114 protein-coding genes, 1 other RNA gene, 2 pseudogenes and 1 other annotated feature (2 of these 118 only partly in view) are annotated in these 115,343 nt (G+C 41.4%); of the genes and pseudogenes, 25 read left to right on the plus strand and 92 right to left on the minus strand.

Annotated features, from left to right (window positions below; all coding sequences use genetic code 11):
- Positions 1-2,338: the 3' portion of a DUF5722 domain-containing protein gene (locus CTY48_RS09545; protein WP_180272692.1), read on the plus strand. Its footprint begins 1,010 nt before the window's first position; the window shows 2,338 of its 3,348 coding nt (coding positions 1,011-3,348); the start codon falls outside the window, past its left edge; its stop codon occupies positions 2,336-2,338.
- Positions 2,339-2,411: 73 nt separating this feature from the next.
- Here the strand turns inward: CTY48_RS09545 and recG are convergent, their stop codons facing one another.
- The 4 genes from recG to CTY48_RS09565 all read right to left on the minus strand — a co-directional run bounded on the left by recG (position 2,412) and on the right by CTY48_RS09565 (position 8,065).
- Entirely contained in the window at positions 2,412-4,469 is a 2,058-nt protein-coding gene (gene recG / locus CTY48_RS09550; protein WP_099468273.1) for an ATP-dependent DNA helicase RecG, read from the minus strand.
- A gap of 69 nt (positions 4,470-4,538) precedes the next feature.
- Positions 4,539-5,969, minus strand: a complete 1,431-nt coding sequence (locus tag CTY48_RS09555; RefSeq protein ID WP_099468274.1) for a DUF342 domain-containing protein — start codon at positions 5,967-5,969, stop codon at positions 4,539-4,541.
- A 53-nt stretch (positions 5,970-6,022) separates the two neighbouring features.
- Positions 6,023-7,690: a DAK2 domain-containing protein gene (locus CTY48_RS09560; protein WP_099468275.1), complete on the minus strand. Its 1,668-nt coding sequence runs from the start codon at positions 7,688-7,690 to the stop codon at positions 6,023-6,025.
- A gap of 18 nt (positions 7,691-7,708) precedes the next feature.
- Positions 7,709-8,065, minus strand: a complete 357-nt coding sequence (locus CTY48_RS09565) for an Asp23/Gls24 family envelope stress response protein (protein WP_099468276.1) — start codon at positions 8,063-8,065, stop codon at positions 7,709-7,711.
- 208 nt (positions 8,066-8,273) lie between these two features.
- Between CTY48_RS09565 and rpmB the strand changes: the two genes are divergently transcribed.
- Positions 8,274-8,462 carry a 50S ribosomal protein L28 gene (gene rpmB, locus CTY48_RS09570; RefSeq protein WP_099468277.1) on the plus strand — a complete coding sequence of 63 codons (189 nt, stop codon included), beginning with the start codon at positions 8,274-8,276 and terminating at the stop codon, positions 8,460-8,462.
- Between the two features lie 259 nt (positions 8,463-8,721).
- On the opposite strand, the gene coaBC is transcribed toward rpmB, so the two are convergent.
- The 7 genes from coaBC to CTY48_RS09605 all read right to left on the minus strand — a co-directional run bounded on the left by coaBC (position 8,722) and on the right by CTY48_RS09605 (position 14,342).
- On the minus strand, positions 8,722-9,936 hold the full coding sequence (gene coaBC / locus CTY48_RS09575; RefSeq protein ID WP_099468278.1) for a bifunctional phosphopantothenoylcysteine decarboxylase/phosphopantothenate--cysteine ligase CoaBC: 1,215 nt from the start codon (positions 9,934-9,936) through the stop codon (positions 8,722-8,724).
- Positions 9,937-10,067: 131 nt separating this feature from the next.
- Positions 10,068-10,460, minus strand: coding sequence for an aspartate 1-decarboxylase (gene panD, locus CTY48_RS09580; protein WP_099468279.1), 393 nt, complete (start codon positions 10,458-10,460; stop codon positions 10,068-10,070).
- Positions 10,461-10,462: 2 nt separating this feature from the next.
- Positions 10,463-11,317, minus strand: coding sequence for a pantoate--beta-alanine ligase (gene panC, locus CTY48_RS09585; RefSeq protein WP_099468280.1), 855 nt, complete (start codon positions 11,315-11,317; stop codon positions 10,463-10,465).
- Positions 11,318-11,330: 13 nt separating this feature from the next.
- Positions 11,331-12,158 (minus strand): 3-methyl-2-oxobutanoate hydroxymethyltransferase, encoded by an 828-nt coding sequence (gene panB, locus CTY48_RS09590; RefSeq protein WP_099468281.1) that lies wholly within the window; start codon positions 12,156-12,158, stop codon positions 11,331-11,333.
- 385 nt (positions 12,159-12,543) lie between these two features.
- Positions 12,544-12,957, minus strand: a complete 414-nt coding sequence (locus CTY48_RS09595) for a GerW family sporulation protein (protein ID WP_099468282.1) — start codon at positions 12,955-12,957, stop codon at positions 12,544-12,546.
- A gap of 11 nt (positions 12,958-12,968) precedes the next feature.
- Entirely contained in the window at positions 12,969-14,018 is a 1,050-nt protein-coding gene (locus CTY48_RS09600; protein WP_099468283.1) for a DUF2953 domain-containing protein, read from the minus strand.
- 9 nt (positions 14,019-14,027) lie between these two features.
- A complete protein-coding gene (locus CTY48_RS09605; protein ID WP_099468284.1) occupies positions 14,028-14,342 on the minus strand; it encodes a hypothetical protein in 315 nt (104 codons plus the stop codon).
- Positions 14,343-14,565: 223 nt separating this feature from the next.
- Here CTY48_RS09605 and CTY48_RS09610 point away from each other — a divergent pair, with 223 nt between their 5' ends.
- Positions 14,566-15,933, plus strand: a complete 1,368-nt coding sequence (locus CTY48_RS09610) for a citrate/2-methylcitrate synthase (protein ID WP_099468285.1) — start codon at positions 14,566-14,568, stop codon at positions 15,931-15,933.
- A gap of 63 nt (positions 15,934-15,996) precedes the next feature.
- Here the strand turns inward: CTY48_RS09610 and CTY48_RS09615 are convergent, their stop codons facing one another.
- The 3 genes from CTY48_RS09615 to CTY48_RS09625 form a co-directional block, all read right to left on the minus strand.
- Positions 15,997-17,622 (minus strand): HAMP domain-containing sensor histidine kinase, encoded by a 1,626-nt coding sequence (locus tag CTY48_RS09615; protein ID WP_099468286.1) that lies wholly within the window; start codon positions 17,620-17,622, stop codon positions 15,997-15,999.
- On the minus strand, positions 17,612-18,283 hold the full coding sequence (locus CTY48_RS09620; protein WP_099468287.1) for a response regulator transcription factor: 672 nt from the start codon (positions 18,281-18,283) through the stop codon (positions 17,612-17,614). Before CTY48_RS09620 ends, CTY48_RS09615 begins: the two co-directional genes overlap by 11 nt.
- Before the next feature lie 186 nt (positions 18,284-18,469).
- Positions 18,470-18,817: a hypothetical protein gene (locus CTY48_RS09625; protein ID WP_099468288.1), complete on the minus strand. Its 348-nt coding sequence runs from the start codon at positions 18,815-18,817 to the stop codon at positions 18,470-18,472.
- A gap of 226 nt (positions 18,818-19,043) precedes the next feature.
- Here CTY48_RS09625 and CTY48_RS09630 point away from each other — a divergent pair, with 226 nt between their 5' ends.
- On the plus strand, positions 19,044-19,433 hold the full coding sequence (locus CTY48_RS09630; protein ID WP_099468289.1) for a response regulator: 390 nt from the start codon (positions 19,044-19,046) through the stop codon (positions 19,431-19,433).
- A complete protein-coding gene (locus CTY48_RS09635) occupies positions 19,433-20,323 on the plus strand; it encodes a chemotaxis protein CheX (protein WP_099468290.1) in 891 nt (296 codons plus the stop codon). Before CTY48_RS09630 ends, CTY48_RS09635 begins: the two co-directional genes overlap by 1 nt.
- A 122-nt stretch (positions 20,324-20,445) precedes the next feature.
- Here the strand turns inward: CTY48_RS09635 and thrC are convergent, their stop codons facing one another.
- Both thrC and CTY48_RS19880 read right to left on the minus strand, forming a co-directional pair.
- Positions 20,446-21,933: a threonine synthase gene (thrC, locus tag CTY48_RS09640; RefSeq protein WP_099470119.1), complete on the minus strand. Its 1,488-nt coding sequence runs from the start codon at positions 21,931-21,933 to the stop codon at positions 20,446-20,448.
- Positions 21,934-22,140: 207 nt separating this feature from the next.
- Positions 22,141-22,914: a cell wall hydrolase gene (locus CTY48_RS19880; protein ID WP_236354870.1), complete on the minus strand. Its 774-nt coding sequence runs from the start codon at positions 22,912-22,914 to the stop codon at positions 22,141-22,143.
- A gap of 369 nt (positions 22,915-23,283) precedes the next feature.
- On the opposite strand from CTY48_RS19880, the gene CTY48_RS09650 reads away from it, so the two are divergent.
- The gene (locus tag CTY48_RS09650) at positions 23,284-24,093 is read left to right on the plus strand and encodes a hypothetical protein (RefSeq protein WP_099468291.1); all 810 of its coding nucleotides are present in this window, start codon (positions 23,284-23,286) and stop codon (positions 24,091-24,093) included.
- Here the strand turns inward: CTY48_RS09650 and CTY48_RS09655 are convergent.
- From CTY48_RS09655 to CTY48_RS09665, 3 genes and pseudogenes are all read right to left on the minus strand, one after another.
- Entirely contained in the window at positions 24,061-24,855 is a 795-nt protein-coding gene (locus CTY48_RS09655) for a carbon-nitrogen family hydrolase (protein ID WP_099468292.1), read from the minus strand. The genes CTY48_RS09650 and CTY48_RS09655 overlap by 33 nt on opposite strands.
- A gap of 227 nt (positions 24,856-25,082) precedes the next feature.
- On the minus strand, positions 25,083-26,864 hold the full coding sequence (locus CTY48_RS09660; RefSeq protein WP_099468293.1) for an aminopeptidase P family protein: 1,782 nt from the start codon (positions 26,862-26,864) through the stop codon (positions 25,083-25,085).
- 112 nt (positions 26,865-26,976) lie between these two features.
- Positions 26,977-29,066: pseudogene (locus CTY48_RS09665) on the minus strand (elongation factor G).
- 260 nt (positions 29,067-29,326) lie between these two features.
- Between CTY48_RS09665 and aroF the strand changes: the two are divergent.
- From aroF to aroA, 3 genes are read left to right on the plus strand one after another with little or no spacing between them, the layout of a single operon-like run.
- A complete protein-coding gene (gene aroF / locus CTY48_RS09670; RefSeq protein WP_099468294.1) occupies positions 29,327-30,340 on the plus strand; it encodes a 3-deoxy-7-phosphoheptulonate synthase in 1,014 nt (337 codons plus the stop codon).
- Positions 30,340-31,437, plus strand: a complete 1,098-nt coding sequence (locus tag CTY48_RS09675; RefSeq protein WP_099468295.1) for a prephenate dehydrogenase — start codon at positions 30,340-30,342, stop codon at positions 31,435-31,437. Before aroF ends, CTY48_RS09675 begins: the two co-directional genes overlap by 1 nt.
- 19 nt (positions 31,438-31,456) lie before the next feature.
- Positions 31,457-32,734, plus strand: coding sequence for a 3-phosphoshikimate 1-carboxyvinyltransferase (gene aroA / locus CTY48_RS09680; protein ID WP_099468296.1), 1,278 nt, complete (start codon positions 31,457-31,459; stop codon positions 32,732-32,734).
- Between the two features lie 93 nt (positions 32,735-32,827).
- Here the strand turns inward: aroA and CTY48_RS09685 are convergent, their stop codons facing one another.
- The 11 genes from CTY48_RS09685 to leuC form a co-directional block, all read right to left on the minus strand.
- Positions 32,828-33,169 (minus strand): PilZ domain-containing protein, encoded by a 342-nt coding sequence (locus CTY48_RS09685; RefSeq protein ID WP_099468297.1) that lies wholly within the window; start codon positions 33,167-33,169, stop codon positions 32,828-32,830.
- A 17-nt stretch (positions 33,170-33,186) separates the two neighbouring features.
- Positions 33,187-34,212 carry a tRNA preQ1(34) S-adenosylmethionine ribosyltransferase-isomerase QueA gene (gene queA, locus CTY48_RS09690; RefSeq protein WP_099468298.1) on the minus strand — a complete coding sequence of 342 codons (1,026 nt, stop codon included), beginning with the start codon at positions 34,210-34,212 and terminating at the stop codon, positions 33,187-33,189.
- Positions 34,213-34,580: 368 nt separating this feature from the next.
- Positions 34,581-37,004, minus strand: a complete 2,424-nt coding sequence (pheT, locus tag CTY48_RS09695; RefSeq protein ID WP_099468299.1) for a phenylalanine--tRNA ligase subunit beta — start codon at positions 37,002-37,004, stop codon at positions 34,581-34,583.
- 16 nt (positions 37,005-37,020) lie between these two features.
- Positions 37,021-38,040 (minus strand): phenylalanine--tRNA ligase subunit alpha, encoded by a 1,020-nt coding sequence (gene pheS / locus CTY48_RS09700; protein WP_099468300.1) that lies wholly within the window; start codon positions 38,038-38,040, stop codon positions 37,021-37,023.
- Positions 38,041-38,139: 99 nt separating this feature from the next.
- Positions 38,140-38,379 (minus strand) — a binding site (T-box leader).
- A 46-nt stretch (positions 38,380-38,425) separates the two neighbouring features.
- Positions 38,426-39,259 (minus strand): YihY/virulence factor BrkB family protein, encoded by an 834-nt coding sequence (locus CTY48_RS09705; protein ID WP_099468301.1) that lies wholly within the window; start codon positions 39,257-39,259, stop codon positions 38,426-38,428.
- Positions 39,260-39,279: 20 nt separating this feature from the next.
- The gene (locus CTY48_RS09710) at positions 39,280-41,535 is read right to left on the minus strand and encodes a SpoIID/LytB domain-containing protein (RefSeq protein ID WP_180272693.1); all 2,256 of its coding nucleotides are present in this window, start codon (positions 41,533-41,535) and stop codon (positions 39,280-39,282) included.
- Between the two features lie 214 nt (positions 41,536-41,749).
- A complete protein-coding gene (locus CTY48_RS09715) occupies positions 41,750-43,141 on the minus strand; it encodes an NCS2 family permease (protein WP_099468303.1) in 1,392 nt (463 codons plus the stop codon).
- Between the two features lie 270 nt (positions 43,142-43,411).
- A non-coding RNA gene (gene ssrS / locus CTY48_RS09720) (6S RNA) lies at positions 43,412-43,588 on the minus strand.
- 93 nt (positions 43,589-43,681) lie between these two features.
- Positions 43,682-48,319, minus strand: coding sequence for an InlB B-repeat-containing protein (locus CTY48_RS09725; protein WP_099468304.1), 4,638 nt, complete (start codon positions 48,317-48,319; stop codon positions 43,682-43,684).
- 202 nt (positions 48,320-48,521) lie between these two features.
- On the minus strand, positions 48,522-49,007 hold the full coding sequence (leuD, locus tag CTY48_RS09730) for a 3-isopropylmalate dehydratase small subunit (RefSeq protein ID WP_099468305.1): 486 nt from the start codon (positions 49,005-49,007) through the stop codon (positions 48,522-48,524).
- An 11-nt stretch (positions 49,008-49,018) separates the two neighbouring features.
- Positions 49,019-50,281 carry a 3-isopropylmalate dehydratase large subunit gene (gene leuC / locus CTY48_RS09735; RefSeq protein WP_099468306.1) on the minus strand — a complete coding sequence of 421 codons (1,263 nt, stop codon included), beginning with the start codon at positions 50,279-50,281 and terminating at the stop codon, positions 49,019-49,021.
- 339 nt (positions 50,282-50,620) lie between these two features.
- Between leuC and CTY48_RS09740 the strand changes: the two genes are divergently transcribed.
- A complete protein-coding gene (locus CTY48_RS09740) occupies positions 50,621-51,526 on the plus strand; it encodes a LysR family transcriptional regulator (RefSeq protein WP_099468307.1) in 906 nt (301 codons plus the stop codon).
- An 87-nt stretch (positions 51,527-51,613) separates the two neighbouring features.
- Here the strand turns inward: CTY48_RS09740 and ilvC are convergent, their stop codons facing one another.
- The 7 genes from ilvC to CTY48_RS09775 form a co-directional block, all read right to left on the minus strand.
- On the minus strand, positions 51,614-52,630 hold the full coding sequence (ilvC, locus tag CTY48_RS09745) for a ketol-acid reductoisomerase (RefSeq protein ID WP_099468308.1): 1,017 nt from the start codon (positions 52,628-52,630) through the stop codon (positions 51,614-51,616).
- Between the two features lie 102 nt (positions 52,631-52,732).
- Positions 52,733-53,230 (minus strand): acetolactate synthase small subunit, encoded by a 498-nt coding sequence (gene ilvN, locus CTY48_RS09750; protein WP_099468309.1) that lies wholly within the window; start codon positions 53,228-53,230, stop codon positions 52,733-52,735.
- Positions 53,231-53,499: 269 nt separating this feature from the next.
- Positions 53,500-53,736 carry a hypothetical protein gene (locus CTY48_RS09755; protein ID WP_099468310.1) on the minus strand — a complete coding sequence of 79 codons (237 nt, stop codon included), beginning with the start codon at positions 53,734-53,736 and terminating at the stop codon, positions 53,500-53,502.
- A 116-nt stretch (positions 53,737-53,852) separates the two neighbouring features.
- A complete protein-coding gene (locus CTY48_RS09760) occupies positions 53,853-54,326 on the minus strand; it encodes a YbhB/YbcL family Raf kinase inhibitor-like protein (protein ID WP_099468311.1) in 474 nt (157 codons plus the stop codon).
- A gap of 153 nt (positions 54,327-54,479) precedes the next feature.
- On the minus strand, positions 54,480-55,070 hold the full coding sequence (locus CTY48_RS09765) for a hypothetical protein (RefSeq protein WP_099468312.1): 591 nt from the start codon (positions 55,068-55,070) through the stop codon (positions 54,480-54,482).
- A 278-nt stretch (positions 55,071-55,348) separates the two neighbouring features.
- Positions 55,349-56,008, minus strand: a complete 660-nt coding sequence (locus tag CTY48_RS09770) for a hypothetical protein (RefSeq protein WP_099468313.1) — start codon at positions 56,006-56,008, stop codon at positions 55,349-55,351.
- Between the two features lie 209 nt (positions 56,009-56,217).
- Entirely contained in the window at positions 56,218-56,691 is a 474-nt protein-coding gene (locus CTY48_RS09775) for a hypothetical protein (RefSeq protein ID WP_099468314.1), read from the minus strand.
- 179 nt (positions 56,692-56,870) lie between these two features.
- Between CTY48_RS09775 and CTY48_RS09780 the strand changes: the two genes are divergently transcribed.
- Positions 56,871-58,025 carry a class-III pyridoxal-phosphate-dependent aminotransferase gene (locus CTY48_RS09780; RefSeq protein WP_180272694.1) on the plus strand — a complete coding sequence of 385 codons (1,155 nt, stop codon included), beginning with the start codon at positions 56,871-56,873 and terminating at the stop codon, positions 58,023-58,025.
- A gap of 1,082 nt (positions 58,026-59,107) precedes the next feature.
- Here CTY48_RS09780 and CTY48_RS09785 read toward each other — a convergent pair.
- From CTY48_RS09785 to CTY48_RS09985, 40 genes are all read right to left on the minus strand, one after another.
- Positions 59,108-60,388: a phage tail tip lysozyme gene (locus CTY48_RS09785; RefSeq protein WP_099468316.1), complete on the minus strand. Its 1,281-nt coding sequence runs from the start codon at positions 60,386-60,388 to the stop codon at positions 59,108-59,110.
- A 74-nt stretch (positions 60,389-60,462) separates the two neighbouring features.
- Complete coding sequence (locus CTY48_RS09790; RefSeq protein ID WP_331463160.1) at positions 60,463-60,945, minus strand: phage holin family protein; 483 nt, start codon at positions 60,943-60,945, stop codon at positions 60,463-60,465.
- 16 nt (positions 60,946-60,961) lie between these two features.
- Positions 60,962-61,120, minus strand: coding sequence for a hypothetical protein (locus CTY48_RS19680; RefSeq protein ID WP_180272695.1), 159 nt, complete (start codon positions 61,118-61,120; stop codon positions 60,962-60,964).
- Between the two features lie 24 nt (positions 61,121-61,144).
- Positions 61,145-62,206: a reverse transcriptase/maturase family protein gene (locus CTY48_RS09795; protein WP_099468317.1), complete on the minus strand. Its 1,062-nt coding sequence runs from the start codon at positions 62,204-62,206 to the stop codon at positions 61,145-61,147.
- Between the two features lie 324 nt (positions 62,207-62,530).
- Complete coding sequence (gene avd / locus CTY48_RS09800) at positions 62,531-62,887, minus strand: diversity-generating retroelement protein Avd (protein WP_099468318.1); 357 nt, start codon at positions 62,885-62,887, stop codon at positions 62,531-62,533.
- A gap of 42 nt (positions 62,888-62,929) precedes the next feature.
- The gene (locus CTY48_RS09805; RefSeq protein WP_099468319.1) at positions 62,930-64,057 is read right to left on the minus strand and encodes a phage major tropism determinant; all 1,128 of its coding nucleotides are present in this window, start codon (positions 64,055-64,057) and stop codon (positions 62,930-62,932) included.
- Positions 64,050-64,487 (minus strand): hypothetical protein, encoded by a 438-nt coding sequence (locus tag CTY48_RS09810; RefSeq protein ID WP_099468320.1) that lies wholly within the window; start codon positions 64,485-64,487, stop codon positions 64,050-64,052. The genes CTY48_RS09805 and CTY48_RS09810 overlap by 8 nt, the downstream gene beginning before the upstream one ends.
- Before the next feature lie 14 nt (positions 64,488-64,501).
- Positions 64,502-65,626 carry a hypothetical protein gene (locus CTY48_RS09815; RefSeq protein ID WP_099470122.1) on the minus strand — a complete coding sequence of 375 codons (1,125 nt, stop codon included), beginning with the start codon at positions 65,624-65,626 and terminating at the stop codon, positions 64,502-64,504.
- Between the two features lie 5 nt (positions 65,627-65,631).
- Positions 65,632-66,783: a siphovirus ReqiPepy6 Gp37-like family protein gene (locus CTY48_RS09820; RefSeq protein ID WP_099468321.1), complete on the minus strand. Its 1,152-nt coding sequence runs from the start codon at positions 66,781-66,783 to the stop codon at positions 65,632-65,634.
- A gap of 3 nt (positions 66,784-66,786) precedes the next feature.
- The gene (locus tag CTY48_RS09825) at positions 66,787-67,674 is read right to left on the minus strand and encodes a phage tail family protein (RefSeq protein ID WP_099468322.1); all 888 of its coding nucleotides are present in this window, start codon (positions 67,672-67,674) and stop codon (positions 66,787-66,789) included.
- Between the two features lie 3 nt (positions 67,675-67,677).
- A complete protein-coding gene (locus CTY48_RS09830; RefSeq protein ID WP_099468323.1) occupies positions 67,678-71,178 on the minus strand; it encodes a phage tail tape measure protein in 3,501 nt (1,166 codons plus the stop codon).
- 203 nt (positions 71,179-71,381) lie between these two features.
- Positions 71,382-71,792 (minus strand): hypothetical protein, encoded by a 411-nt coding sequence (locus CTY48_RS09840; protein WP_099468324.1) that lies wholly within the window; start codon positions 71,790-71,792, stop codon positions 71,382-71,384.
- A 46-nt stretch (positions 71,793-71,838) separates the two neighbouring features.
- A complete protein-coding gene (locus CTY48_RS09845) occupies positions 71,839-72,402 on the minus strand; it encodes a major tail protein (RefSeq protein ID WP_099468325.1) in 564 nt (187 codons plus the stop codon).
- Positions 72,403-72,409: 7 nt separating this feature from the next.
- Positions 72,410-72,736 carry a hypothetical protein gene (locus CTY48_RS09850; protein ID WP_099468326.1) on the minus strand — a complete coding sequence of 109 codons (327 nt, stop codon included), beginning with the start codon at positions 72,734-72,736 and terminating at the stop codon, positions 72,410-72,412.
- Positions 72,729-73,160 (minus strand): HK97-gp10 family putative phage morphogenesis protein, encoded by a 432-nt coding sequence (locus CTY48_RS09855; RefSeq protein ID WP_099468327.1) that lies wholly within the window; start codon positions 73,158-73,160, stop codon positions 72,729-72,731. Before CTY48_RS09855 ends, CTY48_RS09850 begins: the two co-directional genes overlap by 8 nt.
- A gap of 1 nt (position 73,161) precedes the next feature.
- Entirely contained in the window at positions 73,162-73,491 is a 330-nt protein-coding gene (locus CTY48_RS09860; RefSeq protein ID WP_099468328.1) for a hypothetical protein, read from the minus strand.
- Positions 73,484-73,825 (minus strand): phage head-tail connector protein, encoded by a 342-nt coding sequence (locus CTY48_RS09865; protein ID WP_099468329.1) that lies wholly within the window; start codon positions 73,823-73,825, stop codon positions 73,484-73,486. The genes CTY48_RS09860 and CTY48_RS09865 overlap by 8 nt, the downstream gene beginning before the upstream one ends.
- Positions 73,826-73,879: 54 nt before the next feature.
- Positions 73,880-74,302 (minus strand): hypothetical protein, encoded by a 423-nt coding sequence (locus CTY48_RS09870; protein ID WP_099468330.1) that lies wholly within the window; start codon positions 74,300-74,302, stop codon positions 73,880-73,882.
- A gap of 54 nt (positions 74,303-74,356) precedes the next feature.
- Positions 74,357-75,598 (minus strand): phage major capsid protein, encoded by a 1,242-nt coding sequence (locus CTY48_RS09875; protein ID WP_099468331.1) that lies wholly within the window; start codon positions 75,596-75,598, stop codon positions 74,357-74,359.
- Positions 75,599-75,622: 24 nt separating this feature from the next.
- On the minus strand, positions 75,623-76,219 hold the full coding sequence (locus CTY48_RS09880; RefSeq protein ID WP_099468332.1) for an HK97 family phage prohead protease: 597 nt from the start codon (positions 76,217-76,219) through the stop codon (positions 75,623-75,625).
- A complete protein-coding gene (locus CTY48_RS09885) occupies positions 76,209-77,477 on the minus strand; it encodes a phage portal protein (protein WP_236354873.1) in 1,269 nt (422 codons plus the stop codon). The genes CTY48_RS09880 and CTY48_RS09885 overlap by 11 nt, the downstream gene beginning before the upstream one ends.
- Before the next feature lie 8 nt (positions 77,478-77,485).
- Positions 77,486-79,141 carry a terminase large subunit gene (locus CTY48_RS09890; protein ID WP_099468333.1) on the minus strand — a complete coding sequence of 552 codons (1,656 nt, stop codon included), beginning with the start codon at positions 79,139-79,141 and terminating at the stop codon, positions 77,486-77,488.
- Positions 79,142-79,143: 2 nt separating this feature from the next.
- Positions 79,144-79,521: a hypothetical protein gene (locus tag CTY48_RS09895; protein ID WP_236354875.1), complete on the minus strand. Its 378-nt coding sequence runs from the start codon at positions 79,519-79,521 to the stop codon at positions 79,144-79,146.
- Positions 79,522-79,593: 72 nt separating this feature from the next.
- Positions 79,594-79,893: an HNH endonuclease gene (locus tag CTY48_RS09900; protein WP_099468335.1), complete on the minus strand. Its 300-nt coding sequence runs from the start codon at positions 79,891-79,893 to the stop codon at positions 79,594-79,596.
- 190 nt (positions 79,894-80,083) lie between these two features.
- The gene (locus CTY48_RS09905) at positions 80,084-80,485 is read right to left on the minus strand and encodes a hypothetical protein (RefSeq protein ID WP_099468336.1); all 402 of its coding nucleotides are present in this window, start codon (positions 80,483-80,485) and stop codon (positions 80,084-80,086) included.
- 1 nt (position 80,486) lies between these two features.
- Entirely contained in the window at positions 80,487-81,068 is a 582-nt protein-coding gene (locus CTY48_RS09910) for a hypothetical protein (protein WP_099468337.1), read from the minus strand.
- A 24-nt stretch (positions 81,069-81,092) separates the two neighbouring features.
- Positions 81,093-81,500 (minus strand): single-stranded DNA-binding protein, encoded by a 408-nt coding sequence (locus CTY48_RS09915; protein ID WP_099468338.1) that lies wholly within the window; start codon positions 81,498-81,500, stop codon positions 81,093-81,095.
- Positions 81,501-81,587: 87 nt separating this feature from the next.
- Positions 81,588-82,136, minus strand: coding sequence for a hypothetical protein (locus CTY48_RS09920; RefSeq protein WP_099468339.1), 549 nt, complete (start codon positions 82,134-82,136; stop codon positions 81,588-81,590).
- Complete coding sequence (locus CTY48_RS09925; RefSeq protein WP_099468340.1) at positions 82,133-83,305, minus strand: ParB/RepB/Spo0J family partition protein; 1,173 nt, start codon at positions 83,303-83,305, stop codon at positions 82,133-82,135. The genes CTY48_RS09920 and CTY48_RS09925 overlap by 4 nt, the downstream gene beginning before the upstream one ends.
- 5 nt (positions 83,306-83,310) lie before the next feature.
- Positions 83,311-84,114 carry a ParA family protein gene (locus CTY48_RS09930; protein WP_099468341.1) on the minus strand — a complete coding sequence of 268 codons (804 nt, stop codon included), beginning with the start codon at positions 84,112-84,114 and terminating at the stop codon, positions 83,311-83,313.
- 45 nt (positions 84,115-84,159) lie between these two features.
- Positions 84,160-84,453, minus strand: a complete 294-nt coding sequence (locus CTY48_RS09935) for a hypothetical protein (protein WP_099468342.1) — start codon at positions 84,451-84,453, stop codon at positions 84,160-84,162.
- Positions 84,440-84,847, minus strand: coding sequence for a VRR-NUC domain-containing protein (locus tag CTY48_RS09940; RefSeq protein WP_099468343.1), 408 nt, complete (start codon positions 84,845-84,847; stop codon positions 84,440-84,442). Before CTY48_RS09940 ends, CTY48_RS09935 begins: the two co-directional genes overlap by 14 nt.
- Before the next feature lie 119 nt (positions 84,848-84,966).
- Positions 84,967-85,731 carry a rolling circle replication-associated protein gene (locus tag CTY48_RS09945; RefSeq protein WP_099468344.1) on the minus strand — a complete coding sequence of 255 codons (765 nt, stop codon included), beginning with the start codon at positions 85,729-85,731 and terminating at the stop codon, positions 84,967-84,969.
- Positions 85,732-85,916: 185 nt separating this feature from the next.
- Complete coding sequence (locus CTY48_RS09950; RefSeq protein WP_099468345.1) at positions 85,917-86,417, minus strand: DUF7768 domain-containing protein; 501 nt, start codon at positions 86,415-86,417, stop codon at positions 85,917-85,919.
- On the minus strand, positions 86,414-86,731 hold the full coding sequence (locus tag CTY48_RS09955; RefSeq protein ID WP_099468346.1) for a hypothetical protein: 318 nt from the start codon (positions 86,729-86,731) through the stop codon (positions 86,414-86,416). Before CTY48_RS09955 ends, CTY48_RS09950 begins: the two co-directional genes overlap by 4 nt.
- The gene (locus CTY48_RS09960) at positions 86,721-87,479 is read right to left on the minus strand and encodes a single-stranded DNA-binding protein (RefSeq protein ID WP_099468347.1); all 759 of its coding nucleotides are present in this window, start codon (positions 87,477-87,479) and stop codon (positions 86,721-86,723) included. Before CTY48_RS09960 ends, CTY48_RS09955 begins: the two co-directional genes overlap by 11 nt.
- Positions 87,473-87,805: a hypothetical protein gene (locus tag CTY48_RS09965; protein WP_180272697.1), complete on the minus strand. Its 333-nt coding sequence runs from the start codon at positions 87,803-87,805 to the stop codon at positions 87,473-87,475. Before CTY48_RS09965 ends, CTY48_RS09960 begins: the two co-directional genes overlap by 7 nt.
- 117 nt (positions 87,806-87,922) lie before the next feature.
- Positions 87,923-88,513 (minus strand): DUF2786 domain-containing protein, encoded by a 591-nt coding sequence (locus CTY48_RS09975; RefSeq protein ID WP_236354876.1) that lies wholly within the window; start codon positions 88,511-88,513, stop codon positions 87,923-87,925.
- Between the two features lie 341 nt (positions 88,514-88,854).
- A complete protein-coding gene (locus CTY48_RS09980) occupies positions 88,855-89,067 on the minus strand; it encodes a hypothetical protein (protein WP_099468350.1) in 213 nt (70 codons plus the stop codon).
- Between the two features lie 52 nt (positions 89,068-89,119).
- Positions 89,120-89,299, minus strand: a complete 180-nt coding sequence (locus CTY48_RS09985; RefSeq protein ID WP_099468351.1) for a hypothetical protein — start codon at positions 89,297-89,299, stop codon at positions 89,120-89,122.
- A gap of 77 nt (positions 89,300-89,376) precedes the next feature.
- Here CTY48_RS09985 and CTY48_RS09990 point away from each other — a divergent pair, with 77 nt between their 5' ends.
- The gene (locus CTY48_RS09990; RefSeq protein WP_099468352.1) at positions 89,377-89,568 is read left to right on the plus strand and encodes a hypothetical protein; all 192 of its coding nucleotides are present in this window, start codon (positions 89,377-89,379) and stop codon (positions 89,566-89,568) included.
- 12 nt (positions 89,569-89,580) lie between these two features.
- On the opposite strand, the gene CTY48_RS09995 is transcribed toward CTY48_RS09990, so the two are convergent.
- The 3 genes from CTY48_RS09995 to CTY48_RS10005 are packed head-to-tail and all read right to left on the minus strand — an operon-like array spanning position 89,581 to position 90,534.
- Entirely contained in the window at positions 89,581-90,060 is a 480-nt protein-coding gene (locus CTY48_RS09995) for a hypothetical protein (protein WP_099468353.1), read from the minus strand.
- Positions 90,061-90,075: 15 nt separating this feature from the next.
- Positions 90,076-90,309 carry a hypothetical protein gene (locus tag CTY48_RS10000; RefSeq protein WP_099468354.1) on the minus strand — a complete coding sequence of 78 codons (234 nt, stop codon included), beginning with the start codon at positions 90,307-90,309 and terminating at the stop codon, positions 90,076-90,078.
- 18 nt (positions 90,310-90,327) lie between these two features.
- Entirely contained in the window at positions 90,328-90,534 is a 207-nt protein-coding gene (locus CTY48_RS10005; protein ID WP_099468355.1) for a hypothetical protein, read from the minus strand.
- Positions 90,535-90,717: 183 nt separating this feature from the next.
- On the opposite strand from CTY48_RS10005, the gene CTY48_RS10010 reads away from it, so the two are divergent.
- Positions 90,718-91,089, plus strand: coding sequence for a helix-turn-helix domain-containing protein (locus CTY48_RS10010; protein ID WP_099468356.1), 372 nt, complete (start codon positions 90,718-90,720; stop codon positions 91,087-91,089).
- A gap of 248 nt (positions 91,090-91,337) precedes the next feature.
- On the opposite strand, the gene CTY48_RS10015 is transcribed toward CTY48_RS10010, so the two are convergent.
- Positions 91,338-91,526 (minus strand): helix-turn-helix domain-containing protein, encoded by a 189-nt coding sequence (locus CTY48_RS10015; protein WP_099468357.1) that lies wholly within the window; start codon positions 91,524-91,526, stop codon positions 91,338-91,340.
- Between the two features lie 154 nt (positions 91,527-91,680).
- Between CTY48_RS10015 and CTY48_RS20090 the strand changes: the two genes are divergently transcribed.
- From CTY48_RS20090 to CTY48_RS10030, 3 genes are all read left to right on the plus strand, one after another.
- Positions 91,681-91,773: a hypothetical protein gene (locus CTY48_RS20090; RefSeq protein ID WP_408609852.1), complete on the plus strand. Its 93-nt coding sequence runs from the start codon at positions 91,681-91,683 to the stop codon at positions 91,771-91,773.
- Between the two features lie 28 nt (positions 91,774-91,801).
- Positions 91,802-92,362, plus strand: a complete 561-nt coding sequence (locus CTY48_RS10025; RefSeq protein WP_099468359.1) for a hypothetical protein — start codon at positions 91,802-91,804, stop codon at positions 92,360-92,362.
- Between the two features lie 182 nt (positions 92,363-92,544).
- Entirely contained in the window at positions 92,545-93,603 is a 1,059-nt protein-coding gene (locus CTY48_RS10030) for a tyrosine-type recombinase/integrase (RefSeq protein WP_099468360.1), read from the plus strand.
- A gap of 156 nt (positions 93,604-93,759) precedes the next feature.
- On the opposite strand, the gene CTY48_RS10035 is transcribed toward CTY48_RS10030, so the two are convergent.
- From CTY48_RS10035 to CTY48_RS10045, 3 genes are all read right to left on the minus strand, one after another.
- Positions 93,760-94,770 carry a GGGtGRT protein gene (locus CTY48_RS10035; RefSeq protein WP_099468361.1) on the minus strand — a complete coding sequence of 337 codons (1,011 nt, stop codon included), beginning with the start codon at positions 94,768-94,770 and terminating at the stop codon, positions 93,760-93,762.
- A gap of 19 nt (positions 94,771-94,789) precedes the next feature.
- Positions 94,790-95,482: an iron-sulfur cluster assembly scaffold protein gene (locus CTY48_RS10040; protein WP_099468362.1), complete on the minus strand. Its 693-nt coding sequence runs from the start codon at positions 95,480-95,482 to the stop codon at positions 94,790-94,792.
- A gap of 238 nt (positions 95,483-95,720) precedes the next feature.
- Positions 95,721-96,245, minus strand: coding sequence for a cysteine hydrolase family protein (locus tag CTY48_RS10045; RefSeq protein WP_099468363.1), 525 nt, complete (start codon positions 96,243-96,245; stop codon positions 95,721-95,723).
- A 120-nt stretch (positions 96,246-96,365) separates the two neighbouring features.
- On the opposite strand from CTY48_RS10045, the gene CTY48_RS10050 reads away from it, so the two are divergent.
- Complete coding sequence (locus CTY48_RS10050) at positions 96,366-97,313, plus strand: helix-turn-helix transcriptional regulator (RefSeq protein ID WP_099468364.1); 948 nt, start codon at positions 96,366-96,368, stop codon at positions 97,311-97,313.
- Positions 97,314-97,369: 56 nt separating this feature from the next.
- Here the strand turns inward: CTY48_RS10050 and CTY48_RS10055 are convergent, their stop codons facing one another.
- The gene (locus CTY48_RS10055) at positions 97,370-98,425 is read right to left on the minus strand and encodes a lactonase family protein (protein WP_099468365.1); all 1,056 of its coding nucleotides are present in this window, start codon (positions 98,423-98,425) and stop codon (positions 97,370-97,372) included.
- A 339-nt stretch (positions 98,426-98,764) separates the two neighbouring features.
- Here CTY48_RS10055 and CTY48_RS10060 point away from each other — a divergent pair, with 339 nt between their 5' ends.
- The 5 genes and pseudogenes from CTY48_RS10060 (at position 98,765) to CTY48_RS10080 (ending at position 103,538) form a co-directional block, all read left to right on the plus strand.
- Positions 98,765-99,304: a helix-turn-helix domain-containing protein gene (locus tag CTY48_RS10060; RefSeq protein WP_099468366.1), complete on the plus strand. Its 540-nt coding sequence runs from the start codon at positions 98,765-98,767 to the stop codon at positions 99,302-99,304.
- Between the two features lie 19 nt (positions 99,305-99,323).
- On the plus strand, positions 99,324-100,397 hold the full coding sequence (locus CTY48_RS10065) for an ABC transporter ATP-binding protein (protein WP_099468367.1): 1,074 nt from the start codon (positions 99,324-99,326) through the stop codon (positions 100,395-100,397).
- A complete protein-coding gene (locus tag CTY48_RS10070; protein WP_099468368.1) occupies positions 100,390-101,199 on the plus strand; it encodes an ABC transporter permease in 810 nt (269 codons plus the stop codon). The genes CTY48_RS10065 and CTY48_RS10070 overlap by 8 nt, the downstream gene beginning before the upstream one ends.
- A 164-nt stretch (positions 101,200-101,363) precedes the next feature.
- Positions 101,364-103,048 (plus strand): annotated as a pseudogene (locus CTY48_RS20055) (extracellular solute-binding protein).
- A 58-nt stretch (positions 103,049-103,106) separates the two neighbouring features.
- Positions 103,107-103,538, plus strand: coding sequence for a GNAT family N-acetyltransferase (locus CTY48_RS10080; protein ID WP_099468369.1), 432 nt, complete (start codon positions 103,107-103,109; stop codon positions 103,536-103,538).
- Positions 103,539-103,543: 5 nt separating this feature from the next.
- Here CTY48_RS10080 and CTY48_RS10085 read toward each other — a convergent pair whose 3' ends face one another.
- Both CTY48_RS10085 and CTY48_RS10090 read right to left on the minus strand, forming a co-directional pair.
- Positions 103,544-104,434, minus strand: coding sequence for a fumarylacetoacetate hydrolase family protein (locus CTY48_RS10085; protein ID WP_099468370.1), 891 nt, complete (start codon positions 104,432-104,434; stop codon positions 103,544-103,546).
- A gap of 17 nt (positions 104,435-104,451) precedes the next feature.
- Positions 104,452-106,044, minus strand: a complete 1,593-nt coding sequence (locus tag CTY48_RS10090; protein WP_099468371.1) for a hypothetical protein — start codon at positions 106,042-106,044, stop codon at positions 104,452-104,454.
- 162 nt (positions 106,045-106,206) lie between these two features.
- Between CTY48_RS10090 and CTY48_RS10095 the strand changes: the two genes are divergently transcribed.
- The 3 genes from CTY48_RS10095 to CTY48_RS10105 all read left to right on the plus strand — a co-directional run bounded on the left by CTY48_RS10095 (position 106,207) and on the right by CTY48_RS10105 (position 109,290).
- Positions 106,207-107,094, plus strand: a complete 888-nt coding sequence (locus CTY48_RS10095) for an AraC family transcriptional regulator (protein ID WP_099468372.1) — start codon at positions 106,207-106,209, stop codon at positions 107,092-107,094.
- Positions 107,095-107,307: 213 nt separating this feature from the next.
- Positions 107,308-108,144 carry an SGNH/GDSL hydrolase family protein gene (locus tag CTY48_RS10100; RefSeq protein WP_099468373.1) on the plus strand — a complete coding sequence of 279 codons (837 nt, stop codon included), beginning with the start codon at positions 107,308-107,310 and terminating at the stop codon, positions 108,142-108,144.
- 30 nt (positions 108,145-108,174) lie between these two features.
- On the plus strand, positions 108,175-109,290 hold the full coding sequence (locus CTY48_RS10105; RefSeq protein WP_099470126.1) for a rhamnose ABC transporter substrate-binding protein: 1,116 nt from the start codon (positions 108,175-108,177) through the stop codon (positions 109,288-109,290).
- 90 nt (positions 109,291-109,380) lie between these two features.
- Here CTY48_RS10105 and CTY48_RS10110 read toward each other — a convergent pair whose 3' ends face one another.
- The 5 genes from CTY48_RS10110 to hydG form a co-directional block, all read right to left on the minus strand.
- Positions 109,381-110,967, minus strand: a complete 1,587-nt coding sequence (locus CTY48_RS10110; protein ID WP_099468374.1) for a peptide chain release factor 3 — start codon at positions 110,965-110,967, stop codon at positions 109,381-109,383.
- Between the two features lie 11 nt (positions 110,968-110,978).
- Positions 110,979-112,142, minus strand: a complete 1,164-nt coding sequence (locus tag CTY48_RS10115; protein ID WP_099468375.1) for a phosphopentomutase — start codon at positions 112,140-112,142, stop codon at positions 110,979-110,981.
- 111 nt (positions 112,143-112,253) lie between these two features.
- Complete coding sequence (locus CTY48_RS10120) at positions 112,254-113,429, minus strand: MFS transporter (RefSeq protein WP_328587820.1); 1,176 nt, start codon at positions 113,427-113,429, stop codon at positions 112,254-112,256.
- 12 nt (positions 113,430-113,441) lie between these two features.
- The gene (hydF, locus tag CTY48_RS10125) at positions 113,442-114,632 is read right to left on the minus strand and encodes a [FeFe] hydrogenase H-cluster maturation GTPase HydF (RefSeq protein ID WP_099468377.1); all 1,191 of its coding nucleotides are present in this window, start codon (positions 114,630-114,632) and stop codon (positions 113,442-113,444) included.
- 18 nt (positions 114,633-114,650) lie between these two features.
- On the minus strand, positions 114,651-115,343 hold the final stretch of the coding sequence (gene hydG / locus CTY48_RS10130; RefSeq protein WP_099468378.1) for a [FeFe] hydrogenase H-cluster radical SAM maturase HydG. 726 nt of this gene lie beyond the right edge of the window; 693 of the gene's 1,419 nt are visible here — the last part of the coding sequence; its start codon lies off the right edge, out of view; it ends in the stop codon at positions 114,651-114,653.

Here is a 115,343-nt window from a genome sequence, read left to right on the forward strand (position 1 = left end):
GGATATTTCCTCCTATGGAATAAAGGATTTAACCGGCATTACACACTTTACCAATCTGGTTTACTTAAATTACAGCATTTCTCAGTCGGAAGAGCTTGATTTCGGCATCCTTTCCGACTCTGTTTTATTGTATTGTGACAAGAAACCTGTTTTAACCGAGGATGTAGCAGCTGCCGACGAGTCCGCCTCACCTGAGGCAACAGAATCTGCCGACACCGAGCAGGCACCGGATACTGCTGGAGCAGAGGATACTCTTCCATCCTCTGGTGATGCAACTCCAATCTTTGACGCAAACGGAGCAAAAGTAAACAAAGTGACCTATGACATTATCTATAAGTTGAACGGAGGTACAAATTCTGTCGATGCACCTGAAACCTTCATTGGCGGAGAAACTGTGACACTGCCTATCCCTTCCAAAAAAGGCTTTCAGTTTGATTGCTGGTACCTAGACAGCAATTATGCAACTCCCATTACCATCATTTCTACGAATACCGCTTCCGATGTGACAGTCTACGCAAAATGGACTCAATTAAGCGTGAGCTCCACAACAAAAATCACGAGCGCTAAAGCCGCCGGAAAAGGTAAAATGTCAGTCTCCTATCAGGTCATGGACGGAGTGAAAGGCTATGAGATACTTTGCTCGACCTCCAAAAATTTTAAAGATAATATCAGAACAATGACCTCCTCAAAGACCAGCCTTACCATCAAAAATCTTATTAAAAACAAAACCTATTATGTGAAGGTCCGAGGTTATTTGGTCGATTCTTCAGGTGAAAAAGTATACGGAGCGTACAGTCTTGTTAAAAAAGTCAAAATAAAATCCGGAGTATCTGAGACAACTGCCACTGCTTCCTCCGCAAAAATCAGCAGTACCAAAATAACAGACAAAGAAAATGTCACAATAAAAGCAAAAACAAGCAAGATTGTAAAGAGCAAGGACACTTATTACTATTTGTTTGCACTTCCTTCTACGCAAACCACCTTAAAGAAATTAAAGCCGATTGCAAAGGCAGAAAAATCTACCTCTTTCTCCTTTACTGCTCCCTTGGATAAGAACGGGAATAATAGTATTTTACAGTCAAAATTTGTAATTGCAGTAAAGCAGAAATCCGGTTATAAAATCATTAGTTCCGCACAATATATTTCCAACCCAGAGGGAGCCGCCGATTACACCTATGCATTCCCAACTGCCCCTACAAAAAAGGGCTTACAAGGTTATGAATCAAATTTAGGTATTAACCATACGGTTATCAATATTGAAATTAATGATTTAATTGCCACCAAAAATGAATATAATTCCAGTTCAACAGAACAATTCAGTTACAAAGGAAAAACCTATTATTTTAGGCGTGATGCGGCAGCCATGTATGCTAACACGGCAAAATCCTTTGCCAATGACGGCGCAACCGTGTATGCCATTCTTTTGCTCGGCTGGAGCAGTAAAACAAATTTGATTACTCCTGCTGCACGAACAGAAGGCTATGCTTACTATGCATGGAATATGAAAGAGCAGAAGGTAAAAGAACAGTTGGAAGCAACCATGGCTTATTTTGCAGATTACTGCTACAGCCTGAAAACAAGCAGTCCTGTTATCGCCGGCTGGATTGTCGGGAACGAGGTGGACAACTTTGACACTTGGAATTATGCCGGTACAAGCAACTTTGATTCCTATGCAAAAACTTATGCAGACACCTTTCGTCTTGTATACAATGCAACAAAGAGCGTTTATTCTAACGCGCGTGTATATATTTCACTCGACCATATGTGGGCTATGTCAAATGAAGGCTCTTACGGTTCCAAAGCCTTTTTGGAAAAGTTTAACTCCATTTTAAAATCGGAAGGAAACATTGACTGGGATATTGCGTACCACCCATATCCGGTTCCGCTTACTGATGCGAACTTCTGGAACAACGATTACTTAAGCAACAATGAAAACTCACCGATTGTCAATATGAAAAACTTATCCGTGTTAACAAACTATGTAAAAAAACATTATGGAAAAGACAAGCGTGTTATCCTATCGGAGGTCGGTTTTACCTCCAACAGCGGAAAAAAGGTTCAAGCCGCTGCTATCGCCTATGCCTATTATGTGGCCGAATTCAATCCGATGGTCGATGCCATTATGATGCGCAGTCTGCATGACGCACAGGTTGAAGTTGACCAAGGATTAAGCTTTGGTATCACAGGAAAGCCCGCATATAATGTCTATAAATATATGGACACGCCAAAATCCGAGAGCTACACAAAATCTTACTTGAAGGTAATTGGTGCAAAATCATGGAAATCCATTGTTCCAAACTATAAGGCAAGTAAATTCAAAAAAATGCCAAGCAGATAGTATTGTGAATCACAAGAGGCAGGTCATTTCAAGTGACTTGCCTCTTTTATATATATTATGCGGACTTGTCCGCCTACAAGCTCAGATTCTCAAGCCCGTAATTCAAATATTTTTCAAGCTTCTCCCTCAATCTCTCATGCTCAGGCAGCTCAAGCTTTTCATCCTCTTGCAGCAATAAGGCAGCTGCATCACTTGCATACTGTAATACGGACGCATCTGTAAACACATCTCCTATCTTAAACTCCAGCACACCGCTCTGCCGGATTCCGAATAAATCTCCGGGGCCTCGAAGCTTCAAGTCCTCGCTTGCAATAAAAAATCCGTCATTTGACTTATTTAATATTTCCAAACGGCTCTTTGACGCCTTGCTGTCTGAGCCATTTACGAGTATACAGTAGGACTGGTGCTTTCCACGCCCCACTCGACCTCGAAGCTGGTGAAGCTGTGCAAGACCGAAGCGCTCTGCATTTTCAATCATCATAACCGTGGCATTCGGCACATTCACACCTACCTCCACAACAGTTGTTGAGACGAGTACCTGAATGTCATTTGCGGCAAACCGCTCCATAATGTCATTCTTTTCCTTCGCCTTCATCTTTCCATGCAGATATTCCACTTTGATCGTATGCGGAAGATTATTTTTGAGCAGTTCCGTGTATTCTATGACATTTTCTGCCTCTATATTTTCACTCTCCTCCACCATCGGACATATGATGTAAGCCTGTCTTTTGCTCTCCACCTCTTTTTGAATAAACTTGTAAGCGGTAGGACGATAACTACTGTTTACCACACAGTTTTTAATGACCTGTCTCTCCGCCGGCAGCTCATCAATCACGGAAATATCCAAATCTCCATATAAAATAATTGCCAGCGTTCTGGGAATCGGAGTGGCACTCATGACAAGGACATGCGGATCATTTCCCTTATTGGACAGAGTTTCCCTCTGCCTCACACCGAAGCGGTGCTGCTCATCCGTGATGACAAGTGCAAGATTACAGTAATTTACCTTGTCCTGAATCAAAGCGTGAGTTCCCACTATTACGTTTGCCTCTCCCCGTTCGATTTCCTCATACACCAATCTTTTTTCTTTTGCTGTCATAGAGCCTGTCAAGAGAACCGCACGGTAAGGCAAGCCGTATTCCTCAAACAATCTCACAATCGAATCATACTGCTGCTTTGCAAGAACCTCCGTCGGTGCCATAAAAGCAGACTGATAACCGCTGCCCGCTGCCATAAGAATTCCAAGTATGGCAACAATCGTCTTTCCTGAACCAACATCACCTTGAACAAGCCGGCTCATTACCGTCTCCCCAAGCATGTCCGCTTCTATCTCATGCCAGACCTTTATCTGTGCCTTGGTAAGCTGATAAGGAAGCTTTTTAATCAGCTCCTCTGCCTCAACCGATTTTTTTAAAGAAAATTCATTGCTTGCCTTCTCCTTCTTCTCCTTTAGCTGCCGAAGCGCCATGATAAAAAGGAAAAATTCATCAAATACGAGTCTCGCTCTCGCTTTTACCAAGTCATCCATATTTTTCGGAAAGTGGATGTTTTCAATGGCAAAATTATATTCTGCAAGCGCATACTCTTTTCGTATGTCAGCCGGAAGATATTCCTGCACAATATCCTTTTGCTCCATTACCTGTCTTACTGCCTTTGTCACTGTGTTATTCGTAATTCCGGCTACAAGACTGTATTTAGGCTGCATGGACTCCACAATAGCACCATATTCCTCCAATTGGTAAATCTGAGGCTGCTCCATCGACAACCTTCCGTTTTTATTAATGATTCGCCCGCGCAAAATAAGCCTGTATCCAGGTCTCAATGTATTTCGCAAAAAGGGCATATTGTACCAGGTGATATTCAGCATACCACTCTCATCCTGCACGATACCTGCCACAATCTGCAAATTTCTCACTCTCTTGATTTCCAGATTTTTTACAATCGTTCCTTTTACAGCCGCTACCTCATCATTTTTTAGCTGACTAATCAAAACAGGCTCCTTGTACACATCATAGTCCCTCGGATAATAGCCGATTAAGTCCTCCACTGTGAAGACGCCCATTTTTTGAAATAAACTGCTTGTCTTTTCACCGACACCTTTTAAATCAATTACCAAAGAATCTTTATTCATCCTGACACAGCCCCATTTTCCATAAACTTAACTACAAAGAGAGAACCCTCTTCGATTCTCTCTCATCACTTACTTGTTTACATTCATTGACTTCTGTACGGCATTTTCTTCCCATATATTCGAATAAATTCTAATTTCGCTCTCTTTATTTAAGAATGTAATGTTCCGGTAAATATCATGAATAATACTGGAAACACCATTGATTCTCACATATGTATTGGGAAAAACACGTCCTGCAACCACAATATTACCAGATACGGAGCGCTTTTTCTGGCTCATAAGCTCCTCTTTCATCCTGCACTGCTCATTGTATTTTGCCGTCTTTTCAATCTTTTCTTTTAGAACCTCGCTCCTGATATTCAAAAGAAGAGGGCTTGGCTTTGTCTTAATCTTCTCACAAATCCGATTCAGCTTCTGCTCAAGCTCAGAAATCTCCTCTTTCAGCTTATTAACACTGTCTTCTACCTGTTGATACTTATAGTAAAAGTCCGTTCCAACACCGATTTCCATCTGCGTCTGCAGATGAGCGGTATTTCCGACTACGGAGGCTGAAATTGCCTCTATCGCTCTCACATGACCGCCTATGATAGCACCTCTTTGCCCTGAAACAATCACCTTTTTGTTCGCGTATATATCACAGTTTAAAATATAGTTCGAAAAAATATTTCCGTTGGACACTACCGTTGTATTCTCCAGAAACTTCGCCGATATATTTCCCTTCGCAAAAACATACCCGCTGCCGTCTCCCTGCATTCCGTTTCGCAGTAGAATATTCTTTCCGGCAAGCAACGTAGAGGATTCCACATGCCCGTTTACAGTAATATTTCCCACCGTTTCAATTCTGGCTCCCGCAAACACATTGCCCTGAACAAGAACATCGCCGCAAAAACCAATCGGTTTGGCGTTGCTGTCCAAATCCCCTTCAACTACATATAATTGGGAGACCTTCAAAAGCGTTCCGTCAAAATCAATCTTTCCGTCAAAATCGGAGTAATAGCAGTTTTCCCCCTCCTTCACGGTAAATCCTTTGCCGCGAATCGGCTTTAATTCTTTAACAGGAGGAGGCTGTAAAACAGTACCTGATACACTGACACCTGTTGTCCCGGGAACGGCCGGATGGTATTCTACGAGCAGATCGTTTTCATGGCACAGTACCATTTCTCCCAGCACGTTATAATCTACGGTACCGTCCTCCAATATAATTGTACCGGTAAACGGTTCCGTATTAAAATAATATTTGTAGTATCCGTTCGTTCCTTTCACTGCAGCCGTTCCTTTTGCAACGAGCACCCTCACATAGGCCTCTCGCTCATTCAGCATAACTGCAATTCTTGTCTTGTCAATGCCATATGTCACATTGTGATGATTCAACAGCTCCACTACATTATCGACGGTATACTCTGATATATCCTCTGTAAACTCTAAATAAGCTTCCACCTTATCACTTGAAATAATAACCCTCGCCGCCTTCTCAAGCGCCCTCAGTTCTTCCTTCAGCATACACTCCCTCACAGAATATAACTTCTGTTCTCCCCTTTACGAATTAATATCTGCTATTCAACTGAAACAATATAATAATAAATCGGCTGTCCTCCAAAGTGAACCTCAATGTCACAATCGGAATATTCCTTTGCAATCTTATCGGCAAGCTCCTGTGCCGCATCTTCCTCAATTTCCTGTCCATAATAAATACTGATTAATTCTGTTTCCTCATCAATCAACTCTTTTATCATGTCCCTTGTAACCTTATCAACCGCATTTCCCACTGTAAGAATAGAGTGGTCGCCGATACCCATAATATCGTTTTCTTTTATCTCTTTTCCGTCTATATTTGTGTCTCTGACTGCGTAGGTTACCTGTCCGGTCTTTACTCGCTCAATTTCTTCCTGAATATTCTTCTCATTATCCTCCGGAGATTTATCCGGCACATAATTGATGACTGCCGTAATTCCCTGCGGAACAGTCTTTGTCGGGATCACAAATATGTTCTTATCCTCCACAAGTGCCTTTGCCTGGTTTGCTGCCAGAATGATATTTTTATTATTCGGAAGGATAAATATATTATCTGCATTTACTTTTTCAATTGCGTTTAACATATCTTCCGTGCTTGGATTCATCGTTTGTCCGCCTTCAATCAGGTAGTCCACTCCGAGCTCCTTAAATATTTCATTGATTCCTTCGCCGATTGACACCGCAATAAAACCAACGTCTTTTCTCGGCTCTTCCTTCTTAGCTGTCTCAGCCTGAATCTGTGCCATTTTTTCAGCGTCTTTGATTAATCTCTCATGATGTTCCTCACGCATGTTGTCAATCTTCATGCTGGTGAGTGAACCATACGTCAAACCTCTCTGAATTGCAAGTCCCGGGTCGTTCGTATGTACATGAACCTTTACAATGTCATCATCAGAAACAACAACTAAAGAATCACCAATAGAGCCTAAATATTCCTTGAATTCATGCTCTGTTTCCATCGTATATTCTTTTTCCAGCATAACGATAAACTCAGTGCAATACCCAAATTTGATATCTGTAGGCTCTGCGCTTCCTACAGCTCCCTTATTAATAGAAAAGCTGTTTGAACCTGTGATGGACAAATCCAACTCCTTGCCAAGAAATGCGTCAAATCCGCCTTTCACCACCTGCATAAGTCCCTGTCCGCCGGAATCAACTACGCCTGCCTGCTTTAAAACCGGAAGCATCTCCGGTGTCTGACTCAATACATAGTCACCATATTCAATAACCTGTCTGATAAATTCTTCTAACTCATCAACCTCGTCAACAATCTCGGAACACTTATCTGCCATTCCTTTGGCAACGGTTAAAATTGTTCCTTCCTTCGGTTTCATAACTGCCTTATATGCTGTCTCAACTGCCTTTTGAAAGGCATTTGTTATAATAAACTTATCAATCTCTTCGTAATTCTTAATAACCTTAGTAAAGCCTCTGAAAAGCTGTGAAAGAATAACGCCCGAATTACCTCTGGCACCTCTTAATGAGCCTGATGAAATTGCCTTTGCCAAGTCTGCCATAGACGGATTGGATAGAGCACTTACCTCTCTTGCTGCTGCCATAATTGTCAATGACATATTTGTTCCCGTATCCCCATCCGGTACCGGAAACACATTTAGCTCATTAATCCATTCCTTCTTAGCCTCAATATTTTTTGCGCCTGCCAAAAACATCTTTGATAGCATTTCGGCATCTATTCTGTTAACTGTCACAATATGTTCCTCCTTAAATTAATCTATAACGCGAACGCCTTCTACAAAGATGTTAATCTTCTCAACTTCCATTCCGGTAAATTCCTCAACTTTGTATTTTACGTTACTAATAAGATTATCTGCTACTGTTGAAATGCTTACGCCATATGAAACAATAACATGAAAATTTAAAATCAATTTGTTCTCAATAACATCTACTGTAATGCCATGCGTCAGACTGTCCCTTTTTAGTAGCTTTACCAAGCCATCCTTCACATTTACTGCCGCCATACCTACGATCCCGAAGCATTCTACTGCCGTAGACCCTGCATAGTTTGCAATCACCTCTGTATCTATAAGCACCTCGCCATAGCTATTACTCATACGTCCTTTCATTCTTACTACCTCCACTTTTATTTTCAATTTAATTCTACATTTTACTTTTCTATAATCATGCGATTAAAAATAGCATGGGATAATATGTATTATAACCTCTTTTCTATAAAAATGAAATATGTTTTTAACTTTTTTATTTTTTCCTTGCATTGTCCTTCCATATCTGATAGAATAGTTTTGTTATGATTTCGTGTAAGGAGGTGCTGATATGGCAAAGTGTTCAGTTTGTGGAAAAGGTGCTCACTTCGGAAACAATGTGAGTCATTCTAATAGAAAGACAAGTAAAATGTGGAAATCTAACGTGAAATCCGTTAGAGTTAATTTAAGCAACGGTGGTGCAAAAAAAATGTATGTTTGTACTTCTTGTTTAAAGTCAGGCTTAGTAGAGCGTGCTTAATTTTTTATTTTCTAAGCTGTCCATCAAAAAGGCACATATAAAAAGATTTGTTTAAACCTTTTTATATGTGCCTTTTTTTATCTTAAATTTTTTCAACAGCAAAATAGGTTATATCCCAACACTAAAAATCCAAAAACAAGTATCCACCCTAATAAGTCGCTTTGGAGTAATAGCATCAAGAACATTCCAAATGCCATCCAAAATAGAATAAAGCCGATTAATCTTTTCATTACTCCATCCCAGAATCTTGCTTACCCTATTATATGCAGAATTGCTTCATACCATTATAGTTTTTTAAAATTTCATCTACAATATTTTGAGCTGCTTCCTCTTTTGTCATAATCGGAAGACTCTTACTCTCCTGCTTGGTAATCACCGTCACAATATTGGTGTCCGTGCCAAAACCTGCTCCCGCTTCCTTTAAGTTATTTGCCACAATCATATCAATGTTCTTTTTTTGAAGCTTTATCTTGGAATTTTCCAGCATATTCTCTGTTTCCATTGAAAACCCGCAAATGAATTGATTATCGCTGCGGTTTTCTCCCAAAAATTTCAGGATATCCGTTGTCCTTGTCACATCAATCTGCATATCGCCATCGGATTTTTTTATCTTATTGTCACTTGTGTAAACCGGTGTGTAGTCTGCTACCGCTGCACACTTCACAATGACATCCATCTCTTTGTAACGCTCTTTCACCGCCTCGAACATATCCTTGGCACTCTCTACCTCTATTGTTTCTACAAACAGCGGAGTGTCAATGTGCGTCCTTCCTGTGACAAGCAAGACCTCTGCACCTCTGAGCATACAGTTTTTTGCGATAGCATAGCCCATTTTACCACTGGAGTGGTTGGTGATAAAGCGCACCGGATCGATGCTCTCCTGCGTCGGACCTGCTGTGACAAGAACCTTCTTTCCAAGCATGTCCTTGCTGCAGGCGATTTCCTTTAAAATATATTCAAGAAGCGTTTCCGGACTTGGCATTTTTCCCGCTCCTGTATCACCACATGCCAAATATCCGCTGTCTGCCTGAATCACTTCAAAGCCATAGCGCTCCAGCTTTTCCATGTTGTCCATGACAATCGGATTTGTATACATATTAGTGTTCATAGCAGGAGCTACGATTATCTTGCACTTACATGCGAGTGCCGTAGTCGTCAGCATATCATCTGCTATTCCGTTTGCCAGCTTCCCAATCACATTTGCACTTGCCGGGGCAATCATACATATATCAGCTTTTTTTGCCAGTGAGACGTGCTCTACCTGATATTGAAAATTACGATCAAATGTATCAACCAAGCATTTATTTCCGGTTAAGGATTCAAAGGTAATCGGATTTATAAAATTAGTGGCATTTTTCGTCATAATGACGTTCACATCCGCGTGAAGCTTCGCAAGCGCACTTGCAAGACTTGCTATTTTATATGCCGCAATGCTTCCAGTTACTCCTAATATAACGGTTTTGCCTTTTAGCATTCTATCATCTCCTTTTTTATTTCATAATTATACCATAAATACTAAGCTCGTGAAATACCTCGCTAAGGATTTAGGTATATATCTTGCTAAGCTCGAAAACACCTCGCTAAGCGCGATTATAATATCATACTTTAAAGCATATCGGAAAGTTTTCCGTGTTTCTCATAATTCGTCTCTTGTACTATTTTGTTCTCCTCATCTACAAATAATACCTTAGGTTTATGCTCCTTTGCCTCAGCCGCGTCCATCTGGGCGTAGCACATGATAATGACATGATCGCCCACCTGAACGCATCTTGCTGCCGCTCCGTTTAAGCAAATCATACCGCTGCCTCTCTCCCCTGCTATGGTATAGGTTTCAAAGCGGTTTCCGTTCTCCACGTCTACAATCTGCACCTTCTCGTATTCGAGTATTCCTGCCTTCTCTAATAAATCTTCATCTATCGTGATACTTCCCACATAGGACAGCTCTGCCTGTCTCACAACTGCCCTGTGTATCTTTGACTTTAACATGGTGATTGTCACAATTACACCTCCGCTTTTTCCATAATAAAATTATCAATCAGCCTCGTCTTTCCTATGTATACCGCGATTGCCACGAGTACATTTCCTTCGATTATCTCAACCGGCTCAATCGTATCAAAACTTACCAGTTCTACATAATCAATTTTTGCAAGAGGCTCCTTCTCTATTATGTCACAAATATGACTTTTTATTTTTAAAGCACTCTTCTCTCCTGCCTCGATTTCTTTCTTCGCCTCCGTCAACGCGAGGTTTAACACGACCGCTGCCTTTCGCTCCTCTTTGGAAAGATATGTATTTCTGGAACTTTTTGCGAGTCCGTCTGTTTCCCTTATAATTGGGCAGCCGATAATCTCAACATCAAAATTTAGGTCCCTGACCATTCTTTTTATAACCGCTAACTGTTGAGCATCCTTTTGCCCGAAATACGCCTTGTCAGGCGCCACGATATGAAACAGCTTGCTCACGACAAGACACACGCCTTGAAAATGTGTCGGTCTGGATTTTCCGCAAAGCTCCTTTGTAAGTCCCTCTATGCCTACATAGGTGCTGTTTGCCTTCTCGTACATCTCCTCCGGCTCCGGATGAAAAATCAAATCAGCGCCTGCTTCCTCGCATACTTTTTTATCTCGCTCAAAATCTCTCGGATAGCTCTCTAAGTCCTCCGTGGGGCCAAACTGTGTCGGGTTGACAAAAATACTGACAACCACCTTATCGGTTTCTTCATCCGCCCGTCTGATCAGGCTTTCATGTCCTTCATGCAAATATCCCATGGTAGGGACAAAGCCAACACTTTTCCCCTCTCTCTTCCACTCTTTTACCTGATTTCTTACCTCTTGTATCGTCCTTGCAATTATCATCTCAAAATCCTCCCTAGTATAATTTCGCTATCACATCATCATCAATCTGATAACAATGCTCTTTTGCCGGAAAGCTCTCTTCACGAACTTCCTTTTGGTATGCGGCAAATGCCTTTTTCATCTCATCTCCCACATTACCGAACCGCTTTACAAACTTAGGTGTGAAATCCGAAAACATACCAAGCATATCTTGATAAACAAGCACTTGACCGTCACATCCTGCCCCTGCGCCAATTCCTATCGTAGGAATAGAGATTTTGTCTGTAATAAGCCTCGCGAGCGCCTCGGGTACGCATTCAAGAACAATTGCAAAGGCTCCTGCCTCCTCAAGTGCCATCGCATCCTCCAAAAGTTTCTTCGCTGCCTTCTCACTTTTCCCCTGCACCTTAAAGCCGCCAAACGCATTGATTGACTGGGGTGTAAGCCCTAGATGCCCCATAACGGGTATCGAGGCATTGACAATCGCCTTAACCTGCTCTGCCACTTCTCTACCACCTTCAAGCTTAACAGCTCCTGCTCTTCCCTCTTTCAAAAGCCGTCCCGCATTGACAACTGCATCATAGACGGATGTCTGATAGGATAAAAACGGCATATCCGCGATAACAAGGGCATTCTTGCAGCCGTTTGCAACCCCTTTGGAATGATGTATCATATCCTCCATTGTGACAGATATGGTATCCTCATAACCTAAAATAACCATCCCCAGTGAATCGCCGACCAAAACAGCATTCACTCCCGCTTCATCCATCAGCTTTGCCGTGGAATAATCATAAGCGGTGAGCATCGTTATCTTTTCTTTCTTATTTTTTGCTTCCTGAAATGTTACGACTGAATTTTTCATAAAAAAACCTCCAAAATTTTATTTTGGAGTTGTATTATCAAAAATCATATGATGGTTCACTAAATAAAACCAGATATAAGACGATTATTCCGATTACTTCAAGCCCATAAAGTCTTGTTCCGCAGATACAAGCTTCTTTGCTTCCAAAATAACAGGACAACCAAGGTGACATTTAGTTCTTCATCAGATGCAGTTTCAACGAATACCGCTCCATAAAAAGAATAGCACACTCTTACCGATTTTTCAAGTAGAGTGCTATGTTCTATGATAGGAAATTCGAAAGAATTTCCTATCATAGAACATACTATTTATGCGCACGAATGCAAGAGGACGATATCACTACGTGATTGCATTCGGCGCGACAAAGTATTTGTTCACTTGTATCTTACTCTTTTGCTTCAGATGCAGTGGATTTGATTGCATCCTCAATATCCTTATTCATATTCACGTCCTGCTTAGAAGCTCCTCCCGTGAACTTGTTTACCAAATCCGGCACCATATCCAATATTTTTGTAACACCGTCCTGATTTTTTATGTTAACCAGTTTTGTGTGTCCGTTTTGAATCACCAGCACGGCACTTGGTGACATCTTACCGCCCATACCGCCGCCGCCGTTGTTCTTCTTTCCGTCGTCTGTAAAAGCACCGCCCGCAACGCCGAATGAAACGTCAATAAGCGGAAGAATGATGGTATCTCCCACCGTAATTGCATCGCCCACCACTGTTTTGCTTGTGATAAAGCTATCCATTCCTTTAAAAAGTGACCCCATTGTTGTACTAAAGCTATTATCTGCCGACATGTCTGTTCCTCCTAATCCATTATCATTTTATAGCATCGTTTTACGTTTTCATCTCGATATAATTTCCACCCAATAAGCAGCAGCCTTGCAAGGGTTACTCTGCCTCTCATATAGACATCCCCCTCTAAAACAGTTTCCTCAAAATCCGGTACAATATGTGCATTGTTTTTATAAAGAGGCATCAACATTCCGAAAATGCCGAGAATTTGTCCCGTTAAAGCCGGGTCACCTGTACCAAATTTTAAATTAACCTTATATTTTCTTGGTCTGATATGCTTAAGGGCTATAATAAGCTGGTCTTTTGCAAGGGAAAATGCCTGACGGTTTCCTTCATCCGTCAAAAACTCCTGCACCTCTCTCAGCTTCTCTCTTATGTTTTTCGCGATCTGTTTCATTTTGTTCCAGAAATTTTTTATCGCTTGAAAAAATCTTTTTATCTTATCAATAATTTTTTTAATGGAAAAATTAATCTTCCTTTTTTTGGCTTTCGGCACCGGTACTTTTTCTTCTGCCTTGCCCTTTATCTTATCTTCCGGTTTCTTTTCCTGCTTGTCTTCTCCAGTTCGGCTGATTTCCTTTATCTCCGGTCCATCCGCATCTATCCTGGCAGCCTGCTTTTCTTCTGATACAGCTTCGTCTGTCGGCCCTGCTTCCGGTTTATCCTCGTCCGGCTGACTAATCTGCTTTATCTCTGGCTTATCTTTGTCCGCCTGACGCCTGCGCTTTTCCTTCGGCTTCTTTTTGGCACCTTTCTTGGTTCGCTTTTTCCCTGTAAAAAACACTTTTATTTTTCCGAAAAAGCTTTTCCAGCTTTCAACGGGAATGCCCAAAATCCGAAAGCTATTGGTCAGCCCTTCCTCGTCCCAATAAAGTTTAAAATGAAGAAAATGAAGCAGCCATGAAGCGTTCACCTTCGCATGCATCTCAGTTCCCTTGACGGCATATGCCTGATACCTGACCGGTACAAATAAAACAAGTGCGAGCAAAAAAAGTACAAGAAGTAACAAAGCTAGTAACACAATACCGATTATCTTTAGTATAACCAATAATACATGCAGCATATTCTACTCCTACCGTTCGTTCGTTATATATTGCCTAATTCGAAAATCGCCCGTATTCTGATAGAGTTCCTCCACAATTTTTGCTGCCAGCTCCACCGCTTCGTCATAACCGCAGGCAATTCCCACAATGAAAAAATCCTGTTTTCTGTAATACGGCTGCAAAAAGACGGAAGAATTCCATATATCCAAAAGATTTTCTTCATTGGATGCCAGCGTAATCAGATATACATCTAACATTCCTGCACCATGTTTTACCTTCCAGACAATTTCATATCGTTTTTTTTTCGCAGTTTTTCCAACATATAACTTACGATACCATCTCATTACCATTTCCTCGCAGCTAAAATCCATTTATTGCTATACATAATTTTTATTATCAGAGTAACAACACTTCTGATAATTTATCTTACCACACTCCCCATAATTTTAACAACGTTTTTTGCAATAAACATAATTTTTCCTTGTAAAAAGTGGCTTTTTTATGCTATCATGGAAAAGTATATAATTTTATACCTTAAATTAATACTTGAACAAAGGGGGAACAACAATGAATGTAAACAGCCTATCAAAAATAACTGATACCATCCTTGATTTATCAAAACTTTGTACCAGTACCGGTCAGATTGACCCGAGCTTATATACAAAATACGAAGTAAAACGAGGTTTGCGCGACATTAATGGTAAGGGTGTATTAGCCGGTCTGACAGACATTGCAGAGGTAAAGGCTTATACCATCGAAGACCACGAGCTTGTTCCATGCGAAGGAAAATTATACTACAGAGGAATTGATGTGGAGGACATCGTAAAAGGCTTTATCGACGATGACCGTTTTGGATTTGAAGAGGTAACCTATCTTCTTCTCTTCGGAAAACTGCCTACCAAAAAAGAACTCATTGATTTTACTACAGTACTGGCGAATTATAGGACACTGCCCACAAGCTTTGTAAGGGATATTATTATGAAAGCACCAAGTCAGGATATGATGAACACCCTTGCCCGAAGTGTATTGACCTTATATTCTTACGACGATAACGCAGATGACACTTCTCTGCCAAATGTACTTCGTCAATGTCTCCAATTAATCAGCTTATTTCCACTATTGTCCGTATACGGCTATCAAGCATACAGTCATTATCATGACGGAAACAGTCTCTATATCCACGCACCACAGCCGGAGCTTTCCACCGCTGAAAATATTCTCTATATTCTCAGACCGGACAGCAAATATACGCCTTTGGAGGCAAAAATATTAGACATTGCATTGGTTTTACATGCCGAACACGGCGGTGGTAATAACTCAACCTTTACCACACATGTGGTTACTTCCACAGGTACAGACACCTATTCAGCTATTGCCGCATCACTAGGTTCCTTGAAAGGTCCACGCCACGGCGGTGCCAACATCAAGGTTATCAAAATGTTTGATGATATGAAAACAAAGGTGAAAGACTGGTCTGATGAGGAAGAAATTTCTACATATCTGACTGCTCTCCTTCACAAGGAAGCATTTGATAAAGCAGGCTTAATTTATGGTATCGGCCATGCTGTTTATTCTCTTTCTGATCCGAGAGCCGATATTTTCAAAGGCTTTGTTGAGCGTCTTGCTACAGAAAAGGGACGAAACGAGGAATTTATGCTCTACTCTATGGTAGAAAAACTAGCGCCTGTCGTTATCGCAAAAGAGCGGCAGATGTACAAGGGAGTCAGTGCTAATGTAGACTTCTACAGCGGTTTTGTGTATAGCATGCTTGATTTACCGCTAGAGCTGTACACACCAATTTTTGCTATTTCCAGAATAAGCGGCTGGAGTGCCCACCGTATTGAGGAAATTATAAATAATGGAAAAATTATAAGACCTGCTTATAAAAGTATTGCAAAGCATTCGGAATACCGACCTTTACATGAACGTGATTAAAATTTTCTACAATATAAAAAAGCTGTCAATTGACAGCTTTTTTTGTATGTTATACTTTTAAGTTTATTCCTCAAAACCGCGTTCTACCCTGTTGCTCTTACTTGTTTTCGTCCACTCTAATTCAAACCAGAACGTGCTTCCCTGATCTACCTCGCTTATCACGCCGTAATTTGCCTCGTGAAGCACCAGTATATTCTTTACGATTGACAGCCCAAGCCCAGTTCCCATAACCGCCCGCTTATGAGTCTTATCCACCTTATAATAGCGTTCCCAGACATATTTTATGTCCTTCTCCTCAATACCAATTCCGGTATCGGTCACTTCTATCCGAACCCTGTTTCCGTCAACACGCTGTTTTACAGATACTTTTTTGTCATCGCCGGTATAGTTGATTGCATTGTTAATCAGATTGTATATGACCTGATAAAGCTTGAATTCATCTGCCTCTACCCAGACATTTTCATTATAATCAAAAGTAATTACATAACCGTCCTGTTCCACAAGCTTCGCATATCTGGTTATAATCTGCTTGATGCTCTCCGTCAAGTCATACTCCTTGGTTTTCTGTTCCATTACGCCTGCCTGCAATTTCGAAATATCCAGCATATCATTTACCAGATTGGTAAGTCTCCTTGATTCATCAATGACGACCTGTATATTCTCAGGAGTATTTTCACCCGGCAGATCCCGCATTACCTCCGAATACGCAATAATCATAGTCAAAGGAGTTCTAAGATCATGGGAGATATTTGCTATCAGTTCTCTCTGAAGATTCTCCGCTCTTCCAAGCTCCTTTGCCGTATAGTTTAATGTGTCAGAAAGCTCTGTGATTTCCTTGTAATCCTTTCCGTTAAACTCCACCTGAAAATCTCCGTTTGCCAGCTCTTTTGCCGTCTGATTCACCTTCACAATCGAGCGTGAAATCTTTTTGGACACGAGTAACGCAATGCCTAAGGACAATAAAATCATAAGCACAGAGATACAGATAAGCTGTACCTGAATCGTATGAACCGTAGCATCTACCGGGGTAAGCTGTGCATTTACCATTACAATGCACTCCTCACCGTCTACTGTAGAAATATCCGCGTAGGTAACATTTTGATATTCCCCCGCTCTAAAATTAAAAAGAGGTTTGTTTCCGAAATCTCTCGGCTTGTCTTCCTGGCTGATTTGAGGGGCATCTGAAGGGATGTCCGACGGTATACCGCGGGAAGAGTCATCTCCTGCATCGTCCGGTCTGGCTCCTGTTTCTTCCTCGCCGATGCCAGGCATCGGTGCGTTTTCTATAATTTCCTCCATCGTATCGGGCGCCTCGTGGTTTATGACGATTCTGCCGCCCTCTTCTTTGCTTCGCTCAAAATATTCCTGAATCTTTTCCTTGGATATCACGCTGTTGGCAAAGGAGCGGTAATATTCAGAAGAATACAACGTTCTTCCGTCTTCATTGCCGATTAAAATATAAACCTCATAATCCTCACTTATTGTATTGATTGTACTTTCTAAATCCTCTGCATCCAGATTTCCCTGAAGTACCTCCAGTGCCTGCTCCAGCTCATTTTTTTTAATCGCGGTATAAAAAGAATCCAGATAAACAGTTTGAAAAAGCCATAATAGTATCAAAAGAATCGCAGTAAATCCTAAAAGATACTGAAATACCTTCCATTTAAGACTTAGCTTTTCATGCCTCAAAGCGGTATCCCACCCCTCTTAGTGTAACGACGAACTTCCTATACTCTCCAAGGCTGCTTCGAAGCAGCTTTACATGCGTATCCAGCGTCCTGTCCTCCCCAAAATAATCATAGCCCCATACATCTGTGATAAGCTTATTGCGCGTCAGTGCGATATTTCTATTTTTCACCATATAAAACAGCAAATCATACTCTTTCGGCGTCATATCAACCCTCTGTCCGTCAATGGTAACCGTTCTTCCCGTAAAATCAACCTCCAGCCCTTCCGCTGAAAAGATTTCTCTTCCCTGCTGCGTATCCTTTGCATTTCTTGAAATTACGACCTTCACTCTCATCATCAATTCTCTCGGTGAAAACGGTTTTACAACATAATCATCAATCCCAAGCTCAAAGCCATGTATCCTGTCATATTCCTCACCTCTGGCAGACAGCATAATAACCGGTATCTTTTTAATTTTATTTATCTCTCTACACGCCGAAAAGCCATCTAACTCCGGCATCATGATGTCTAATATCATCACATCAAAATCCTCTGCCTTACATTTTTCAACAGCCTCCATGCCGTTTGCCGCCTCAACGATTTGATATCCCTCAAACTCAGCATATTTCTTAATAATTGCTCTAATTCTATCTTCGTCATCGACCACTAATATCTTACTCATATGCAACCTCCATTTTACACTTTAATGCTATTACTATAGCTTACAATTGTGTTAGTCATGTGTTGATATCATTAAGTAATTATAAATCCAAAAAGCTCTTTCCATAATATAACAAAACAGACAGCTCCTTATTTTCTTTGCCATAAGGGGCTTGTCTGCTCTGTTTGCATTTTATTTTTTTACTGTCTAGGCTGACAGATATTTTTTGCTTGCTTTTGTCGAAACATAGGCAAACCATACTACTATAACGAAAAATCCACCAAAGGTCACAGTCTGTATCATTCCAAGTGCCGCATAATAAGAGCTGTAAAGCCCTACAACACTATAAATTAATGTACAAACGGCAAAAAACAGCACTCTTGGATACATATAGTTAATATATCCCGGCAAATCTTTGCTTTTCTGAAGATTAACATTTTTACTCACAAGCCAGCCAACCTTCAGTTCACCCTTCGTTTTCATCAGATAAGCCGAATATAGCATATACACTCCACAGGCAAGTATAATACCATCAATAATCCCGCCAAATTCCATCGTTTTTCCTCCAAACTTCATGTGAAATAATTACTATTAAGATTATACCTATTTTTTCGATATTTTACAATATCTATATCGTTTTTTATACAAACATACCCGTTCTTTGTAATTTTCGAATTATTTTATATTTTTATCTTTCATTTACGTTGAAACATTTGGATATTTGTTGTAAAATAATAGCAGAACGGAATAAACTTAATTCTATAAAATAGGGGGAATTAATATGAATCTGAAAGATATTACTGTACTGATATGCGATGATTCCATCTTATTTAGAAAACAAATGAAAGATTTTTTTGCTTCACATGACTGTACTTCTGTTATAGAGGGGATGAACGGTCAGGAGGCAATTGATGCCTACAAGGAACATAAACCGGATATTGTTTTTCTAGATATTATAATGCCGAGCAAGACAGGCATCGAAGCGACAAATGAAATCATCGAATACGATCAGAATGCTTATATTGTAATGTTTTCTTCTGTTGGTACACATCAGTATTTGAAGGATGCTATTTATGCTGGTGCTAAGGATTTTCTTCAAAAGCCTTTTGACGCCCATCTGATTGAGGCTGTCATTGAGGTTTACTTTTCTACGCGGGAGGGAAGCAATTAATGTATACTCAATTTTTTGGAAATTATCTTCTCAATAAACATCTCATTACATTAGAGCAGCTGATGGAGGCAATACAAAACAAAAATACAATCCATATGAAGCTCGGTGTTCTCGCCATACATAACGGCTACATGACAGCAAACGACGTAGAACGTGTACGCATTAAGCAGACACAAAAAGATAAACGTTTTGGTGAAATTGCAGTGGAGGAAGGTTTTTTGACCCATTCTCAGGTTAATGATCTTTTAAACGCTCAGACACCGGACTATCTTCTTCTCAGTCAGCTTCTTGTTGATAAGGGATATCTGACAATGGAGCAATTTCAGACTGCTATGGTGGAATATCAGTCACTTTATGAGCTTACCGATTTGGATTTCTCTCACGAGCAAAATAAAAAGGTAAATGCGTTGATACGGGAATTTTATGAGTTTGATGAGTTAGAAGACGATAATTTGCGAGAAATGCTGTATTGTTATATCACGTTATTGTTTAATTCGATTATTCGTTTTGTAGGTGATGACTTTACACCTTATCCGATTGTCAAAATCGGCGCCTATCCTATCACGTGGTGCGTTTCACAGAAAATAACAGGTGAATTTTCCCTGCACACAGCACTTGATATGGACGAAAGCACATTAATTGCTTTTGCTTCCAGATACGTAGGGGAACGCTTTACTTCAAATAATGAATATGTAAAATCCTCGATGGAGGACTTCATCAACTTAAATAACGGACTGTTTGCCGTGAATATTTCCAATAACTATTCCAAGGCATTATCCTTACAGCCTCCTCTTACTGAAAATGATGTACTGTTTGTGCCGCAGGCACCTCTTTATTACATACCTATACATTTCACATTTGGTACTGTAAATGTTATGTTCGTAATTTAAAAAATACCGGAGAATTCAAACGAACTCTCCGGTATTTCTATTTATGTGCACCTCGCGGAGGGGAAGTAGTTGCTCCGCAAACCGCTCGGGCAAAAAGTGTGAGCTTTGCTCACACTTTCTTGTTACATATTTAAAAACTTCTTTACTACACTCTGCATCTCATTTACTTCACACACTGTGTCATGCAGAATCTGAGCGCTTCTGATATCCTCAATTGCCTGTGGTACTTCCACTCCGGATATTTTGCTTAATTCATCTACGAGTTCAAAGTCGGACATAGAATCATATTCTGGATCAATCGCACACATAACACTTCTTGTAAACTTATAAGGGCTTGCAGTGGATGCCACCAATGACTTGGTCTTATCCTTTGTCTGCATCTTATATTTCATATAAACGCCTGCCGCAACAGCCGTATGCGTATCAATCACATAATTAGTATCTTCATAAATCTTACTGATTACTTGTGCAGTTTCCTCCTCAGTTGCATAATTTCCGTAGAAGTCAGCAAGCTGAGCTTTCATCTCTGCAGTAATCTCATAGTTACCAGTCTTGCTTAAAGAGGACATCAGTTCCTGATTCTTCACAGAATCACTTCCTGCGATTTTATAAATCAATCTCTCTAAGTTACTGGAAATCAAAATATCCATTGACGGTGATGATGTCAGGATAAACTCTCTGTTTCGGTTATATTCTCCTGTTGCAAAGAAATCATATAACACTTTATTATCGTTGGAGGCACAAATCAGCTTCTCAATCGGCAAGCCCATATTTTTTGCATAATAAGCTGCCAAGATATTGCCGAAATTACCGGTAGGCACTACTACGTTAATCTTCTCTCCGTCACAGATTTCTTCGTTTGCCAGCAATCTGGAATAAGCATAAACATAATAAACAACCTGAGGAATCAAACGTCCGATGTTAATTGAATTGGCAGAAGAAAACTGGTATCCCGCTTTCTCCATCTCTTTTTCCAATTCCTTATCACCAAACATGGTTTTTACACCTGTCTGCGCATCATCGAAATTACCGTTAATTCCAACTACAAAGGTGTTGTCACCCTTCTGTGTTACCATCTGCTTTTCCTGAATCGGGCTTACGCCATCCTTCGGATAGAAAACAATTATCTTTGTGCCCGGCACGTCTGCAAAGCCTGCCAAAGCAGCCTTTCCGGTGTCTCCTGATGTTGCGGTTAAAATAATAATTTCATTCTTAACCTGGTTCTTCTTCGCTGAAGTTGTCAATAAATGAGGAAGGATTGATAATGCCATATCTTTAAATGCAATCGTGGCACCATGGAATAACTCTAAAAAGTATGCACCGTCGGCCTTTACGATCGGAGCAATTTCCTCTGTATCAAATTTGGCATCATATGCCTTATCAATACATGACTTTAACTCTTCTTCTGTAAAGTCAGTAAAAAATAGTCTCATGACTTCATATGCAACCTGCTGATATGTCATTTCTGACAAGTCGCTCATGTTTGTCTCTAGCTTTGGAATACTGGTCGGTACAAATAGTCCACCGTCATCCGCAAGCCCCTTCAAGATTGCCTGTGAAGCTGTTACTGTTTCCTTTTCACTTCTGGTACTTTTGTAAAGTAAATCCATTTTTATCATTCCTTTTCTCTAATCTTTTACAGTTGAATCTACGTGCCAAAAGATACTTTTGACACTTTGATTCACATGGCTAAATATGCCTACTGCAAAAAATTATAACATACCTGCGTTTACACTACAAGTTAATTTTAAGTATATTCCCATATTTCTAAAAAGTGTGAGCTTTTCTTTCACTCCCACTTAGGTTTTCCTAAAACTTTACTTAACCGTGTAAAACTCATGACCGCCGTATACAAACAGCCATTTCAAATTGGTATCAAACCAACTCATATTGGTTGGGTCCGCTTTGTCGCGGGCAGAGAAAAATAAGGCTCCCTGTGAATAATCCACACCTGCTACTATACTATCTACCGCTTCTTTCGTCTCCTCCGAGATGGTAACACTCTCGTATCTTCCATCTGCTGTTGGTGAAAATTGCACATGCCCACCCTCTTTTTGGAATACCACTTCCCTAACGGTATTCGGAAACCCCTCACTCTTTACCCGGTTCAAAATCACATTTCCAACTAATATCTTTCCTTTTAAGTCTTCTCCGGTCGCTTCCGCCTCAACAATTCGCAATAAACAATCGTAATCTTGGCTGGATAACTCTATTTTGGGCATTGTCACACTCGTGTCTTTCGCAACTTCTTCCTCGGTCTCTTCGTAGGACTTAACTGGAGTAATCAAGTTTTGGTCCTTCGAGTATTCTTCCGAATCGCCTAATGCTACTAACACATTTTCAATTCCGGCTTGTATTTTTGCTTCGGTATCAATTTCTTCGTCATCAGTACTGTCTTCCGATGATGTCAATACACTTCTTGAAGTTGTAGTATTGTTCTTGCCTCCACCGCCAAACGAATTTGAATTAAATGCCAGCACTGCAACAGCTACAGTTCCTACCATCACAATCGCACAGCTCCTGTAATTCTTCTTCGTAAGCTTCGTAAGCATCTCATACACACCTTGAAGAAATGAATGTAATCCTAGCATACATACTCCTCTTTTCATAATTTTTAAAATTTCAATGTCCGAACATGATTAGCATTATATAAAAAACAAATTTTTGTGTCAATAACAAATAATCATGTTTGGTACTTATTCAAGTTTCTAATTTTTAATTTTTAATTTTAACAGTGATAATAGATAAATTTTGTTTTTCAATTTTGGATAATTTATCCAAAAATTACCTAAAACTATTTTTTCAAATATTAAATAGTTATTAACTATTTTTTACATATCGCTTAATATCTATACAATAAAATCTCAAATTTTATAATTTTGAGTAAAAAATAGGTTTAATCTACTTGTATATGTTATAATATGTTGCAGAATAATTCGTATCAAAACCATGGAGGGCTTATGAGTACATTACAGGGTGTTTACACCGCATATAAAAAAAACGGTACAAAATATTTCCGTTCATCCATTACTTATAAAAACAAGCACGTGAGCCTTGGCAGTTACGATTCGGAAGCAGATGCACATAAGGCTTATCTCGAGGCAGCGGACCTTTTGTCAGACAATACCTTAACCATTCTTGCCTATTCTTTAACAAAAAATACACTTTCTTTTGAAAAGTGGATTATTTTAGTAAATTTTAGGGATAATCACATTTATATCAAAAATCCAATTTATTTGCATAAAAAATATTTTTCTTACTATTTAAACATAAATCTAGAATTAAAATTTGATATCGACGATTTGTTTTATTATTCCAGCCATAAGATTATGAAACGCCAAGGGCATCTGTTTGTGGCGGATTATGGGATGCAAGTGAACATATTGTCCAGATATGGAATTAAGAATTATGGTGTTGTCGGAAAAGACTATCTGTTCTCCAACAACGACCCGACAGATTACCGTTATGAAAATATTATTATTATAAATAAATATCATGGCGTAGAGCAAATACGCAAAAAAAATAATACAGTGTATCAAGCAAAGATACATATCAACGGAAATTTTATTGCAGGCTATTATAATGATGAGATTACCGCAGCCATCGCCTATAACAAAGCGGTCGACATATTAAAAAAAGCTGGCTTGGAAAAAAATTACCAAACCAACTATTGTTCTGAAATTTCTTCAAAGGAATATGCCGATATTTATCAGCAAATTAAAATATCAAAAAAAATTTTAAACTGGAGATTGGAAGAACCTACCGTATAGTTCTTCCCTCCGGTCTTTTTTTAACTTAAAATGGCGGCGGTACTCTTCTGCCACTGCCTGATCTATTTCAGCGCTGATGATTCCTTCCTCATTGCCAAGCTCTGCCAGAACCTCGCCATAAGGACTGATAATCAAAGAATCACCGCTGTATTCAACACCATTTCCCTGACCGACGCGGTTTACACCTGCTATATAACACTGGTTTTCAATTGCCCTTGCTTTTAAGAGAGCAAGCCAGTGAGCGCGCCTTTCCTTTGGCCAGTTCGCCGCAACGGTTATGAGCTGCGCCGTCTTGGATGCCTGCTGAAAAATTTCAGGAAATCTCAAATCGTAACAGATAAAGGGGGCAGTCATCATATTTTCTATTGTAGCATATTGAATTTCTTCACCACCAACATAATAGAGACTTTCCTCGCCATAGGAGAACGGATGTATCTTTGCATAATCCGCAATCACTTTGCCTGACGGATCAATGACAGCAAAACGGTTTAATGAATTGTTCTCTCGTTTTTCCACATAGCCGATGCCAAGATACAGCTTATATTTTCTGCTGAAAGAGGAGAATTGTTCTATCGTTGTTTTCTTTGCAGACATTTCTCCTATTTTATCCGTATTCATGGAAAAGCCTGTAAAGCTCATTTCAGGAAACAGCAAGTACTCAATACCACTTGCAGCGGCTTCCTTTATAAACAGTTCCGCTTTGTTATAGTTTGCCTCTTTATTTTCCCATATGATATCCGTCTGCGCCAGTCCGATTTTCATCCTTCTCCTCCTCTCTGCTTTATTGTTTGTTTTTTGACAAACTTTTTGCTTTCATGTAAATTTTCCTTTACAATCATTATATTTTTATTATTTTTTTATAATGTTTTTATAATATTTTTATTATTTTTTGTGTTTCTTCTATATTAATATATAAATTAATATAGAAAAATATTTTACTGACTTTTTTGTGTTTCTTCTATTAATAATAGGCATCACACTCTATTTTTTTATATTTCTCTTGTATATTCTTTCAGCCACTCTGCTTCCTCTGTTGTCATAAATGGAGCCAGCTTCTCAAACACTTCCTTATGATAATCATTTAACATTCTTTTTTCCTTCACGGACAAAAGGGACGGCTCAATTGCATCCAAATCAATCGGAGCAAAGGTAATGTTTTCAAAATACATAAACTGTCCATGCTCATTCTTTGTTCCTTTTTGGCAGAGCAATTCATTTTCAATACGGATTCCATGGCTTCCTTCTATATAAATACCAGGTTCATCCGTTGTAATCATACCTTCCTCCAAGACGCAGTTCATCTCATTATTTTTCAAAAGCTTCGGTCTGAAACCGTTTGGTCCCTCATGGACATTTAAAATATGCCCTACACCATGTCCGGTGCCGCATTTATAGTCAATATCAAGCTCCCAAATCGGGGCTCTCGCCAATACATCCAGATTAACGCCTCTGCTTCCGTACAAAAATTTTGCGTTCATCAGACTCAGCATTCCTGCCACCACAGCCGTAAAATGCTTTTTCTGCTCCTCAGCCACTTCACCTAGCGCCAGTGTTCTTGTGATATCCGTTGTTCCCTCAAAGTACTGTCCGCCGGAATCCACAAGCAGCAATCCTTCCGGTTTTAATTTGGCATTGTGGTCCTTGGTTGCAGAGTAATGCATCATTGCTGCATTTTCCTTATAAGCACATATCGTATCAAAGCTTAGCTCGATAAAGTTTTCCAGTTCCCTTCTTCTTTCATGTAAGTAATCACTTGCACTTATCTCGGTGATTTCCTGATTTTTAACATTATTTTTCACCCAGTACATAAACTTGGTAACGGCTGCCCCGTCCTTGATGTGCGCCATTTTCGTGTTTGCAATCTCAACCGGGTTTTTAATCGCCTTTAAAAGAGTTGTCGGGTTTGCCTCATTGACAATCTCCGCCTCAATAAGCTTTACAATGGAGTAGTTAGTCTTCGCCTTGTCAAGGAGAATCCTCTCATCCTTTCCAATCATCTTCACAAACTCATAAATGCTGTTATATGGCATTACAATAATATTGTTCTTGGCAAGCTCTTCTCTTATTTCATTACTTAATATTGTTTCATTTAAGAAAAGAATTGCCTCTTTCTTCGTGATAACCGCATAGGAAAGAACAACCGGATTGCACTCCACATCATTTCCTCTTATATTAAAGAGCCAAGCGATATCATCTAAGCTTGTTAGAATATGCGTACTGGTATTCGTTTTCTCTAACTTTTCTCTTACCTTTTTGATTTTATCCGCTGTGGACATTCCGCTGTGTTTTTCTTCTATTAAAAAAGCATTTTCGTGGGAAAGCTCTGGTCTGTCATTCCAAATTTCGTCAACCAAATCATCCTCAAATGCCAAGGATGCTCCCTTGCTGCTTGTCAGTGCCTCCAGCTCTTCTCCTCTTTCACCTGATATCACACGTCCGTCAAAGCCCAGAACCTTCCCTTCACTGAGACGAGTCTGAATAAACTCGCTGACAGTCGGTACATTCTCTTCTCCCATCCGGTATAAGGTAACGGAGGAGCCTTTTAGTTCCTGCTCTGCCTGTATAAAATATCTGCCGTCTGTCCACAGCCCTGCTTCATCCATTGTCACGACCAATGTTCCTGCCGAACCGGTAAAACCAGCCAAAAAGCTTCTGCATTTAAAATATTCTCCAGTGTATTCCGATTGATGAAAATCCGCTGTCGGAACCAGATATATATCAATTTTCTTTTCTTCCATTCTGCTTCGCAATTCATTTATTCTGTCTGTCATTCTTTTTCCTCCAAAATTTAGTTCTTATGCTATCCATTTTACACCTTGTCTTTGGATAAGTAAACAAGATATATAAAGTGCCTCGACGCATTCCACGCCGAGGCACTTTCCTTTATTCTTCTATCTTCGTAACCTTACTAGCTCTTGCTGCAATTTCCTTCTCCGCAATATCGGTCGGTGCCTGCTCATACCGGCTGAATTCATAGGAGTAATCTCCCCTTCCGCCTGTCATGGAGCGAAGCTCTGTTGAATATCCAAACAGCTCTGTCATCGGAACATCCGCCTCGATAAGCTGTTTTTCACCCTCTATCGGTGTCATACCAAGTACTCTGCCGCGCCGTTTGTTCAAGTCTCCCATAATATCGCCTGTGTATCTGTCTGGAACAGTTACCTTCAAGGAAACAATCGGCTCAAGCAATACCGGGGAAGCCTCCATAAATCCCTTTTTAAATGCCATCATCGTTGCCGTCTTAAATGCCATTTCAGAAGAATCGACCGGATGATAGGAACCGTCTATCAATGTTGCCTTTACGCCGACAACCGGATAAGCAGCTAAAGGCCCTTTCAAAACGCTCTCCTGAACCCCTTTCTCCACTGCCGGGAAAAAGTTCCTTGGAACCGCTCCGCCAAATACCTTCTCCTCAAACTCGTAAGGCTTCTCCATATTGTTGGACGGCTCAAAAGTCATTTTAACATCGCCGTACTGTCCGTGTCCGCCTGACTGCTTTTTATATTTGCCCTGTACCTCCGCTTTCTTTTTAATGGTCTCGCGGAATGCAACCTTTGGTTTCGTCAGTTCAATTTCCACTTTATATTTGCCAAGGAGCTTACTTACAATAATCTCTAAATGCTGTTCACCCATACCATACAAAAGCGCCTGGCGATTTTCTACGTCACTGACTACCTTTACCGTCTGATCCTCATCCATAATTTTGGCAAGTGCCTGAGCAACCTTATCCTCATCCCCTTTTGTTTTCGCTTTATACCGCATATAAGTATATGGAATCGGAAGCTGTAGTTTTTCATATACAATCGGCTCTGCCTTTGTGGACAGGGTATCTCCGGTCTTTGCATCGGTTAATTTCGCGATTGCTCCGATATCTCCCGCATACAGCTCGTTCACCTCAATCGGCGTCTTTCCCTGAAGGATATACAGCTTGGAGAGTTTCTCCTCCACGTCCCTTTCGCTGTTGTAAATAACCGCGTCGCTCTTTAATACCCCTGAGCAAACCTTTACAAGCGAATATTTTCCGATAAACGGATCTGCAATCGTCTTGAATATAAGTGCGGAAAACGGCTTTTTGTTATCATAGTTTGCCTCAAATATATTATTTGTCTTCGTATTCTTTCCGGCTTTTTTCACCTTATCCGGACTTGGAAAATACTTGACAATATCATTCAACAAATTATAAACTCCGCGAATCTCAGAGTTGGATCCCATTGCAACAGGAATTACGGTTCCGTCCATTACGTTTTCCCCAAGTGCCTGACGAACCTCTTCGTCACTGAACTCATCCCCGTTAAAATAACGTTCCATATATTCTTCGCTTGTCTCCGCCACTGCCTCCAATAATTTCTCTCTGTACCCCTCAAAATACTCTGTTAAATAGTCAGGGATCTCACAATCGATTTTGTCAGACAATCCATTAAATTTTCTGCCGCCCTGCTTTACAATGTTTACATATCCCACCAGTTTTTCATTTTCTCGAATCGGCATAAAAAACGGTGCAATCTTTTTCCATACAAATTCGTCAAATCATCCACTACCTGCCGAAAGCTCGCATTGTCATCATCCATGTTGGCAACAAAGAACATTCTGGGAAGATTATATTTCTCACAGATTTCCCATGCCTTCTCCGTTCCGACCGCCACTCCGGATTTACCCGAAACTACAATAATAGCCGCATCAGCCGCCTGAGCAGCCTCTTCTACTTCACCTACAAAATCAAAATAACCAGGAGTATCCAAAACATTGATCTTACAATCATCCCACGGTATCGGCACAATGGAAGTGTTGATGGAAATTTCTCTTTTTGTCTCTTCTTTGTCAAAATCACTGAGTGTATTTCCTTCACTTACGTTGCCAATGCGCTTGGTAAGACCTGCTAAATGAGCCATGGCTTCGACTAATGACGTCTTGCCACAGCCACCGTGCCCTAAAAGAACTACATTACGAATCTGTTCGGTCTTGTAAACGTTCATATAAATTCCTCCTATTCAATTAGTTAATGCTTGACACAATTAAAATTGTGCGGTAGGTTAAAAGTGACATTATTACGTTTGTACATATTTTACTATTTTTTTTCGTTTTTTACAAGTTTATTATGCAAATTCAGCAATAAATTCTAATTAGTTTGAAAATTTCACTTTAAAGCGTTACACTTTAAAGTAATACAGTATTGACATTCCTCTTCAACTGGTTTACACTATATAAAATATATGAAATGAATGAGGAATTAGACATGATTATTGTAATGAAACCAAATGCACAGCAAAGCTCTATTGAAAATGTAATCCGAATTGTCGAGGGAAAGGGGCTGGAAACACATCTCTCCACCGGTAAGGAGGTTACAATTATCGGTGTTGTCGGCGATAAAAGCAAGCTTGAGACAGATAACCTTGAAATCGCACCCGATGTAGATAAAATTGTTCCGGTAACGGAAAGCTATAAATTATCAAACAAGAAGTTTCATCCGGAACCTTCCATCGTCAAAGTAGGCAATACACAAATCGGCGGCGGCACCTTGACCATTATGGCTGGTCCTTGCGCGGTTGAGACGGAGGCACAGCTTTTATCTATCGCTCATGCCGTGAAGGCGGCAGGCGCTACCATTGTAAGAGGCGGTGCTTACAAGCCAAGAACTTCCCCTTACTCTTTCCAGGGACTTGAGGAGGAAGGCCTTCGCTACATGCAAAAGGCGAGAGAAGAAACCGGTCTTGCCACCATATGTGAGGTTACAAGCCTTGACGCTATCAATGCCGCTGTGAAGTATGTTGATATGATACAAATCGGCGCAAGAAATATGCAAAACTTCCACCTGTTAAAAGAAGCAGGCAAATCAGGACTTCCTGTTTTATTAAAGCGCGGTCTTGCCGCTACGATTGAGGAATGGCTCAATGCTGCGGAATACATTATCGCAGAAGGAAATCCAAACGTTGTATTGTGTGAAAGAGGTATCCGTACATTTGAAACCGCTACAAGAAATACATTGGACATCAGTGCTGTTCCGGTTATGAAAGAAAAATCTCATCTTCCGATTATTGTAGACCCAAGCCATGCAACCGGCGTGCGCGCTTATGTGAAGCCTCTTGCAAAATGTGCAGTCGCAGTCGGCGCAGACGGACTTATGATCGAAGTACATAACGACCCTGCAAAAGCACTTTCTGACGGTCCTCAGTCTCTTACCTTTGAACAGTTTCAGCAATTGTCAGATGAGATTCGTCCGTACGCGACACTGGTAGGGAGGAAATTTTAATGAATGATTCACAGGTTGGCTTTATTGGCCTTGGCCTTATAGGAGGCTCCATTGCCAAAGCTATAAAAGCCAAGTATCCAAACAGCAAAATTACAGCCTATGATATTAATGTTCATGCGTTGCAGACAGCACAGGAGGACGGCATTGTTGATAATGCCGTTTCTTCCGTAGAGGAAAACTTTTCCGACTGCGATATCATTTTTTTGTGTACGCCGGTGTCCTATAATGTCACTTATTTAGCTTCCTTGAAGGGACAGCTAAAAAGCACCTGCATTTTAACCGATGTGGGCAGCGTAAAAACCGATATCCATGAAAAAATCATACAATTTAATCTGGAGGAAAGCTTTATCGGCGGTCACCCGATGGCAGGCTCAGAGAAAACAGGCTACGAAAACTCTGTCGCCCACCTGATTGAAAATGCCTATTATGTGCTAACCCCCTCCTCAAAGGTAGATAGCAAGAAGGTTGACTTTTTCACGAATTTTGTGAAAAACCTCGGTTCCCTCCCTATCATTCTTAATTATAAGGAGCATGACTATGTGACTGCGGCAATCAGCCATCTGCCTCATATCATTGCTTCAAGCCTAGTCAATCTCGTGGAAAAACGTGATTCCGAGGAACAGATTATGAAAAATATTGCGGCAGGAGGTTTTAAGGATATCACCCGTATTGCTTCCTCATCTCCTATCATGTGGCAGCAAATCTGCCTCACAAACAGAGAAAATATCTCCGCTCTTTTAAATGACTATATCAAAGAATTAAGTCAGGTAAAAGCTTTGGTGGATTCCTCTCTTGAACAGGAGCTCTACGATATGTTTGACAATGCCAGAGAATACCGCAATTCTATCACAGACTCTTCTCTTGGACCAATTAAGAAGCTATATGAGCTATATTGTGATATAATAGATGAAGCTGGCGGAATTGCCACAATTGCGACGATACTTGCAAACAATCATATCAGTATTAAAAATATCGGTATTATCCATAATCGCGAATTTGTGGAAGGCGCTTTAAGAATTGAGTTTTATGACGAGGATTCTTCCAAGCGTGCTGTCGCTCTGCTAAAAAAATATCGCTACACCGTTTACGAGCGGTAACAGAAAGGATACTTTTGAGATGAATTTAACAAAAGCTTCGAAATTAACCGGTGAGATCACCGTTCCGGGAGACAAATCAATTTCCCATCGCACCATTATGCTCGGTGCCTTAGCAAAAGGGACAACGCAGGTCAAAGGCTTCCTGCAAGGTGCAGATTGCCTTTCCACCATTGACTGCTTCGGCAAAATGGGAATTGACATTGAAAATAAAAAAGATACTGTAATCATAAAAGGAAAAGGGCTTCATGGGCTCACCAAACCAAATGGCATACTGGATGTCGGAAACAGCGGAACAACCGCAAGAATCATGTCCGGTATTTTGGCTGCACAGCCGTTTAAGACTGAGCTCACCGGCGATGCCTCCATTCAAAAACGTCCTATGGGCAGAATCATGGAGCCGCTCTCCCAGATGGGCGCTTCCATCACAAGCATCCATAACAACAATTGTGCTCCTCTTCACATAAACGGCTCTCCTCTTTCGGCAATCCACTACCACTCCAAGGTAGCTTCCGCTCAGGTGAAATCAGCCATTTTGCTTGCGGGACTGTTTGCAGAGGGAAAAACAAGTGTGACAGAGCCTTATGTATCAAGAAATCATACCGAAATTATGTTAAAATATTTCGGAGGCGATGTCATCACGGTTGGTACAACAGCAACCGTATCACCAAATCCTGTCCTGACCGGACAGCAGGTAACCGTTCCGGGCGACATCTCCTCTGCTGCTTATTTTATTGTAGCAGGACTTATTGTTCCAAATTCTGAAATCCTGATTAAAAACGTGGGAATCAACCCGACAAGAGACGGAATCCTCCGTGTATGTCAGGAAATGGGGGGAAACATTACCCTATTGAACAAAAACGATGCAAATGGTGAGCAGACTGCCGATATCCTTGTCAAATCAAGTGAACTGACGGGCATCGAAATCGGAGGCAGCATCATTCCTACCTTAATTGATGAAATCCCTGCTATTTCCGTGCTTGCCTGCTTTGCAAAGGGAAAAACGGTAATCAAGGATGCCGCCGAACTAAAGGTGAAGGAATCAAATCGCCTTGATGTGTGTGTCAACCACCTTTCTGCCATGAATGCAGATATCACGGCAACTGATGATGGCATGATAATCAACGGGGGACGTCCGCTCCATGGCGCTGTTCTTGACAGCAAACTGGACCACCGCATTGCAATGTCCTTTGCCATCGCCGGATTGATGGCAGACGGAACGACAACCATTCAAAACAGCGACTGCGTTACTATCTCCTATCCGAGCTTTTATGCGGATCTTGCCAGTCTGAAAAAATAAATAAAAAACCTAAAGGTACCAAGATTATCTCATAATCTTGGTACCTTTAATTCATGACAAGTGAAGCTGTTTACAGCTTCATTTTATTTTACTCTATTTTGCATTATCTTCTACGCACTGATATACATCAATACGAAATTTCTCATTTTCGGACAACCCGACAAATTCACCGCCGTAGGATACCTTGTCTTCATTTGATAAGAGTGTCTTTCTGACTATCTTAATTACAACCTGTATCACTTCTTTGGTCCAAATTTCAATTTCCGTATCATAATAGTCACCAATTATCAAACCGGACTCGGAATAAAATCCCAAACCTTCCCGTGACATATCGTGTACTTCCACATCAATCTTTTGATTATCTTCAACGTTACAGTGTCTTAACTGAATTTTGGCATTTAAAACACTTCTTTTGCACCTTCTTTTTTCTTCCATTACTTTCCCCCATTTACTTATCTGATAAACATTGCATCCCCAAAGCTAAAAAAGCGATAACGCTCCCTTACAGCAGTCTCATAGGCATTTAAAATATGTTCTTTTCCCGCCAGCGCTGAAACAAGCATCAGCAATGTGGATTCGGGTAAATGAAAATTGGTAATTAAACCATCAATCACTTTGAATTCATATCCCGGATAGATAAAGATCTCTGTCCAGCCGGAAGATGCTTTTACCAATCCGTTTTCATCCACTGCGGATTCAAGTGTTCTGCAACTCGTTGTCCCGACAGAGATTACACGGCTGCCTCGTTTTTTAGCCTCATTTATCTTATTTGCTTCCTTTTCTTCAATCAAAAAGAATTCGGAATGCATATGATGCTCTAATATATTATCTACCTTTACCGGACGAAAAGTTCCAAGTCCCACATGAAGTGTTACCCTTGCAATCTCAACGCCTTTGTCCTCAATCGCCTTCAGCAGTTCCTCTGTAAAATGCAATCCCGCAGTCGGCGCCGCCGCAGAACCTTCATTCTTTGCATACACCGTCTGGTAGCGGTTTTTATCCTTCAATTCATGGGTGATATAAGGCGGCAGGGGCATCTCTCCAAGTCTGTCTAATATTTCCTCAAAGATTCCCTCATACTCAAATCGTATCAGTCTGTTGCCTTCCTCCACGATATCAACCACCTCACCGATGAGCAAGCCATCTCCGAAGCTGATTCTCGTTCCGACCTTCGCCTTTTTACCAGGCTTAACCAATGTCTCCCATATATTGTCCGCTTTTCGCTTCAATAGCAAAACTTCAATCTTTGCCTGTGTTCCGACACGGCTTCCAATCAGTCTTGCAGGGATTACCTTCGTATCATTTATGACGATACAGTCTCCCTCGTTTAATTCATTCACAATTTCCTTAAAAATATGATGCTCGATATTTCCAGTTTCTTTATCTAAAATAAGGAGTCTTGAGCTTGATCTGTCTTCCAACGGATCTTGCGCAATCAGCTCCTCGGGTAAATCAAAATTAAAATCCGAAAGTTTCATCTCTGTCTCCTACATGTTACAAATTTAACAAATATAGTATATAAATACTACCTAACAAATATTATCACTAACTATACTATCCTATTTTTTTAATAATAACAACTATTTTTTTGAAATTTGTAGAATTTTGGAAATAGTTCGGCCATGCAGAAACGATTCTACAAAATGACCGCGAGTGCTTGCACTCTAAGGACATTTTGTAGAATCATTTCTATAGGGCGGACGCCCTACATGAATAATGTGCCACTCATGTAGTAAGATATCTGATATAGTTGTATGTCTGGCACATTATGAATGGCATGGCTGAACTGTTACACTTTTGGAAATAGCCGCCAATCCTGTTGCAGATTGACGGCCATTATACTTTTTTACTGTCTTAACTCAATTCCCAAGCTTCCAAGCTCTTTTAATATTTTATCCATGGACGCATTTACCTCTGTATCCTCCAGTGTCTTATCCTTCGCCCGGAAGGTGATGGAATAAGCAACTGATTTATATCCGTCCTTAATCTGAGAGCCCTCATAAATATCAAACAACTGATAGCTCTCCAAGATAGCTCCGCCCTTTTTATCAAGAATATCCTCAATCTGACCGACTAAAATATCCTTTTTCATAACCATACTGATATCTCTCGTCATAGAAGGATATTTTGCAATACCCTCGTATTTTCTGTCGAAGGTTGCCAATTCCACGATATAAGGCATATCAATTACCGCAAGATAAACTCTGTCCTTAATGCTGTAAGCATCGCTTACCTCAGGGTGAACCTCACCCAAATAGCCGATTACCTTACCTGCATATATCATGTCCGCCTGTCTTCCCGGATGCAGGAAAGATTTCTTGTTTGACGGGTCATATTTTACTTTTTGGTTTAAACCTACTTTTTCTAAAAACTCTTCCACAACGCCCTTCATGGTAAAGAAGTCGCCCTCTCCGTACATACCAAGCGTAAACTGCATTCTCTCCTCCGGAAGCTCAGTCACCGGGAGCTGCTTTGGAATATAAATATTGCTCATCTCATATAAGCGCACATCCTTGTTTCTTCTGTTAAAATTCGTGGACAGTGCGGTCATCATTCCGTTTACAGAAGATGTTCTCATCATACTAAAGTCCTCTCCGAGCGGATTGGTGATGACAACAGCTTCTCTCATCTTGGAATCCTCTGGCAGTAAAAGCTTTTCAAATACCTTCGGACCTTCAAACGCATAGGTCATCATCTGACTAAAGCCACAGAATTCAGCAATATTTCTAGCTACTTCCTCGATTCTCAGTTTAAAGGATACTTTTCCGGTTGTTGCCTCTCCTGTCGGAAGGGTGGTCGGAATGTTGTCATAGCCGTAAAATCTTGCCACTTCCTCCGCCAAATCAGCCATAGTAGTTACGTCCTGTCTCCATGACGGTACCATAACCTCCTTTGTGCTCTCATCATAGCCTAAATCAACATTTTTAAAATAGGTAATCATGGCAGCTTCTTCAATGTCTGTACCCAAAAGCTGATTAATCCACTTTGCATCGAAGGAAACGCGGTTTCCTTCTCTCCTTTTACCGTAAACATCAACGGTTCCGCCTACTACCTCACCTGCTCCAAGCTCAACAATAAGCTGGCACGCTCTGTCAATTGCTGTTTTTGCAGTATTTGGGTCCAAACCTTTTTCAAATTTAGTAGAGGCATCGGTTCTAAGTCCAACCTTCTTGCTGGAACGTCTGATGTTCGTTCCGTCAAAGCATGCTGCCTCAAAGAGTAATGTGCTAACATGATCGGTAATCATGGAGTTTTCGCCTCCCATGATTCCGGCAATCCCGACTGGCTTTTTGCCGTCACAAATCATAAGCACTGTCTCGTCAACCGGTCTTTCCTGTCCGTCCAGCGTAACAAACTTCTCTCCTGCCTCAGCACATTTCACAACAATTTCTTTGCCCTCAATCGTATCTAAGTCATAAGCATGCATCGGCTGTCCGTACTCCTCCATCACATAGTTTGTGATGTCCACGAGGTTGTTAATCGGTCTGATGCCGTGCGCTGCAAGTCTTCTCTGCATCCATTCCGGTGATGGACCAACTTTAATATTTTTTACCACTCTGGCACAATAGCGCTTGCAAAGGTCTGTATTCTCGACAGATACCTTGATATAGTCATTTACATCTTCCGTATTTTCCTCAACGGTAACAACAGGAAGGATAAACTTTTTCCCGAAGGTAGCCGCTGCTTCCCTTGCTACACCGATTACGCTGAAGCAATCAACACGGTTTGAGGTGATTTCATATTCAAAAACAGCATCATGCAGTCCAAGTACTTCTACCGCATCACTTCCGACTACCGCATCGTCACCGAAAATATATATCCCTTCCTCCGGTGCGTTTGAATAATATTCCTTGGAACTTCCAAGCTCCTCTATCGAACAAAGCATTCCGTTTGACTCCACGCCGCGAAGCTTGCCCTTTTTAATTTTAATCCCGTTTTCCGGCAAAGCGCCGCCGTCATGTCCGCCTGCCACTCTTCCTCCGTCCAAAACAACAGGAATTTTATCGCCTTCCTTTACATTGGACGCACCGGTTACAATCTGCACCGGCTCTGTCTTTCCCACATCTACCTGACAGATAATCAGTTTGTCTGCATCCGGATGTCTTTCAATCGTCTTAATCTGTCCAACCACAATGTTTTCAAGATTTTTGTCTAATGCCTCATAGCCTTCTATTTTAGAACCGGACAACGTCATTGCATCTGTGTATTCCTGCAAGGTCACATCCAAATCCGGTACATATTCTTTAATCCAAGATAATGCTGTAATCATTGTTCTTCCTCCTTTACTAGAATTGCTTTAAGAAACGGTAATCGTTTTCGTACAATAATCTCATGTCGTCAATTTCATATTTAAGCAGTGCAATACGCTCTAGTCCCACACCAAACGCAAATCCTGTATATTTTTCCGGATCAATACCGCTCATTCTAAGCACGTTCGGATGCACCATACCGCAGCCCAATATCTCTATCCAGCCCTCACCCTTGCAGAAACGACAGCCTTTTCCACCGCATTTATAGCAGGATACATCAAGCTCCGCACTTGGCTCTGTAAACGGGAAATAATGAGGACGGAATTTTACCTTTGTATCCGGTCCAAACAATTCCTTTGCAAATTCTGCCAAGGTTCCCTTTAAGTCAGCAAATGTAATATTTTTATCGATAACAAGACCTTCTATCTGGTGGAAGGTTGGAGAATGAGTCGCATCCACCTCGTCAGAACGGAATACTCTTCCCGGTGCAATCATACGGATAGGAAGCTCACCCTTTTCCATCACTCGAACCTGTACCGGTGAAGTTGCTGTTCGAAGTACCATATTGCTGTTGATGTAGAATGTGTCCTGCTCATCCTTTGCAGGGTGGTTTTCCGGAATATTTAACGCCTCGAAGTTATAGTAATCCTCTTCGATTTCCGGTCCTTCTACAACCTCATAGCCCATGCCGATGAAAATTCTCTGCACCTCTTCAAGCGCAATCGTATTCGGATGGCGATGACCGATGTAATTCTTCTTTGCCGGCAATGTTACATCAATTTCCTCGTTCTCAAGTTTTGCTTGCAGCACAGCCTTCTCAAGTTTTTTCTTCGTCTCCTCCAAAAATTCCTCAATTGCCTGTCTTGTATCGTTCACCATCTGACCTACCATCGGTTTTTCTTCCACCGGTACGTCCTTCATGGACTTTAACACTGCCGTAAGTTCACCCTTCTTACCCAAAAACGCAACTCTTACCTCATTTAATTTGTCTAATGCCTCTGAACCTTGAATCTGTTTGAATGCTTCTTCCTTGATACTTTGAAGTTTATCCTTCATTATAAATCTCCTTTCTTGTTGTGGAATAAGAAATTGTGAGTTCACTCACACTTCGCGCCCGAGCGTGCACTTTCCTTTGAATCAAAAAAACTCCGCCCCAAAAGGGACGAAGTTTAAAATTCCGTGGTACCACCCTAATTCCTGCAACAACTTCTTGCAGGCACTCAGTTGTGCTTAACGCGCACGAACGTTATTCTCTACTATTATTTCAAGAATACAACTCCGGTGGGAAATTCAATCATTATCTGAACTTAAGGAAGCTTACAGCCGGTGACTCCCTCTCTCTGAAAGAAAATAATCATCTACTTGTGCGAATACACACACCATCATAGTTTTTTCCTTTAATCTGTATTCTATTTTAACACATTCCAAATTTGTGTCAAGTTTAATTTCGGAAAATACTCCGCCTCTCCTGGAAAATGTCTTGGAAATAGGCATTGATTTCCGCCCCCACAAGCATAATATACATACATCCATAAAGCCACAGCATGACAAGTATGATGGTCGTAAGGCTTCCGTACATATTGGAGAAACCGGCAGACACATCAATGTAAATGGAAAATCCATAGGAAAAAAGAGTCCATGCAACCGATGCAATGACCGCACCCGGAAGCTGCTTCGTTCTCTTCGCCTTCTTCCACGGAATAAACTTAAACATAATCCAGAACAAAAGAGTTAAAACGCCCAGCACCGCAAAGTTCTTTACCTGCCCCAGCAGTCCGGTAAGCGTACTGACAAGCGGATATTGCCGTTCAATAATAAGTAAAATCTTATTTCCGAATACGACAATGATGAGGGAAAGCACAACCGCCACCACAAAAATTATCATATAAAATGCCGCTCTAAGCCTCACTATAACATATCCCTGCCGCTCTTCCACGTCGTTAATTGTATTTAATGCCTGAATAATTGCCATAACACCTTTTCCCGCAGACCACACTGCGGCAATAGCCGAAATGGAAATAATAGCACCTGATTTATTATAAACCTCATCCACAATCGAAATTACCATCGGATCAATCGAGGAAGGAAGAATATCCACCGCCGTGGTAAGTAAATCTGCCTTTGTGACAGGTGTATACCGTATCAAAGTCAAAAGCAGCATGATAAACGGGATAAAGGATAAAATCAGGAAATACGCCGTCTGGGCAGCATACGCATTGATATGATCTTCCTTTAATTTTCTTAAAAAATCCCTAACTAGTAATATGAATCTCATGTCGCTCCTCCACTCATGTATTAATAGATACTCTCAAAGTCAACACCGCTGTAGAAATATTTCAGTATTTCATCATAGCTGTAACCCTTTGCTGCCATAATCTTTGCACCGTTCTGACTCATTCCGACGCCATGGCCGTAGCCGCCTCCGGTTATCTTAAAATCGGTCAGCTTCTTGTTATCATAAACCTTTTCAAAGATACAGTAAGCACTCGGAAGCAGGGAAAAACTGTCAATCACGCTGCCGTCTGACTTTGTCACCTGTGTCGATATCGGCGCCAGCAGATAGCGGATATTATATTCTGTTTTTACCTTAATTGTTTCTTTTGTGCCTTCTATTACAACAGTATCTAAAACTCCACCTGCATTCCGGTGTATTACTGTAATATTCTTAATGATTCCGATATTGGAAATTGCCTTGCTCTCATATTCTCCGTCTTTATTTTTCACGAGAATCAACTCCGGATTCACTTCGTATCTGGCTGCCACTCTGGAATTTAACGTGTTTGACAGCGTGGATACAGGAATTGTCGTGGTCCAACGATACCAAGGTTCATCACCCTCAAATGCATCGTAAATGTCCTTTGTGATAAAATCATAGAACACCGTCTCATCGGTCAAATCTAAGTCGCTGTCCTCCTCACCGATAAATTTCGGCTGTAAATAGCTTCTGTCTTCCTCATTTTGGTTTACCCACACCTCACTGTCCGTCGTATGACCGCTTGAGGTGGAAAAATAGTAGGTTTCAATGACATTTTCATCTTTCTCAAGCACCTGCCCATAGGTCTCCTTCACTGCCTGCGTACAAAGTGCTGATTCTCCTTGATTGGAATAAACCTGATAGCTCACGCTGTCATCCACCTGTGCCCCATACTGGGAATAAGCATTATCCAAAATATGAATATAGGCATAGCTTCTGGCACAGACAGCCTGCGCCTTAAGCGCCTCTATTCCATAGCTCTCCGGCATCTCACTCGGCACTACCATATAGAGATATTCCTCCATCGACACCTCATTGATAATAATAAGTCCGCTGTCATCCTTCACAATCTCAATCGAACCGCGGTAAGAAGGATTTCCCGTTGCACGCTCCACCGACAAAAGCGTTATTTTTCCTGACAGGATATCCGGCACAATCTTAATACGTCCTGTTTCCCACAGCTCACTGTCTGCATCTATGCTGACCTCTTCATTTGCAGTATGCTTCTCCTCCTTGTCACCATAATAAATCGTATAATCAGAGTCCCCTGTCACAACTGCATTTTCGTGGAAAATATTTTCATAATTATTGTTTTTAATCAAAACCCTTATGTTATCTACAACCAAGTCCTTCATAATCAGACCGGCACTGATTTTTCCGTCGGCAACAATAAATTCGGTAACATTATAACCAACTAAAAGGTCATTTATGCTCAATTCCTCAAGCTGCCCATACTCCTTATATACCTTAAATCCTTCCTCCAGCGGTACTTCGCCATAGTCTTCAATTTCAAGACTATCTGCCTTAACTGCCAGCAGCTTGCCACTTATCTTGTCCCCTTTTATTTTAATTTGCTTAATTTCTCCCTGACTAAATACAATGTCTCCGATTGCGGAGGATATCTTTTCCTCCAACGGTCGGTTTGTATATTGAAAATATTTTCCGTCATTGAAAATTCGGAAGCCTTCCTCATCTCCCAGCACAAAATAAACATTATGCAGTTCATATTCAGTCTCTAGGTTTTTTACTACATAGATAATCTCATTCTCATATAAAATAACGTTGCAGCCGCGATATAAATAGTCAGTAAGCAAACGGCTGTTTTTCCATGTATAAATACCCTTGTCCGTATATATCTCATTATCGCTCAATGTATCTATGTTGCTGCTGTCTGCCAAAATAAATACGTCTCCGTAAGAAACCTTTTTTTCCGTATCAAGGCTTTCCAAAATTTTATCATAGAGTGCAAGCCAATTATCTTTTGTCACAAATTCCTTAGGGCTGGCTTCAACGTACTCTTCCTTCGCCTTTTCCTCCACCTGAAGCGTATCCAGAATTTTCTGCACATCACTGTTTGTCAAGTAGTCCTTACCTGTTTTCCCTAGCAGCGAAGTCCATGTATCCGCATCTTTTCCGGTAAAAATCAGCATATCTGATACATCTTCAATAGAAATGCACTTTGCAGTCTCCAACGGCCCTTCTATATTTGTGATATTTTTTATAATAATAACTCCTAAAATCAGTATCCCAACTGCAATTAGCGCTATTTTAATTTTAAAACGATATTTATCAGCCATATTATCCCCCATACTGTTTCGTAGCTTTTTATTATTCTTCACATATATCTCAATATATTAGGCTAATAAAAATAATATAACATTTTTTATACCATTCTATCATGATTATCCAATTTTTACAAATTTGTATTTTTTTGTCGAATTTCTTATGATGTAAAAAAACACCAGCAGAATTGATATTCTGCTGATGCCTTAGTATATACCACAAACTTTTTTATAAGAATATATATTTCAATACAAACAATATCGCCAAAATATACATAATCAAGCTTATCTTCTTCTCTTTCGCCTTACCTGAAAGCACATTGATTAACACATAAGAGATTACACCGAAGAAAATACCTTCTGAGATACTGTATAAAAACGGCATCGCAAGAATACAGATAAATGCCGGAATTGCCTCTGCCATATCATCAAAGTCAATCTTTTTAATGGAGCCCATCATGTAAAATCCTACAATAATAAGTGCCGGAGCAGTTGCAAAAGATGGAATCGCTAAAAAGAGTGGAGACAGGAAAATGGAAAGTCCGAATAACAGACCCGTTGTAAGAGCTGTCAAACCGGTTCTTCCGCCCTCCGAAACACCTGTTGCACTTTCTACATATGCTGTTGTAGTTGAAGTTCCAAACAGAGCTCCAAGCGTTGTCGCAATCGCATCTGCAAGCATAGCTCCTTTGACTCTAGGAAGCTTGCCATCCTTGTCAAGCATGTTTGCCTTTGTCGCAACACCAATCAAGGTTCCAAGTGTATCAAATAACTCTACAAATAAAAAGGAGCACACTACAATGGCGAAATTAATCGAAAGCATATCGGAAAAATCTAATTTAAATGCAACATCTTTAATGGAAGTGATCTGAAAGCCCTGTGTAAAATCAGGAAGTAAGCTATACACACCTGCTGCCACATCCACCTTATAGATTCCAGTCAACTGGCAGATGATACCTAATACCCAAGTGCTGACAATACCTAACAAGATACCGCCCTTTACTTTCTTAATCAAAAATACGGCTGTCAGGATAATTCCAATCAATGCCAATATAACGCCAACTCCTGTTGTGTTAAAGGTTTCCTTTGAAAATTTATGAAATTCAAGCAGCGTAGCTTCATTATGCTCTACAATTTTGGCATTTTGAAAGCCGATAAAAGATATAAACAAACCGATACCGCAGCTCACTGCATATTTTAATGTCTGAGGAATCGCATCAAACAGTGCCTCTCGAACTTTTGTCAGAGATAACACAATAAATATAATACCCTCTACAAATACAGCTGCCAACGCCGTCTGCCATGAATATCCCATTGAAACTACAACGGTATAGCAAAAATATGCATTTAATCCCATACCCGGTGCCAGTCCAATCGGATAGTTTGCTATTAACGCCATCAGTATGGAACCAACACAGGCTGCTAATGCAGTTGCAATAAATACACCGCTCGGATTCATCTGATCCCCTGGTGCCAGTCCTAAAATATCGTTAAATGCGGTCATAGTACTTGGGTTTACCGCAAGTATATATGCCATTGTCATGAAGGTGGTAATACCGGCTAATACTTCTGTCTTTACATTAGTATTATTCTCCTTCAGCTTGAATAATTTTTCTATCAAGTTAATCACTCCTTGTAAGTTATATTTTTTACCATTGAAGAGTATAGCAAACTATTTTACATAAATCAAATATATTTTACAAATTATTTCATATTTTTTCTATTATAATAAGAAATCCGAATGAATTTTCTATGATATTAAAAAAGCAACATCTAGTGAACTAGAGTTGCTTTTTTTCATCATTAGTATAACATCTTTTGTATTTTATATACCTTTGTACTTTAAAATTCTTTCGTGCTTTAAAGTCTTTTGTATTTAATCATTCTTTTGCAAAGTCCCAAAATGCCGTTTCCTGCGATTTTGACGCCTAGCCAAGCTAGGTGGGTATCCGCACCTGCTCTTCTGCCGTCCACTCAAAGGAGGCTTGACATCATAACAGCGATATAGGAATCCCTTTAATTCAAATGTAGGTTCAAAATAGCAGGGTGTCGAACACCTCAGGAATTAATTTAATGTAATTATACTATATTATCTCCTTTTTTTCAACAACTATATCAAATAACCTTTTACAATATTTGACAAAAAATTGTCTCAGAAATTCTATTTACTTATTTTTACTTTGCTTACGGCGCTATACTTGCCGTATATTTTGTTACCGGAAGCATCCACCTTATATGCCCTTACTTTTACATAATAGGTCGAGCCCTTTGTCAGCTTTTTAATCGTTGTACTCTTTCCTTTTATAAGGGTTGTGGTTACATTCTTCTTAAACTTGCTGTCTGTCGCATAAACAACCTCATATCCTTTTGCCTTGCTCACTGCCTTTATTGTAAGCTTCATCGTGCTCTTACCTGAATTTTTAAGGCTGCTGATGCTTGCCTTATCAACCGTTATCTTTTCCCACTTTGCATAGACAGTGATTGCTTTTTTGCTTCCCTTCTTAATCTGTGTTATTTTGGTCTTGAATTTCTTGTCTGTGTACCAGCCCTTGAAGGTATAGCCCGTCCGAGTCGGTGTCTGTAGCTTCACTGCTTTATTGCCTACAAAGCCGGACAAATTCTTTTCGTTGTTCGTTCCCCCGTTTAACTTATAAGTAATTTTATAACCTATGGTTATCTGGCAAGAGGACTTTATTCCGCTTCCGTCGGCTGCTGTAGCTGTGATTGTCACTGTTCCGTTTTTCTTTCCGGTCACAACACCACTCTGGTCTACGGTTGCTATTTTACTGTCTGAGGTTGACCATGTAACAGCCTTATTCTCAGCGTTGTTAGGTGCTGCCGTTGCGGTTAAGTTATTTTTTGTACCGATACCGATAACGGAGGCGTTTCCGCTTATTGTGATACTTGATACCTTAACTGCCGGAGTCTCAACAATCGGTTTTTCTGCATTTTTCGACCACTTCGCATATAAGGTTATATCCGCGGTTACCTTATCACTTGCAAAGTTCCATGTGCTTGAGAACGCGCTGTCCTTATACCAGCCTGCAAAAGTATATCCGGCTTTTACCGGAACGGCAGGCTCTGCTATCACATTTCCGGATTCGATCTTCTGGGATGCAACGCTATTTCCTCCGTTTGTTTCAAAGTTAACGGTAAAGGTCTTAATTTCCGGTTCCTCTGCCGCTTTTTTTGTCACAGTAATGACATATGTCATAAAATTCGTACCATCCTGTGAACCAACTATAATTGAAATTACATTGTCTCCTTCCTGCAAAGTCAGGTTTGACAAATCACATGCTTTGTTATTTAATTTTGCCTCTATGCTGCATCCCGTGGAAGCTTTTTCATAATTTACGGAAATGGAATTCACTGTCGCAGCCACGGTCGCGCTGTATTCCTCTATATCCCGTTTAAATTCAGGCGAAAATGCAATACCTTCTATAGAAAGTGTCTTTAAATAAGCCAATGTACTCGCATCTTCTTTTTCCACTTCCAACGTATATTCCTTTGTTGTCGTTCCATCCTCAGCCGTCACAACAATCAAAATTGTGTTGATTCCCGTATTCAGCTCCACTTCAACCGGATTGCTTCCATCGTATGTAGTGCCGTTAATCTTGCAGCTTCCAAAACCAATCGTAGGTGTTAAAAAGATGGATGCCGTCTCTGAATCTACAGTTGCTGCATAGGTTGTATCTCCCGTACTGTCTATCACAACATCATTTGCAGACAGATCAAAAAGGGTTGCATCATTATAGTCATATGGCGCACCTACGCATACCCGGAAATAATCTATGCAAAGATCTCCTGTATTTGTGCCATTCGAAAAGAAATTAAAATAATCTAGCTTCTTATCCTGTGTTCGCAATGGCTGATTACTCAGCACCGGTGTTGTCATATCGTTCACGTAAAAATCAAAGGTACCTGTATCTACATTCACAACATTTCGTACAATATCCCACTTTCCAATTGTATATGCCTTTGCATTAACAGTGCTGGAAGCACCTTTTACATTATGTGTTATAATATTTCCTTTTGAATGTGCAAATGTTGCAATTGGGTTGGCATTGGTTGCAGGATCTGTATTTTTCCAATCAGCCGTATTATAAGAGTACATACCGATTTGGTTGGCGCTGCCGCCGCTGCTTATTCTTTTTAACCTTGCTTCAATTGTAACGGTTCCGCTAAGATTCAAAGCCTGAGAATTATATAAATTCATGCTTCCGCTTGCTGTTTTTGTCAGTTGCATATATTTATTTCCGGCTGCCTCGCTGTCTTCCACCACCGCAATTGTATTGGCAGAGGCAGTATTATACACATGAAGCACATCATTTCCCGTAAAATCTCCTATGGTATATTGGTCGAAATCCTCATTTATCAAATAGCTTGTAGCGCTGATATCCTTTGACATAACCAGTTCGAGCGTTGTTGCGGTTGCTGGACGAACCAGTACATTTTCCTTGCTCACGGTAATATAACCTGTTTTTTCTACCGTAAGAGTATATCCAGCCCCAAGATTGACCGGAACCTCACCGAAAGTAAAACTTCCGCTGCCATCAGTCTGTGTCGTCATGATTTCACCTAATCTGACGGTCGCTCCTGCTATTACACCATTTGCATTTTTTACAATACCGGTTATTGTTCCGGTAGTAGCTTGGCTCTCTCCGAGTGTAAGATTTTGATTTACTACTTTTGTGCCGGAAACCTGCACTGTCTCTACCTTACCATCCGCATACTTGTCCATAGCCGAAGTAATATTATAACTACCCTCTACAACCGAGGCAAATGCATAATATCCATTTTCATCGGTTTGCGTCGTCGTTGTTTCATTTAATGTAACCGTCGCACCGGAAATCTTATAGCCATACTCGTCATAGACATAACCATGAATCGTACCATAGCCCTCTTGTCCCTGAAACTCTGAAATACCGATATCCGGATCATCATTATAAATGCTGTTGCCGAATAAGTCCGTCGTTCCAAGAATGGCACTCGAAAATACAAATCCAGCCTCTGCAAGTTTTGCATCCATGTCAATTCCTTGGTTGATTAACGGTGATGTTTCTGCCAGTGAAAAGTTACCTAGATTTTCAATGCTGTCAACTGAACTATTTGCAAATTGCGGATTGACCGTCAATGCATTCCCATCACTTGATACACTGCTGGTTCCTTTTCCATAATAGCAGTTATTGCTGTAGCTAAGACCTGTTCCCTCTGCCAGCACTGCACTGGTAGTTTTACTTGCTGCATTATAAAAAATATTGTTTGAAAAATAATGCATATTTGATGTGTTCGAATGATAGCTTGAACCTCCTGATGAATTTACAAAATTAACGGTTGAAGCTTCAACGGTATTGTAAAAAATATTGTTATAAATATAATTATAGCCTCTGTCGCCATGCGGATTGAGATAACGTTTTGAAGCATCCTGCACTACGTTATAGCGAACAACTGATGTTCCGTATATAAAGCCACATAATAAAATTCCATCGCCTGTTTCATGTGTATAATTATACTGAATGATTACGTTTGTTGCCTTTTTATCCGGATCAATCGCATTGGAATCTGCACCACCTGCTTTCGCCCGCACACCATATATTTCATTATACTGAATGGCTACATCATCTGCATAGTAAAGCTCTATGGCACTTGTTCCCGCCTCTTTTGAAACATTTCGCTGAATGACAGCACCCTGAACACTGGTCAGATAAATTGTATCACATGCATACTCAGAACCTGCATGGCTCAAAAAATTATCCTGAACGACAACATTGGTATGCGGATTCCAATTTTCACTTGCATATGCCGGTTTTTTCAGCGAATCGTCTCCGTTTGCCCATTGTACATTATAGCCCGGTTCCGAAGAATCTGCCTTGTCACCCTTCCACTGCTTGAAAATAATACCTCCAAAGGAATTATCGATAAGAACATTTTTTTCTATCGTGACATCGTGAAACGTTGTTGGCTGTGCATCTGCCACGTTTGGCTGAAGTGTCTCAAAGATGATAGCCCCGGTTTTCTTTGATTTATCCCAGCCGGTTCCCTTTGTGATACCCGGTGTTGCGCCGTCATCTGTTCCGCTGATCCAGCAATCCTCACCTGTCACATCATGAATATAAAGGTTATGAATCTCAAAGCCATTTAGCTGTCCTCCATCCTGTCCGGCAACGTGCAAACCTCTTACATCAGACAGTGCAGAACCGTTTGTATTATTTACTGCAATGCTTGCCAGACCGGAAAGTGCCGGCGCTGTATTGGAAATATCAAGATTGGATATATCCCAGTATTGCTGGTTATAGAGATAAACAACATCCTCAACCTGCGCATTTCCGGAAAGCTTCGGCATATTTCCCTCACCGTAGCTGCTTAATATAATCGGCTCATCTGCTGTACCCGAGCCTAATGGGTGCAGAGTCGTCTCTGACCATTCACATCCCGCTTTTAAAAGAATGCGGTCACCCGCTTCAAATTCTTTGGCATTGACCGGTTCAAAATCCTTCCATGCCGCTTCTTTAGATGTACCAGAATTTGTATTGTCTCCGTTTTCTGCATCTACATAATAGCTGGTTCCGGTTCCTTCCGGTGTATCCTCATCCGTAACGGTCGGAACTGTCCCGCTTTCTACCTGCTCCCCGTAGGTCTTCATTTCACTGTTTCCTGCAACCGCTATAATAGACTGCATATTCGTTGCAACTGTCTCTTCCTCTGCCTGTACCGGTATGGCAAATATTCCCCCAAATATCATCTCCATTACCAGACATCCCGCAATAACTCTTTTTCGTAGTCCTCTCCTGACTTTCATAAGTCTGCCCTCTCTCCTTTATTTGTTTTTGGTAAATTTTACTCGTTACACCCCTAATATTAATGAATAGCTTCCAATATAACCATGGAATTATCCAACAAACAAGTTGAAAAAAACCGACTTTCTGTCAAAAAGATCTAACAATTTCCTACGATATAAAAAAAGCACCTCCGAAGAAGTGCCTTTCTGTATTAGCTCATAATTATTTTGTATTAATATAGTTAATCAAACCCTCTGCCGCAATAATCTTCTGCATAAACTCAGGGAAGGATTGACCTTGATAATTTACGTTCTTTGTTTTGTTATAAATCACACCGCTGTCAAAATCCACCTCAATCTCATCTCCTGCTTCAATTCCCTGTGCCGCTTCCGGGCACTCGATAATCGGAAGTCCGATGTTAATCGCATTGCGGTAAAAAATACGTGCAAAGGTTTCTGCAATTACACAGCTCACTCCGGCTGCTTTGATTGCAATTGGCGCGTGCTCTCTGGATGATCCACAGCCAAAATTCTTGTTTGCCACAATAATATCGCCCTTGTTCACCTTTTTTACAAAATCTTTATCAATATCCTCCATACAGTGCTGTGCCAGCTCCGCCGGATCGGATGAATTTAAGTATCTTGCCGGAATAATAACATCCGTATCTACATTATCGCCAAATTTAAAGACGGTTCCGTTTGCTTTCATTCTGTTCCCTCCTATTCTTCCTCACAAGGACATGAAATTTTGCCCGTAATTGCACTTGCTGCCGCTACCGCAGGACTTGCAAGATAAACCTCTGACTTCACATGTCCCATACGTCCTACAAAGTTTCGGTTTGTCGTGGATATACAGCGCTCACCCTCTGCCAGAATACCCATGTATCCGCCAAGGCAAGGACCACAGGTCGGAGTGCTCACAACTGCGCCGGCATTGATGAAAATTTGGACTAAGCCTTCGTTGATGGCATCCAAATAAATTTTTTGTGTTGCCGGAATAACAATACAGCGGATTCCCTTTGCTACCTTTTTACCATCCAATACTTCTGCTGCAATTCTCATATCATCCAATCTTCCGTTTGTACAGGAGCCGATTACAACCTGGTCAATTTTTACATCGCCAACCTCATCAATCGTTCTTGTATTTTCCGGTAAGTGCGGGAATGCCACAGTAGGCTTTAATTCTGATAAGTCGATTGTAAATTCCTGCTCGTACTCTGCATCCGCATCTGCCTCGTATATTTTATATTCTCTCTTGGAATGTTCTCTCATATAAGCCTCTGCCAAATTATCCACCGGGAAAATTCCGTTCTTTGCACCTGCCTCAATCGCCATATTCGCGACAGTGAAACGGTCGTCCATCGTGAGATTTGCCACGCCTTCTCCCACAAATTCCATCGACTGATAACGTGCACCATCAACGCCAATCATACCAATGATGTGAAGAATTAAATCTTTTCCGCTTACCCATTTGGAAAACTTGCCAACCAAGTTAAATTTGATTGCTGACGGAATCTTAAACCAAGCCTTACCCGTCGCCATGCCCGCTGCCATGTCCGTGCTGCCGACACCCGTTGAAAACGCTCCGAGCGCTCCATACGTGCAAGTATGAGAATCCGCACCGATTACAACATCACCCGCAACAACCAGACCTTTTTCCGGAAGAAGGGCATGCTCGATTCCCATCTCTCCCACCTCAAAATAATTTGTAATATCGTGCTTTGCCGCAAATTCTCTCACACATTTGCAATGCTCCGCTGATTTTATATCCTTGTTCGGTACAAAGTGGTCCGGAACCAAAGCTATTTTATCCTTATCAAACACGGTTGTCACTTTCATTTTATCCATCTCATGTATCGCAACCGGTGAAGTGATGTCATTTCCCAGTACAAGATCCAAATCAGCCTCTATCAATTGCCCCGCTTTCACCTCTGAAAGTCCTGCATGTGCCGCCAATATTTTCTGCGTCATGGTCATACCCATATCAAATTTCCTCCTTTATACCCATTCGAGTAATATTTATTATTGATATTTTACCATATTAACTGTTATAATTAAAATACATAATATGAATACTTGTTATAACACTGCGTTATGGTAACTTTATTGCTAACGTACTAAATTTATCATTTGCTACTCACGTATTTACGTATTCGTCACAAGGCTTAGAGGGCAAAAAGTGCGAAGCACTTTGATGCAGGGTATGACAGTGCCTGGGGAAGCTCGCTTACCCAGACACTGTCGTATCCTGTATCGAAATTGCACCATCGGTGCTTTTGTTCCTCTAGTTCTTTACCAATATCAAATAGCGAGGAAAAATCAATGGACCAAAATTTATCTCTTTATAAAATTTTTTATACTGTGGCAATAGCCGGAAATATCTCAAAGGCAGCAAAGGAGCTTTACATCAGCCAGCCAGCAATCAGTAAATCCATCACAAAGCTGGAGCAAAGTCTCGATACGATACTGTTTTTTCGAAATTCTAGAGGTGTTCAGCTTACCGAAGAGGGAAGCATTCTTTTCAAATATTTGGACTCTGCTTTCTCCACCATCTCAACCGCCGAGGAACAAATCAAACGGATTAAAGAGCTGGATATCGGACATATCACCATCGGCGTGAGCACCACCCTCTGTAAATATGTACTTTTGCCATATTTACAGAAATTTATCGAGCAATGCCCTCATATTAGAATCACAATCGAATGTCAATCCACCGACAAAACACTTCAACTGCTGGAGGAAAACAAAATTGACATCGGGCTTATTGGCAAGTCTAATACGCTGAAAAACATTGACTTCTACTCCCTGGGGGAAATTGAGGATATCTTTGTCGCCACAAACACTTACCTCAACAATTTAAAAATACGAGACGCTGTGGGAAGCAATGATATTTTCAAAACCGCAACGCTTATGCTGCTGAACAAGGAGAACATGACAAGACAATACATCGATGATTATCTGATTGAAAATATGATTGAAACAAATAACTTAATTGAGATTAGTACAATGGATTTGCTCATCGAGTTTGCGAAAATCGGACTTGGAGTCGCCTGTGTCATCAAGGAATTTGTAAAGCTTGACCTGCAAAACAAAACATTGGTTCAAATTCCCCTGAAGCAGCCTCTTAATAAGCGTGAAATCGGCTTTGCATACTCCAAAAACATCCCTCTCTCTTCCGCCGCCGAAAACTTCATTCGTTCCTTTCAGGAATATGAGGGTGCTATCTAAGGCCAAAGAATGTATATAACAATTTCCTATAAAATAAAAAGCTTTTGAAATCGTTTAAAATTTCAAAAGCTTTTATTTTAATTATAATTAGTTGTTGATTAATTTGTCTTCTTCTTTATTCCAGCTATATAATTTACGAAGCTCTTTTCCAACTGCCTCTGAAGGGTGCTCTGCTGCAATTTTTCTCATTGCGTTGAAGTGAACCTGTCCTGCTGACTGCATATCTAATAAGAAGTCTTTTGCGAAAGTACCGTCCTGAATCTCCTTTAACACCTGCTTCATAGCCTTCTTTGTCTCGTCTGTGATAATTTTAGGTCCTGTGATATAATCACCATATTCTGCTGTGTTAGAAATAGAATATCTCATTCCCTCAAAACCGCTCTGGTTAATCAGGTCGATGATTAATTTCATTTCATGGATACACTCAAAATAAGCACTTTCCGGCTCATATCCAGCTTCTACCAATGTCTCATAGCCTGCCTGCATCAATGCACAAACACCGCCGCAAAGTACAGCCTGCTCACCAAAAAGATCTGTCTCTGTCTCTACTCTGAAAGTTGTCTCAAGAACACCGGCTCTTGCTCCACCGATTGCCAATGCATAAGCCAATGCCTTATCCTTTGCCTTACCGGATGCATCCTGCTCAACAGCAACCAGACAAGGAACACCTTTGCCTACCTGATATTCACTTCTTACTGTATGTCCAGGTCCCTTAGGCGCAATCATCGTTACGTCAACGTTTTTAGGCGGAATAATCTGCTTGAAGTTGATTGCAAAACCATGTGCAAACATTAACATATTTCCTTCTTCTAAGTTTGGCTCGATTGCTTCTTTGTACATCTGAGCCTGTCTCTCATCATTGATTAAAACCATGATGACATCTGCTTTTTTAGCTGCTTCTGCTGCTGTATATACTTTAAATCCTTGTGCTTCTGCTTTTGCCCAAGACTTACTTCCTTCATAAAGTCCGATAATGACATCACAGCCTGATTCCTTTGCATTGAGAGCATGCGCATGTCCCTGACTTCCGTAGCCAATAATAGCGATTGTTTTACCCTCTAATATTGATAAGTTACAATCCTCTTGATAATAAATTTTAGCCATCTTACTATTCCTCCTAGAATTAATTGATTTGAAAATTCATCGATTTCTATGAACTTTCTTGATTTTTCAATATATTTATGAATTGCCCCAGATAAGCTGTGGCTATAAATATGTTACGTCATCACTGCCGCGGGATAAGCCCGTAATACCGGTTCTCGCCAACTCTAATATCTCATAGCCCTCCAACAGACCGATAAAAGCTTCCAGCTTTGACTGATTTCCTGTCAGCTCGATAACCATCGACTGGGTTGCCACGTCCACTATCTTAGCTCTGAAAATATCTGCAATTGCAATAATCGCCTGCCTGTCCTTCGTACCCGCCTTGACCTTTAGCAAAATAAGCTCTCTGCAAACAGATTCTCCTTCATCCAGCTTCTTGATATCTCTCACATCCTCGAGCTTTCGAAGCTGTTTTTCAATCTGCTCCAAAATAGGTTCGTCGCCACTCACAACAACGGTCATTCTTGAAAATCGTGGATCTGCTGTAACACCAACGGTCAAACTGTCTATGTTATAACCTCTGCGGCTAAACATTCCAGCAATACGGCTCAGTACACCAGAGGTATTATCTACCAGCATGGAAAATACTCTTACTTTCATATGCAAACCTACTCTCTTTGTTAAACTATTTTTTAATTCACTAATATTTATTCTAACAACGATTCCTTTCTTTGTCAATGTTGGCGCAGTTTTGTTGTATACCTTTTTGTTATACAAGATATAACTTAGGGCAATGTTTTTATGTATTATAGAAGCATATATATAGAAATAAAATTTATTTTTTACTAAAAATATTAAAGATGCCAATCCAGAGCAAAGGCATAACCGGGCAAACGAGCTCGCCTGGCTATGCCTTTATTTTCCGTATGTTATTCATCCTTATCAGAAAAGTTCTTCATACTTTGACTTAGGTTGTCAACAGCTTTTCCGGCAAGTCTTGCTGTTGTCTTCATTCTTTCCTCCATTTTATCTGCGACATTTCCAGCCATCTGAGTTGCCGTCTTAGCACCCTTTTTCACTCCTTCTGCTGCCTCTTTTGTTGTCTCCTTTGTCTCATCAAGCACATCATTGACCATCTGCTTCATATCTGATTTGATTTTTCCCATGGAATCCTTTTTACCACCTCTCTTTGTTTTGAATTAGTATGTGCAGTTTGAGGATGGATATTCTTGCCTTTCATTTTTCTTTATATTTTTATTTTATTGGCTTCGCATTATGCTCACTATCTTCTGCTTTGAAATTTAGCTGAAATAGTTGCACGCTGTAAGACATGTCCGTCCATTTTATTTAACAGGTCTCTCTTCTTACTGTTTGCCGCGGAGTCTATTTTGCAATCTAAAATATATACAGTAAACACGTATGTGTGGATAGCCTTGAATGGCGGCTTCGGCCCCTTATACCTATTCCTTCCGTAAGAAATCCCTTGGACAGCACCACCTAGACTATCTACCGATCTGCCGCGTGGTATCCCCTCCGGAATAACCTCCTGTACCGGTATATTCCATATCACCCAATGGTTATAGTTCGGAAATATGGGATGTGATGCATCATCTAAAGTAATCATAATAGATTTTGCATTTTGAGCGATACCCACTAATTCAAGTTCCGGCGATAAATCTTCTCCTCGAGCTGTATATCTTACAGGTATCCACCCTCCCTCATCAAATGCATTGCTTTTAACTTTTAATGTTTCCATGTATTTTCCCCCCTGTGCTAATTATAGAAACAATTCTCATGAGTAGAATATCACCATACTTACTAGCTATCAATATTATATTCCATGCAACATTCATATTTTTGTCAATAAATAAGAGCACTCTTTGTATGCTCTTATTTTTTAAAATATTTATTATTCGCTTTCAGTTACTACAATAGCAAAATTACAAGACTTTCCGGCAAGATTTTTATTTCCTGTATAAAAACTTAGATAATTACCATAGCGTGATAATTTAAAATCATTTGCAAAATTTCCAGAAGCCCCAAAGACATTTACATTACTAATTTCTACTGTTGTGCTACTAGGTATATAAAAGCTATTTGTATAATAAAACCCGCTATCAGACGGTGTGTTAAATATCTGCATTTTTATTTGTGTATCTCCTAGCCCTTGAAACTCTGAATAAAGTTCTTTTCCCATAGCTGCGGAAAGTGCCGTTTCAGTATCATCTGTTTCTAAATCATTTGCTATTTTAACACTTGCTATTCCATCCTCTGATACCTGTAGGCCTGCTCCTATTTTAACATGTCCTAAAATATCTGCATTAGCAATTCCTCCAATATGGTTATCCAGAACATCGGCATTGTTGTTGAGAACATCGACAATATCTGCACTATCTAGCTTTTGGACCCCTTTTGGCGTAGTTGTTATTGCTGCGAAGCTTGTAATTCCTAAAATTGAAACCATTGCAACTGTTCCTAAAAATACTTTAATTTTTTTCATTGATTATATCCCCTTTGTTTTTCTTTAAATTATATATGGTAAATTATGTAAATATAAGTCTTATAATCGACAATTTGTTATGTTATCATTAGAGTTTAGACAATTTCAGCTTTTTCTTCTCTTTAATGTGTATATTCGGCACACAAAAAGCACCCAAAAGGATGCTTTTCTAATTTTATTAGACTCTAACTCAAACCACACGAAGTCCAATTTTTATTAACATTTAAGAATTATAATCGCTCTAACATTATAAAGGTAAAGATTCTATATGTTTTTTACTATATCATAAAAGCCAGTGCTATAAATATATAAGCATATTTAAAGTTCCGGTTCAGTAGTAGATATATCATACCATAAACCAATGCAAATGCCATAACTCCTATCCCAACATAAAGGCTTCCTTGTGTCAATGTATGTATCGCCCCCCATGTACAGCATAAAATAATACCTCCCCACGGAATTGAACTCATTTTGCCCATCAAAGCTTCACCGAATTTTTGACCAAAAGCAAGAATCAGAACTACCAACATCACCTCAAACCAATAGTAAATATACTGAAATACAAACAGTAATAACCCTTTACTCTGAAATTCCCCAACCACTTTCAGAATACCCCAATCAAATGCATTGACTCCAATACAAGCAATTGCTAAAAATATACTTATCATAATCCCTTTTCTAGTCGGCTTAGTTACTGATATAACATCAAAATCGAGTTTTTTCTTTGAACTATTGATGAGAAAAAAGGTCATAACTCCCCAACATATTATCGTAAGAATCCAATGAATTATCCGTTGTATGGGAGTATAGTCATTGCTGCCCACTCCGCCAAAGAGCATTGGCTCTAATACCCCAACCAACAATAATTCTATTCCTAATCCTGCAAACGCATATAATGCATACCATAAATAATCCCATGTAACTTTGTTCTGTTTCAATGTTATATCCTCCACCCTATCAAATTTTAATTTATACATTTATGATACAAAAATTTCTGCTAACTATCAATATTTAATTCTCAATGTACGACTTTTCAACTAAATTTTATTTTACACTTTGCCCTGCAGGAACTTGTCTCTTTTCTGAATTTCAAAAAATATATGTAATTAGTGGCAGCATATATTGAATACTTACCACTAAAATGCAATTACTTCCAATCACTTAAACTAAATGTTTGATGTGTTATGTCATATTTTATCTGATTCCTAATTGCGTCTGTAATTGATAATGATGTGATACATCCCCAGAATGCTTTTCCATAAGCCTGTAATGCCGCGGGTATAGAAGCTATTGCGGCAGACATTTGAGCTACTGGTGTTGCCAGCGAACTAGCGGTTGCTGCTGAGTATACAATTGTTGTAGCCGCAGCTACACCGACTTTGTGACACTCATCTATCTGTTTTTTTACTGCTTCCTCCAGGTTGTCAGGATATGTTACATATGCATATACTCTAAATCTGCTTGTTCTGCGCTTGGTACATGGAGTCTTTATGTCTTGCCTGCACGTTCTACCCGGGTTTCTCAATGTTGGACACGGAACCTTTGTCCAACCTGTTACACACATATCTGCTTTTATCTCTGGATAATCAAAAGAAAAAAGTGTTTTTTCTTCACGAGCCACTTAATAATTTCCTTTTTGAACTATAGTATGCCTTTGTACCCAAATATGTTAAATGTTTGCCATATTTACTGAACATGGATAATTGAATATTGATAGTTAGTTAGATGTATGATAATCTATTTGTGAAGATTATCAATACAATCTGTACTAGAAAATTTAATGATTGGCAGGCGAAAAACATGAAAACTTTAAACTGTAATTATGAAGTACTTAACCCCACTATCGTTTCTGGTGATAATTGTTATGTTTTTGATGAAAAGGAAAAAAAATATCTGGATTTTGAATCCGGTGTCTGGTGTACTGCATTAGGACATAATAACCCACAAATAAATGAAGCAATAATAAGTCAGTTAAAGAATATTAGTCATACCGGTTATCGCTATACAACAAAAGTTGTTGATGAAGCAGCCGGAAAGGTTCTTGAATTACTTCATTTTAATGAGGGAAAATGTGTTTTCCTCAGTTCCGGCAGTGAAGCTGTCGAATTCGGAGTTCAATTAGCCAAGAAGATTATGGAAAAACCTTATTTTCTTTGTCTGAATAATTATTTTCTATCCTCTTACGGTATTTCTGCAACGCGAAATAAGGAAGAATGGATTTCCCTTGATTTATCAAAATACGATGGAAATATAGATGAATTTTTAGCAGATGTACCCTTTGACAAAATAGGCGCATTTATTTTTGAGCCGGGTAATGCTTCTGGTACGGTTAAACTTCCTGAAAAAGCTTTGATTAAAGAGATAGCCGATAAAGTAAAATCAAATGGCGGAATTATTGTTGTTGATGAGGTAACCACAGGAACCGGGAGAACGGGTAAATGGTTTGGGTTTGAACATTATGATATCCATCCGGATATTATTTCTATAGGAAAAGGTATCGGAAACGGGTACCCCGTCAGTGTTGTTGCATTATCAAAAGAGATATCAGATGCCGCTGAAAAATCCGGCTTCAAATATGCTCAATCACACCAAAATGATCCTCTGGGCTGCACTGTTGTAAAAACAGTTGTTTCCACTATTGAAAGCGGCAATCTTATACAAAGAGCATCGAAAATGGGTACCATTTTAGACTTTGAATTTAACTCTCTATCTCAAAAGTATAAATGCATTAAGGAAGTCCGTGGAGTTGGGTTGATGTTTGTAATAGAGTTTGAGAAAGATATTGATTTTCCATTGGAAAAAGTCCACAAAGAACTATTTGAAGCAGGTTATATTGTAGGCGCTAATGTTCCTGCCAATTTATTGAGGTTTTATCCACCTCTTACTATTGAAGAAACACAGATTAAAAGCCTGGTAAATGCCCTTGAGACAATTCTGCTCAGATACATAAGCTAAAAAAAGTAAAACTACTAACTATGAGTATTTAGGTTAGTAGTTTTTTATATGGTTATTCCAAAGCATATATTAGCAAAACCAAGCTCTCGGATGATAGTAAAGCTTTTATCATCGTCAATCTTAAAAATCTCCTTTGCCGTAAATAGTGGTGATATTGCTTGTTTAAGACCCGAGGAAAAAAGCCGCAAGCCAAGCCCCGAAAAAACAAACCATTTAAACAATATTCCAAAGATACTGACTTTCGAATTACATAATATCGTTTCGATTACCTCTCCTATCTAAAATGCAAATAATCTACCGTTGCATTTTCTATACTAAATTTCGATTTTCTAAAACAAGAATACACCAATCAAAGCTAACTATCAATATAAATTTTCCAATATACAATCATGTATTAACGCCTAATTGCGTCACTCACGAGTCACCCCTAACACACCGAATTTCCATATCTTCCAATGGCTGTTTCTTTTACCAGTCTTTAAATATTACAATTCTGTTTCATTAGTGTTACAATTAACTTGTTCTTAAGAAAACAAACTATAAAGGAGGATATGTGATATGTGTTTCAACTTTAACTCATGTAACTTAAGCGACCTTTTAAATTTGATTGCTCAATACTGTAAATAAATTTTTTCTTGAACGGTTCAGCCTCTAGGGGCTGGACCTTTCTTTTTGATACTCGCATGTTTTCTTGTTGATATAACCCAAAGGGATATACACATAAAAATATTGAGCGGTTAAAATCAAAACTATCTAAAATAAAATAAGGCGCACTGACCAAATTAGGAACAATGCGCCTTATCATTTTTATATTTTCCAATGTACTAATTCTACACATTTCCAAACGTTAGTACAATGTTTATCACTACTCAAATGCTTAATTTCACTACATTCCTTAGAACTTACCAGCGTCCGCAGCTTCCTGGATCGAAGCAGTAGCCCTTGATTTTACTAGGTTTAAACCCCCTATTGTTTGTTACCAGAGTGTTACTCATAAGCACCGACACTTTTTAGCACTGCTTTTTACCTTTCAATAAATCAGAGGGTATGCCGCCCATGAGCCATGCGCTCCCTATACAATATTATATCTTTGTGCAGTAGTCAAGAGCTATCCAGCCTGCGCCGCTCTTCAATTTTCCCCAGCCTTTCACGCTGCCTTTTCCCTCTTTCTCTTCTGTGATAGTAAATGTGCCTTTTCCCGTGTATTCCCCTGTTGCTGCATAGTTCGTGCCTGCCCCTGTCCTTATACGTAGGTCTAAGGTGTCAACCTTTACCTTATACGGTGTTTTAATCTCCGCTGCCTTTACCTCTGCTTGGCTGCCGCTTCTGTCCCCAGCATATTTGTTGTAATAAATTACGCCGTATTCAGCCCTCTTTTTCTTTACTGCCTCGCTCTGGTCTGCTGGTTTCTCATATCCAGTCAATACCGCATCAGATGCCGCCTGCACCGTTCCTGCTCCCTTTAGTGCTGCCATGACTGACTTGTATCCCTGCAATTCCTGCCACAAAAAGGAAAGCTGCATGTTCAAATTTCCGATAGAAGCACCCGCAGCCTTTGCGCAATCAAGTAACGCCTGCTTTCGTGTGTAATACGTCCATTGTGCCAGCCCATAGCCCGCACTGTCTTTTACAAAGTTCTTATAACTTCCATTGTCTACGGCTGCCGTGTACTCTGTATCATTCATGCCCAGCTTGGTATTATACGTGTTTTGCAAATTGCAGGCATTAAGCCCGCTTTCAGCATGCAAGTTACCCATAACGCCCGCTGCTGCGCATGTGTTTAAGCCTTTGCTTATCAGAAAGTCCCAGATTGTCTTTTCTGTGCTTGTTTCGCTTGCAGTGCTGCCGCTGCTGACTTTGTTTTTAAATTCTTCCCATGTATGCCCTGTGGTGTTATATACATACGGGTTAGGGCAAACCTTGCCCGTTACGTCGTAGTGTCTTATCACATTCGACGCAGGCACGTTGTATTTTTCCATTAAGTACCTTGTCAGCTCCGCTGCACTTTCTACGGTTGCGTCCTCAAAATACCAGTCTTTATCATTAGCGCCCAGACTTGCCGTATTTTTCTTTCTCACACACATTTCAATGCCGATAGAGTTAGCGTTTCTGCACTCTGCATGCTTATATGTATTCGCCCCGCAATGCCATGCTATGTTAGCATCTTCCACACTCTGCCATATCGCCCCGTCAAATCCTACAAAGTAATGAGCTGACGCATTACGGTTGCCGCCAGCATAATACTGACAATTTTCCGTTGCACCGCCCAGCGCTCCCACGTAATGAATGACAATATATTTAATTCGTGAAGCATTTCCCGCATTGTGATTGTATCCCGTCAAAAGTTTATTGATTGTTTTCATATATATTTACCGCCTTTCTGGGTAAAATAAAGCGCCTGCGGTTTCCCGTAAGCGCTTTGCCTGCCTGTTACCTTTTATTCTTTTTTGTATGAGTATGTATCCTTTCCCCCTGCGCTGCCGTCCAGTTCGTCTGTGTCTGGCAGTTCATCTGTATACTTTGTTAAAAAAGCTCTCACTTTTTCCCATACCCTTTTTACTGGCAGCCCGCATAATGTCATGTTTTTAAAGATGCTTGTAATTTCATAGGCAATGTAAAGCAAAGAGAAAAATTCTGCTACGCCTACGCTTGTAAGTCCTAAATAAGTCCTTACCGTCTCTGGGATAAATCCGATAAGATTTATTTTAACCAGTAAGTCGATTGCCAGCATAAACACTAAAGAAATCAACATAGCTACTTTTCTGATTGCTCCATTGATGCCAGCGCAGCTATTGAACTTTCTTTCTTTGATTGCCCGTAATACTCCAAAAATCGTATCGAATACGATAGCCAATACTACCAGCTGAATAATTTTGTTATGTGTTCCTGCGTTGATAAATTCCATAAATTTCATTTCCATAGTTCCTACCTTTCTCTTATTGCAGTTCCTCTGCTCGCTCTTTCAGTTCTGCGCCGTCATATCCTGCCGTTTGCTCCCAGTTTTCCAGAGCGGTTATTAAGTCAGCAATAAGCCTGCCTTGTTTTTCAATGGTTTCCTGCTGTTCTTCTACTACCCTTAATAAATAGCTTTTCATGCTCTCACTCCTGCGCTTTGCTGGCTATGCCCCTGCCTTTATGGCATCAGCTGCCAGCGCTATAATTTTCTTTTGTAAGTGGTAGCTGTCTGCGTGCCCTGCATGCCCCGTCCAGCTGTCTATACTCTTTTGCAGCTGCTCTTTTGTTATCGTTCCTTTCTGGTACTTCTTAATTGTTCTTTTGATACGCTTGATACTGTCACGCCTAACCTTTCTATGCGTAGCCCTGTGCTTGTATCCTACAAAATCTATGCCGTTTTTTGCTGCCAAAATTGTAGTTTTAGGGTTAAGCTCTAACCGCAGCTCTTCCCTCAAAAACCTTTCAATATCTGCCAACCAGTACCGCAGCTGCTCTTTATCTGGGCTTGATATGATAAAGTCGTCCATGTAGCGCATATAGTGCCTTGCGCCCAGATTATGCTTAACATACTGGTCTAATCTATTGAGGTATACATTGGCAAACAGCTGGCTTGTAAGGTTTCCTACTGGTATGCCTGTGCCGTCTGGCATTGTCCCGTTATGGTCTATAATTTCGTCCGTCAGTCTCAAAGTGCCAGTGTCTTTTATAACCTTGCGTATTTCAGCCTTAAGCACGTCATGGTTAATACTTTGGAAATAATGGTGTATGTCTGCCTTTATGACATATAGCGGCTGTTCTGGGTGAAATTTCTGCCACACATGCAGCCAGTCTTTTAGTGTATCAGATGCACCGTGCATGCCTTTGCCTTTTCGGCAGGCGTAGGAATGAAAAATAAACCTTTTATTGAAAAGAGGTTCTAACACATTGTTTACGGTATGTTGTATCACTCTGTCATAAAAAGGCAGCGCCATTATCTGCCGCTCTTTTGGTTCGAACACTTTAAAGTATCGGTATTCGCTCGGCTTGTAAGTCAGATTGATAATGTCATTGCGTACCTTTTCTAAATTTTCCTCTTTGTCTTTTGTAAAAATAAGCACTTCTTTTCTGTACCTCTTGCACTTTCTGGCTTTGTTGTAGGCTTTCTGTACGTTCTCATATTCAGCCATAACCTCTACCAGTGTTACTGTATCCCCTCTTTTGTTTGTAACGTGCCCTATTCGTTTCAATATTGCAAGCCCCTGCCTTTCGCCGCAGCTACTAACCAGCAGCCGTATTTTTTCTCTTTGCCTTACGGCGGGACAACCGCTCTGACTATAGAATATTAAGCACTTGCCTATATTCAGTGTCCTTGCTAGTGTTCCATAGAAACGCTAAGCCTATAATGCTCTCACTAAGTCACACGCCCCACGAACCCCAATGTTCGCGTTGACATTCCACGGATAATTGTTGCAATTCACGGCACGGGAACCCGCATTAACGCCATTGTTCCAATTGCCGCCCGCTATCAGCGCTGCCAAAGGGCTGTAGTAAGCAGCTGCCCCATATAAAGGCTATTTCTTTGCCTTAACCTCTTCTATCAGTTCTCCCAGCATAATGCCTATTTCTTTTAGCTTTCTGCCGCTCTCTCCATAGTGCTGCGTGTTCATGGCGCTATACTTTAGGTCATTTGCAAGCCTTATAAGCTCCTTGCTTTCTTGTAACGCCGTGTCCGCAGCATATAAATGGCTTTTCGTCCCCGTCTTATCCCATTTCACAACCTCTAACAATATTTCCAGTATTGCGTTTCTGGTTGCTGTCTGTAAGCTGAATTTTTCATACTTTGGGTACTTACTTAGCAGTGGATAGATATATAGCAAGAAGTCGTATATTTTCTGGTGTAATCTGTCTGTTTTGTCTTGTAGTGTCACGCCTCATAAACTCCCCTCTTTCGGCTGGGCTTTCGCCCGCCTCTACATGGAGTCACACGCCCCACGAACCCCAATGCTCGCGTGGACAGCCCACGGACAATAGTGGCAATACACGGCACGGGAACCCGCAGGAACGCCATTGCCCCAATAGCCGCCCGCTAACAGCGCTGCCAAAGAATAAGCATAATACTGGTAAATGTTCCCGTGTTTGTCGCCTAATGGGCTTTTCAAATCCCAGCCCCATGCCTGCGTTGCGTGATAAGTTGCGTCTGTTACGTGTTCCGCTCTTGTTATAAGGTCATTCAGCCATTCCCACACACGCCCCACGGCATCTACGCAGCCTACAGTAGAAACAGCATTTACAACGCTGCCAGTCACTCCACGCCCCGTATTGGTGCTGGCGCTCCATGCGTTTGTATTTGCATCTGCTAAGCCCTGCGGACTTCCAAAGGCATAAGCGCAAAACTCACTATAATCTGGCATGCGCTTGCCGCTCTTCATAAGCCTTTCGGTAAAGGTGTACCAGTTCATGCCCTCTGTGCCTGTCATTGGTGCGCTATTGTATTCTGACTTTAAGCCATATGCGCCGTCGTCAGAGTTTAAGTAAATATCAATCCATGTGCCGCCACCTAAGTACGTCATGCCCTCTGGGTTACATTTGGGGCGGTGTCCCAATGTCCATACGCTGCGTGGTACAATTCCGTTGCTTACCGCACTTTCCCAGCCAGTACCAAAAATAACGCCGCTGCCGTTCACTGGCTGCATATTGCTGTCAACCTTTCGGCATCTGCCATAATGAAAGCCGCCAATTTTACGGCTATTACTTGCGTTCCAGCCAGACGGATACGTAGAGTTAAGAGAAATAATATAGGTTTCGTCTGCGCTATCTACCCTACTATCGCAGATATAAACGTAGTAATCATTTCCCACGCTAAATGCGCTGCCAATATCCAAATTTCCTGCGGTCAATCTCGTTGCTGCCGTCTGGAAAATCCCCGCACCGCCTACAGCAATTACGCACCCGTCAACTAAAGTAAGCTCGTCAGCTCCACTGGCGTATAAATACTCATTGTTTGGCGCTACAATGTCGCTGATTGTTGCCATTTTGTTTACGTTTAAAAGTGCCCTGCGGTCTGTTTTTGTAATGTCGTCTACCAATAATCTACTCATACTGTTTTAATACTCCTTTCAGTGCGTTAATGTCGTCTGTAGTCATTCCTGCTGCCTTTGCGTCCTTTTCCAGCGCAATTATTGTATTTCCTGCTGTAATGTTCTTAGAGAGAGTTAATACGGTTCTGTCGTTGCTTTCCTCTCCTTTTGCTTTCGCCTCGTCACTCTGTATATGTGTAACGGCTGTTATCGTTCCTGTTACGTCGCCTGCCTTGAATTTCATATTTACTGCTGCCTCGTCGCAGTAGTAAATAGTGGCTGCTTTCTTTTCCTCTGCCACCCCTACAATAGCGCACTGTATATAACGCTGCTTTTCAAGACTTTCAATCTTTTCCAGCAATTCTGCTGCTGGCAGCTCTCCACCCGCTACCATTGCAAGGCAATTATAGTAATCTTCTTTAGTCTTTAAAGTTTTTGGAAATCCTTTCATAGTCTACCTCTTTCTTAAAATGTATTTGCCAGATAGGAGTTGCCCGCATAGGCAAGCCCTAATACCGCTGTTTCCTCTGTTCTTTCGTAATGCTGGCTCATGTATGCAGCTCCCATGTAGCAAAGCCCTAACACGGCATCATGTTTATAATTAATTCCCCAGCCGCTTTCCACCAACGTAAGCCGTTTGTCCAGCTCATTTAAAGCCTCTTTTGTTTCTGTGCTGCTGTTCTCTGCCTGCTGCCTTAATTGCTGCACCGCCTCTGTCAATCCGTCAATTTCTAATTGCAGGCTTCCCGCTGCATCTTCTCCCAGCTTATCTTTAATGCTTTGAAACCATGTGTTAAATTCCGTCTCTGCTTCGGACTGAAAAAGAGTAATCTTAGCCACAAAGTCTGTGTAAGCGTTCAGCAGTTCGCTTTCCTTATGGTCTAACTCATTCTCAAAAGCATTGTACCTATCATCAAATTTACTTTCATACGCTGCAAAAAGGCTTTCTGTTCTGCTTATGTATTCGTTGTAAATCCCCGCAATGTCTTTTAGGTACTTATCCATGTCCTGCTTGTATACGCTAAATTCGTCCAGCACTGCTTGACTGTAGGTATTGAAAAAATCGTCAAACTGTTTTGTAAGTACGCTTGGGTCTATCTCTTCCACTGTACCCGTTACAATACCGCACACGCTGCTATTAAATCGCTGGTCTGTAATATTTGCGGTCTGTACCCTCGTAACGCCTTTACCTACGTAAATATCTGCTAGTGCCAGCTCCCATATTTCCGTATTCCGTGTAACCGCTGCTGCCGTTGGTTTCGCTGACGGCGTGCCCTTTAATACCGCTAAGTATATATCTCTCTTTGGTAAGTCCCAGCGCACTACCACTCTGTCTATGCGGTGTAGTGCTCCCTCTGCCGTATCCAGTGTGATGCTCTGGCTTACTGGATTTTTGTACGCATAGCCGTTAATAAACGCATAGCCCATGTTTACTCTAATTTCCATGCCGTTATATGCTATGACTTGCAGCCCGTCGCTGGGTTTTGGAAAAACGCCGTTTGCAATGAACGTAGCAAAATACCACGCCCAATCTTCGGCTTTGTATACTCTGTCATGCTCTATGGCATTAAACGGTATGCAATTTGCCATTTCCATTACCTCACTTTCCTAATTTGGTCTACCAGTGTCGGTAAGCTGTCGCCAAACGTCGCCTCTATGGTTTCGCTGCCTTTCTGGTATGTTTCCGTCACTTCTGTTATTCTGGCATCTATTTGTATGCCCCACTTAGTTTCCTTGCAAGTAATTCTGTCCCCTAAGTTAAAGTCCCGCTTAAACTTTAGGTTTGAATTGGTATTAATGGTGCTTACAAAGTTTATATTTTTCCCGTAGCTTTCCAGCTCTGCCCCGCCTCTTGTACTAAGCATCTGTATATAGGTTTCCAAAGGTATTGTTATCTCGGTTTCCCCGCTGGTATATTTTCTTGCAATGTCTGTAGCATCACAAAAAACCTCTTCCAGTTCCAGACCTGTTGCGCCCTCTTTATCTACGGTTGTCACTGGCTGGCTGCCGCTGTCGTCAGCTGCACCCTGCACATAGATAAAGTTTTTGCAGTTTTCTATACTGGCTGTGTATTCCTGCTCGTTTACATTATCAAAGTCCCTTGAAAAGATGCAGGGGGTATTACTCTCATTGTTTTTTGCTGTTAGGTCTTTCCCCTTATACAAATAAAAACCGTATTGCTTTGTCCTTTCGTTAAGCAGGATTTCATACCCCAGCTTTCCAGCCTGCGCCCTTGTCTTTACTTCTAGCCCTAAGTCTGCGTATACCTCGTTTGCATACTCTACTTGGCTGCCCTCTATGGTGTCCTGCCCCAACATTACAAAACGGGAGAAACGGCGCTTTGTGCTTGCCCCGCTGCCGCAGTTTTTCGCTATCATAAGGTTAATTAGGTTCTGGTTGGTTTCCGTGGTTACAATCTGCGGCGTAATGCAGCGCTTAGAAAGCCATCTGCTTAGCATAAACCCTTGTGCCTCTAGCTGTTCTAACCCGTTCTCGTCTTTTGTAATATGCACATATGTAATTTGTGCAGCCCTGCGCCATATGCCCCCAGCGTCCGTAACTTCCTGCTTTCCGTCGTGCTTTGTAATAATATTGCCCTCTGCCAGCAATTTGCTGTTGTTCTCCGTTATTGGTGCTAACAGGCTGAATGTTCCAACGTCAAAATATTTCATGTGCCATATAAGGCTTGCCAGCTCGTCTATAGCCCCTAACGGTTCTATTTCCGTATCAAATACTCTTAGCTCCATATGTCACACTCCTAAATACTCTTTGTTATAGAAAATCGCTACTTCCAGCGAATTTATTCCGCTGGCTGCATCATATCTAAAATTGTTATCCCCTATGGCAAGCTGCATAAAGGTGCTATCTACGTCCACGTATCGGAAATAGTCCGTTTCCTCTCCGTCTCGTGTCAGCTTTGCGCCTTTGCTGCCATACTTGGTACTTACCTCTATTACGTCGCCTGTCTGCATTGTTATATTTAGCTGTATAAATTCCTCTGTGTCCACATTCAGTAGTATTGGGTTTGTCACTGTCCCCAGCGCCGTAAACCTTATGCGCATGCCCGTGGATACGTCGCCCTCATTGTAACAGTCCACTATTACGCTTTCTGCTCTGTATCCAAAAATCATGCTTTTATCGTTATCCTGTTCTATTTCACAAGGGAACTCCCACGCAGCTACCCAGCTCGCAATATCTTCTTTTTCCTCGTCATTTTCACGCCAGAACGGGTTAAGACATTCCAGCTGTATGTTAAATTCAATCAAAACACTTTTTCGCTCTAACTTTGGCTCTCCATGCGCTCTACAGTTTATTACCCGTTTAAATCCCCCGTATTCATATGTTAGCGTGCCGTCCAACTCTGGATTTAATATTTTAAGCATCTGGCGGCGCAGTTCCAACGCCTGCGCCTTATCCCTTGTATTGATGTGCCCCAGTATATCTATGTCCCTCGCTTCGATACGCTGCCCTATATAGGTATCTCCGTGCTGTCCCATGCTGTTTGTGCTGTATATTACATTCGTAACGCCTGCGATACCGTCAACGTCCTTACTGATATTGCAATGGTATATGCTATTAATTCCCAGTTCTAAGCTCTCGCCCCTTGAATTTGTGTAAATGAGTTTTTCATTTTCCATAACTTATACCGTCCTTGCTATCATTTTAAACTGCCTAGCTGCCTCTTTCTGCTGCTTAGCATAGTCTGTAGTATCTGCGTATATGTTCTGAATGACCGTAAATCCTGCCCCGCCGCCTTTTTTCGGTTTTGGGTTCTTTCCGTCGTCAAAGTCAATGTCTTTGCTTACATTAACCTTAGCGCCTATATCAAACTCGCTTGGTATAGCGTCCTCAATTTGTTTGTTTACATTCTCCATTTCATCAGAGAAACCAACGCCAATACCCTGCGCCATATATACGCCTACCTCGTCTCTAAACTTCCTTGACGGGCTGTTAATGTCTAAAGCGTCCTTTGCAGCATCTAAAAGGCTGCTTGCAAGGCTTTTAACTTTGTCTTTCAACCAGTCCCAGCCTGCGCTTATTCCGTCCCAGATGCCAGAAACAATGTTGCCGCCGATTGTCTTAAAATCACTGCCGATATTGGAAAAGGCATCTTTAATGCCCGTTACGCAATTTTTCATACCCTCTACGGCTTTGTCTTTTACTTCTGTGCCCCATGTAGTCACTTTTGAGATAGCCCCAGAAATACTGTTATATATCTTTTCTGGAATTTCTTTTACCACGGTTACAATGCCCGTAACCATGCTATTCATTACCTCTTTTGCTTTTTCAAGCATATTACTGCCCCATGTTGCCACCTTTGTAACAGCTCCTATGATGCTATTCCATATTTTCTCTGGTGTCTGGGTTACGATTGTTACAATGCCCGTAAGCATGGTGTTCATTACTTCTTTTGCTTTTTCAAGCATGTTGCCGCCCCATGTTGCCACCTTGGTAACAGCTCCTATGATGCTATTCCATATTTTCTCTGGTGTCTGGGTTACAATAGCCACAATGCCCGTAAGCATAACATTCATTACCTCTTTTGCCTTGGTAAGCATGTTTAAGCCCCATGTCGCTATTTTGTTTACCGCATCAGAAACGCTGTTCGCTATTGCTTCTGGCACTGTTTTTGTAATACTAAGTATGCTATCTTTCATGTTTGAAATGACTTGCATTGCTTTTGCTGGCAGTTCTTTTATTCCATTCAGCATGCCAGCTACCAAAAAGCCGCCCTGCTCTGCCATGACAGTAGAGGGGCTGTTAATGCCGAAAAATTTCTTTATTCCGTTTAAGATTTCCTTGCCAATTTCAAGTATTGCCTGCCCCACTTTTGGTATGCCGTCAACCAATCCCTTAACCAGCCCAGTTATAATATGTGGTATGGCTTCGTCTAAGGATTTTTTAACCTCTGGTATTGCCTTAATCATTGCCCCCAGCAACGTTATACTTGCTTTCAGTATCTTTGGTGCTGCTGCCGCCAGCCCTGTTACTATAGCGGTTATGATTTCTGGCAGTGCCTCTACCAGCTGCGGTATCGCTTGTATTAGCCCGTCTGCCAAAGCCGTTATTATCACTGCTGCATTTTCCAGAATAAGGGGTACTGCTTCTGTAATGTAATTTATGTAGGTCTTTATTATTTCTGGTAGTGCTGCTATTAATACTGGTAAAGCATTAACCAGCCCTTGCACCAAACCTTTTATAAGTTCCAATCCCGCATTAATCAATAATGGAGCGTTTTCTATAAGTGTCTGAACAACCATAAGCACCGCTTCTATTATGCTTGGTATCAGTCCTGGTAACGCTTGCGCCATGCCCTCTGCCAGCCCAACAATAATGTTTGCTGCGCCCTCTGCTATCGTTGGTATCAAATCCACTATGCCGCTAATCAGTGTTGTAATAATCTCAACGGCGCTTTGGGTAAGCGTTGGAATTGTCTGTATAATTCCGTCTGTCAATGACTTAAGCATATCAACGCCAGCCTGCACGATTGTAGGCGCATTTTGTACGATACCGTCGCCCAATCCCTTTACAATTTCTACGGCAAACTGTGCTATTTGCGGTATCATTTCCGTTAAGCCACTAACCATATTCTTTAGTGCCGTTCCGAAACTTTCAGCCAGTTTTCCAACGTCGCCGCCTGCCTCTGCTGCCCCTGTTTGTAGCTCATTTGCAAATTGGCTAAATATTGGTAATGCCTGCTCGCCTATCGGCATGATAAAGCTGGTTTGCAATATCCTGCCTGCCCCCTGCATAGCCTCGCCAAAGGTATCATACTTTATGGCATTGATTGCCCCCATAGCGTCTGTGGTCTTGCTTATCTGTCCGTCCACATTCATTAGTGAGGTCATAGCATCAGCGCCCATATCTTCCCACATAGTACCCATTAAACCTACGCCAGCGGTGTATTGCAGTGTCGTGTCGTCCGTATTTTTCAGTGCCTCGCTAATTTTGCTCATTGCCTCTTTCGCACCGTCGCCGCCTGCTTGGAATTTTCCTACTAATTCTTTTGCATTAAGCCCCAGACTGGTAAGGTAGTCATTGGCTGTACCGTCATTCATACGTATACTAAATTCCTTAAATGCGTCGCCCATTTTGTCAACGCTCCACACGCCCGTATCAGCGCCATTTTTTATTGAATTAAACATATCCTCTGCGCTTAACCCAGCCTGCGCATACTGATTGCTGTATTCATTGATAACGTCCAGCAAATCCCCGTTTTTATTTAATCCACTCTGTGCGCCCTGCGCAATTAGGTTATAAGCCTCGTCGCCGCTTACTCCAAACTTTTGCATAAGCTGCGTAGCTGCTCTTGTGCTTTCTGCAACGTCCATATCAAACGTATCACGCAGGGTTAATGCGTTCGTTGTCATTTTTTCCAGCTCGTCTGCGCCCATATCGCCTGCCTGCTGCTTTACAGTCGCCATAGATGCTGCTATGTCCTCGAACCCCTCGCCATAATTCCCGTTGTAGATATTCTCCATAACTTGCTTATACTGGTCTGCCTCGTCCGTTGCTGTACCCGTTGATGCTACAAAGTCGTTTAATGCTCCCTTTGCCTCGTCTGCTTGGCTTACTGTGTATCCTAACCCAGCCACTACCGCTGCGCCAATGCCTGCCGCTGCTGCCCCAACAAGCCCTATGCCTTTTGACATAGCGCCGCCCAGACCGCCCAATATTCCACCCAGTCCAGAGAACTTGCCGCCTGCCTGTTCTGCCTGTTCGCCGCTTTCTTCAATCTCTTTTCCCATGTCGTCTGCGGCTTTTTCAGCTTTCCCCAGCTCGTCAGCCGTTTTGTTTAGTTCCTGCTCGGTCTTTACAAGTGCTGCTTTCTGGTAATTAAGCTGCGTTTCCAGCTTCTTGCTTGCCTCGCTATTATCTCCCGTGGCTTTCTTACACTTTTCTAGTGCTGCCTCGGTTTCCTTAACCTTTTTTGCCTGCTCGTCATATGTTTTTTGCAGTACGCCTTGTTTTGCTTTCAGTGCATCTGCGCTGCTGGCATTGTCCTTATATTCAGCCGTTACAAGTTTCATTTCCGAATTAAGCACTTTAAGGGTGCTGTTAATTTCCTTGCAGGCTGCTTTATACTCTGCCTCTCCGTCAAAACTAAGCCTTGTTTTTATATTCTCTGTTTTGTCAGCCATGAATTACAATCCCCCTAAAGCTATGTCAATGTCGTCCAGTTCCTCTGCGGGCTGTTTTGTCGCCTTTTCCTGTCTGAATATGTGCGGGTTGTATTCTTTGTGGTATTTAAAAAGCGTTACAATCTGGTAAGGTGTCTTACTCCATGCCTCACGCTCTCTATATCCTAAAAGCCCCGTCGCAATATAAAGCAGCCGTGCAGTATCTAACTTTCCTGCACGGCTGTTATGTTTCCCTCGGTATTCTCTTCTGTGTCGTCCTCTTGGCTGTCTGTTTCTGCCGCCTCACTATCGCCTGCCGTTCCTGCTGCAAACGACGCATAAATAGCCCTCTGTATCTCTTTCATGTTACCTACATGTATTAGCCTGCCTACTTGCTGCTCGGTTAATAATGTTGCGTTTTCGTCCTCGTATAAAAGCCCCTCATTGATAAGCAGGGTAAGTAACCACTTTGTATCTTTTACCCAGTCCTTATTATTTTCATTGAAAATCTCATTAATTTTGTCATAGCCGCCAAATTTGTCTTGCAGCTCGTCTAAGGCATTAAGGGAAAATAGTAAAACATAATCTTTCCCCTTAAGGTTTACCGAATATCCACCGTTTTTAATTGCGCTCATGTATTAAATAAGGCGCAGCCCCATGCTGCGCCTATCTCCTTTCTTTTTATGCTCCCTCTATTTCCTCTGCTGGTTCTGGCACTTCTGTAAACCATGTTGTCGCTGCCGCCTCGGTTTCTTTTCCCACAAAGTCCGCTTTCCATTTTCCGTCTTTCTTTCTGGTCGTAAAATCTGCCTCAACGTCTGGCGTGTTAAATTTAATACTTTCGCCTTTTGTCTCATACTTTTCGGACGGCACTTTAAATTTACATTTAAGCAGCCAAACGTAGCGATATTTACCGCCCGTTTTCTTGGCTCTAAAGCCTACGGCAACATACGGCGGCTCGTCGTCTTTTCCAGCCCATACAACCTTATTTTTGTCTACCATTTGCCCCAGCATTTCCGCTAATACCTCTGGCGTAAGGTCTTTTATTCCCAGCTTTAAAGTACCGCTTGCAAATTCCGTTACGCTTTCACTCAATGTATCGTCTGCGTATAAGCTGCCGTCTGCTGTTTTTACTGATAAGTCAGCCGTCATAGCCTCTGCCATTTTTTTAGGTGTTCCGTAAGTCTCTGCGCCGTTGGTTTCTGTGCATACGGCATAAAATAAATCTTTTAAACCTAATGTCATTGTCTTGTCACTCCTTTAATATTTCAATCGTGATAGGTACTATCCAGTACCCCGTTTCAGTTTCGTAATTTTCAGCATCTACGCTGTTGATATAAATTCCTGCTGCTGTCAAAACTTCCAGCGTCTTGCTTAACTGCGTCTCAAAATCGCCTTTATGAAAAAGCGTTACTCTGTATAGCTCCCTGCTGCCGCTGTCTGCGTCGTCGGTTCGCAGCGCTGCACCTTTTAACAGCCGCAAGAAAGTATAATAAGCTGGTGGCTTTATCTCGCCAGTGTATACGCCTCTCTGTGCTGGCAATCCTGCGCTTTCTAAAACTTCCTTTAAGCTATCCATTTGTTTCACTCTCCCATACTTCCAGCTGCGCAGCGGATACCTTGCTTTGTGCTTTTTCATTTGCTACGGTCATATATGGTCTTGCAGGCTGGCTGCTTGTGCCATACTCCGCAACAAAGCCAATCGTTGCGTAACGCACATTGCTTTTATCTCCTTTTCTGTCGTTCCCGTGCTTGGCTTTTCCCTGCGGGTATACGTCAACGTACTTTTCCGTATCGTCGCCCTTAACCGCCGTTGCTTTTATGGAATTTACAAAGCCTGCCGTTTCCTCAATTCCCATAGCTTTTGCCTCTGCTTTCTGCGCCTCTATAAGCACATCAGCGCCAGCCTTTAGCATTTTGGGTACTGCTTTTACTGTAGCCTGCTCTCTGTTACTAAATGCCTCTATGACTTTTTCTAAGCCAACTGTATTAAACTCTCCCATATTACGCCCCCTCGTCTTTATGGCGTAAATCTGTGAGTGTAAGCTCTATTGTGTCGTCGTCAATGTCGTAAGTTTTAAGGACAAAATAACGCTTTCCGTCCACTTCTACCGTGTCCTCGCCCTCATAATCTGCCTTATGAACTTCACATTTTCTTTCTACCACTTTGCCCGTCTGCTGGCTCTTAAAATACTCTGCATACCCTACAGATTTCATATTGCAAAAAACAGTACGACTGTTTTCAGCTTTTGGCTCTGCGAAACCATTTGTATTAACCCGCTGGTCGCCCTCTTTTTCTTTGACAAGGGTTATTTCATCTACCCATTCAGCCACTCTGCGCCTCGCTTTCCCCGCTTTCGGTGTCCGTTTCGGACACTGGCAGCGTGTTGTACTCTTTTGACATTGCAAGTCGCATCTTAAGCGTATCGTATGACTGTCTGAATTTTTCCGCTTTATCGTTGTAGCCAAATTCAGCTTTACAATATAGCGTAACAGCCCTTTTTATCAGTTCGTCGGTTTCATTTATCACTTTTACGCCGTCGTTCTTTAAATCCGCTTTGCAGGCTGCTATACAATCCTCTATTTCTTCCGTGATTTTCTCGCTAGTGCTGCTGATACGCAGCGCCGCACGCATTTTTCCTGTTAATGTAGTGGCATTTGCTGCCATACCCTGCACCCTCTTTCAAGAAACAAGCAGGACTATGTAAAATAGCCCTGCTGCTTATTCTTCAATTACGGCAACTTTCGCAGTTACCAGCTCTGCTGCACGTTCTGCGCTTACTCTAAGCACTTCCCCTGCCTCTTTAATTTCGTTAAGCTGTTTGTCTAAGTATCTGGTAATTGTCTTTACTTTTACTTTTCCCGTCTCTGCCTTTTCCTCTGGCTCTTCCTGCTCTTTTGTCTGCGGCTGCTCTTCGGTCTGCTCCGTTGGTTCTGTTTCTTCTTTGGCTGCCTGTTCTGCTGCTTCCTTTTCCTCTTCTGTAAGCTCGCTTTCCTCTGGTATGTCTACCTCTACGGCTGAAATTCTTGCCGCCAGCTCTTTTATCGTTCCTACGTCACTTACGCCCAGTTTCTTTGCTAAGTCCTGCAAGTCGGCTTTCTTCATGCTTTCCAGCTGCTTAACGTCTAAGTATCCTTTTGCCATACAATCCACCTTTCTGGCAGCCAGCGCTTTCACGCCCTCGGCTGCCTTATGTACTTATACAGATGCAATTTTTTTCAATGTTACAAGACTGTTCTTGTCAACTACCTTACCGTCTGCCAGCATGATACCTTTTGTTACCATGTCGTCTGTTTCGTTATCCTCGTACTTCTTAACGCCCATTGCATAATTAGTGTTAAGCACGTAGTCTTTAAAGTTGAACAGAAAGCCAAACGCCGTGCCAGCTGCCAATGTCTTAACGTAACTTTTCACGTAGTCGCAGCATACTACTGGTCTGCCTAAAAGGCTTCTTTCTGGCTTTCCTGCAATGCCGTAGTTCACTCTACCAATCGGCTGCCCGTTAGTATCTGTTAGTCCGTAATACTGCATGAACGTTTTCTTACTCATGCACCACACTGCCCCATTTTCGTAAGCCTGCGGTAATGCTGCCTCTGCTGCAATTAAATCATTGTATGACGGTGCGGCGCTTTCTACTTCCTGCCCCTCTGCTGGTGTTTCTGCTAATATTCCCTTTGGCTTTCCTACCCCGTCGCCGTCAATAATTGCCTGTTCAATCGCCTTTGTCATAGCCTCTACGATATTGTTAATAAGCAGAGTTTCAAAGGCACTGATTGCCATTGTGTCTACTTCCAATGAAACAGCAACGGCACAACGCAGCTTATGGTATGCAAAAGTAATCATACCGTCTTTTTTAATGTCCTTTTTCTGCTTGTCGCTGCCTGCCCCCTCGTTTACCCATGTTGCCGTAGGCTTTACGGTTGAAACAGGAATAGAAACACCGCCTTTATATGCAGTTCTTGTGACAAGCGCCAAAATCATTCCCGTACTTTCCAGTCTTTCTACAATCTGGTTCAGTACCGTAGTCGGAATAGTTGCGCCTACATCTGTTGTGCTACTTATTGCATCAGCTCTGTACTCTTTTGGCAGCGCTGCACCTCTACACACATACTGCATAAATGCTTTTCTGTACTTCATGCTGCCGTACTTGTCGCCGTCTCCCTCTCCGCTGCCGTCTGCTCCTTTGAAATTACGCAGCACTGTAGGAGCTGCACCCTCTCCGCTGCCGTCTGCGCCGTCTATGGGTTCGCCTGCTGCGATTCTTTCCAGTAACTTCTTTCTTTTTTCTGCCGTTTCTATCAGTGCTGCCCTCTGTTCTGTAAGCTCTGTTACCTCTGTTTCCAATGTTGTAATTTCTGCATCTGTCAGCTGCGCCGCTCTTGTGTTCAGTTCATTTCTAATCTGGGATAGTCTTTCCTCAATCTCTTTTAATGTTTTCATGTGTTGCATTCTCCTTTTCTGGTTTTATAAACTTGTTTTAATCTTTAGCAAATGCACCCGCCTGTTAAGCAGCTCCTGCCGCTCTGCTTCATAACTCCTATTTGCAAAGCTACGGGCGCTTATTTCAGTATCTCCGTTTGCTGGTATGCTCACGGCTGATACGTCATAAACTTTTTTGATTTTCAATATGTTTCTTGTCCGTGTTGTCCTATCATAGCTTTCCTCTGCCACCGTAAACGCCCATGACATTTTAGTTATCATTCCTGCGTCTATATCTTGGTAAAGTCCTCTTGCTAGGTCGGTCTTGCCTAAATCAGCTGCCACTAAAAGCCCCTTGTAGTCGGGGATTAAAATAAGCGTCTTATTTGATTGTCTGGCGAATACCCTGCCCTCATGGTCATATTGCATAATAACGTCGCTCATGTCTGCGCCGTCCAATGCGTGTGCGTCTATTCTTTCGTAAAACTTTGTACCGTCCTCAAATTCATAGAGTAGGTACGGATTGTCAAATGTTGTAGCGTACCCCTCTACGTAATACTCTGTATCAATTCTTTTCGTTGCTGCCTGCGCAGAGAGAGGCGCAGCCAGCGCCCTATACTCCCTATCTTTTTTAATTGGCATCTGTTACACCCTCTTTCTTTTCTGGTTCTTCTGTTGCTTGCGGTTCAACCTGTGGCGGCTGTTCTGTCGTTGGTGGCTGCTGCGTAACGGCTGGTATTGGTGGCTTGTCATTCTTTCCAAGTTCGCTTACTTCCGTGTATTCTTTTCGGATATAATACTTTTCCCCGTCCTCAACATGTGCCATATTCCATATATCCATTACCCCGTTGCGATTAAGTAACGCACGGTCAAAAAGCTGCGTACTTACTTGCAGCTTTGTTGTGTTTGAGGCATATTGTAGGCGGTTTGCACTAAACGTTATCGCATTATTGCACGCAATTTGGCGCTGTGTATAGGTCATATTTGACATAACAAGCGATAGCTGTATTGCAAATGGTTCTATTTTCCCCTCATAATAAGCGTTCCACGTTTCCTCATTAAATTTATTTTGCAGTATATCCATGTTTGTACCAAAATGGGTACATACATTGTCTTGTATCTGCTGCATTTGCATAGCGTTTGGCGTGTATGGTTTGCTTTCCACTTGCTTTAGTTCCGAAAATTTGTTGTCATAAATAATCATGCCGCTTTTGTTGTCAGCGCTTAAGTTCTCTTCCGTAAACCGCTCACGCTCTTTTTGTATGTCCTCTGGCTTTAGCATATTTGCTATCTTTGCCAGAAAGCGTATGTTTGCAGAATTTTTGACAGCGTTTATAATCCCCTCATTCTGGGTATGTATTAACTGCATGGTAGGCTTTAAAGTGCTATTATCCTCTCCGAAAAGGTCGTCACTGTATTCAAAATCAGTCATTATGCCTACCTTTTCAAATTCAATCGCCCCATGTTCGCCATTAGCAAATAAATACCGTAAGTACACCTGTCCTGCTGCCTCTACTACCTCGCAGCGCTGCGCCCGTAGCGGATACCAGCCGCATAGCCCCCCTAATTCGTCCTCTATAGGCACAATAAAAGCGGTGTGTTCCACCGCTACAATAGTTGCCACCCTTTTTATGAATTTTACGGTATCCATAAAGTAATTAGGTTTGAATTGTAAAGTTCTTTCCAGATGCTTATAGGCGCTGCCCGTAATCTCTGGTTTTAGTTTGCTGCAATGTGTTGCAAAGCTATTTACTGCCGTTCTGGTTAAATCCATTTCATATACGCCGCCGTTAAAGCTCGTAAACGTAGGGCTATATCCATTCAGCATCTTAAAGTAGCTGTCTATCATTCGCAGCTGTTTGCCGTGGAATAAATAATCTATAAATTTCGTACCGTTCACTCTCCTTTCTATGCGGCGTTTTTAAGCAGCTCCCCGCACTCTTCCCACCATTTCTGTCTTACCGTCATTGCATCTATGACAGATACAAAGCCGTCTATATGCGCTCGCTGCTCAATCTTTATCGGTCTGAATTTTCTTGTTTCCATATTGTGCTTAAGCGCAACATTTAGGAAATGTGTCTTTAGTAAATTGTTTTCAGCAATCTTAAAATTGCCGTCCTTTATGATGCCCTCAAATTCCCGTATGACGGGTGTAAGGTTTTCCCCTTGGAAAACGTCGTCCATGTGAAAACCGTAGTTTGACATATCGTTTATGAGGTACTGTGCGCTATACCTGTCGTAGCCTATCTTTAGTGGTCTTATTCCGTATGTTTCAAGCAGCATTGTAAACCAGTTATAAACGTCCTTGTAGTCTACGTAGTTCTCGCCGCTTAGTGTTATTAGCCCTTGTTTGACGAAAATATCATATGGCACGCCGTCCGTGCTTTGCAGAAACTCCACCCTGCCCCGTGGCATGAAAAATTGAGTAAACGCATAGAGCTTGCCACCTTTTTCAATTACCACACTGGCTGCCGTTAAGTCCGTGGTCTGGCTCAAATCAATGCCGCCAACTGCGTAACAGTCTCTAAAGTCCTCTAAAGTCTTTTCAACGCCCGCATTGTCAACTGTCACATATTCCAGCCATGCAATAGAGCTGTTTTGCTTAATATTGCAGTATTTTGTCATAAACTCTGCTTTTTTACTTAAGCTGCCCTCTGCTACGGCTATTTCATCAACAAAAAAGCTTTCTTTTACAGATACGCCCATGTTAGGGTTGGCTTTTTTAAGCTCTTCTAAGTCGTTCCACTTTTCCACGTCGTCTATCATGTAAAGGAACGGCAAAAGCCTGCGTTCTTTGCTGTTGCCCTTTAAAAAGCTAGTGCTACGTTTCATCAGCTCGTCATATATGCTGTCATTTATATATCCAGCTGTGCTGATACTCAAAATCATTGGTTGTGTACGTGCGCCTAATGCCGATTTCATAACTTCATACTGCTTAAGTCCTGCGTCCCCGCTCCATGCTGCCATTTCGTCACATACTACTAACTGCGGGTTAAATCCGTCAGACTTCTTGGCGTTAAAAGCAATGGGCTTTATTACGGTGTTATTCTCTGCTATATAAATATCGCTGCGCCGCTTTTTCGCCAGTTCTGCTAATTCGTCCTCTGCCTGCACCATTTGGTAAAATCCGTCGTATACTAACGCTGCTTGGTCTAGTTTCGGCGCTAAGCAATAGATTTCCTGCCCGTACTCTGGCTCAATGTATGCCATGTAGGCAATAATTGCAGATGCAAATAAACTTTTGCCGTTTTTTCTGCCAATAACAATAAATATTTCTCTAAAAACACGTATTTTTTCTGCATCTTGTACGCCAAAAATAACAGAAACTATGGCTTTTTGCCATAGTTCCAATCTCAATAAATCATTGCGCCCCTTGCTGTGGTGACAAAAATTTTCTATAAACTTAATAGCCTTATTTGCCGCTTTGGGATTAAAAAAATACTCCTGTTTTTGCAGCCCGTCTACAATGATTTTGTATATTGCTTTTATCCACTTTCCCGCTACGATTTCGCCGCTTGTAATCTTAGAATGGTACTCATAGATATAGTTTGCATAGGGTATCATTGTTACTCGTCCTTTAGCGCAGCAAGTTTACTGTTTTTCCGCTTTGCAGGCGGCACTAAATCGGTCAACTGCTTAATGATTGCCGCATAGTTTTTGCTTAGCGCTATATAGGTTTCTGCCTCTGGGCTTTTCTTTGTTCCGAATTGGTTTTCGCCATTCTTATACTCACTCGTCCAGCCCTCTGCCTCTATAATTTTCCCTAAGTCGTCAAGCTCTATTCCCATGAAAGCAGCCTTTTCTATCAGCGGCGTTACCAGCTTCTTTTTATTTTCGTCTAAATCGCTGAAAATTCCTTTAAGTCTGGTCTTTTCTGACTTAATCCGTTGTTCTTTTGTTTTCTCTTTCCTTGTCGTCATTTCTTTACCCCGCTTTCCTGCCACCACACCCCCTACACCACGCATGCGCAACCTTGCAGGGTAAAATTAGGGTATCCCCCTCGGTATCTGTCCCCTTTACTTTCTTTTCGCAATAGGGGGGACTATGTTCCCTGTTTCGTCGAACCTATACCGTAATGTCCTCTCTCGCTTGTGGTGTTCCTTGTTGTGGCAATCTTGGCATAGCGCCTCTAGGTTATCCCAGCTAAGCGTTATGTTTAGATTGTTTATGGTGTCCCTTGAAAGCCAGCGTTTATGATGCACCACCTTGGCAGGCTCTCCGCAACGCTCGCACACATAGTCTTGTGACACTAAGTAGGCGGCTCTGGTTTGTTCCCATGCCGCAGATAAATAAAAACTCTTAGCCCATTCTTTCATGCTGTCCCTCTCTTTCTCTTTAAGTTCCCAGCGCCCTAAGTTTCATGCGCTGGGTGGAGGCTTAAGAATGTAAACAAAAAGAGCAGGTGTCCTGCTGCCGCTGCTGCGGTTAAGCTATCGCCTACTCTTTTCATGCTATCATTATACCTCTCTGAATATCCCATGTAAACACCACGATTTTACCATTTAATTACCATACCTCTGTACGCCTTACATAGTGTGTTACTCCCTTGTACGTTGCTATTCGCCTGCTCTGTATGTTATGTTCTTTTAATATGCTCTTAATCTCTATCAGCATATCTGTAAATATCCTTGCATAACCCACGTTGCTATATCGTCTGTGATAATCTGAATAGCTCCACCAATCCATGATATCTACTACAGCTCTCTGGTTGGTTAGGTTTATCGGTTCTGCTTCTGTATCTTCCAGCAGCAGCTTAAGTATGTATGCTGTCGTGTGTCCCTGCATGCGCCCCGTCATTCTAATGTCTATCTTTATCGGTTCGTCTATTAGATATGCCCGCTGCCAGTCGTGCAACTTATACCCTAGCGCCTGCTCTACTACCCTTATTGTGCCTGCATCTATTGCCATGTTATTTACTCCTTTCCTCGTCAATGCCCCAAAGCAATACCGATAGCTCATTAATGATGGCTGTTACCCAGCGTCTCGGTGTGTTCTTACCTGTTTCCAATTCCTCTGCAATGTCCGCATAGTCTTTGCCCTGTATAAAGTACAGTTCAAACGCCTTGTACTCAACCTCTCTGCCTGCTGCCTTTCGCCTGCGCTCTATCTCTTCTACTGCCTTGTCTATGTGCGCTGTCATAATAAGCGTTTTAAATCTGCTGCGCCGTATGCTCTGTAGGTATAGCCTCTGCTGTTCGTCTGTCATGCCGTCAAGCTCTAACTGCCCGCCGTCGCTTATAGCGTTTTCAATATGGAAAACAGCATCACGATAGCATTTCATAAGCGTAAATGTGTTGTGGTACTTATCTCTTTTCCGTTCTCTCTCTTCTTGCTTTTTAAGCTCCGTAATTGCCGTTTTGGCAGCCCTCTTTATCATGTCCTCAAAATCACTTGTAGGAAGTGCTACCCAGCTTTCGCCCTCTGCCGCCTTGCTTTCTGTTTCTTCTCTGATTTTTGTTGTAAATCCCTTAATCTCTTCTACTGCCTGCATTTTTCTCACTCCTTGCTTTTTCCATTAACTGAATGGTAGTTCATTCTCTAGCCCCTCTGGAATTGTCATAAACTCGTCGCCTGCATCTGGCATCTGCTGCCCTGCTGCTGTTCGTGCCTCTGCCTCTGCTTTCGTTTCTCCAAAGCCTACGTTGCTTGCCACAACCTCTGTATAATACACTCTTTGCCCGCTCTGTCTGCTTTCGTAGCTGCCTGTTTTGATTTTCCCTACAACCTCTGCCTTATTGCCTTTTCCTAACCACTTATCCACCCATTCCGCAGTACGTCCAAAGCACTTGATATTAATAAAGTCCGTGTCTTTTCCGTCGTCTACCGCCAGTGTAAAGCGGGCTATTGCGGTGCTATCGTCTTGCCCGCCATATCTTAACTCTGGGTTCTTTGTTAATCTCCCAGAAAGCGCTACGCTATTCATTGTTTTTATTCCCCCTGCCGTTCATTTTCTTTAGTTGCTGGTAAATGTCCACCAGTAAGCACACTATGATAATCAATAAAACATTTGTCATTCGCTGCACTCCTTATCTGTCCATTGATGCGGCAGCTCGTCGTAAATTACCGTCCCTGCTCTGTATCCGTCTTTAGAGGCTTTCACCGCCTTTACCATTTCTGGATAATTTGCCTTATAGTGCTGCAATTGGTCTTGCTGCATGATTTCAACTATCTTTTTAGCTGCGCTATGGCTGTTTGTGATTAACTTAAGTTCACTGCTGCCGTTCCATGTGCAGCTTTCATATACTCCATAATCGCATACAACGGGCTTGACTTCCCAGTTTAACCCGCAGCCCTCAATTTCCAACGGTTGCATATTGTCGGCTGCGCTCTTGCATACTGTGCCTGCTGCATCAAACGCCCCGCCTATGGTTCGCATAGCTCCCGCCAGCGCACTTGTGAACATTTCAGCCATTCTGCTTATTGTTCCGCTTATATCCATGCTGGCAAGGGCTTTAATTGCCCTTACCTGTTGTTTGCGCTGCTTTCTCTTGTCTATGCTGTCTGGTGGGTTAATACCGTGTCGCTTTTTATAATTCTTTTTCCACTGTCTGTACCTCATGCCGTCGCCTCGCTTTCTGGCGTAGCCTCTTCATAGTCTGTTATGCTCTGCTGCCCCTCTATCTGTTCGTCTGCTCCTTTTGGCTCTTCTGGGTGCTGGCAGCGCATCATAATGTCATGCAGTAAATATAAATCGTCCTCATTTACCTTGTCTGCCTGCTGCATAATTGCTCTGGCTGTAAATACTACCCACTCTGTATTATTCCAGTCTTTCTGCGGCGTGTCCGTTTCGGACACCTTTAGTACGGCATCTGCTGCCGCTTTCGTGGCTGCACTTACACTCTCTTTTACCCATTCCCGCATAACCTTTGCGTGCTGGGCTGCAATTTCTGCCTGCTTTGCCTTTTCCTCTGCCTCTAGGCGCTTACGCTCTGCTTTCTCAATTTCCTTTTCGCTTTCCTCTTCCTGTTTCTCTGCGTCTAACTGCGCCTCTTCGGCATCTGCTGCCGCTTTCGCTGCTGTTTTCTCCGCTACCTTAAGTGCTATTTCCTTGGCTCGTATGTCCTCGCCTGCTGCTACTTGGTTCGCAATGGCTGCCTGCTCTTCTGGTGGCAGCTTAGCAGCCTCATAAGCTGCTGTAATTCCGATATTCCCATTTTTCAGCTGTTCTTTTACCTCTGGCGTAGCATTATTGTTAATGCTCTCCATTCTGGCTACATTAGTGCTGCTCTCATTCATCATGGCTGCGATTAAATCCCGCATTTTCCCTTGTATCTCTAAGCCGTCCTCTTCCTTGGCTCTGATAAGCGCCGCTTTTGTGCGCTCTACTAGTCTGGTCTTTTCATAAGCCGTTAATGGCTGCGTGTATCCATTGCCCGCCAGTAAGGAAAGCTCATACATTGCCTCGCTCATATCCTTGTAACGATATAGCACTTTTTCGTATTCCTTGTGCCCCCGCTCCAAATTAAAGATATTAGCAGCATTTCTGCGGTGTCCGTCGATTATTCTAAATTCTCCGTTTACTCTTGCCAATACTGTAGGCTGCTCCTGTCCTACATGTAAAAAGCTGTCTGCCAGCTCTTCTATGTTCTCTAAATTCTGGTGCGTGTTCTCTGGTGCAGCCTTTACCTCGTTAGGGCTTAAGTAAATATCTGTGTATTTGTCTACGGTTGCCGCTGTCCCTGTTTTGCTCTTTGCATTTAAAATATCATTGATACCAAATTTAGCCATATTCTTTACCTCTCTTTCCCTGTGTACGCTGTTGCAAATTTCTTATAGCTTTGTGCCGCTCCGCAGCATGGGCTATACTCATAAATCGGTTTGCGCATAAATGAATTTTCCGCTACTTTCTTGGAATATTTGATAATTCCCAAAATGTCATATTTGCCCTGCTGCCCCAGCCACTCTACGCCCGCTGCCTCGCCGTCCGTGTTCTGATACACTGTTACCAGAACGCCCCGCAGGGTTAGTGACGGGTTAAGGGCTTTTGCGTCCTCTATCTGCTCTGTTACAATGTCCAGCCCCTCTAATGCGTCCTCGTCAATCTTGACGGGTACTATAACCTCGTCTGTGATTGCCAGCGCATTTACCACGTTAAGCCCTATGTCTGGGGGATTGTCGATAATGCAGTAGTCATATGCCTGCTCTACTGGCAGGCTATCAACAACCGCCCAGCCGTGCCCTAGCACTTGTGCGCTTAATAATTTCTTATACCGCTCTGTCTGGTTCTCACTTTCCGCTTTTGTCAAATTCCACGTAGCCCCGAAAAGCGACATATTGGCTGTTATGATATCCATACCCTCATATGCTGTGTGATTTATCAGTTGTTCTGGCTTCTCCCACTCTCCGCTAAGCAGCTTTGTTATTGGCGCTACGTTCTCTGCATCATATCTGCCATATGCTTTACTTAAATTTCCCTGCTTGTCATTATCCAGCAGCAGGACTTTATAGCCTCTGCGCCATAACTCGTATGCCATGTTTGCTGCCGTAAAGGTCTTGGCTACGCCCCCCTTAAGATTTAAAATGCTTATCGTTTTCATTCTTAGCCTCTCTCTTTCCTGCGCCGCCTCTTGCGCATCTGTTCGTTACTCTGTTTTCTGTTCTTGTGTTATATCTGTATCCATTGCCTGCCCGCAGTTCTCGCAATAATTTTTTATTCTGATACCCATAAAACCTCTATCAGAAACGCTGCGATTGCAAACAGGGCATTTATAGGTTTCAAAGTTCGGCAAGTTCTTAGCTGCCAGCTTTTCTGCGTCTTTGCCCTCGAATATTGTCGTTTTCCTTGGCTTCATCTTCTGGGCTTTCTTCTTTGCCTCTGCTGCCGTGCAGTAGTCGCATTGCCAGCCGCATTTTTCATTAATTTTACACTTTGTCATGTTTTTCCTCGCTTTCTAAGCTCTCTGGGCTTAATAAATATTCTTCTAGCAGCTTAGCTGCATCTTGCCAGCAATAGCATACTGCTATGTAATATCCCTGCTGCCCCAGAAACTTAAGCCAGCGTTTCTGATTGGCTGTTGTTGTATTCTTTCCAGCTTTAAGCTCTATGTATAGCCCGTGGTACTTTCCCCTTGCTACTGGCAAATGAATATCTGGCACGCCAGCTTTTACGCCCTGTCTCTTAAGGGCTATCGCCGTTGCCTTATCTCTCTTACCGCCATTTGGTACGTGGTGTAAATATTCCAGTTCTGGCATACGCTGCATTTGATAGGCAGCCCAGCTAAATAATGCCTCTTGATGTCCGCTTTCGTCGTCCAGTCTAAAATTTCTCATGCTCTTAACCTCTCCATTCTTCAAATTCTTTCATAATCCAGCCTGCTGTAGAAAATGCCATACTCGCCAGCAGCACTACTGCCGCCAGTGCAACGGCTATTAAAAATACTGCTACCACATTATCCCCCCCTCTCTTCCAGTTTTATTAACGTGTATCTAAAATACCCATATCCGTAATACTCTGGGCTATGTACTCCTTTGCTTACGCTGTCTTTATCCACGTAGTAACCTTTTATCGGTCTTGCCTCTGACTTAAACCATTCTCTATCTGTCACAATCCTATATTCTGGTTCTGGTCTTACAAGGTTCTTGCTGCAATTCCAGCGCTTGCCTTGTAACCCCTTTTCGTCCTTTAAGTGCTTATCTGTGTATTTGATAAAATAGCTTGCCAGCTGTGCGTAGTTTCCACTATCGTCCAGAGGGAATACCTTTACTCTGTTATGTCCCTCATAGGCTTTGTACCAGCACTCTTGTAAAATCTTTGTGTCTATCTGGTTAATGACTAAGTGATGATGCCTAGCCCCTTTCTCCCCTATCTCCATTACGTGAATATACTTAAGCTCTAACCCAGCCTTTTTATATTCCTTTCGTGCCTCTCTCAAAAATAAATCTATGTCCTGCCGCATCTGCTCTTTGGTTCTATCTGGCTGCCCTTTCTTGCGTATGTAGTCCAGCTCTAAGTGATAGTCCCCATATTCAAAATTGGCGTTCATCAAAATACGCAGCTTTCTTTCTGCCTGCCTTGTATTAATTTTTTTCTGCTGCTCCTTGGTGGGCTTTACCTTATCCCCTCTTTCAATCCCTTTCTTTTTGTATCTGCTTGTAAAGTAACGCTCTACCTCTATCGTTTTACCAGCTTTTACTATCCTTTCTACGTATGGCATCCGCATTGCTCCTTTTAGTTATTCCTGTCGGTTAGTTAATACTTTTATCAAGTGGTAAGAGGGGTTGAAACCCCTTGTTTTTCTTGACTTTTTGCCATACATAGCTTATACTTTTTTATAGATGAATAAAGCTGTATAGCTTAGCGCCTATGGTATTCCAGTACCGTAGGCGCTTTTCCTTTTGCTCACTTCTTTTTGCCGTAGTAGCCCTTTGCATACTCATAGGCTTTCTGGTAAGGCTTTCTACAATCGTATCCAGTACATGAGTGTAAGGCGTAGCCTTTGCAGTAGTTGCAGGCGCACTGCTTGGCGTATTCCACTGCCTGCCGTTCCTGCTGGCTTTCATCATATTTCAGTTTGCGTGCAAGGTGCAGGGCATCTATAGCAGCAATCCCCATTACTGCGGCTGTCTCAATTTCCCTACTCATTCCCTCGCTTACTCCGTACTTTGTGCCTACTATGACAAAATCGCAGCTTTTCAGCAGCTCTAACCCCGCTGTAAGCCCTATTAACCGTTCCTTTTCTTTTTTCTCGTCTAAGCACTGTGTCATGTATAAATGGGGCGTTATCGGCGCTAGTCCTGCGTTTAATGCCTGTCTTGTAAGTGATTGCGCATACTCTATGTTTCTGGTAAGCTCTATGTCGTTCTCTGCCCTATATGGGCTGCATATGTATACCGTCCTCATGCTTTCGCCCCTTTGCTCTCGTGTTCTGCCCTCTTTTCTTCATTCTCTGCCAGCATTGCTGTAAGCTGCATCAACTCGTCGCCGCTCTTTTCGTCCAGAAAGCCGCTGTTTACGCAGCATGCAGTGTATCCGCAAATCATCATAAAATGAGCGTCTACCTCTTCTGGTGTTTTCTGGGCTTTCAAATCCTCAATCATGCCCGTTAAAATCTGGATATTCTTAAGCCCTAATTCCCCGCCCGTTCCGTGTGCCTCTATTCTGATTTCGTGCATCTGTGGTCTACCATTTCCGTTAAACATTGTTCTACTTTGCATTTTCTGCCTCTCCTTTTCTCTCAATCGTTCTAACTGATACCTCATAAGCTGTTCTTGTCTCTGTCAGATGCTCTACGGGCTGACCGCCTGCATAAAGCGTCTGTAATACTTTTTCGTACTCTCTGCTCTGGCATCTTCCAAACACTTCCACCGTGTCGCCCTGCTGCCACGTCGCTACCTCGTCTGCTGTTTCTTGCCAACAAATACAAGGGATAAAGCACCAGCCACCCGTAAGCACACTTTTTACCTTAAGCATAATGTCTGAAATGCGTTTGCCTCTTGGTGTCTCTCTATGCGTCGGTGCATATGCCAGCTCTCCCATTATGGCTACGTCGTCCTGAAGCATAGCCTTTGGAGAAAACGCTATGTATTCAGCCAGTACAAATACCAGTACCTTACCGCTTTCAAAGTCTTTGAGTGTCTGCAATTTTCCTGCTACTAAAAGCCTGCTGCCTGCGGCATATTCTGCCAGTATGTCAAACTTTACGCCGCCGCACGTCTCAAATGCAGTGCTACCCTTAAAGACTACTACCACCTCGTCCAGTGCTCCGCTTGGTCGTGGTGTTTCCAGCTTTGCTATGTATCCCTCGTAGTGCAGACCGCATAGCGTTGTTATTTCCTCAATTTCTTTCAGCTCTCCCGCCAGCCCAACGGAATTATTGTTTAATCCCCCACTGGTTAGCTCTTCCTTAATAGCGCTGTCAATGTCCTTAAGGAAGTTTGGCTTTGTTTCCTCTTTTTTTACCATTTCCTACGTTTTCCTTTCATGGTGTCTATTTCCTTGCCGAATATGTAGCGCTCCATGCTTACAATCTCTCCATTTATAAGCGCCCTGTTCTTGTACCACCAACCGCCCGCCGTATCTTTGTAATAATCCGTTACGGTGTGTCCAGCTATTTTGCTGCCTATGTACTCTACGCCCCTGTCCCCTGCTCCATGAGCCGCCATGCTCTCAATGCTCCACGCTCTGCTATATGCAAGCTCTAACAGTTCTGGGCTTAGCTCTCTATAATCCGCTTTCATTGTCTGCCCCTTTCTGCTGCTTTCGCTTGTATTTGCAGTAATGCCAGACACAATTAACCTTGTAGCTGTTTTCGTTGTAGTCTTTGCTTTTGCACCCTATCGGCGCATTGTATATGCACTCTTTGCAATAGTCTGGGTGTGCAGGGTGTAGAATAATTTCCGCTGCCATTACTTTTCTGTAGGCTGATAGCCTGCGCTTTCTATCATGGCTGCTCTGGTTCTCTTTTTTATAGCGTCTTGCATTGCCATACGGCTTAAGTCCTCTGGTGTCAGCTCTGTTATGTCAATATCTCTGCGTGGCGCATCTGTTGGAAATATCTTTTGAGCTTGGATAAAAGCGCACATAAAATTGTCTAATTCTTCATAAAAGACATTGCGGTAAAACTCAAATTCAAGTTCTATCTCTATCTTTTGGGCTTTGGTGCAGTAAATACCTATTTTCTGTCGTGTTCCATGACTTCTATAATACTCCCGCCCTGCTGCTGCGCCGATAACCTTATACATGCACTGCTTAAGTAGCGTAATCTCATGCTTTCCTTTGTAACTGAATAGAAAATACTCTGCCTCTTCTGTTTCCAGCTCTTCCAGTGTCTCTATGCCGTTCTTTGCTAACAGCTTTTCCAGCATTGCTGCTGCCGTGGTCTTTTCTCCACCTACGCCACGCTCTGCCAACGCTTGCAGCTTCTTAATTCGCTGTATCGTTTTTTCGTCCACTCTTTTACCTCTCTTCCGTTTTGGCGGCGCTCTTGATTTCTCCATATGCGCCCACTCCTGCTCTGGCGTATGTATACCGTGTTGCCCTTTTCACATTAAAAAGTGCCTAAACCTGTTGACCGTCCACATACTCTCTAGCTGGTATGACCGCTGCTATTTTTTCACGGTATCCAGATTGCAGCTATTAGCTTGCTGCCGTCTGCGTGTAGGTTGCCACCCTACTACTAATACGGGCGAGTGGGATTGAACCACCCCGCCTATGTGTACTGCGTCCAGTACAGCAGTAACCCCATTACTCATACAAACGCACCTAGAATTGTTTGTACTTTCCTGCGTTACGCCCGCTTATTGGCGGCTGCCGCCGCCGTAAATGCTCTCTAAGCTAATCACGCCGTTGCCCCTCTTAGCCTTTCAAGCTCTTTTTCTATGTTTTTCCCGCTATAATCTTCCAGCAGCTTAGGGCTTATGTTATAAGTCCAAATCGACGACATTTTAACTGCCGTTCCTATCGGTAATACCCCACGCTGCATAGCCACTCTTACATATTGTGGGCTGGCATTTATAATGGCTGCTGCCTCTACCGTTGTAATCTTTGCCATTCTTAAGCCTCGCTTTCGTTATTACTTTGGGCGGGCAAGCCCCCGCCCTTTGCTATACTGCCTGTTTCTGCCTGCTTGTGCTGCATGCTATAAAGCCTTGAATGTAGATGCTAACTTTCTCTTGCTGCTCTGCTGGCAGTCCTGCCACTTCCTGCATAAGCTCTGCGAACTTATCAAAGCCGCTTTTTTCTTCTCTTACGTCCGTTACTGCTGCAATCGTGTTTTTCTTCATGCCGTCAGCTCCTTTCTTGTTTGTGTTGTTTGATGTTCTTCATTTATGGTATAATCCCCATGAAAGGGGGTAGTGATATGGTTTTTAAGGTTTCAGATTTATTAGCTCTCGCTACAGAGCTAAACAAAGACAAAATGCAGTACGTTTCTTTCAGTGAATACAAAGACGCTGATAGCAGCGGTTTTTCTGTTAAAGCCGCTCTAAACTCCGAAGAGCCAGACGCTATAGACTATGAAGAATTAGAAAGCGTACCGAACATTGAACTTTAAGCATATGCGGGGTTATCGCCCCGCTTTTGCTATGTCCTTAGATATGTGGTATCTCCCTGTCCTCTGGCTCTCCATGTATTCTGCTATTTCTTTTAGGTGTTCGTGTGACTGAACGCTACATATACGGCTTTTCCCGTAATTCCAGCAGCTTTGCTTTATTACTGGTTCTGCAACTCTTTCCAGTGTTATTATCTCGTTTCCCAGCCCATTTACGATTAATTCCACTCTGTCAATCTTGCTGCTTGTATAGAGGTTGTAAACTGGTACGGCTACATACTTAAGCTCTTTCCTTGCTGCCCTATAATTCTTTCTAAGATTTCTGATAAACTCGTCAAACTGCGCTATTCTGTCAGCTCCGCTTGCCTCTTCTCCGCTTGCCACATAGCCAAGTGTTATTGCAATGTCCCCAGCCTTAAAATTGCTGCATATCTGCTGAACCAGTTTAGGGCGCTGGCTTCTCCCGCTACTCTCAACTCTTGTTACGTATGGCATGTTATCGCTCCTTTCTTAACCCTCAATGATTTCCTGTATCTGGTCGCTGTAATCCTCTAAGCTGTCTGCTGCCTCTTCCAGAGTGCCAGCATATTCCTGCATCTGCTCGCCTCTCTCGCTTTCCTGCAATCCCTCTGGCATATTGTCGTAAGCCTCTTGTTCCTCTTCCTGCGCCTCTCTGATAATGTCTAGTGCCTGCTGCAAAAGCTCGTTTGCTTTCTCTAAACTCTTTCTTCTTGCCTTATTCATGGTTTGCCCTCTCTTTCGTTACGCTTTAAGTGCCTCGGCTCTTTTTTCTATTGCCTCGTCCATACTGTTAAACTCGTCTACATATAAATCGTAGTTTTCACGGCTGGCATATCCACCGTCTGCCAGTACTGCGTGATATTCTTCTGGTAACTCGCCCTCTGCGTATACCCATGCGTTTACTTTTCCGCTGTCTGTAAATGTGCTTACTAAATATGCTTTCATCATAATTACTACCTCTCTTTCGTTGTATTTTCTGGTTCGGCTCAATTCGTACCCCGCTTGTACAAGTAAACTACATTTACATTATAGTTAATCTAATTTACTATGTCAATACATTTTTTATTTTTTTGTTGATTAAGTTTACTTTTTGTGCTATTTTATATTTATACTTGTGAAAGGAGGCTTTTTGTGAATACACGTTTAAAAGAATTACGAACGCATCTAGGATTAAGTCAAGAAGCATTTGGCGAAACTGTGGGCGTTACCAAAGCGGCTATAAGCAGGATAGAAAGTGGCACTAACTCATTATCCGATAGAATGATTTTATCTATTACCACTCAATTCAATGTAAATGAAGAATGGTTGCGGACTGGCAACGGGGAAATGTTTAACAACCTTACCCCAGACGAAGAATTAGCGTACATAGTGGGAAATGCGATTCCCGCAGCATCAGATTATGTAAAGGATACGTTTATAGCTCTTGGGAAGTTGTCGAAAGAATTTTCTAAGGAAGATTGGGAAGTAGTAAAGAAATTTGTAGATGCTTTGGCAGGAAAATAAAAAGAGCCGCTTGTTAGCCGCCCTTAATCCCTAAGATGAATTGTAAAATGATTTTTAGTTTTTCCATATCAGTAACCCCATTTAAAGCATTGTATATTTTTTCTTTTATCCTTTGCTCTTGCATAACTGCTGCCCCCTTTCTTTACCAGTTATTATACCGTTTTACAGCTTATTGTCTATATATTTTACTGGTAATTCCTATATATAGGAAAAAGGCGCAGTTTTATTGATAAGTTGCAAGTTATGTATTATTCTCTGTATAGGTCACTGATACGGCAGCCCAAAGCATCTGCAAGTAATTTTAACGTATCCAGCCTTGGGGAAACCTTGGCATTTTCAATGGCGTTAATCTCACTTTTGCTCACTCCGCTACGTTCTTCCAGTTCCTTAAGGGTTAGCCCCTTGGAAGTCCGCAGCTCCCATAGTAGTATTTCCATATCGCGCCTGCCTCTTTCGTAAGTGTGATATGAAAATTATATACTGTGGTAAATTTTACACATTATGGTATTTATTGGTATTTTTTTATGAAAGGTTGGTGTTGTTATGGGGTTCACGTTTCGTAAGAGCTTCAAAATATTGCCCGGTGTTCGCATGAACATTGGCAAAAACGGTATTAGCTTTTCTTTTGGCTATAAGGGTATCGGTTATAGAACTGGTACTTCAAAAAGAAAGAAAAGGAAATAGCTTTAACCTACAAAAGAAAGGTATTTATATGAGTAAAAAAACAATAACGTTTTATGCGCTGGCAGCTTTATTTTTTATATCTTCATTTTCTGGTTTTTCATCTGGAAATACTTCTGGCGCTATAGGCTGCATCATTATTGCGGTTGTTTTGGGGGTTCTTGGTTATAGGTCGCATTCTAGCAAAAAAGACAAGTCGGCGGCAGCTCCCATTAATCCTAGCACCGATTTGCAGCCAGATAAACAGGCATATGATTTTTTTGAATTTAAAGTTGCAGGCGTTACATTCAAAAACGGAAGAAAAAGCAGACAAACTATCTTAAGGGCTGTGAATTTTAAAGATGCGCCTTTTGATAAAGATATTTTTTTAGAGTTACGCCCTTATGAATATGAGGGACAACCCGCTTACGGCGTATATGTTAATGATGAGCAGATAGGCAGTGTTCCAAAGGAACATATTGCTTTTATATCAGATAACTACAGCCGTATTGATGCTCTTAGTAACATTAAGGTATATGGCGGCGGGCGCAATGAGGTTAACAAGCCGATTAGTTACGGTGCTGTCGTTACGGTTCGTTTAAAAGCAATTTAAGAAATAAATATAGCCGCCCCTGCTCGCAACAAGAACGGCTATCAGACACTTATTAACACTTAGCTTTAGGCTAAATCTATAAGTACCCCGCAAGTACAATTATAGCATAAGCCTAGCTTTTTTAGTAGGCTTATTTTTTATGCCTGCATGTAATTTTTAGCAATTTGAAAGTAGGTGTATATATGAAATTACCAAACGGTTTTGGCAGCGTATACAAGCTATCTGGCAAGCGTCGCAATCCTTGGATAGCCAGAAAAACTGTAGGCTGGGAAACTGACGAAGCAACAAAGAAAGATAAGCAGCTTTATATTACCATTGGGTATTTTCCCACACGCCCAGAGGCTCTGTCTGCTTTAGTAAATTACAATGAAAATCCATATGATATAAAGACTGATAGTATTACCTTTGCAGAGGTATATGACCGCTGGTCTGAAAATCATTTTCAAACAATAGTACCTAGTGCCGTGCGCACATGGAAATGTGCATATAATTATTGTCAGCCTCTTTTTAAAATGCGCATGAAAGATATCAGAGCAAACCACTTAGAGGAAACCATTAAAAATGCCAAAATCGGCAATTCCACTAAACAGCGCATAAAGAGCCTTTTTAACATGATGTATAAATATTCCATGAAATATGAAATTGTTGATAAGGACTATTCCCAGCTTTGCGATACCATTAAGCGTGGAAAGCCAACTATAGAGCGTATCCCTTATACAAGTGCAGAACTGCAAACCCTCTGGGATAATATAAATTTCCCGTTTGTGGACATGGTGCTTATCGGTATATATTCTGGCTGGCGACCTCAAGAGCTTGCTATACTAAGAATTGAGGATATTAGCTTAGAGGAATACACATTCTTTGGCGGTCTTAAGACCGACGCAGGGCGTAACCGCTGCGTACCTATCCACCCATTAATACGGCAGCTCGTGGCGGACAATTATAATAGAGCCGTTGAAATGGGTAGCGAATACCTTTTTAATGACGAAAACGGTCAGCAGGGCACATATCTAACCTACGATAAATACCGTGGAAGATTTACGAAGATAAATAAAAAACTGGGAATGTCCCACCGCCCGCACGATACCCGCCATACCTTTATTACCAGAGCAAAAGAGGCTAATGTTAATGAATATGTGCTTAAGCTCATGGTAGGGCATGCCATAGAGGACGTTACAGAAAAGGTGTACACTCATAGGACAATGGAACAGCTGCAAGAGGAAATAGCAAAAATAAAATAAGGCAAAAAAATAAGAGGGTTCAGCGCTTTTGCTGCCCTCTTATTTTGTTAGTTACGTCTGTTTGTTACTTGTTAGTTGCGTGTTAGTTACGCATACATTTTGGCACTTTCTGGCATTGTTTCGTGAACGCCGCAGCCCTTATAAATGCTGTATTCCTTAGAATTTACCAGCGTCCGCAGCCTCCTGGATCCCTACCGCAATTGCTACTGTCATTCCGACCATAGGGTTATTTCCTGCTCCAATAAGACCCATCATTTCAACGTGAGCCGGAACGGAAGATGAACCTGCAAACTGAGCGTCAGAGTGCATACGTCCCATTGTATCTGTCATACCATAGGAAGCAGGACCTGCTGCCATGTTATCCGGGTGAAGTGTTCTACCTGTACCACCACCTGAAGCAACTGAGAAATATTTCTTTCCCTGTTCCATACATTCTTTTTTGTATGTACCTGCAACCGGATGCTGGAATCTGGTAGGGTTTGTTGAGTTACCTGTGATGGAAACGTCAACGCCTTCCTTATGCATGATTGCTACACCTTCTGTAACATCATTTGCACCGTAGCAATTAACTTTAGCACGAAGTCCTGTGGAGTAAGATTTTCTGTATACTTCTTTTACTTCTCCTGTATAGTAATCCATCTCAGTCTCTACGAAAGTAAAGCCATTGATTCTGGAAATAATCTGAGCTGCATCTTTTCCAAGACCGTTTAAGATTACACGTAAAGGCTCTTTACGAACCTTGTTTGCCTTTTCAGCGATACCGATTGCACCTTCTGCTGCTGCGAATGACTCATGTCCTGCTAAGAAAGCAAAGCATTTTGTCTCTTCTTCCAGTAACATTTTTCCAAGGTTACCATGTCCTAAACCAACCTTACGCTGATCTGCAACGGAACCTGGAATACAGAATGCCTGAAGTCCTTCTCCGATTGCTGCTGCTGCATCAGATGCTTTTCTGCAGCCTTTTTTGATTGCAATTGCCGCACCTACAACGTAAGCCCATTTTGCATTTTCAAAACAGATTGGCTGAATTGCTTCTACTTGTGTATATACTTCTAAACCAGCATCCTTGGTAATTTTCTCTGCTTCTTCAATAGAAGAAATACCATAGCTGTTTAATACTGCATCAATTTGTTTAATTCTTCTTTCATATGATTCAAATAAAGCCATTTTTTATTTCCTCCTTCTATTATTCTTCTCTTGGGTCAATAATCTTAACTGCATCTGCTACACGTCCGTACTGACCTTTCGCTTTTTCATAAGCGGTGTTCGGGTCATCACCTTTTTTGATGAAGTCAGTCATTTTTCCAAGACTTACGAACTGATAGCCGATAATCTGATCTTCTTCATCAAGAGCGATTCCTGTTACATAGCCTTCTGCCATTTCAAGATAACGAGGACCTTTTTTCAATGTTCCGTACATAGTACCAACCTGTGAGCGAAGTCCCTTTCCTAAGTCTTCAAGACCAGCACCGATTGCAAGTCCATCCTCTGAGAATGCGGACTGTGTTCTTCCGTATACGATCTGTAAGAATAATTCTCTCATTGCCGTATTGATTGCATCACAGACTAAATCTGTATTTAAAGCCTCAAGAATAGTTCTTCCAGGTAAAATTTCAGCTGCCATAGCTGCTGAATGTGTCATACCTGAACAGCCGATTGTTTCAACTAACGCCTCCTGAATAAGACCTTCTTTTACGTTAAGAGTTAATTTACAGGCTCCCTGCTGTGGCGCACACCAGCCTACACCGTGTGTTAAACCGGATATGTCTGTTACTTCTTTTGCCTTAACCCATTTTGCTTCTTCTGGAATTGGTGCAGCACCATGATTGACACCCTGTGCTACCGGACACATTTTTTCTACTTCATGTGAATAAATCATTTTAAGACTCCTTTCGAATATGTAATCATTCGTTGACCTGTTACCTTCAATATTATAATAGAAGGGACTTTTTCAACCGTAAATGTGCCGTGTTAACTTTGATATTTATTTAACACCGCACTCTAGACCATTTTCTCACAAAACATATAATTAGTCCAGCCTTTTTGACTTTTTTTTTCATTTACCCGCATAAATCAAGAAAGTGTGAGCTCTGCTCACACTTCGCGCTCGAATACAGTCACGTAGTAACATTCTGTGCTTCAAAGATATGATTAGATAACAAGTCATTTAAACTAATGATTTTACTGCCTTTACTTTCATAATAGCGCAGCATTTCGTCAATTTTCCTTTTATCATAACTTGTAATGCAATCTGATAATACATTAACACTATAACTTGCTTTGCATAAGTTGTAACAGGTTGATTTAATACAAGCAACAGCATCTGCTCCTGTTATGTAGAAACCACATATTTCATTTTTACTAATAAAGTCTGTAAATTCTTCACTGCTTAATGCGTTTCCTTTGTATTTTGTAAAAACACTTTTTGATACTATTTTCAAGTCTGAAGCTAATTCAGCCCCATATGTATTGGGTTTAAAAGTCCTCGTGCCGGCTGATAAATTTTCATGCCTTATATAAATGACATGAATATTATTATTGACTGCCCAATCAATGGCTTTATTGATATTGTCAATAATATTCTTATAATTCTTCGTTATATCATTTTGAATATCAATTATTACTAAGGCTTTTTTCTGCATAGTGTCTCCTCCTGATAGGTAGATTGATTTGTTTGCTTTTTCATTGTAGCACGCAATTATTGACAACAGTATGGCAACAATCTATAATGATAAAAAGAAATTTTGAAAGGCGGCTATCAAATGAAAGTTGACAGGCTTGTTAGCATTATTATGATACTCCTCGATAAAGAGCGTATAGGCGCACAGGAGTTAGCAGATATGTTTGAAGTTTCACCCCGCACAATCTACCGCGACATAGACACTATCAACATGGCGGGTATTCCTGTTCGTTCAATATCAGGAGTGGGCGGCGGCTTTGAAATCATGGAGAAATATAAGATTGATAGAAAGTTTTTTTCGACTGCTGACCTTTCCTCTATCTTGATGGGGCTTTCCAGTCTTTCTAACATGATACGAGGTGATGAACTGGTAAACGCCCTTGCGAAAGTCAAGAGTTTTATCCCTGCCGACAGAGCGAAAGACATTGAATTAAAAGCAAATCAAATATATATAGATTTAAGTCCATGGATGGGCAACAGGAACATACAACCATATTTAGAAATTATCAAAACAGCTTTACAAGAAAGCAGGCTACTTTCATTTGAATATGCAGACCGCTACGGAAATAAAACCGCACGGACAGCCGAGCCGTATCAGCTTGTATTGAAAAGTAGTCATTGGTATTGGCAAGGGTATTGCCATAAAAGAAATGATTTTCGCTTATTCAAACTATCTCGTACATCAAACCTACAAATACAAGAGGAATTTTTTACGCCACGAGATTATCAAAAACCGCAGTTAGATTTTACTGATATTTTGGCAACTATGCAAACAAAAATCAAAATTCGTATTCATAAATCTGTCATGGACAGGGTACTTGATTATTGCACTTATGAACACTTTTCGCCAGACGGTGATGAGCATTACATTGTTAGTTTTCCTTTTATAGAGAACGAATACTACTACAATATTCTTTTCAGTTTTGGGGACAAATGCGAGTGTTTAGAGCCGTTACATATCCGCACAGAAATGAGGCGTAGAATACATGATATAACTGCCTTATACGAACGAGCGTATCATCCACTTTGAATAATACGCTCGTTTTAGATATTTTTTACATTCTTTTTTTCATAAATGAAACTATTTTACTCGGAAACCTTTGCGACAAGCACGCAGTTTGGTGTATCAATCTTAATCGGTTCTCCGTTCATAACAAGTACACCTTTTTCATAATCAATTGAAAAAACTGTGATGGTATTTGATTCGTGGTTTAAGGACATCAAATGCTTTCCGTCCGGGAAAAACTCAATATCCTTTGGATATTCACCGCTGATAGGAAGAATATTTTTGCAAGTCAGCATACCGGTTTTGTGGTCAATCTTAAATATACCCACACTGTCATCCCCTGCATTGGAGCAAAAGAGATAATTATTATCCGGTGAAAATTTAAGTGCTGCTGCTGCGCAGCCATCATCACAATGTGCTTTTGCCGTTGGAACCGTCTGAAGCAATTCGAATTTCGGTGCCTTCTCCGTACTTGAATAGCTGTATACATTGATGTAATTTTTCAGCTCACAAATCAGATAAGCATATTTGCCGTCCTTGCTGAACAATAATGTTCTCGGAGCGGACTCAATTTCACATCTCAAAAAGTCTACGAGTTTAATTTTCCCCGTCTCCTTATCAAACTTATATATTTTAACATGGTCAACGCCTAAATCTACAGCACAAAGGAAATTTTCGTCCGGTGTTAAGGTCGCACAGCTCACATGCGGCCTGAAATTACGCTCCGCTAAGCTTCCGAGACCTTTATGAAATATACCGTCCTTTATTTTTCCGACACTTCCATCTTCATTTAACTCAAGAACCGTAACCTTTCCGTCATGATAGCCCGAAACAAACAGATACTTATCATTAGAATCTGTCTCCAGATAGCAGCCTCTCATGCCCTCTATCGTAGCTGCATTAATCGGCTTTAAATCACCGTCCGGTGCTATCTCATATGACTTTACTCCCTCATCTGCGATAGAGTATAAATACTTGCCGTTTGTGGAAAATGCCATGTCAGAAGGATTGTTAATCTTCTCTACCTTTCTCTCCACCATGCTTCCTTTTTCTACATCTAAATCATAAATATGAATTCCCAAACTACTTCCATGCGTGTAGGTCCCTACATACGCAACATATTTTTCCTTCTTCATGTAACATCCTCCATAACACAATGCTTGTTAAATTTATTCTTTTATATCGAAATTAGTCTAACGCTATCTTATCATATTTTCTTTCATTTGTTAATAGTCTAACTATTTTTTGCTATTGTTTAAAAATAGATACATCGCATTTTATGACCCTATTTTACATCTTCCAAAATTACTTTAAAAATTCTTTATAATTCTTTATTCTACTAGTTGACACCTGCAATTTTCCGAGTATAATATATCTAGTGTGCAGTTTAGGTATAGTAAACTTTTTGTATAGTTTAACTATTTTTATACTATATTATTACACTTTATTATAATTAAGGAAAGGAGCCAGTCATAATGAAAATAGGAAGTAAGCTAAAAGAACTCAGAGTGCAGAAAAATCTTACGCAGGAAGAGCTGGCAGACCGTGCTGAGCTTTCAAAGGGATTTATCTCACAGATTGAACGTGACTTGACCTCCCCTTCTATTGCAACCCTTGTCGACATTTTACAGTGTCTTGGAACAAATTTGAAGGATTTTTTCAACGACACGTCGGAGGAACAAATTGTATTTAAACAGAGTGATTATTTTGAAAAGATAGATACCGAGCTTCATAATAAAATCGAATGGATTATACCAAACGCTCAGAAAAACATTATGGAGCCTATTCGCCTGACACTTGAGCCCGGCGGCTCTACCTATCCTGATAATCCGCATGAGGGAGAAGAATTCGGTTATGTTTTACAGGGAAGTATTTCAATTAATATAGGGAATAAGGTTTATAAGGCAAAAAAAGGAGAATCCTTTTATTTTGTCCCCAATGCGAAACATTATATTGTCGCAAATGCAAAAACAGGTGCTTCTCTGATATGGGTAAGTACTCCACCAAATTTTTAGAATACAGGAGATACGAACAGTGAGCAATAACTTAATTGACTTAATCAACATAACAAAAACCTTTGACAACCAGCTTGTTTTGGATGATCTCAATTTGTCCGTCAAGGAAAATGAGTTTGTCACCCTTCTAGGTCCAAGCGGCTGCGGAAAATCCACTACCCTCAGTATTTTAGGCGGCTTTCAGCACCCCGATAAGGGTCAGGTTATTTTTGGAGGCACTGATATCACAAATGTTCCCCCAAATAAAAGAGCCTTGAATACGGTTTTTCAAAAATATGCTCTTTTTACCCATATGTCAATTGCGGAAAACATTGCATTTGGTCTGAAGATAAAAGGAAAATCAAAAGATTACATAAATGATAAAATAAAATATGCCTTAAAGCTCGTAAATTTAGAGGGCTTCGAAAATCGTACGCCAAACTCTCTAAGCGGCGGTCAGCAGCAGCGTATCGCCATTGCCCGCGCCATTGTAAATGAGCCGAAGGTATTGCTCCTAGACGAGCCTTTGGGCGCTCTTGATTTAAAGCTTCGTCAGGATATGCAGTATGAATTGATTCGTCTGAAAAACGAGTTAGGTATTACCTTTATTTACGTTACCCATGATCAGGAGGAAGCCCTCACGATGTCTGACACAATCGTCGTTATGAATCAGGGCTATATCCAGCAGATTGGCACACCGGAGGACATCTACAACGAGCCTCAGAATGCCTTTGTTGCGGATTTCATCGGTGAAAGCAACATTCTTCCTGCTATCATGCTCGAGGATAAGCTTGTTCAGATACTCGGGGCAAAATTTGCCTGTGTTGATGTCGGCTTTGGAAACAATACACCGGTTGATGTGGTAATCAGACCGGAGGATATTGATCTGGTAGATCCGGAGAAAGGTACCATTCAAGGAGTTGTAACCCACCTGATATTTAAAGGTGTTCACTACGAGATGGAGGTTATGGCGAACGGACATGAGTGGCTTGTACACAGCACAGATTTATTTCCTGTCGGAACTAAGGTAGGAATTCATGTGGACCCATTTGATATCCAGATTATGAATAAGCCTGCTTCGGAAGATGAGGAGGCGGTGATTATCAATGAATAAAAAATGGCTTTCCGGTCCTTATTTATTCTGGGCGGTTTCCTTCATCATCATTCCGCTCCTTATGATTGTTTACTACGGCTTTACGAACAAATCAGGTAACGTTACATTTGAAAATATTATGGAAATCACGACTGCAACAAACATGAAAGCATTGTTTCTCGCTCTCCTGCTTTCCATTGTCAGTACGATACTATGTCTCATTCTTGCCTACCCGCTTGCAATGATACTAAATCGCATGGATGTAAACCAGAACAGCTTCGTTGTACTTATTTTCATCTTACCGATGTGGATGAACTTTTTGCTTCGTACATTGGCTTGGCAGACCCTGCTTGAAAAAACAGGTGTTATCAACAGTATTTTAACTTTCTTGCATCTGCCTGCCTTAAATATTATCAATACACCGTATGCCATTGTGCTCGGTATGGTTTATAACTTCCTGCCGTTCATGGTATTGCCGATTTACAATATATTACTTAAGATTGACCCTAACGTAATCAATGCTGCAAAGGATTTGGGCGCAAACAGCTTCCAGACCTTTTACAAGGTAATTCTTCCGCTTAGCTGGCCGGGTGTCATAAGCGGTATCACGATGGTGTTCGTTCCTTCTCTGACCACCTTCGTCATCTCTGATTTGCTTGGCGGAAGCAAAATTCTTCTCATCGGTAACGTTATTGAGCAGAAATTTACGCAGGCAAACAACTGGCACGCAGGCTCGGGACTTTCCCTTGTCCTGATGGTATTTATTCTTGCCAGCATGGCTATTTTGTCAAAATACGATAAGGATGGGGAGGGAATTATATAATGAAGAAATTTTTATCAAAATTCTATCTCGCATTGATTTTTATATTGTTGTATGCCCCCATCGCAACGCTGATTGTGTTGTCCTTTAATGCCTCAAAGACCCGTGCAAAATGGGGAGGCTTTACATTAAACTGGTACGTTGAGCTTTTCCAAAACGAGGCAATTATGGATGCGCTCTACAACACTCTGGCAATCGCATTGATCTCTTCCTTGATTGCAACAGTCATCGGTACTGCTGCTTCTCTCGGAATCAACGCGATGAACAAGCATTTTAAAACAGTTTTGATGAGTATCACCAACATTCCTATGCTGAATGCGGATATTGTGACTGGTATCTCACTTATGCTTTTGTTTATAGCCTTTGGCATAAAGTTTGGATTTTCTACTATTCTGCTGGCGCATATCACCTTTAATATACCGTATGTCATATTAAGTGTCATGCCAAAGCTCAAGCAGATTGACCAAAACACCTATGCCGCAGCACTTGACCTTGGTGCTTCACCGCTTTATGCATTTTTCAGGGTTATCATGCCGGATATCCTTCCGGGTATATTATCAGGATTTTTATTATCCTTTACTATGTCATTGGATGATTTTATCATAACCCATTTTACAAAGGGCTCCGGTGTAGACACGCTCTCCACCAAAATTTACGCAGAGGTCAGAAAGGGAATTAAACCGGAAATGTATGCACTGTCGACCCTGCTTTTTGTATCTGTTTTAGTTTTATTAATCGCTGTCAACAAGGCACCAAAACAGCGAAAGAAAGTTAGTCAGGAGGATTCTTTATGAAAAAATATACTGTTGTTTTAGCTGCTGCGGCTCTTGCTGCTGCGACACTTGCAGGCTGCGGCGGAAGCAGTTCCGTATCTGAAGATCAGAAATTATATGTCTACAACTGGGGTGAGTACATTGACCCGGATGTTCTGGATATGTTTACGGAAGAAACCGGCATTGAAGTTGTCTATGACGAGTTTGAGACCAACGAGATTATGTATCCGAAAATTGCTGCCGGAGGTGTCAACTATGATGTTGTCTGCCCTTCCGATTACATGATTGAGCGTATGATTGAGGAAGACTTATTATCTGAATTAAATTATGATAACATTCCAAATATTTCAAATATTGATACAACTTATTTGGACCAGGCAAAACAGTTTGACCCGGAAAACAAATACAGTGTTCCTTATTGCTGGGGCACGGTAGGCATCCTTTACAACAAGACAATGGTTGATGAACCGATTGATAGCTGGTCTGTTCTGTGGGATGAGAAATACAAAGACAATATCCTGATGCAAGACAGCGTAAGAGATGCGTTTGGGGTTGCGTTAAAATCCCTTGGCTACTCTCTCAACTCCACCGATGAGACAGAGTTAGATGCGGCAAAAGACCTGTTAATCGAGCAAAAGCCACTTGTTCAGGCATATGTTATCGATCAGGTTCGCGATAAAATGATTGGAAACGAAGCTGCCATCGGTGTTATCTACTCTGGTGAAGCAATCTTTACACAGCGCGAAAATCCTGATTTGGAATATGTGATTCCAAAGGAAGGCACCAACGTATGGATTGACTCTTGGGTAATTCCTAAAAATGCGGAACACAAAGAAAATGCTGAAAAGTTTATCAATTTCTTATGCCGTGCTGATATTGCACTGAAAAACTTTGAGTATATTACCTACTCAACTCCTAACAAGGCAGCACGCGAATTGATTGAGGATGAGGATATCAAAAACAGCAAGGTTGCATTCCCTGATGCTGCGGCATTACAAAATTGTGAGACCTTCAACTATCTCGGTTCCGATTTTGATGAGCTGTATTCTAATCTTTGGAATGAAGTAAAATCAAATTAAATTTATTGATAAAAAAGTGTGAGCAGAGCTCGCACTTTTTTATACAGGAGGAAAAATTATGGCTAATGATAATATCGAATATTTTGAAAACACGGTTACTGCACAGGATTTGGTCTATCTTCAAGCTGCGGTTGGTTTTGGGAATGCTGATTTCGAGCAGGCAGATAAAGCAATTCAAAATAGCTTGTATACAATATGTGCCAAGAATGCTGGAAAGACAATTGGAATGGGGCGTGTTATTGGGGACGGTGCTCGGATATTTTATTTACAGGATGTATTTATTTCACCAGAATTTCAAAGAAAAGGTATCGGAACACAACTTATCAATCAAATGTTAAATTATATCAAAAAAAATTCCTTTGCAGGTGCCTATACTACAGTAGGGCTTATGGCTGCAAAAGGAAAAGAAAATTTTTATATAAATCTGGGATTTCATGTAAGACCAACTGATACGGAAGGTGCCGGAATGTTGTACACCTTCCTTGGTTAAAACTTCTACTCTACCACATTCCTCAGTCTGCCAATCCCTTCTATCTCGCAGACAACCTCATCACCCTTTTTCAGAAAGCGGGGAGGCACAAAACCCATCCCCACACCTGCCGGAGTCCCCATCGAAATGATGGTTCCGGCTTTTAAGGTCATACCCTTTGATAATTCACTGATTACATGTGCTATTCCGAAAATCAACAATTCTGTATTGCTGTCCTGTCTCAATTCACCGTTTACATAGCTTTTGATATCGAGCTTCGGAGGTATCTCAAACTCATCTTTTGTCACAATAACCGGACCCATCGGAGTAAAGCCGTCAAGACTCTTTCCGAAATACCACTGCTTATGTGCGGTCTGCAAATTGCGAGCGCTCACATCATTAATAATGGTGTAGCCGAATATATAGTCAAAGGCGTCCTCTTCCGCTACATTTTTCGCATCTTTTCCGATAATTAAGGCAAGCTCTGCTTCATAATCAAGGCTGTCTACCAGACCTTCATAGGCAGGTATCACGTCGTTATCCGCCACAGCCTCATTTACTCTCTTTGAAAAATACACAGCAAACGGTCTTTCACCTCCGAAATCCTCTTTCTTGTATCGGGCAGATTCCTCAGCATGTGCCATGTAGTTGATACCAAGGCAGATGATATCCTGCCTCGGATTTACAATAGGAGCTGCACTTATCGTTTTATCACGGAATAAAAACTGCTCCGGCTCTCTTTTTGCCTTGCTTTTTAACAGTTCAAGCTCTGCATCCGTCATATTTTCTATCAGCTCATTCATGGTTTCATAATTCATGTCAAACTGACTGAGGGGAAATATTTTTTGTTCATCCTGGCTTAGAATTCCAATCTTTTCACTGCCATTTTCCTTTAATCTGTAGGTAATTAATTTCATGCCTGCCTCCTAGTAAGCTATCGAACAGAATAAACAGTGTTTGTGTCCGTTCCTTCGGAATATTCAAATGTTATACTATCTCCCTCATTAAATTTTATAATATTAATATAATCTGCCACCGGTACATCAAAGATTGCACCGGTCCCTTCCAGCATAATGTAATAGTGAGTATTTCCCTCTATTACTGCCTGTGCTATTTTTTCAATGTTCCCCGTAATTTTCAGCATGCTCTGGCTTGCAACGCTCGTAATTCCGTTGGAGCTCAAAAGGGAAATATACTGCTTTTCACACTCTGAAACACTGTCTCCAATCGCTACAATCTGGTACCTCTTAATATTTACCAGTGCATATTTCTTAACAAGTCCCGCCTCATCCTTCAGGGCGATAAAATAGGTCGGCTCATTGCCGATATTAAGCAATAACGGGAATGTCGCCTTATATCCCAAATGCTGCACCTGTCCTTGCGCTGAGGACATCGCCGAATACTCTTCTGCACCCTCAATGCTGTAAAAATGAGTCTCCCTCGTTCTCTGATTGATAAGCACAAAGCCTACATTGGACTCGTCTGCAATAACCGAAGTGACACCTGTATACATCCACACGTCATCATCGATGGCAAGATAATTATAGCCTTCCGTCGTCTTTAGACAATCCTTCTGGCTCAGCAGCGTGTTCAGATAGCCATGCTTTAACATGCCGTGATAATTATACTGCTCTGTGAGCAGCTCCGCGGAAAACACCCTGTCTATCCAGCTTGGGACCTCGTCGATATTATAATCAACCGTCTCTCCCGTCACAGCGTTGCAAAGCACCACTCTTCCGATTGTCTCACCGCCAAACAGCCCTATCGTATAATCCTTTACCGGACAAACCCAATAAGGCACGCCCTCCTCATCAATCTCAAAATTAAAGCTGTCAAAAATATAGGTAGGATATAAAAAACGCATATGCCGGTATATATAGCGGTTAAAATAATCGCTCTCCGTGTATTTCATGCCCTGCGCCAGCTTTACAAGCTCCACATTCTGATCTGTCATATTGATTTTGATATAAGCGGGAATTCCATCCTTCTGGTTGGTAAGCCATTTGATCGGACTTGCATATACAAGCGGCGTCACGCGGGTCGGTACATCTTGATAGTTAATCTGCGTATACAGAGAACTTACCTCAAACTGTGAGACCATATCAACCATACTTCCCATCTTTCGGTTTCCAAGAAGCTCTGCTGAATCCTTGTCTAATATCGGTATTTGGTTAAATGATACCTCTTTGATATCCGTTGAAAAATCACTGTCCTGAACCGGTAAAAGCTGCTGATACTTCTTCGCATTTACAATCGGCGAGGACAAAATACTGCCAATGATAAAAATAATAATTGCCACCGCTGTGATTCCGACTCCGATTTTCGCAATTATACTATCTTTTATCTTATTTACATCTCTTGTCCTTGCTATTGTAATTATTCCAAATAACAGAACAATTCCAACAATAAGAAACATCCAGAAGCCTCTGGAATGGATGTTCACCGCAGGAATCGTGATGTAATAATAAAGAAATCCTATCAAAGCGATAAGGACTAAAATCAAAAGTCTTCTCAATGCTTTTTTCATAACATGCTCCTTCTCTTGGTTTATCTACTCTATTGTCTTACCTATCATTCTATATGAAATGCCGCCGCTCTTCAACCTTTAAATTTTATTTTCCATAAATACAGCCGGTAAAGTATGCTATAATAACTTATATGCTATGAGAAAGGTTGGTTTGGTTTTCTTATGAGAAAAGAATATGAATTAGATATTGATAAAAAGTCAAAATGGAAAATTTTTACTAGCGCTTCCATCTGTGATTCCCTTCCATTTAACATTGAAGAATGTGGACTATTTCATGCCAAGTCAGATTTTTTTACAGAGGGTGATGGCATTAATAACTACTTACTTCTTTACACCGTCTCCGGTGAAGGCTACTGCAACTATCGCGGCAACAAGCAAATTCTTCGCCCAAACTCTGCCATTTTAATCAATTGTCTGGAGCCATTTTATGTAAAAACACTGGAATCCGAATGGGGCTATCTCTGGATGCATTTTAAAGGTTCCTCAATGGCTGCTTATATGGACTATATTATGGAGGAAAATGCTGACAGCATTCTTTTAAGCGATGATCGTACCCTGCTAAAAAGCTTTGAAGAAATACTTAGCTTCCCCATTTTTCTTGATATGAATTTAGGCTATTACATCTCCAACAATATCTCCAATATTTTAACCTGCATGATACAAAATAAGGAGCTCAAAGATTCTACCTCCCCTTCTGCCCGCCATAGTACGATTATTTCACTTGTCACAGACTACATTGGGGAACATTACCAAGAAGATATAACCATTGAGGATTTTTTGGATATTGCTCATCTCTCAAAGTATTATTTTATTAAAATTTTTAAGAAGATAATGGGGACAACCCCCTATGACTATTTGATTAATTACCGTATTTCAAGAAGCAAAATTCTGCTTCGTACAACGGATAAGGCTATTTCGGAGATTGCCTATGATGTCGGTTTCCCATCCACCAATAATTTTATTATACAGTTTAAGAGAAATGTCGGCGTTACTCCAAACGTATATAGAAAAAGTCAGATATCTATTTTTAAAAATAGTTTGTTAAATTAAACATTATAATTTTCCAAAAGCAATATTCAAAAATATATGAATATTGCTTTTTTATAACAATAAATAAAGTCGTTTTAAAAAATAGCAATATTCAGTGATTGTTTGGCAAATTATATAATTGAAAGTCTACTTTTATAGCGATATGATAAGGATGATTACAAATTCCTGTACAGAATTGTAAAGCAAAATAAGTGGAAAAGGAGAGCGTCGGTTTTGAGAACACAATTTAAAACCCCAACCGAATACGCCAATTTTATTTTAAATCTGGCAATACATACAAAACCGGAAGGGAAAGAAAGACCCTTGCACTTTAAAAATGTTATGCGTGAAAATCGCGGTTTTATTAATTCCCTCAGCCCTTATGGACCCACCAAAGACGGCCTTGAGAGAAGAAATCCTCTAATCGTTGCTTTGGGAGACAGTGTCACTGCCGGTCATTTCGAATTTAACGGTGATATGAACGCATTTTTTCAACGACTGGAAGTAAAAGGCATCCTAGAAGACGAAATTATCGAGATAACAGATGTAAAAGAATCCTATTTGGAAAAATTTCGGGATATGCTCATTGAAACATATGAACAGACTGCAGTTAATGCCATCAATGCCGGAATTGCAGGCGATACCATATACGGTATGCAAAAAAGGCTGATGCGCGACGTCATTTCCCACCACCCCGACCTCGTATTAGTAAACGGTTCCTTAAATTGGGGGATTGAGTGCGGGAGCAGTAAAGATTATGAGAAGGCTTTAAAAGAAGTTGTTGAAGAACTAAAAGCCAAAACAATGGCTGATATTGTATTAATGACCCCTAATATGAATATTCCTCAAACTGCTTCTAACCCATACTCTACTTTATCTGAAAGGGTCGAAATAATACGAGATCTTGCAAAAACCGAACAGGTATGTTTGGCTGATGTCTATCAGATATGGGAACTATATCAAAACGAAGGCTTTCCAATAAGTGAGCTACTTGCAAATGGCGTAAACCACCCTTCCGTAACCGGACATGAGGTATCTGCCATAGTACTCATGAAACTTATCAAGGAATAATAACCGAAACTATTGATACAGGAGGAAAAAATATTGAAAAGATTATTTAGTTTATCATTATGTACCGTTGTTCTTTTAACTTTAATTACCGGTTGCGGCGCAAACCAGAATATCGCTTCATCCGAAACTGCAACATCAGAGACAGCTCAAACAGATACTGCTCAGACACAGACATCCGAAAATGTTGATGAAACTTCACTTTCCGACTTAACCTTTGCCATTATTGTAAGAAGTGCAGGCAATCCTTATACCGGTAAAGAGGCAAGCGGTTTTCAGGAAGTGATTGAAAAAGCAGGTGCAACATGCATTGTAAAGCAGCCGGAATCTGCGACTGCGGAAGCTCAGATTGCAATGATTAACGAATTAGTTGCACAGAAGGTAGATGCCATCGCTATCGCAAGTAACGATGTAGATGCACTTCAGCCAGCTTTAGCTGCTGCCACCAACGCCGGTATTAAGGTTTCTTCCCTCGATTCCGCTGTAAATCCACAGAGCCGCTTGGTTCATATCAACCAAGCCGGAACAGAAATCATCGGTCAAACCTTAGTGGATGCAGTCTCTGACATTATGGGAGGAAGCGGGCAATTTGCAATTCTCTCTGCAACAAGTCAGGCTGCAAATCAAAATGCATGGATTGAGGCAATGAAAGAGGTTATGCAGGACAGCAAATATTCGAATCTTGAGCTGGTTGATATTGTGTATGGCGATGACGAATATCAAAAGTCTGTCGATCAGACACAGGCCTTACTCTCCAATTACCCTGACCTAAAACTGATTTGTGCTCCGACCACTGTCGGAATCATGGCTGCTGCCAAGGTTTTGCAAGACCAAGGTGTCACAGATAAAATAAAGCTGACAGGTCTCGGACTTCCTTCTGAGATGTCGGACTACATCGGGGCAGATGATGCCCACTCTTGCCCATACATGTTTTTGTGGAATCCAATTGACATCGGACGCCTATCCGCCTATACCTCAATTGCACTGGTAACCAATGAAATCACAGGTGCCGCAGGAGAAACATTCACCGCTGGTGACATGGGCGAATACAATATTGTAGAAGCATCTGACGGCGGAACAGAAATCATCTTAGGACCTCCTTTTAAATTTGATCCGTCTAATATTGAAGAATGGAAAACTATTTATTAACCAATTATCATACTTTCGTATTTTTCATACCCTAAGAAACCAAAAAACTGCCAATGGCAGTTTTTTGGTTTCTTCAATATCTTTCTCGTACTATTTTCCAAACTCGGATAATTCAAGCCCTTTATTTCTGTCTAAGGTCATTCCGATACTCCAGCTATTCACAAAAAGTAAAAGCGGATTGTCCTTTAAGTCCTTGATTTTTTTCATATCTGACGTTCCGACAAGCTTATCCAAATCAATGTCGTCATTTTCTATCCAGCGGATATGCTCATACGGAAGGTTTTCCATTCTTATCTCTACATTGTACTCATTTTCCAGTCTATATTTGAGCACCTCGAACTGAAGAACGCCGACTACGCCGACAATAATTTCCTCCATACCGGTATTATACTCCTGAAAAATCTGAATGGCACCCTCCTGCGCTATCTGACTGATACCTTTCACAAACTGCTTTCGCTTCATCGTATCAATCTGTCTCACTCTCGCAAAATGCTCCGGTGCAAAGGTCGGAATGCCCTCAAACTCAAACTTGTCGCCACAGCACAAAGTATCTCCGATAGAGAAGATGCCCGGATCAAATACACCGATGATATCGCCCGCATATGCCTCCTCCACAATTTTACGCTCCTGCGCCATAAGCTGCTGAGGTTGGGAAAGTTTTATCTTTTTATTGCCGCCCTGAATATGGGTTACCTCCATGCCTGCCTCAAACTTGCCGGAACAGATGCGCATAAAAGCAATTCTGTCGCGGTGTGCCTTGTTCATATTTGCCTGTATCTTAAAGACAAATGCAGAAAAATCCTCGTTAAACGGATTGACTTCCCCTACATCTGATTTTCTTGGAAGCGGTGAGGAAGTCATCTGAAGAAAATGCTTTAAAAATGTCTCAACACCAAAGTTCGTCAAAGCGGAGCCGAAAAACACCGGAGATAATTTTCCCGTACTCACAAGCTCCATATCAAACTCTGCACTGGCGCCGTCCAACAGCTCAATCTCATCCTGTAAGGTGGTTGCAAAGCCTTCTCCGATTACATTGGAAAGCCCTTCATCCTCAACAGAAATCTCTAAAGACGCGCCCTCTTTCGTTCCTCTCTGTGTATCAGAAAAAGTCGTCACCGTCTTAGTATTTCGATCATAAACTCCTTTAAACTCTTTACCCGAGCCAATCGGCCAGTTAATCGGGCACGTTGCAATTCCAAGCTCTTTTTCAATATCATCCAGAAGCTCAAACGTATCTCTCGCTTCACGATCCATCTTATTAATAAATGTAAAAATCGGAATATTTCGCATCACACATACTTTAAACAGCTTTCTTGTCTGTGCCTCAACACCCTTGGAAGCGTCAATTACCATCACGGCTGAATCTGCCGCCATAAGGGTACGATAGGTATCCTCGGAGAAATCCTGATGTCCCGGGGTATCCAAAATATTAATACAGTAATTATCATAGTTAAATTGCAGCACGGAGGAAGTAACAGAAATACCTCTTTCCTTCTCAATCTCCATCCAGTCTGACACCGCATGTCTTGCTGTCGCTTTTCCTTTTACAGAGCCTGCTAAATTGATTGCACCTCCGTATAATAAGAATTTCTCTGTCAGTGTCGTCTTACCTGCATCGGGGTGAGAAATAATGGCAAAGGTCCTTCTTTTTTCTATTTCCTTCTTGTAGTTACTCAAAATAAATCCTCCTAAATAATGTCTTTTAACACAGATTTTCCTGCAATGCCTGATGTAATTCCAAAATAGTCCGTGATTGTCTTCGCAATGTCAGAAAAGGTATCCCTTGTTCCGAGATTGTTGTTTTCTTTCACCTTTTTTCCGTAGATTACCCAAGGTGTATACTCTCTGGAATGATCCGTGGAAGGTGTGAGCGGATCACAGCCGTGGTCCGCGGTAATCATTAAAATATCATCCTCACCAAGCTTCTCCAAAATGGAAGGGAGGCGGTTGTCAAAGTTCGTCAATGCCTTGGCATAGCCGTCCACGTCGTTTCGGTGCCCGTACAGCATATCAAAATCAACAAGGTTGATAAAGCATAAGCCCTCAAACTCCTTGTCCATATATTCCAAGGTACGGTCGATGCCCTCATCATTATTACTTGTATAGACATATTCCGTGATGCCTTGTCCTGCAAAAATGTCATTGATTTTACCTACCGCAATCACATCAAGCCCTTTATCCTTTAAGTTGTGAAGCATTGTCTCCTGAGGAGGCAGTATGGAAAAATCATGTCGTCTGGACGTTCTCTTATAATCCGGATATTCTCCTTCAAACGGTCTTGCAATCACTCTTCCGACTCCGTGCTCTCCGACTAATATTTCCCTTGCAATCCTGCAATATTCATATAGCGTCTCAATCGGTACCACATCCTCATGCGCCGCTATCTGGAATACACTGTCAGCAGAGGTATATACAATTAAATCTCCTGTCTCCACATGCTCTTTTCCGTAATCTCTTATTACATCCGTACCGGAATATGGCTTGTTGCATATTACGCCTCTGTTTACCGCCTTGGAAAACTTCTCAAGCACATCTGCGGGAAAGCCGTCCGGATAGGTCGGAAGCGGTTTCATCGACTGGATTCCTGCAATCTCCCAATGTCCGATTGTCGTATCCTTTCCCTTGGAGGTCTCTGTCATTCTGGCAAAGCTGCCCTGCGGCTTTTCATTTCCTTCCCTGCAGTCCACACCATCTATGTTAAACAATCCAAGCTTTTGCATATTCGGCATGGAGAAAAATTCACTTGTGGAAGCCGCCTTAATCGTGTTGCTTCCCTCATCGTGAAAATCCTTCGCATCCGGCGCTTCACCAATTCCAAAACTGTCTAATACTATTAAAAATACTCGTTTCATATCATCACCTTATACAGAATATCTGTATTCCTTTCTACTATATAAAAATATATTAGGGTATTAATAGTATATCGTATTTTTGTTTTTTCGTATAGACTTGTGCAAAAAGATTTATGCCTGCAAACCAACAATTTTTTTCGAGCGTACATAGCTCAAAATCGCAAACAACAGCATCATCGCAACATTGATACTCAAAAATGCGATTGCTCCGCTAAGCCCCACACTGCCGTCCGCGATAATTCCTACAATCTGCGGCGTGATAATCCCGCCGAGCGCAGCGATGGCAAGCAGCATAGACATTCCCGCTGTGGAGCCCTTAATCATCTCTCCTGCATTGGCAATTCCCGTCGGATAAATTCCAGCAAAGAAGAAGCCAAGTCCTACAACAGAAACGGTAATAACAGTCAAATCCTTTGTAGAGATAAGCAGGATGAAAAATGCAACCGTACATACACAGTTAATCAGCATAATTTTATATTTGGAAATCTTCTTTGACATATATCCTGTGACAAGTCTTCCAACCATAATGACAATCCATGTTACCGACACGAGATTCGTCGCATAGTTGTCGCTCATGATTCCGATGCCCTTAAAATAAGTTACAAACCAGCCGTTTACACAGTTTTCTACGCCTAGATAAAAAAAGAGCAGCAAGCCGCAGAAATAAAAATCCACATTTTTGAAAAAGTCTTTTTCTTTCTTTTCCTTGCTCTTTTTCGCCTGATTTTTATTCTCCTCCAGTGGAAGGGAACAATAGCCGATAACTGATATTGTCGTCAGTATCGTAACCGTGTAGATGATATATCTCCAATTGAGCCCCGCCGTGATGAAAACAGAGGTGAGAAACGGCGCTAAAAAGGCACCAAACGCAAAAGTCATATGAAGCAGATTTAAGGCAAGCGGTGTTCCGTCATAATCATTTACAATCATGTTGTTGATAATGCTCACAGAACCTCTCCCGATTCCCAACAGAATACAGGCAACGTACAAAACCGGTACCGGTGCAACCAAAGATATGATAAACAAATCAATCGGTACCAGTGCCGATAACAGTATCGTCGTCTTTTTTCTGCCTATCTTTCCTGCGATATAAGGATTGATAAAACTTGCCAGAAGATTTCCGATTGCAAAGGCAGATAAAAGACCGCCCGCAACACTGTAATTTAAATCAGCCTCCATAATCAAATAGGTCAGGATGGACCCTAATACTAACGCCATCATTCCGTTTGCAAAAAAAGCATAGTAACACGGAATGAACAATCTCATTTTTTTACTCATTTCAAATATCCTTTTCTTTTCTTAATAGTCAATCTTATCTAGTATACCACTTATATAGGCAATCGCAACCCCATAATTTGTCATCGGTACGTTTTGCTTTTTTGCCTGCTCAATGCGGTTTAGCACATATTTTCTGTTAAACATACAGGCACCGCACTGGATAATCAAATCATATCCCGACAAATCCTTCGGGAAATCTGCTCCGCTTACAATTTGAACGTCAAGCTCCTCCCCGGCTATCTTTCGAAGCATTCTCGGCAGCTTCTCTCTTCCGATATCCTCCGCCAACGGTGCATGGGTACACGCCTCCGCAACCAGCACATGCGAATCCTTTGCCAGCGTCCCAATCGCCGGTGCACTCGTCGTATAATAGTCAATGTCTCCCTTGTATCTCGCAAACAGTACCGAAAAGGAGGTCAATCTGCTTTCTTTTGGCTTTTTCTCGTAGACAGTCTGAAAAACCTGTGAATCAGTAACGATAAGTGCCGGAGGCTTTGCAAGGGATTGCAAGGCTTCCTCCAGTTTGTCTGTCGTTGCGGACAACACGAGGCACTTATTATCCAATAAATCTCGTATGGTCTGTACCTGAGGCAGAATAAGCCTGCCCTTCGGTGCCTGGATATCCTGCGGCATAACAAGCAAAACGATATCGCCCTCCTTTACAAGACTTCCCGTAATACTCTTTGCCTCATAATCCTCCGGAACATTTCTCCGCAACTCTTCCAGTAAAGTATCAATACCCTCACCGTGCTTGCAGCTTATCCGTATAGGCTCTTTGCCTGTCAGTTTTTTTACAGTCTCCTGAATATCAGATATCTGTTTCAATACGTCTGTCTTATTGATAACCGGAATAATCGGAATATTTGCCTTCTTTAGCTTTTCAATCCATTCTGCTTCCGCTTCAACCTCTGTGTCCGAAAAAACTATAATTGCCATATCCGTTTTTCGCACTGCCTCATGTGTCTTCTCTATTCGCTTATTTCCCAGCTCACCCACATCATCAAAACCCGCCGTATCAATAAAGACACAAGGACCTATCCCGCTTATCTCCATCGTTTTATAAACCGGGTCGGTGGTTGTTCCCGCCACATCTGAGACAAGTGCTGTCTCCTGGCTTGTAATCGCATTCATCAGAGATGACTTTCCGCTGTTTCTCTTTCCGTAAATTCCTATGTGAAGCTGGTTTGCCCTCGGTGTATTTGTTAAACTCATATGAACCTCCTTCTCCTGTCAGAATCGAAAATCTCTCATTCCGTCTGCCATCTCTTCTATATGCTTTCTTGCTATCTCTTTTACCTTATCACTTTTTATATGGTCAAGCTGCTCTTCTATGACTGCTTTTCCTAATTTCTTTGTATCGCTTGCGGCATAGTCCTCCAAATATTCGTTCAGCGTCATAAGTGCGTTTGGCTGACAGCAATTTGCTATCTGCCCTGCTTTCGCAAGCTGCATAAAGCGGTCTCCTGTCCGTCCCTCTCTGTAACAGGCAGTACAAAAGCTTGGAATATATCCCAATTCTAGCAGCCAGTTAACCACCTCATCGAGGCTTCTCGTATCGCTTACGTCAAACTGCGCTGAATTATCTTCCTTTGCCTCTTCCTCCACATAGCCTCCGACACTTGTGCGGGAACCGCCGCTTATCTGGGATACGCCAAGACGAAGCACCTTCTCCCTTGTTCTTTGGGATTCTCTTGTGGAGATAATCATTCCGGTATACGGAACTGCCACTCGGATAACCGCTACTATTTTAGCAAACAAATCATCTGATACGGCATTCTCATATTCCTCCGGATTGATATCGTCCGCCGGTCTGATTCTTGGTACACTTATCGTATGCGGACCGACTCCCTTAGCCGCTTCCAGATGCTCTGCGTGCATGAGAAGCCCTGCAAAATCATATTTATACATATTTAGCCCAAACAA

The sequence above is a fragment of the Konateibacter massiliensis genome (genome assembly GCF_900184995.1).
Taxonomy (GTDB): Bacteria; Bacillota; Clostridia; order Lachnospirales; family Lachnospiraceae; genus Lachnotalea; species Lachnotalea massiliensis.

Excerpts from the sequence above, each read along its gene's own strand:
- CTY48_RS10115 (WP_099468375.1), bottom strand. The coding sequence starts at position 112,142 with ATGAAACGAGTATTTTTAATAGTATTAGACAGTTTTGGAATTGGTGAA.
- CTY48_RS19880 (WP_236354870.1), bottom strand. The coding sequence starts at position 22,914 with ATGCTAGGATTACATTCATTTCTTCAAGGTGTGTATGAGATGCTTACG.
- CTY48_RS09845 (WP_099468325.1), bottom strand. The coding sequence starts at position 72,402 with ATGACATTAGGTTTAAAAGATTTATTTTATGCCGTATGCACAGAAACC.
- recG (WP_099468273.1), bottom strand. The coding sequence starts at position 4,469 with ATGAATAAAGATTCTTTGGTAATTGATTTAAAAGGTGTCGGTGAAAAG.
- CTY48_RS10025 (WP_099468359.1), top strand. The coding sequence starts at position 91,802 with ATGAGTAAAAAAACAATAACGTTTTATGCGCTGGCAGCTTTATTTTTT.
- CTY48_RS09780 (WP_180272694.1), top strand. The coding sequence starts at position 56,871 with ATGAAAACTTTAAACTGTAATTATGAAGTACTTAACCCCACTATCGTT.
- aroF (WP_099468294.1), top strand. The coding sequence starts at position 29,327 with ATGATTATTGTAATGAAACCAAATGCACAGCAAAGCTCTATTGAAAAT.
- CTY48_RS10035 (WP_099468361.1), bottom strand. The coding sequence starts at position 94,770 with ATGGCTTTATTTGAATCATATGAAAGAAGAATTAAACAAATTGATGCA.
- CTY48_RS09650 (WP_099468291.1), top strand. The coding sequence starts at position 23,284 with ATGAGTACATTACAGGGTGTTTACACCGCATATAAAAAAAACGGTACA.
- CTY48_RS10030 (WP_099468360.1), top strand. The coding sequence starts at position 92,545 with ATGAAATTACCAAACGGTTTTGGCAGCGTATACAAGCTATCTGGCAAG.
- CTY48_RS09805 (WP_099468319.1), bottom strand. The coding sequence starts at position 64,057 with ATGAGTAGATTATTGGTAGACGACATTACAAAAACAGACCGCAGGGCA.
- CTY48_RS09785 (WP_099468316.1), bottom strand. The coding sequence starts at position 60,388 with ATGAAAACAATCAATAAACTTTTGACGGGATACAATCACAATGCGGGA.
- CTY48_RS09755 (WP_099468310.1), bottom strand. The coding sequence starts at position 53,736 with ATGGGAAAAATCAAATCAGATATGAAGCAGATGGTCAATGATGTGCTT.
- thrC (WP_099470119.1), bottom strand. The coding sequence starts at position 21,933 with ATGGATTTACTTTACAAAAGTACCAGAAGTGAAAAGGAAACAGTAACA.
- CTY48_RS10070 (WP_099468368.1), top strand. The coding sequence starts at position 100,390 with ATGAATAAAAAATGGCTTTCCGGTCCTTATTTATTCTGGGCGGTTTCC.
- CTY48_RS09830 (WP_099468323.1), bottom strand. The coding sequence starts at position 71,178 with ATGGCTGACAAAACAGAGAATATAAAAACAAGGCTTAGTTTTGACGGA.
- rpmB (WP_099468277.1), top strand. The coding sequence starts at position 8,274 with ATGGCAAAGTGTTCAGTTTGTGGAAAAGGTGCTCACTTCGGAAACAAT.
- CTY48_RS09685 (WP_099468297.1), bottom strand. The coding sequence starts at position 33,169 with ATGGAAGAAAAAAGAAGGTGCAAAAGAAGTGTTTTAAATGCCAAAATT.
- aroA (WP_099468296.1), top strand. The coding sequence starts at position 31,457 with ATGAATTTAACAAAAGCTTCGAAATTAACCGGTGAGATCACCGTTCCG.
- CTY48_RS09710 (WP_180272693.1), bottom strand. The coding sequence starts at position 41,535 with ATGGCTGATAAATATCGTTTTAAAATTAAAATAGCGCTAATTGCAGTT.
- CTY48_RS10085 (WP_099468370.1), bottom strand. The coding sequence starts at position 104,434 with ATGAAATTAATTACCTACAGATTAAAGGAAAATGGCAGTGAAAAGATT.
- CTY48_RS09930 (WP_099468341.1), bottom strand. The coding sequence starts at position 84,114 with ATGAAAACGATAAGCATTTTAAATCTTAAGGGGGGCGTAGCCAAGACC.
- CTY48_RS09945 (WP_099468344.1), bottom strand. The coding sequence starts at position 85,731 with ATGCCATACGTAGAAAGGATAGTAAAAGCTGGTAAAACGATAGAGGTA.
- CTY48_RS09565 (WP_099468276.1), bottom strand. The coding sequence starts at position 8,065 with ATGAAAGGACGTATGAGTAATAGCTATGGCGAGGTGCTTATAGATACA.
- CTY48_RS09760 (WP_099468311.1), bottom strand. The coding sequence starts at position 54,326 with ATGGAAACATTAAAAGTTAAAAGCAATGCATTTGATGAGGGAGGGTGG.
- CTY48_RS09905 (WP_099468336.1), bottom strand. The coding sequence starts at position 80,485 with ATGGCAATAGATGCAGGCACAATAAGGGTAGTAGAGCAGGCGCTAGGG.
- CTY48_RS10005 (WP_099468355.1), bottom strand. The coding sequence starts at position 90,534 with ATGATGAAAGCATATTTAGTAAGCACATTTACAGACAGCGGAAAAGTA.
- CTY48_RS09925 (WP_099468340.1), bottom strand. The coding sequence starts at position 83,305 with ATGGCTAAATTTGGTATCAATGATATTTTAAATGCAAAGAGCAAAACA.
- CTY48_RS10090 (WP_099468371.1), bottom strand. The coding sequence starts at position 106,044 with ATGAAAAAAGCATTGAGAAGACTTTTGATTTTAGTCCTTATCGCTTTG.
- queA (WP_099468298.1), bottom strand. The coding sequence starts at position 34,212 with ATGAAACTTTCGGATTTTAATTTTGATTTACCCGAGGAGCTGATTGCG.
- CTY48_RS19680 (WP_180272695.1), bottom strand. The coding sequence starts at position 61,120 with ATGAAAAGCTATTTATTAAGGGTAGTAGAAGAACAGCAGGAAACCATT.
- CTY48_RS09995 (WP_099468353.1), bottom strand. The coding sequence starts at position 90,060 with ATGCCATACGTAACAAGAGTTGAGAGTAGCGGGAGAAGCCAGCGCCCT.
- leuD (WP_099468305.1), bottom strand. The coding sequence starts at position 49,007 with ATGAAAGCAAACGGAACCGTCTTTAAATTTGGCGATAATGTAGATACG.
- CTY48_RS09605 (WP_099468284.1), bottom strand. The coding sequence starts at position 14,342 with ATGAGATGGTATCGTAAGTTATATGTTGGAAAAACTGCGAAAAAAAAA.
- CTY48_RS09675 (WP_099468295.1), top strand. The coding sequence starts at position 30,340 with ATGAATGATTCACAGGTTGGCTTTATTGGCCTTGGCCTTATAGGAGGC.
- CTY48_RS09975 (WP_236354876.1), bottom strand. The coding sequence starts at position 88,513 with ATGGAGAAATCAAGAGCGCCGCCAAAACGGAAGAGAGGTAAAAGAGTG.
- ilvC (WP_099468308.1), bottom strand. The coding sequence starts at position 52,630 with ATGGCTAAAATTTATTATCAAGAGGATTGTAACTTATCAATATTAGAG.
- CTY48_RS09990 (WP_099468352.1), top strand. The coding sequence starts at position 89,377 with ATGGTTTTTAAGGTTTCAGATTTATTAGCTCTCGCTACAGAGCTAAAC.
- CTY48_RS09705 (WP_099468301.1), bottom strand. The coding sequence starts at position 39,259 with ATGAGATTCATATTACTAGTTAGGGATTTTTTAAGAAAATTAAAGGAA.
- CTY48_RS10080 (WP_099468369.1), top strand. The coding sequence starts at position 103,107 with ATGGCTAATGATAATATCGAATATTTTGAAAACACGGTTACTGCACAG.
- CTY48_RS09870 (WP_099468330.1), bottom strand. The coding sequence starts at position 74,302 with ATGGCAAAAGGATACTTAGACGTTAAGCAGCTGGAAAGCATGAAGAAA.
- CTY48_RS09900 (WP_099468335.1), bottom strand. The coding sequence starts at position 79,893 with ATGAAAGAATGGGCTAAGAGTTTTTATTTATCTGCGGCATGGGAACAA.
- pheS (WP_099468300.1), bottom strand. The coding sequence starts at position 38,040 with ATGAAGGATAAACTTCAAAGTATCAAGGAAGAAGCATTCAAACAGATT.
- CTY48_RS10000 (WP_099468354.1), bottom strand. The coding sequence starts at position 90,309 with ATGAATAAGGCAAGAAGAAAGAGTTTAGAGAAAGCAAACGAGCTTTTG.
- CTY48_RS09595 (WP_099468282.1), bottom strand. The coding sequence starts at position 12,957 with ATGTCGGCAGATAATAGCTTTAGTACAACAATGGGGTCACTTTTTAAA.
- pheT (WP_099468299.1), bottom strand. The coding sequence starts at position 37,004 with ATGATTACAGCATTATCTTGGATTAAAGAATATGTACCGGATTTGGAT.
- CTY48_RS09790 (WP_331463160.1), bottom strand. The coding sequence starts at position 60,945 with ATGGAAATGAAATTTATGGAATTTATCAACGCAGGAACACATAACAAA.
- CTY48_RS10045 (WP_099468363.1), bottom strand. The coding sequence starts at position 96,245 with ATGCAGAAAAAAGCCTTAGTAATAATTGATATTCAAAATGATATAACG.
- CTY48_RS09980 (WP_099468350.1), bottom strand. The coding sequence starts at position 89,067 with ATGGCAAAGATTACAACGGTAGAGGCAGCAGCCATTATAAATGCCAGC.
- CTY48_RS09635 (WP_099468290.1), top strand. The coding sequence starts at position 19,433 with ATGTATACTCAATTTTTTGGAAATTATCTTCTCAATAAACATCTCATT.
- ilvN (WP_099468309.1), bottom strand. The coding sequence starts at position 53,230 with ATGAAAGTAAGAGTATTTTCCATGCTGGTAGATAATACCTCTGGTGTA.
- panB (WP_099468281.1), bottom strand. The coding sequence starts at position 12,158 with ATGAAAAATTCAGTCGTAACATTTCAGGAAGCAAAAAATAAGAAAGAA.
- CTY48_RS09915 (WP_099468338.1), bottom strand. The coding sequence starts at position 81,500 with ATGAATAGCGTAGCGCTTTCTGGGAGATTAACAAAGAACCCAGAGTTA.
- panC (WP_099468280.1), bottom strand. The coding sequence starts at position 11,317 with ATGATAATTGCAAGGACGATACAAGAGGTAAGAAATCAGGTAAAAGAG.
- CTY48_RS09985 (WP_099468351.1), bottom strand. The coding sequence starts at position 89,299 with ATGAAGAAAAACACGATTGCAGCAGTAACGGACGTAAGAGAAGAAAAA.
- CTY48_RS09890 (WP_099468333.1), bottom strand. The coding sequence starts at position 79,141 with ATGATACCCTATGCAAACTATATCTATGAGTACCATTCTAAGATTACA.
- CTY48_RS09740 (WP_099468307.1), top strand. The coding sequence starts at position 50,621 with ATGGACCAAAATTTATCTCTTTATAAAATTTTTTATACTGTGGCAATA.
- CTY48_RS09935 (WP_099468342.1), bottom strand. The coding sequence starts at position 84,453 with ATGACAAAGTGTAAAATTAATGAAAAATGCGGCTGGCAATGCGACTAC.
- CTY48_RS10060 (WP_099468366.1), top strand. The coding sequence starts at position 98,765 with ATGAAAATAGGAAGTAAGCTAAAAGAACTCAGAGTGCAGAAAAATCTT.
- CTY48_RS09955 (WP_099468346.1), bottom strand. The coding sequence starts at position 86,731 with ATGCAAAGTAGAACAATGTTTAACGGAAATGGTAGACCACAGATGCAC.
- CTY48_RS09825 (WP_099468322.1), bottom strand. The coding sequence starts at position 67,674 with ATGGAAAATGAAAAACTCATTTACACAAATTCAAGGGGCGAGAGCTTA.
- CTY48_RS09610 (WP_099468285.1), top strand. The coding sequence starts at position 14,566 with ATGAATGTAAACAGCCTATCAAAAATAACTGATACCATCCTTGATTTA.
- CTY48_RS09910 (WP_099468337.1), bottom strand. The coding sequence starts at position 81,068 with ATGCAGGCAGTAGAAGAGATTAAGGGATTTACAACAAAAATCAGAGAA.
- CTY48_RS09940 (WP_099468343.1), bottom strand. The coding sequence starts at position 84,847 with ATGAGAAATTTTAGACTGGACGACGAAAGCGGACATCAAGAGGCATTA.
- CTY48_RS09815 (WP_099470122.1), bottom strand. The coding sequence starts at position 65,626 with ATGGCAAATTGCATACCGTTTAATGCCATAGAGCATGACAGAGTATAC.
- CTY48_RS10015 (WP_099468357.1), bottom strand. The coding sequence starts at position 91,526 with ATGGAAATACTACTATGGGAGCTGCGGACTTCCAAGGGGCTAACCCTT.
- CTY48_RS20090 (WP_408609852.1), top strand. The coding sequence starts at position 91,681 with ATGAACATTGGCAAAAACGGTATTAGCTTTTCTTTTGGCTATAAGGGT.
- CTY48_RS09810 (WP_099468320.1), bottom strand. The coding sequence starts at position 64,487 with ATGAAAGGATTTCCAAAAACTTTAAAGACTAAAGAAGATTACTATAAT.
- CTY48_RS09950 (WP_099468345.1), bottom strand. The coding sequence starts at position 86,417 with ATGAGGACGGTATACATATGCAGCCCATATAGGGCAGAGAACGACATA.
- CTY48_RS09600 (WP_099468283.1), bottom strand. The coding sequence starts at position 14,018 with ATGCTGCATGTATTATTGGTTATACTAAAGATAATCGGTATTGTGTTA.
- hydF (WP_099468377.1), bottom strand. The coding sequence starts at position 114,632 with ATGAGTTTAACAAATACACCGAGGGCAAACCAGCTTCACATAGGAATT.
- CTY48_RS09840 (WP_099468324.1), bottom strand. The coding sequence starts at position 71,792 with ATGAGCGCAATTAAAAACGGTGGATATTCGGTAAACCTTAAGGGGAAA.
- CTY48_RS09655 (WP_099468292.1), bottom strand. The coding sequence starts at position 24,855 with ATGAAAATCGGACTGGCGCAGACGGATATCATATGGGAAAATAAAGAG.
- CTY48_RS09820 (WP_099468321.1), bottom strand. The coding sequence starts at position 66,783 with ATGGAGCTAAGAGTATTTGATACGGAAATAGAACCGTTAGGGGCTATA.
- CTY48_RS10055 (WP_099468365.1), bottom strand. The coding sequence starts at position 98,425 with ATGAAGAAGGAAAAATATGTTGCGTATGTAGGGACCTACACGCATGGA.
- CTY48_RS09960 (WP_099468347.1), bottom strand. The coding sequence starts at position 87,479 with ATGGTAAAAAAAGAGGAAACAAAGCCAAACTTCCTTAAGGACATTGAC.
- CTY48_RS09660 (WP_099468293.1), bottom strand. The coding sequence starts at position 26,864 with ATGACAGACAGAATAAATGAATTGCGAAGCAGAATGGAAGAAAAGAAA.
- CTY48_RS09725 (WP_099468304.1), bottom strand. The coding sequence starts at position 48,319 with ATGAAAGTCAGGAGAGGACTACGAAAAAGAGTTATTGCGGGATGTCTG.
- CTY48_RS09555 (WP_099468274.1), bottom strand. The coding sequence starts at position 5,969 with ATGCTGAAGGAAGAACTGAGGGCGCTTGAGAAGGCGGCGAGGGTTATT.
- CTY48_RS09620 (WP_099468287.1), bottom strand. The coding sequence starts at position 18,283 with ATGAGTAAGATATTAGTGGTCGATGACGAAGATAGAATTAGAGCAATT.
- CTY48_RS09765 (WP_099468312.1), bottom strand. The coding sequence starts at position 55,070 with ATGAAAAAAATTAAAGTATTTTTAGGAACAGTTGCAATGGTTTCAATT.
- CTY48_RS09625 (WP_099468288.1), bottom strand. The coding sequence starts at position 18,817 with ATGGAATTTGGCGGGATTATTGATGGTATTATACTTGCCTGTGGAGTG.
- CTY48_RS10040 (WP_099468362.1), bottom strand. The coding sequence starts at position 95,482 with ATGATTTATTCACATGAAGTAGAAAAAATGTGTCCGGTAGCACAGGGT.
- coaBC (WP_099468278.1), bottom strand. The coding sequence starts at position 9,936 with ATGCTAAAAGGCAAAACCGTTATATTAGGAGTAACTGGAAGCATTGCG.
- leuC (WP_099468306.1), bottom strand. The coding sequence starts at position 50,281 with ATGGGTATGACCATGACGCAGAAAATATTGGCGGCACATGCAGGACTT.
- CTY48_RS09875 (WP_099468331.1), bottom strand. The coding sequence starts at position 75,598 with ATGAAAACATTAAAAGAGATTGAGGAAAGACTATCCCAGATTAGAAAT.
- CTY48_RS09855 (WP_099468327.1), bottom strand. The coding sequence starts at position 73,160 with ATGGGAGAGTTTAATACAGTTGGCTTAGAAAAAGTCATAGAGGCATTT.
- CTY48_RS09630 (WP_099468289.1), top strand. The coding sequence starts at position 19,044 with ATGAATCTGAAAGATATTACTGTACTGATATGCGATGATTCCATCTTA.
- CTY48_RS10095 (WP_099468372.1), top strand. The coding sequence starts at position 106,207 with ATGAGAAAAGAATATGAATTAGATATTGATAAAAAGTCAAAATGGAAA.
- CTY48_RS09880 (WP_099468332.1), bottom strand. The coding sequence starts at position 76,219 with ATGCCAATTAAAAAAGATAGGGAGTATAGGGCGCTGGCTGCGCCTCTC.
- CTY48_RS09850 (WP_099468326.1), bottom strand. The coding sequence starts at position 72,736 with ATGGATAGCTTAAAGGAAGTTTTAGAAAGCGCAGGATTGCCAGCACAG.
- CTY48_RS09920 (WP_099468339.1), bottom strand. The coding sequence starts at position 82,136 with ATGAGGTACAGACAGTGGAAAAAGAATTATAAAAAGCGACACGGTATT.
- CTY48_RS10050 (WP_099468364.1), top strand. The coding sequence starts at position 96,366 with ATGAAAGTTGACAGGCTTGTTAGCATTATTATGATACTCCTCGATAAA.
- CTY48_RS09865 (WP_099468329.1), bottom strand. The coding sequence starts at position 73,825 with ATGGCAGCAAATGCCACTACATTAACAGGAAAAATGCGTGCGGCGCTG.